The organism is Escherichia sp. E3659, from assembly GCF_005781135.1.
Lineage (GTDB): Bacteria > Pseudomonadota > Gammaproteobacteria > Enterobacterales > Enterobacteriaceae > Escherichia.
The window spans coordinates 201,439-316,781 of the sequence record NZ_VATQ01000002.1 but is presented as its reverse complement, the minus strand read 5'-3'; the positions used below and the strand labels follow the sequence as shown (position 1 = coordinate 316,781).

Annotated in this window: 118 protein-coding genes (2 of these 118 only partly in view); 63 read left to right on the top strand and 55 right to left on the bottom strand. The window is 49.7% G+C overall.

Going from position 1 to position 115,343, the window contains the following annotated elements; genetic code table 11:
- The 3 genes from zwf to kdgA form a co-directional block, all read left to right on the top strand.
- Positions 1-613 carry the 3' end of a glucose-6-phosphate dehydrogenase gene (gene zwf, locus FEK47_RS02270; RefSeq protein ID WP_130208489.1) on the top strand. 863 nt of this gene lie to the left of the window's left edge, so the window shows 613 of its 1,476 coding nt (coding positions 864-1,476); its start codon lies beyond the left edge, outside the window; its stop codon occupies positions 611-613.
- Positions 614-847: 234 nt separating this feature from the next.
- Entirely contained in the window at positions 848-2,659 is a 1,812-nt protein-coding gene (gene edd / locus FEK47_RS02265; RefSeq protein WP_135487654.1) for a phosphogluconate dehydratase, read from the top strand.
- A 37-nt stretch (positions 2,660-2,696) separates the two neighbouring features.
- Positions 2,697-3,338 carry a bifunctional 4-hydroxy-2-oxoglutarate aldolase/2-dehydro-3-deoxy-phosphogluconate aldolase gene (gene kdgA / locus FEK47_RS02260; protein ID WP_064529269.1) on the top strand — a complete coding sequence of 214 codons (642 nt, stop codon included), beginning with the start codon at positions 2,697-2,699 and terminating at the stop codon, positions 3,336-3,338.
- Between the two features lie 53 nt (positions 3,339-3,391).
- On the opposite strand, the gene purT is transcribed toward kdgA, so the two are convergent.
- Entirely contained in the window at positions 3,392-4,570 is a 1,179-nt protein-coding gene (gene purT / locus FEK47_RS02255; RefSeq protein ID WP_135487655.1) for a formate-dependent phosphoribosylglycinamide formyltransferase, read from the bottom strand.
- A 141-nt stretch (positions 4,571-4,711) separates the two neighbouring features.
- Here purT and yebG point away from each other — a divergent pair, with 141 nt between their 5' ends.
- From yebG to ptrB, 4 genes are all read left to right on the top strand, one after another.
- Entirely contained in the window at positions 4,712-5,002 is a 291-nt protein-coding gene (gene yebG / locus FEK47_RS02250; protein WP_130208483.1) for a DNA damage-inducible protein YebG, read from the top strand.
- A 66-nt stretch (positions 5,003-5,068) separates the two neighbouring features.
- Positions 5,069-5,425, top strand: coding sequence for a protein YebF (yebF, locus tag FEK47_RS02245; protein ID WP_135487656.1), 357 nt, complete (start codon positions 5,069-5,071; stop codon positions 5,423-5,425).
- Positions 5,426-5,726: 301 nt separating this feature from the next.
- Positions 5,727-6,383, top strand: a complete 657-nt coding sequence (locus FEK47_RS02240) for a tellurite resistance TerB family protein (protein ID WP_135487657.1) — start codon at positions 5,727-5,729, stop codon at positions 6,381-6,383.
- A gap of 208 nt (positions 6,384-6,591) precedes the next feature.
- On the top strand, positions 6,592-8,652 hold the full coding sequence (gene ptrB / locus FEK47_RS02235; RefSeq protein WP_135487658.1) for an oligopeptidase B: 2,061 nt from the start codon (positions 6,592-6,594) through the stop codon (positions 8,650-8,652).
- On the opposite strand, the gene exoX is transcribed toward ptrB, so the two are convergent.
- The 3 genes from exoX to holE form a co-directional block, all read right to left on the bottom strand.
- Positions 8,649-9,311 (bottom strand): exodeoxyribonuclease X, encoded by a 663-nt coding sequence (exoX, locus tag FEK47_RS02230; RefSeq protein ID WP_130208475.1) that lies wholly within the window; start codon positions 9,309-9,311, stop codon positions 8,649-8,651. The genes ptrB and exoX overlap by 4 nt on opposite strands.
- Before the next feature lie 24 nt (positions 9,312-9,335).
- Positions 9,336-9,992, bottom strand: coding sequence for a carbon-nitrogen hydrolase family protein YobB (yobB, locus tag FEK47_RS02225; protein ID WP_135487659.1), 657 nt, complete (start codon positions 9,990-9,992; stop codon positions 9,336-9,338).
- Between the two features lie 100 nt (positions 9,993-10,092).
- Complete coding sequence (gene holE / locus FEK47_RS02220) at positions 10,093-10,323, bottom strand: DNA polymerase III subunit theta (RefSeq protein ID WP_000916758.1); 231 nt, start codon at positions 10,321-10,323, stop codon at positions 10,093-10,095.
- A gap of 138 nt (positions 10,324-10,461) precedes the next feature.
- Between holE and yobA the strand changes: the two genes are divergently transcribed.
- The 4 genes from yobA to pphA all read left to right on the top strand — a co-directional run bounded on the left by yobA (position 10,462) and on the right by pphA (position 13,131).
- Positions 10,462-10,836, top strand: coding sequence for a CopC domain-containing protein YobA (gene yobA / locus FEK47_RS02215; RefSeq protein WP_130218726.1), 375 nt, complete (start codon positions 10,462-10,464; stop codon positions 10,834-10,836).
- A gap of 3 nt (positions 10,837-10,839) precedes the next feature.
- Positions 10,840-11,712: a copper homeostasis membrane protein CopD gene (copD, locus tag FEK47_RS02210; protein ID WP_138183083.1), complete on the top strand. Its 873-nt coding sequence runs from the start codon at positions 10,840-10,842 to the stop codon at positions 11,710-11,712.
- A 13-nt stretch (positions 11,713-11,725) separates the two neighbouring features.
- On the top strand, positions 11,726-12,067 hold the full coding sequence (locus tag FEK47_RS02205; RefSeq protein ID WP_130208467.1) for a YebY family protein: 342 nt from the start codon (positions 11,726-11,728) through the stop codon (positions 12,065-12,067).
- A gap of 407 nt (positions 12,068-12,474) precedes the next feature.
- Positions 12,475-13,131: a protein-serine/threonine phosphatase gene (gene pphA / locus FEK47_RS02195; protein WP_135487660.1), complete on the top strand. Its 657-nt coding sequence runs from the start codon at positions 12,475-12,477 to the stop codon at positions 13,129-13,131.
- On the opposite strand, the gene FEK47_RS02190 is transcribed toward pphA, so the two are convergent.
- From FEK47_RS02190 to yebS, 5 genes are all read right to left on the bottom strand, one after another.
- On the bottom strand, positions 13,132-13,323 hold the full coding sequence (locus FEK47_RS02190) for a YebW family protein (protein WP_130208463.1): 192 nt from the start codon (positions 13,321-13,323) through the stop codon (positions 13,132-13,134).
- A 105-nt stretch (positions 13,324-13,428) separates the two neighbouring features.
- A complete protein-coding gene (locus FEK47_RS02185; protein ID WP_002431586.1) occupies positions 13,429-13,665 on the bottom strand; it encodes a YebV family protein in 237 nt (78 codons plus the stop codon).
- Positions 13,666-13,782: 117 nt separating this feature from the next.
- On the bottom strand, positions 13,783-15,222 hold the full coding sequence (rsmF, locus tag FEK47_RS02180; protein ID WP_135487661.1) for a 16S rRNA (cytosine(1407)-C(5))-methyltransferase RsmF: 1,440 nt from the start codon (positions 15,220-15,222) through the stop codon (positions 13,783-13,785).
- Positions 15,223-15,301: 79 nt separating this feature from the next.
- Complete coding sequence (gene yebT / locus FEK47_RS02175) at positions 15,302-17,935, bottom strand: lipid-binding membrane homeostasis protein YebT (RefSeq protein WP_135385894.1); 2,634 nt, start codon at positions 17,933-17,935, stop codon at positions 15,302-15,304.
- A complete protein-coding gene (yebS, locus tag FEK47_RS02170) occupies positions 17,904-19,187 on the bottom strand; it encodes a membrane integrity lipid transport subunit YebS (protein ID WP_135487662.1) in 1,284 nt (427 codons plus the stop codon). The genes yebT and yebS overlap by 32 nt, the downstream gene beginning before the upstream one ends.
- A 129-nt stretch (positions 19,188-19,316) precedes the next feature.
- On the opposite strand from yebS, the gene msrC reads away from it, so the two are divergent.
- The 4 genes from msrC (at position 19,317) to htpX (ending at position 23,750) form a co-directional block, all read left to right on the top strand.
- On the top strand, positions 19,317-19,814 hold the full coding sequence (gene msrC, locus FEK47_RS02165) for an L-methionine (R)-S-oxide reductase (RefSeq protein WP_130208455.1): 498 nt from the start codon (positions 19,317-19,319) through the stop codon (positions 19,812-19,814).
- 96 nt (positions 19,815-19,910) lie between these two features.
- Complete coding sequence (proQ, locus tag FEK47_RS02160) at positions 19,911-20,609, top strand: RNA chaperone ProQ (protein WP_000431365.1); 699 nt, start codon at positions 19,911-19,913, stop codon at positions 20,607-20,609.
- Positions 20,610-20,628: 19 nt separating this feature from the next.
- The gene (gene prc / locus FEK47_RS02155; RefSeq protein ID WP_130208453.1) at positions 20,629-22,677 is read left to right on the top strand and encodes a carboxy terminal-processing peptidase; all 2,049 of its coding nucleotides are present in this window, start codon (positions 20,629-20,631) and stop codon (positions 22,675-22,677) included.
- Between the two features lie 191 nt (positions 22,678-22,868).
- A complete protein-coding gene (htpX, locus tag FEK47_RS02150; RefSeq protein WP_000984517.1) occupies positions 22,869-23,750 on the top strand; it encodes a protease HtpX in 882 nt (293 codons plus the stop codon).
- A 47-nt stretch (positions 23,751-23,797) separates the two neighbouring features.
- Here the strand turns inward: htpX and FEK47_RS02145 are convergent, their stop codons facing one another.
- The gene (locus FEK47_RS02145) at positions 23,798-25,171 is read right to left on the bottom strand and encodes an MFS transporter (protein WP_135487663.1); all 1,374 of its coding nucleotides are present in this window, start codon (positions 25,169-25,171) and stop codon (positions 23,798-23,800) included.
- Between the two features lie 176 nt (positions 25,172-25,347).
- Between FEK47_RS02145 and kdgR the strand changes: the two genes are divergently transcribed.
- Complete coding sequence (kdgR, locus tag FEK47_RS02140) at positions 25,348-26,139, top strand: DNA-binding transcriptional regulator KdgR (protein ID WP_096849880.1); 792 nt, start codon at positions 25,348-25,350, stop codon at positions 26,137-26,139.
- A gap of 146 nt (positions 26,140-26,285) precedes the next feature.
- Here kdgR and FEK47_RS02135 read toward each other — a convergent pair whose 3' ends face one another.
- Positions 26,286-26,525: a YobH family protein gene (locus tag FEK47_RS02135; RefSeq protein ID WP_130208729.1), complete on the bottom strand. Its 240-nt coding sequence runs from the start codon at positions 26,523-26,525 to the stop codon at positions 26,286-26,288.
- Positions 26,526-26,681: 156 nt separating this feature from the next.
- Between FEK47_RS02135 and mgrB the strand changes: the two genes are divergently transcribed.
- From mgrB to rlmA, 5 genes are all read left to right on the top strand, one after another.
- The gene (mgrB, locus tag FEK47_RS02130; protein ID WP_130208449.1) at positions 26,682-26,825 is read left to right on the top strand and encodes a PhoP/PhoQ regulator MgrB; all 144 of its coding nucleotides are present in this window, start codon (positions 26,682-26,684) and stop codon (positions 26,823-26,825) included.
- 74 nt (positions 26,826-26,899) lie between these two features.
- The gene (locus FEK47_RS02125; protein ID WP_130223513.1) at positions 26,900-27,187 is read left to right on the top strand and encodes a YebO family protein; all 288 of its coding nucleotides are present in this window, start codon (positions 26,900-26,902) and stop codon (positions 27,185-27,187) included.
- A 665-nt stretch (positions 27,188-27,852) separates the two neighbouring features.
- Positions 27,853-27,969 (top strand): DUF2627 domain-containing protein, encoded by a 117-nt coding sequence (locus tag FEK47_RS02120; protein ID WP_064529246.1) that lies wholly within the window; start codon positions 27,853-27,855, stop codon positions 27,967-27,969.
- Positions 27,970-28,008: 39 nt separating this feature from the next.
- Positions 28,009-28,218, top strand: coding sequence for a transcription antiterminator/RNA stability regulator CspE (cspE, locus tag FEK47_RS02115; protein ID WP_001062678.1), 210 nt, complete (start codon positions 28,009-28,011; stop codon positions 28,216-28,218).
- Positions 28,219-28,384: 166 nt separating this feature from the next.
- Positions 28,385-29,194 carry a 23S rRNA (guanine(745)-N(1))-methyltransferase gene (rlmA, locus tag FEK47_RS02110; protein ID WP_135487664.1) on the top strand — a complete coding sequence of 270 codons (810 nt, stop codon included), beginning with the start codon at positions 28,385-28,387 and terminating at the stop codon, positions 29,192-29,194.
- On the opposite strand, the gene mntP is transcribed toward rlmA, so the two are convergent.
- The 5 genes from mntP to manX all read right to left on the bottom strand — a co-directional run bounded on the left by mntP (position 29,191) and on the right by manX (position 33,385).
- The gene (gene mntP, locus FEK47_RS02105) at positions 29,191-29,757 is read right to left on the bottom strand and encodes a manganese efflux pump MntP (protein ID WP_001353153.1); all 567 of its coding nucleotides are present in this window, start codon (positions 29,755-29,757) and stop codon (positions 29,191-29,193) included. The genes rlmA and mntP overlap by 4 nt on opposite strands.
- Positions 29,758-30,173: 416 nt before the next feature.
- A complete protein-coding gene (locus tag FEK47_RS02100; protein ID WP_000156255.1) occupies positions 30,174-30,632 on the bottom strand; it encodes a DUF986 family protein in 459 nt (152 codons plus the stop codon).
- Between the two features lie 54 nt (positions 30,633-30,686).
- Positions 30,687-31,538 (bottom strand): PTS mannose transporter subunit IID, encoded by an 852-nt coding sequence (gene manZ, locus FEK47_RS02095; protein WP_130218749.1) that lies wholly within the window; start codon positions 31,536-31,538, stop codon positions 30,687-30,689.
- 12 nt (positions 31,539-31,550) lie between these two features.
- A complete protein-coding gene (gene manY, locus FEK47_RS02090; protein WP_064529241.1) occupies positions 31,551-32,351 on the bottom strand; it encodes a PTS mannose transporter subunit IIC in 801 nt (266 codons plus the stop codon).
- 62 nt (positions 32,352-32,413) lie between these two features.
- Positions 32,414-33,385 carry a PTS mannose transporter subunit IIAB gene (gene manX / locus FEK47_RS02085; protein ID WP_130223509.1) on the bottom strand — a complete coding sequence of 324 codons (972 nt, stop codon included), beginning with the start codon at positions 33,383-33,385 and terminating at the stop codon, positions 32,414-32,416.
- A gap of 315 nt (positions 33,386-33,700) precedes the next feature.
- Here manX and FEK47_RS25630 point away from each other — a divergent pair, with 315 nt between their 5' ends.
- Together FEK47_RS25630 and yoaE are read left to right on the top strand one after the other, a co-directional pair.
- On the top strand, positions 33,701-33,859 hold the full coding sequence (locus tag FEK47_RS25630; protein ID WP_276319693.1) for a hypothetical protein: 159 nt from the start codon (positions 33,701-33,703) through the stop codon (positions 33,857-33,859).
- A complete protein-coding gene (gene yoaE / locus FEK47_RS02080; RefSeq protein ID WP_135487665.1) occupies positions 33,847-35,403 on the top strand; it encodes a CNNM family cation transport protein YoaE in 1,557 nt (518 codons plus the stop codon). Before FEK47_RS25630 ends, yoaE begins: the two co-directional genes overlap by 13 nt.
- A gap of 2 nt (positions 35,404-35,405) precedes the next feature.
- On the opposite strand, the gene FEK47_RS02075 is transcribed toward yoaE, so the two are convergent.
- From FEK47_RS02075 to pabB, 4 genes are all read right to left on the bottom strand, one after another.
- A complete protein-coding gene (locus tag FEK47_RS02075; RefSeq protein ID WP_130223505.1) occupies positions 35,406-37,004 on the bottom strand; it encodes a cyclic diguanylate phosphodiesterase in 1,599 nt (532 codons plus the stop codon).
- Between the two features lie 130 nt (positions 37,005-37,134).
- Positions 37,135-38,499, bottom strand: a complete 1,365-nt coding sequence (gene sdaA, locus FEK47_RS02070; protein ID WP_130208430.1) for an L-serine ammonia-lyase — start codon at positions 38,497-38,499, stop codon at positions 37,135-37,137.
- A 183-nt stretch (positions 38,500-38,682) separates the two neighbouring features.
- Entirely contained in the window at positions 38,683-39,261 is a 579-nt protein-coding gene (locus FEK47_RS02065; protein WP_064529235.1) for a CoA pyrophosphatase, read from the bottom strand.
- Positions 39,262-39,264: 3 nt separating this feature from the next.
- The gene (gene pabB, locus FEK47_RS02060) at positions 39,265-40,626 is read right to left on the bottom strand and encodes an aminodeoxychorismate synthase component 1 (protein ID WP_135487666.1); all 1,362 of its coding nucleotides are present in this window, start codon (positions 40,624-40,626) and stop codon (positions 39,265-39,267) included.
- 73 nt (positions 40,627-40,699) lie between these two features.
- On the opposite strand from pabB, the gene FEK47_RS02055 reads away from it, so the two are divergent.
- Complete coding sequence (locus FEK47_RS02055; RefSeq protein ID WP_130218763.1) at positions 40,700-40,879, top strand: YoaH family protein; 180 nt, start codon at positions 40,700-40,702, stop codon at positions 40,877-40,879.
- A 6-nt stretch (positions 40,880-40,885) separates the two neighbouring features.
- Positions 40,886-41,038, top strand: a complete 153-nt coding sequence (locus tag FEK47_RS02050; protein ID WP_240727867.1) for a hypothetical protein — start codon at positions 40,886-40,888, stop codon at positions 41,036-41,038.
- A 124-nt stretch (positions 41,039-41,162) separates the two neighbouring features.
- On the opposite strand, the gene FEK47_RS02045 is transcribed toward FEK47_RS02050, so the two are convergent.
- Positions 41,163-41,462, bottom strand: coding sequence for a DUF1889 family protein (locus FEK47_RS02045; RefSeq protein WP_130208426.1), 300 nt, complete (start codon positions 41,460-41,462; stop codon positions 41,163-41,165).
- A 433-nt stretch (positions 41,463-41,895) separates the two neighbouring features.
- The gene (locus FEK47_RS02040) at positions 41,896-42,240 is read right to left on the bottom strand and encodes a RidA family protein (RefSeq protein WP_010376144.1); all 345 of its coding nucleotides are present in this window, start codon (positions 42,238-42,240) and stop codon (positions 41,896-41,898) included.
- A 131-nt stretch (positions 42,241-42,371) separates the two neighbouring features.
- Between FEK47_RS02040 and FEK47_RS02035 the strand changes: the two genes are divergently transcribed.
- From FEK47_RS02035 to rnd, 5 genes are all read left to right on the top strand, one after another.
- Positions 42,372-44,282: an ATP-dependent DNA helicase gene (locus tag FEK47_RS02035; protein ID WP_138183082.1), complete on the top strand. Its 1,911-nt coding sequence runs from the start codon at positions 42,372-42,374 to the stop codon at positions 44,280-44,282.
- Between the two features lie 57 nt (positions 44,283-44,339).
- Positions 44,340-45,035 (top strand): tRNA (adenosine(37)-N6)-threonylcarbamoyltransferase complex dimerization subunit type 1 TsaB, encoded by a 696-nt coding sequence (gene tsaB, locus FEK47_RS02030; RefSeq protein ID WP_135487668.1) that lies wholly within the window; start codon positions 44,340-44,342, stop codon positions 45,033-45,035.
- A gap of 38 nt (positions 45,036-45,073) precedes the next feature.
- On the top strand, positions 45,074-45,655 hold the full coding sequence (gene yeaY / locus FEK47_RS02025; RefSeq protein ID WP_135487669.1) for a Slp family lipoprotein YeaY: 582 nt from the start codon (positions 45,074-45,076) through the stop codon (positions 45,653-45,655).
- Between the two features lie 204 nt (positions 45,656-45,859).
- Positions 45,860-47,545, top strand: coding sequence for a long-chain-fatty-acid--CoA ligase FadD (fadD, locus tag FEK47_RS02020; protein WP_130218771.1), 1,686 nt, complete (start codon positions 45,860-45,862; stop codon positions 47,543-47,545).
- An 81-nt stretch (positions 47,546-47,626) separates the two neighbouring features.
- Positions 47,627-48,742, top strand: a complete 1,116-nt coding sequence (gene rnd / locus FEK47_RS02015) for a ribonuclease D (protein WP_135405790.1) — start codon at positions 47,627-47,629, stop codon at positions 48,740-48,742.
- A 41-nt stretch (positions 48,743-48,783) separates the two neighbouring features.
- Here rnd and yeaX read toward each other — a convergent pair whose 3' ends face one another.
- The 4 genes from yeaX to dmlA form a co-directional block, all read right to left on the bottom strand.
- On the bottom strand, positions 48,784-49,749 hold the full coding sequence (yeaX, locus tag FEK47_RS02010) for a carnitine monooxygenase reductase subunit YeaX (RefSeq protein WP_135487670.1): 966 nt from the start codon (positions 49,747-49,749) through the stop codon (positions 48,784-48,786).
- Between the two features lie 55 nt (positions 49,750-49,804).
- Positions 49,805-50,929, bottom strand: coding sequence for a carnitine monooxygenase, oxygenase subunit YeaW (gene yeaW, locus FEK47_RS02005; RefSeq protein ID WP_000067822.1), 1,125 nt, complete (start codon positions 50,927-50,929; stop codon positions 49,805-49,807).
- 31 nt (positions 50,930-50,960) lie between these two features.
- On the bottom strand, positions 50,961-52,571 hold the full coding sequence (gene yeaV / locus FEK47_RS02000; protein WP_135487671.1) for a BCCT family transporter YeaV: 1,611 nt from the start codon (positions 52,569-52,571) through the stop codon (positions 50,961-50,963).
- 250 nt (positions 52,572-52,821) lie between these two features.
- On the bottom strand, positions 52,822-53,907 hold the full coding sequence (gene dmlA, locus FEK47_RS01995; RefSeq protein WP_135487672.1) for a multifunctional D-malate/3-isopropylmalate/tartarate dehydrogenase: 1,086 nt from the start codon (positions 53,905-53,907) through the stop codon (positions 52,822-52,824).
- Positions 53,908-54,009: 102 nt separating this feature from the next.
- Between dmlA and dmlR the strand changes: the two genes are divergently transcribed.
- From dmlR to FEK47_RS01970, 5 genes are all read left to right on the top strand, one after another.
- The gene (gene dmlR, locus FEK47_RS01990) at positions 54,010-54,933 is read left to right on the top strand and encodes a DNA-binding transcriptional regulator DmlR (RefSeq protein WP_130257682.1); all 924 of its coding nucleotides are present in this window, start codon (positions 54,010-54,012) and stop codon (positions 54,931-54,933) included.
- 126 nt (positions 54,934-55,059) lie between these two features.
- On the top strand, positions 55,060-55,698 hold the full coding sequence (leuE, locus tag FEK47_RS01985) for a leucine efflux protein LeuE (RefSeq protein WP_130208404.1): 639 nt from the start codon (positions 55,060-55,062) through the stop codon (positions 55,696-55,698).
- A gap of 181 nt (positions 55,699-55,879) precedes the next feature.
- A complete protein-coding gene (gene yeaR / locus FEK47_RS01980) occupies positions 55,880-56,230 on the top strand; it encodes a DUF1971 domain-containing protein YeaR (RefSeq protein WP_240725503.1) in 351 nt (116 codons plus the stop codon).
- A gap of 3 nt (positions 56,231-56,233) precedes the next feature.
- Positions 56,234-56,416 carry a DUF1869 domain-containing protein gene (locus FEK47_RS01975; RefSeq protein ID WP_064529220.1) on the top strand — a complete coding sequence of 61 codons (183 nt, stop codon included), beginning with the start codon at positions 56,234-56,236 and terminating at the stop codon, positions 56,414-56,416.
- 148 nt (positions 56,417-56,564) lie between these two features.
- Positions 56,565-56,813 carry a GlsB/YeaQ/YmgE family stress response membrane protein gene (locus FEK47_RS01970; protein ID WP_064529219.1) on the top strand — a complete coding sequence of 83 codons (249 nt, stop codon included), beginning with the start codon at positions 56,565-56,567 and terminating at the stop codon, positions 56,811-56,813.
- 59 nt (positions 56,814-56,872) lie between these two features.
- Here the strand turns inward: FEK47_RS01970 and yoaJ are convergent, their stop codons facing one another.
- Genes yoaJ through FEK47_RS01955 form a run of 3 tightly spaced genes read right to left on the bottom strand, consistent with a single transcriptional unit; the run spans position 56,873 to position 58,106 of the window.
- Complete coding sequence (gene yoaJ, locus FEK47_RS01965) at positions 56,873-56,947, bottom strand: protein YoaJ (RefSeq protein ID WP_001386836.1); 75 nt, start codon at positions 56,945-56,947, stop codon at positions 56,873-56,875.
- A gap of 2 nt (positions 56,948-56,949) precedes the next feature.
- Complete coding sequence (locus tag FEK47_RS01960; RefSeq protein ID WP_001219350.1) at positions 56,950-57,048, bottom strand: YoaK family small membrane protein; 99 nt, start codon at positions 57,046-57,048, stop codon at positions 56,950-56,952.
- A gap of 32 nt (positions 57,049-57,080) precedes the next feature.
- On the bottom strand, positions 57,081-58,106 hold the full coding sequence (locus FEK47_RS01955; protein ID WP_130208400.1) for a sensor domain-containing diguanylate cyclase: 1,026 nt from the start codon (positions 58,104-58,106) through the stop codon (positions 57,081-57,083).
- Between the two features lie 184 nt (positions 58,107-58,290).
- Between FEK47_RS01955 and FEK47_RS01950 the strand changes: the two genes are divergently transcribed.
- Complete coding sequence (locus FEK47_RS01950; protein ID WP_130218784.1) at positions 58,291-58,545, top strand: DUF333 domain-containing protein; 255 nt, start codon at positions 58,291-58,293, stop codon at positions 58,543-58,545.
- Positions 58,546-58,566: 21 nt separating this feature from the next.
- Here FEK47_RS01950 and FEK47_RS01945 read toward each other — a convergent pair whose 3' ends face one another.
- A complete protein-coding gene (locus FEK47_RS01945; protein WP_130257685.1) occupies positions 58,567-58,914 on the bottom strand; it encodes a DUF488 domain-containing protein in 348 nt (115 codons plus the stop codon).
- 81 nt (positions 58,915-58,995) lie between these two features.
- Positions 58,996-59,442, bottom strand: a complete 447-nt coding sequence (locus FEK47_RS01940) for a DUF441 domain-containing protein (RefSeq protein ID WP_130223473.1) — start codon at positions 59,440-59,442, stop codon at positions 58,996-58,998.
- A 169-nt stretch (positions 59,443-59,611) separates the two neighbouring features.
- On the opposite strand from FEK47_RS01940, the gene yoaI reads away from it, so the two are divergent.
- Positions 59,612-59,716 carry a small membrane protein YoaI gene (gene yoaI / locus FEK47_RS01935; protein ID WP_130218789.1) on the top strand — a complete coding sequence of 35 codons (105 nt, stop codon included), beginning with the start codon at positions 59,612-59,614 and terminating at the stop codon, positions 59,714-59,716.
- Here the strand turns inward: yoaI and yeaK are convergent, their stop codons facing one another.
- The 5 genes from yeaK to yeaG form a co-directional block, all read right to left on the bottom strand.
- Positions 59,717-60,220, bottom strand: coding sequence for a mischarged aminoacyl-tRNA deacylase (gene yeaK, locus FEK47_RS01930; protein ID WP_130218791.1), 504 nt, complete (start codon positions 60,218-60,220; stop codon positions 59,717-59,719). It lies immediately after the preceding gene.
- 42 nt (positions 60,221-60,262) lie between these two features.
- Positions 60,263-61,753 (bottom strand): diguanylate cyclase DgcJ, encoded by a 1,491-nt coding sequence (gene dgcJ, locus FEK47_RS01925; protein ID WP_138183081.1) that lies wholly within the window; start codon positions 61,751-61,753, stop codon positions 60,263-60,265.
- 180 nt (positions 61,754-61,933) lie between these two features.
- A complete protein-coding gene (locus tag FEK47_RS01920; protein ID WP_135487673.1) occupies positions 61,934-63,277 on the bottom strand; it encodes a GGDEF domain-containing protein in 1,344 nt (447 codons plus the stop codon).
- A gap of 277 nt (positions 63,278-63,554) precedes the next feature.
- A complete protein-coding gene (locus tag FEK47_RS01915; RefSeq protein WP_135487674.1) occupies positions 63,555-64,838 on the bottom strand; it encodes a YeaH/YhbH family protein in 1,284 nt (427 codons plus the stop codon).
- 111 nt (positions 64,839-64,949) lie between these two features.
- Positions 64,950-66,884, bottom strand: a complete 1,935-nt coding sequence (yeaG, locus tag FEK47_RS01910) for a protein kinase YeaG (protein WP_064529211.1) — start codon at positions 66,882-66,884, stop codon at positions 64,950-64,952.
- Between the two features lie 435 nt (positions 66,885-67,319).
- Here yeaG and mipA point away from each other — a divergent pair, with 435 nt between their 5' ends.
- Together mipA and FEK47_RS01900 are read left to right on the top strand one after the other, a co-directional pair.
- On the top strand, positions 67,320-68,066 hold the full coding sequence (gene mipA, locus FEK47_RS01905; RefSeq protein WP_130223469.1) for a scaffolding protein MipA: 747 nt from the start codon (positions 67,320-67,322) through the stop codon (positions 68,064-68,066).
- Between the two features lie 88 nt (positions 68,067-68,154).
- Positions 68,155-69,009, top strand: a complete 855-nt coding sequence (locus FEK47_RS01900; protein WP_135487675.1) for an aldo/keto reductase — start codon at positions 68,155-68,157, stop codon at positions 69,007-69,009.
- 48 nt (positions 69,010-69,057) lie between these two features.
- Here the strand turns inward: FEK47_RS01900 and FEK47_RS01895 are convergent, their stop codons facing one another.
- Positions 69,058-69,942 (bottom strand): D-hexose-6-phosphate mutarotase, encoded by an 885-nt coding sequence (locus FEK47_RS01895; RefSeq protein WP_135487676.1) that lies wholly within the window; start codon positions 69,940-69,942, stop codon positions 69,058-69,060.
- An 83-nt stretch (positions 69,943-70,025) separates the two neighbouring features.
- Positions 70,026-71,021 (bottom strand): glyceraldehyde-3-phosphate dehydrogenase, encoded by a 996-nt coding sequence (gene gapA / locus FEK47_RS01890; protein ID WP_000153502.1) that lies wholly within the window; start codon positions 71,019-71,021, stop codon positions 70,026-70,028.
- 341 nt (positions 71,022-71,362) lie between these two features.
- On the opposite strand from gapA, the gene msrB reads away from it, so the two are divergent.
- The 10 genes from msrB (at position 71,363) to FEK47_RS01840 (ending at position 81,163) form a co-directional block, all read left to right on the top strand.
- Positions 71,363-71,776 carry a peptide-methionine (R)-S-oxide reductase MsrB gene (msrB, locus tag FEK47_RS01885; RefSeq protein ID WP_135487677.1) on the top strand — a complete coding sequence of 138 codons (414 nt, stop codon included), beginning with the start codon at positions 71,363-71,365 and terminating at the stop codon, positions 71,774-71,776.
- Positions 71,777-71,817: 41 nt separating this feature from the next.
- Positions 71,818-72,090 carry a YeaC family protein gene (locus tag FEK47_RS01880; protein WP_130208380.1) on the top strand — a complete coding sequence of 91 codons (273 nt, stop codon included), beginning with the start codon at positions 71,818-71,820 and terminating at the stop codon, positions 72,088-72,090.
- 360 nt (positions 72,091-72,450) lie between these two features.
- Positions 72,451-73,527 (top strand): zinc-binding dehydrogenase, encoded by a 1,077-nt coding sequence (locus tag FEK47_RS01875; protein ID WP_135487678.1) that lies wholly within the window; start codon positions 72,451-72,453, stop codon positions 73,525-73,527.
- Positions 73,528-73,553: 26 nt separating this feature from the next.
- Positions 73,554-74,933, top strand: a complete 1,380-nt coding sequence (locus tag FEK47_RS01870; protein WP_138183080.1) for an MFS transporter — start codon at positions 73,554-73,556, stop codon at positions 74,931-74,933.
- Positions 74,934-74,948: 15 nt separating this feature from the next.
- Positions 74,949-75,992: an NAD(P)-dependent alcohol dehydrogenase gene (locus tag FEK47_RS01865; RefSeq protein WP_135405802.1), complete on the top strand. Its 1,044-nt coding sequence runs from the start codon at positions 74,949-74,951 to the stop codon at positions 75,990-75,992.
- A 20-nt stretch (positions 75,993-76,012) separates the two neighbouring features.
- Positions 76,013-76,849: a ketose-bisphosphate aldolase gene (locus tag FEK47_RS01860; protein WP_130223455.1), complete on the top strand. Its 837-nt coding sequence runs from the start codon at positions 76,013-76,015 to the stop codon at positions 76,847-76,849.
- Positions 76,850-76,853: 4 nt separating this feature from the next.
- Positions 76,854-77,801: a sugar kinase gene (locus FEK47_RS01855; protein ID WP_135487679.1), complete on the top strand. Its 948-nt coding sequence runs from the start codon at positions 76,854-76,856 to the stop codon at positions 77,799-77,801.
- A 9-nt stretch (positions 77,802-77,810) separates the two neighbouring features.
- Entirely contained in the window at positions 77,811-78,791 is a 981-nt protein-coding gene (ydjG, locus tag FEK47_RS01850) for an NADH-dependent methylglyoxal reductase (protein WP_135487680.1), read from the top strand.
- Positions 78,792-78,926: 135 nt separating this feature from the next.
- Positions 78,927-79,685 carry a DeoR/GlpR family DNA-binding transcription regulator gene (locus FEK47_RS01845; RefSeq protein ID WP_130218813.1) on the top strand — a complete coding sequence of 253 codons (759 nt, stop codon included), beginning with the start codon at positions 78,927-78,929 and terminating at the stop codon, positions 79,683-79,685.
- Positions 79,686-79,804: 119 nt separating this feature from the next.
- Positions 79,805-81,163: an MFS transporter gene (locus FEK47_RS01840; RefSeq protein ID WP_135487681.1), complete on the top strand. Its 1,359-nt coding sequence runs from the start codon at positions 79,805-79,807 to the stop codon at positions 81,161-81,163.
- 101 nt (positions 81,164-81,264) lie between these two features.
- On the opposite strand, the gene pncA is transcribed toward FEK47_RS01840, so the two are convergent.
- The 4 genes from pncA to sppA all read right to left on the bottom strand — a co-directional run bounded on the left by pncA (position 81,265) and on the right by sppA (position 85,747).
- The gene (pncA, locus tag FEK47_RS01835) at positions 81,265-81,906 is read right to left on the bottom strand and encodes a bifunctional nicotinamidase/pyrazinamidase (protein WP_135487682.1); all 642 of its coding nucleotides are present in this window, start codon (positions 81,904-81,906) and stop codon (positions 81,265-81,267) included.
- A gap of 10 nt (positions 81,907-81,916) precedes the next feature.
- Positions 81,917-82,933 (bottom strand): asparaginase, encoded by a 1,017-nt coding sequence (ansA, locus tag FEK47_RS01830; RefSeq protein WP_130218819.1) that lies wholly within the window; start codon positions 82,931-82,933, stop codon positions 81,917-81,919.
- Between the two features lie 131 nt (positions 82,934-83,064).
- Complete coding sequence (locus tag FEK47_RS01825) at positions 83,065-83,775, bottom strand: SIMPL domain-containing protein (RefSeq protein WP_130208358.1); 711 nt, start codon at positions 83,773-83,775, stop codon at positions 83,065-83,067.
- Between the two features lie 115 nt (positions 83,776-83,890).
- Positions 83,891-85,747 carry a signal peptide peptidase SppA gene (gene sppA, locus FEK47_RS01820; protein WP_138183079.1) on the bottom strand — a complete coding sequence of 619 codons (1,857 nt, stop codon included), beginning with the start codon at positions 85,745-85,747 and terminating at the stop codon, positions 83,891-83,893.
- A gap of 161 nt (positions 85,748-85,908) precedes the next feature.
- Here sppA and FEK47_RS01815 point away from each other — a divergent pair, with 161 nt between their 5' ends.
- The 5 genes from FEK47_RS01815 (at position 85,909) to FEK47_RS01795 (ending at position 93,671) form a co-directional block, all read left to right on the top strand.
- Positions 85,909-86,460: an NAD(P)H nitroreductase gene (locus tag FEK47_RS01815; protein ID WP_135487683.1), complete on the top strand. Its 552-nt coding sequence runs from the start codon at positions 85,909-85,911 to the stop codon at positions 86,458-86,460.
- Between the two features lie 116 nt (positions 86,461-86,576).
- Entirely contained in the window at positions 86,577-87,620 is a 1,044-nt protein-coding gene (gene selD, locus FEK47_RS01810) for a selenide, water dikinase SelD (RefSeq protein ID WP_001295485.1), read from the top strand.
- A gap of 4 nt (positions 87,621-87,624) precedes the next feature.
- Positions 87,625-89,571 (top strand): DNA topoisomerase III, encoded by a 1,947-nt coding sequence (topB, locus tag FEK47_RS01805; RefSeq protein WP_135487684.1) that lies wholly within the window; start codon positions 87,625-87,627, stop codon positions 89,569-89,571.
- Between the two features lie 444 nt (positions 89,572-90,015).
- A complete protein-coding gene (locus FEK47_RS01800) occupies positions 90,016-91,716 on the top strand; it encodes a molecular chaperone HscC (protein WP_135487685.1) in 1,701 nt (566 codons plus the stop codon).
- Entirely contained in the window at positions 91,713-93,671 is a 1,959-nt protein-coding gene (locus FEK47_RS01795) for an SEL1-like repeat protein (protein WP_135487686.1), read from the top strand. The genes FEK47_RS01800 and FEK47_RS01795 overlap by 4 nt, the downstream gene beginning before the upstream one ends.
- A gap of 55 nt (positions 93,672-93,726) precedes the next feature.
- On the opposite strand, the gene gdhA is transcribed toward FEK47_RS01795, so the two are convergent.
- Positions 93,727-95,070 (bottom strand): NADP-specific glutamate dehydrogenase, encoded by a 1,344-nt coding sequence (gene gdhA / locus FEK47_RS01790; RefSeq protein WP_000373044.1) that lies wholly within the window; start codon positions 95,068-95,070, stop codon positions 93,727-93,729.
- A gap of 317 nt (positions 95,071-95,387) precedes the next feature.
- Between gdhA and FEK47_RS01785 the strand changes: the two genes are divergently transcribed.
- Entirely contained in the window at positions 95,388-95,660 is a 273-nt protein-coding gene (locus FEK47_RS01785) for a YnjH family protein (protein WP_135487687.1), read from the top strand.
- Here the strand turns inward: FEK47_RS01785 and FEK47_RS01780 are convergent.
- Positions 95,626-96,033 (bottom strand): pyrimidine (deoxy)nucleoside triphosphate diphosphatase, encoded by a 408-nt coding sequence (locus FEK47_RS01780; protein ID WP_135487688.1) that lies wholly within the window; start codon positions 96,031-96,033, stop codon positions 95,626-95,628. The genes FEK47_RS01785 and FEK47_RS01780 overlap by 35 nt on opposite strands.
- Positions 96,034-96,120: 87 nt before the next feature.
- On the opposite strand from FEK47_RS01780, the gene FEK47_RS01775 reads away from it, so the two are divergent.
- Positions 96,121-96,741, top strand: a complete 621-nt coding sequence (locus FEK47_RS01775; RefSeq protein ID WP_135487689.1) for a CDP-alcohol phosphatidyltransferase family protein — start codon at positions 96,121-96,123, stop codon at positions 96,739-96,741.
- A gap of 389 nt (positions 96,742-97,130) precedes the next feature.
- On the opposite strand, the gene ynjE is transcribed toward FEK47_RS01775, so the two are convergent.
- From ynjE to xthA, 9 genes are all read right to left on the bottom strand, one after another.
- Positions 97,131-98,429 (bottom strand): thiosulfate sulfurtransferase YnjE, encoded by a 1,299-nt coding sequence (gene ynjE / locus FEK47_RS01770; RefSeq protein ID WP_135487690.1) that lies wholly within the window; start codon positions 98,427-98,429, stop codon positions 97,131-97,133.
- Between the two features lie 66 nt (positions 98,430-98,495).
- A complete protein-coding gene (locus FEK47_RS01765) occupies positions 98,496-99,149 on the bottom strand; it encodes an ATP-binding cassette domain-containing protein (RefSeq protein WP_135487691.1) in 654 nt (217 codons plus the stop codon).
- A complete protein-coding gene (locus FEK47_RS01760; protein ID WP_135487692.1) occupies positions 99,149-100,684 on the bottom strand; it encodes a thiamine ABC transporter permease in 1,536 nt (511 codons plus the stop codon). The genes FEK47_RS01765 and FEK47_RS01760 overlap by 1 nt, the downstream gene beginning before the upstream one ends.
- Entirely contained in the window at positions 100,657-101,823 is a 1,167-nt protein-coding gene (locus FEK47_RS01755; protein ID WP_135487746.1) for an ABC transporter substrate-binding protein, read from the bottom strand. Before FEK47_RS01755 ends, FEK47_RS01760 begins: the two co-directional genes overlap by 28 nt.
- Positions 101,824-101,832: 9 nt before the next feature.
- A complete protein-coding gene (locus FEK47_RS01750) occupies positions 101,833-102,381 on the bottom strand; it encodes a carboxymuconolactone decarboxylase family protein (protein ID WP_135487693.1) in 549 nt (182 codons plus the stop codon).
- Positions 102,381-103,088 carry a TVP38/TMEM64 family protein gene (locus FEK47_RS01745; protein ID WP_000977128.1) on the bottom strand — a complete coding sequence of 236 codons (708 nt, stop codon included), beginning with the start codon at positions 103,086-103,088 and terminating at the stop codon, positions 102,381-102,383. Before FEK47_RS01745 ends, FEK47_RS01750 begins: the two co-directional genes overlap by 1 nt.
- A gap of 14 nt (positions 103,089-103,102) precedes the next feature.
- Positions 103,103-103,780, bottom strand: coding sequence for a lipoprotein YdjY (ydjY, locus tag FEK47_RS01740; RefSeq protein WP_135487694.1), 678 nt, complete (start codon positions 103,778-103,780; stop codon positions 103,103-103,105).
- A 4-nt stretch (positions 103,781-103,784) separates the two neighbouring features.
- Positions 103,785-104,495 (bottom strand): TVP38/TMEM64 family protein, encoded by a 711-nt coding sequence (locus tag FEK47_RS01735; protein ID WP_130257709.1) that lies wholly within the window; start codon positions 104,493-104,495, stop codon positions 103,785-103,787.
- A gap of 167 nt (positions 104,496-104,662) precedes the next feature.
- Positions 104,663-105,469: an exodeoxyribonuclease III gene (gene xthA / locus FEK47_RS01730; RefSeq protein WP_130257710.1), complete on the bottom strand. Its 807-nt coding sequence runs from the start codon at positions 105,467-105,469 to the stop codon at positions 104,663-104,665.
- A gap of 445 nt (positions 105,470-105,914) precedes the next feature.
- On the opposite strand from xthA, the gene astC reads away from it, so the two are divergent.
- The 7 genes from astC to ves all read left to right on the top strand — a co-directional run bounded on the left by astC (position 105,915) and on the right by ves (position 113,529).
- Complete coding sequence (astC, locus tag FEK47_RS01720; protein WP_135487696.1) at positions 105,915-107,135, top strand: succinylornithine/acetylornithine transaminase; 1,221 nt, start codon at positions 105,915-105,917, stop codon at positions 107,133-107,135.
- On the top strand, positions 107,132-108,166 hold the full coding sequence (gene astA, locus FEK47_RS01715; RefSeq protein ID WP_135487697.1) for an arginine N-succinyltransferase: 1,035 nt from the start codon (positions 107,132-107,134) through the stop codon (positions 108,164-108,166). Before astC ends, astA begins: the two co-directional genes overlap by 4 nt.
- Entirely contained in the window at positions 108,163-109,641 is a 1,479-nt protein-coding gene (gene astD, locus FEK47_RS01710) for a succinylglutamate-semialdehyde dehydrogenase (RefSeq protein ID WP_135487698.1), read from the top strand. Before astA ends, astD begins: the two co-directional genes overlap by 4 nt.
- Positions 109,638-110,981 carry an N-succinylarginine dihydrolase gene (gene astB, locus FEK47_RS01705; RefSeq protein ID WP_135487699.1) on the top strand — a complete coding sequence of 448 codons (1,344 nt, stop codon included), beginning with the start codon at positions 109,638-109,640 and terminating at the stop codon, positions 110,979-110,981. The genes astD and astB overlap by 4 nt, the downstream gene beginning before the upstream one ends.
- Complete coding sequence (astE, locus tag FEK47_RS01700) at positions 110,974-111,942, top strand: succinylglutamate desuccinylase (protein WP_135487700.1); 969 nt, start codon at positions 110,974-110,976, stop codon at positions 111,940-111,942. Before astB ends, astE begins: the two co-directional genes overlap by 8 nt.
- A gap of 328 nt (positions 111,943-112,270) precedes the next feature.
- Positions 112,271-112,756, top strand: a complete 486-nt coding sequence (gene spy / locus FEK47_RS01695) for an ATP-independent periplasmic protein-refolding chaperone Spy (protein WP_135487701.1) — start codon at positions 112,271-112,273, stop codon at positions 112,754-112,756.
- Positions 112,757-112,953: 197 nt separating this feature from the next.
- Complete coding sequence (gene ves / locus FEK47_RS01690) at positions 112,954-113,529, top strand: environmental stress-induced protein Ves (RefSeq protein ID WP_130218867.1); 576 nt, start codon at positions 112,954-112,956, stop codon at positions 113,527-113,529.
- On the opposite strand, the gene cho is transcribed toward ves, so the two are convergent.
- Positions 113,489-114,376 carry an excinuclease Cho gene (cho, locus tag FEK47_RS01685; protein WP_138183078.1) on the bottom strand — a complete coding sequence of 296 codons (888 nt, stop codon included), beginning with the start codon at positions 114,374-114,376 and terminating at the stop codon, positions 113,489-113,491. The two genes, ves and cho, sit on opposite strands and share 41 nt — an antisense overlap.
- A gap of 229 nt (positions 114,377-114,605) precedes the next feature.
- Positions 114,606-115,343, bottom strand: partial view of an ammonia-dependent NAD(+) synthetase gene (nadE, locus tag FEK47_RS01680; RefSeq protein WP_064529168.1) — the 3' portion only. It continues 90 nt past the right edge of the window; the window shows 738 of its 828 coding nt (coding positions 91-828); its start codon lies beyond the right edge, outside the window; it ends in the stop codon at positions 114,606-114,608.

The window sequence follows — 115,343 nt, the reverse complement described above, 5'->3', positions numbered from 1 at the left end:
CACTGCGGGCTTCGCCCAGGGCAAAAAAGTTCCGGGCTACCTGGAAGAAGAGGGCGCGAACAAAAGCAGTAACACGGAAACCTTCGTGGCTATCCGTGTCGATATCGACAACTGGCGCTGGGCTGGCGTACCGTTCTACCTGCGTACCGGTAAACGTTTGCCGACCAAATGCTCTGAAGTGGTGGTCTATTTCAAAACGCCAGAGCTCAATCTGTTTAAAGAGTCGTGGCAGGACCTGCCGCAGAACAAACTGACTATCCGTCTGCAACCTGATGAAGGCGTGGATATTCAAGTATTGAACAAGGTCCCGGGTCTTGATCACAAACATAACCTGCAAATCACCAAGCTGGATCTGAGCTATTCAGAAACTTTTAATCAGACGCATCTGGCAGATGCCTATGAACGTCTGCTGCTGGAGACCATGCGCGGTATTCAGGCGCTGTTTGTACGTCGTGATGAAGTGGAAGAAGCCTGGAAATGGGTGGACTCCATTACTGAAGCATGGGCGATGGATAACGATGCGCCGAAACCGTATCAGGCCGGAACCTGGGGACCGGTTGCTTCGGTGGCGATGATTACCCGTGATGGCCGTTCCTGGAATGAGTTTGAGTAATATCTGCATTCATCCTTTATGGTTATTTTACCGGTAACATGATCTTGCACAGATTGTAGAACAATTTTTACACTTTCAGGCCTCGTGCGGATTCACCCACGAGGCTTTTTTTATTACACTGACTGAAACGTTTTTGCCCTATGAGCTCCGGTTACAGGCGTTTCAATCATAATATCCATGTATGAAACGCGTTGTGAATCATCCTGCTCTGACAACTCAATTTCAGGAGCCTTTATGAATCCACAATTGTTACGCGTAACAAATCGAATCATTGAACGTTCGCGCGAGACTCGTTCTGCTTACCTCGCCCGGATCGAACAAGCGAAAACTTCGACCGTTCATCGTTCGCAGTTGGCATGCGGTAACCTGGCTCACGGTTTCGCCGCTTGCCAGCCAGAAGACAAAGCCTCCCTGAAAAGCATGTTGCGTAACAATATCGCTATCATCACCTCCTACAACGACATGCTCTCCGCCCACCAGCCTTATGAACATTATCCCGAGATCATTCGTAAAGCACTGCATGAAGCTAATGCGGTTGGGCAGGTTGCAGGTGGTGTTCCGGCGATGTGTGATGGTGTCACCCAGGGGCAGGATGGTATGGAACTGTCGCTGTTAAGCCGCGAAGTCATTGCGATGTCTGCGGCTGTGGGGCTGTCCCATAACATGTTTGATGGCGCGCTGTTCCTCGGTGTGTGCGATAAGATTGTCCCTGGGCTGACGATGGCAGCGCTGTCGTTCGGTCATCTGCCTGCGGTATTTGTGCCGTCAGGTCCGATGGCAAGCGGGTTGCCAAATAAAGAAAAAGTGCGTATTCGCCAGCTTTATGCCGAAGGGAAGGTGGATCGAATGGCACTGCTGGAGTCAGAGGCTGCGTCTTATCATGCCCCTGGTACATGTACTTTTTACGGTACTGCCAACACCAACCAGATGGTGGTGGAGTTTATGGGGATGCAGTTGCCGGGCTCTTCTTTTGTTCATCCAGACTCCCCGTTACGTGATGCATTAACCGCAGCTGCTGCGCGCCAGGTTACACGCATGACTGGCAACGGTAATGAATGGATGCCGATCGGTAAGATGATCGACGAGAAAGTGGTGGTGAACGGTATTGTTGCGCTGTTGGCGACCGGTGGCTCCACTAACCACACGATGCACCTGGTGGCGATGGCGCGTGCGGCCGGTATTCAGATCAACTGGGATGACTTCTCTGACCTTTCTGATGTCGTACCTCTGATGGCGCGTTTGTATCCAAACGGTCCGGCCGATATTAACCACTTCCAGGCGGCGGGTGGTGTACTGGTTCTGGTGCGTGAACTGCTCAAGGCGGGCCTGTTGCATGAAGATGTCAATACGGTGGCGGGCTTTGGTCTTTCGCGCTATACCCTCGAACCATGGCTGAATAACGGCGAGCTGGACTGGCGCGAAGGTGCAGACAAATCGCTCGACAGCAATGTGATTGCTTCCTTTGAACAACCTTTCTCGCATCATGGCGGGACAAAAGTGTTAAGCGGCAACCTGGGCCGTGCCGTCATGAAAACCTCTGCAGTGCCGGTTGAAAACCAGGTGATTGAAGCGCCTGCTGTTGTTTTTGAGAGCCAGCATGACGTTATGCCTGCTTTTGAAGCAGGTATGCTGGACCGTGATTGTGTGGTTGTTGTCCGCCATCAGGGGCCAAAAGCGAACGGAATGCCAGAATTACATAAACTCATGCCGCCACTTGGTGTATTATTGGACCGGCGTTTCAAAATTGCGTTAGTTACCGATGGACGACTCTCTGGTGCTTCAGGTAAAGTGCCGTCAGCTATCCACGTAACACCAGAAGCCTACGATGGTGGGCTGCTGGCAAAAGTGCGCGATGGGGACATCATTCGTGTGAATGGACAGACAGGCGAACTGACGCTGCTGGTAGACGAAGCTGAACTGGCTGCTCGCGAACCGCACATTCCTGACCTGAGCGCGTCACGCGTGGGAACAGGACGTGAATTATTCAGCGCCTTGCGCGAAAAACTGTCCGGTGCCGAACAGGGCGCAACCTGTATCACTTTTTAAGACGACAAAATTTGTAATCAGGCGAGAGAAAACTCTGATGAAAAACTGGAAAACAAGTGCAGAATCAATCCTGACCACCGGCCCGGTTGTACCGGTTATCGTGGTAAATAAACTGGAACACGCGGTGCCAATGGCAAAAGCGTTGGTTGCTGGTGGGGTGCGCGTTCTGGAAGTGACTCTGCGTACGGCGTGTGCAGTTGATGCTATCCGCGCTATCGCCAAAGAAGTGCCGGAAGCGATTGTAGGTGCCGGTACGGTGCTGAATCCGCAGCAACTGGCAGAAGTGACTGAAGCGGGGGCTCAGTTCGCAATCAGCCCAGGTCTGACTGAACCACTGCTGAAAGCGGCGACAGAAGGGACTATTCCTCTGATTCCAGGTATCAGCACTGTTTCCGAACTGATGCTGGGTATGGACTACGGCCTGAAAGAGTTCAAATTCTTCCCGGCAGAAGCTAATGGCGGCGTGAAAGCACTGCAGGCAATTGCGGGTCCGTTCTCTCAGGTTCGTTTCTGCCCGACTGGCGGTATTTCTCCGGCTAACTACCGTGATTACCTGGCGCTGAAAAGCGTACTGTGCATTGGTGGTTCCTGGCTGGTTCCGGCAGATGCGCTGGAAGCGGGCGATTACGACCGCATTACTAAGCTGGCGCGTGAAGCAGTAGAAGGCGCGAAGCTGTAACAGTCAAAATGCCCGATCGTGGATCGGGCATTTTTGTCGCGTTTTTGCCAGATTTAACCTTGTACCTTTACTTGTGCGGCGGCGTGCTTCGCGCGTTCAATCGCTTCATCAACACTTTCTGCTGTAGCCAGCGCAACCCCCAGACGACGGCTACCATCAATTTCAGGCTTACCAAATAAACGAATCTGCAAACCTGCGCCAACGGCCTTCTGCACGTTGTCAAACGTGACATTCTGGCTGGTCAGTTGCGGCAGGATAACGGCTGAAGCGGCAGGACCATACTGGCGAATCCCGCCCACCGGCAGTCCCAGGAAAGCACGCACATGCAGGGCAAACTCAGAAAGATCCTGAGAAATTAACGTCACCATCCCGGTGTCATGCGGGCGAGGGGAGACTTCACTAAAAATCACCTCATCACCACAGACAAACAACTCGACACCAAACAGCCCATAACCACCCAGTGCAAGCACCACCTTGCGGGCAATCTCCTGCGCACGTTCGAGGGCCAGTGGACTCATTTGCTGCGGTTGCCAGGATTCACGATAGTCACCGTCTTCCTGGCGATGGCCTACAGGCGCACAGAAATGAACACCATCTACCGCGCTGACGGTCAGCAGGGTAATTTCGAAATCAAACTTAACGACGCCTTCAACAATCACGCGACCCGCTCCGGCGCGACCACCTTGCTGGGCGTACTCCCATGCCTGAGTCAGTTGTTCGGCAGAGCGAATAAACGTCTGCCCCTTGCCGGAAGAACTCATCACCGGTTTAACAATGCAGGGGTAGCCAATGGCGGCGACCGCCTCGCGGAAAAGGTCTTCGCTATCAGCAAAACGATAAGTTGAAGTGGGAAGCTGAAGCTCTTCCGCAGCCAGACGACGAATACCTTCGCGGTTCATCGTCAATTGTGTTGCACGCGCGCAGGGGACAACATTTAGCCCTTCCTCTTCAAGCTGGATCAGCATATCGGTAGCAATAGCTTCGATCTCCGGCACGATATAATGTGGTTTTTCCAGTTCAACAACACGGCGCAATGCGTCGCCATCCAGCATATTAATGACATGGGCGCGATGCGCGACATGCATGGCGGGCGCGTCGGAGTAGCGATCGACTGCAATCACCTCTACGCCGAGGCGTTGGCATTCGATAGCCACTTCTTTACCCAGTTCACCGGAGCCCAATAACATCACGCGAGTTGCTGCCGGACGCAGCGCAGTGCCTAATAACGTCATAACGAATATCCCCTGATTAATTCCGCGTGAAGTATAAACGAAAACGTTTGCGCGTGTCTTTATTGCTTGATTGCTTGCGTTGATTTCTCGACTGGAAAGAAATATACTGTATAAAATTACAGTTATGGTGAGAGGCTGCAAATGGCGGTTGAAATTAAATACGTAGTCATTCGTGAGGGCGAAGAGAAGATGTCGTTTACCAGCAAAAAGGAAGCCGATGCTTATGACAAAATGCTCGATACAGCGGATCTACTTGACACATGGTTGGCGAATTCTCCGGTGACAATGGAAGACGAGCAGCGTGAGGCGCTTTCTTTGTGGTTGGCAGAACAAAAAGATGTGCTTAGTACCATTCTGAAAACCGGCAAATTACCTTCTCCCCAGGTGGTCGATACTGACACGGATGGGGAAGGTGAAACCCACGCCGCCTGAAGCAACTTGCGCTCCTGATAATTTGTACCATGCTTTCTCCTGAATCATTGTGCTATGGAGAAAAACATGAAAAAAAGAGGAGCGTTGTTGGGGCTGTTGTTGGTTTCCGTCTGTGCATCAGTTTTCGCTGCCAATAACGAAACCAGCAAGTCGGTAACTTTCCCCAAATGTGAAGGTTTAGATGCAGCCGGAATCGCTGCGAGTGTAAAACGTGATTATCAGCAAAACCGCGTAGCGCGCTGGGCCGACGATCAAAAAATCGTCGGTCAGGCCGATCCGGTGGCGTGGGTTAGTTTGCAGGATATTCAGGGGAAAGATGATAAATGGTCGGTACCGCTGACCGTGCGTGGTAAAAGTGCCGATATTCATTATCTGGTTAATGTGGATTGTAAAGCGGGAATGGCGGAATATCAGCGGCGCTAATGGCTTCTGGTAATTCGATTGACCGTTGGCGGATGCGGCGCGAGCGCCTTATCCGCCCAACAACGTACCAGCCCCCACAGGCCTGATAAGAATCGCCAGGTTCGCATCAGGCAATTACAATCAAATCTACAAGCCTCAAATTAATCCCATCACCCATCACCCGGAACCTTACCTGACGTGAATTTCCTGTGAGGACTGCCTCCCGCCCCGCTTATTTGCGCATCTTTTGTCTCTATATACACTTTCTGACATCCTCATTCGCTATGCTATTGCCATTAAAATGGTGAATTGAGGAGCAAAAATGGCTAACTGGTTAAATCAACTGCAATCCCTTCTTGGGCAAAGCAGTTCTTCCTCTTCGTCTACAGATCAGGGATTGGGAAAACTTTTAGTACCCGGCGCATTAGGCGGGTTGGCAGGACTGCTGGTTGCGAATAAATCAGCGCGTAAACTATTAACGAAATACGGTACAAACGCGTTGCTGGTCGGTGGCGGAGCGGTCGCCGGTACAGTACTGTGGAACAAATACAAAGATAAAATTCGTGCGGCGCATCAGAACGAACCGCAATTCGGCACCCAAAGTACGCCGCTGGATGAACGTACAGAACGTTTAATCCTCGCCCTGGTTTTTGCTGCCAAAAGCGATGGTCATATCGATAGTAAAGAACGCGCGGCTATCGACCAGCAATTGCGTGAAGCTGGTGTTGAAGAGCAGGGGCGTGTACTTATCGAACAGGCAATCGAGCAACCATTGGATCCGCAGCGCCTGGCCGAGGGGATTCGCAACGAAGAAGAGGCACTGGAGATCTATTTCCTGAGCTGTGCGGCTATTGATATTGACCATTTTATGGAGCGCAGTTACCTGAATGCACTGGGGGATGCGCTGAAAATTCCCCAGGAAGTCCGTGAAGGAATTGAACGCGATCTCGAACAGCAAAAACGCACTTTGTCTGAATAATATCTCACTCCGTATAGCCTGATATGCCTGTTTATCGGGCTATACAAAACCGCACAGCTATTTGAGCGAATTAATTTTCGCTGGCGACATCCTTTCGATTTTCACGCCATTACCTGTCATCATCTATACAATGACCGCCCTGTTTCGCTTGCATCCCGGGTGAGTTTTGCCACCCTTATAAGATGTTTCAACCAGAAAGAACAATAACATGCTACCAAAAGCCGCCCGCATCCCCCATGCCATGACGCTTCATGGCGACACGCGCATCGATAATTACTACTGGCTGCGGGACGACACACGCTCGCAGCCGGAAGTGCTGGATTACCTGCAACAAGAAAATAGCTACGGTCATCAGGTCATGGCGTCGCAACAAGCTTTGCAGGATCGGATATTAAAAGAAATCATTGACCGCATACCGCAAAGAGAAGTCTCTGCACCTTACGTCAAAAATGGCTATCGCTACCGGCAAATTTATGAACCTGGTTGTGAATATGCAATCTACCAGCGTCAGTCGGCGTTCAGTGAAGAGTGGGACGAATGGGAGACTCTGCTCGATGCGAACAAACGGGCGGCGCACAGTGAATTTTATTCAATGGGCGGAATGGCGATTACGCCCGATAACACGATTATGGCACTTGCAGAAGATTTTCTTTCCCGACGCCAGTACGGTATCCGTTTTCGCAATCTGGAAACGGGCAACTGGTATCCTGAACTGCTTGATAACGTGGAACCCAGCTTCGTCTGGGCGAATGACTCCTGGACATTTTATTATGTTCGCAAGCATCCGGTGACGTTGTTGCCGTATCAGGTCTGGCGGCATGCCATTGGCACTCCAGCATCTGAAGACAAACTGATTTACGAAGAAAAAGACGATACCTTTTACGTCAGCCTGCATAAAACGACGTCGAAACACTATGTGGTTATTCACCTTGCCAGCGCAACTACCAGTGAAGTTCAGCTGCTGGATGCAGAGCTGGCCGATGCCGAGCCGTTTGTCTTTTTACCGCGTCGCAAAGATCACGAATACAGTCTTGATCACTACCAGCATCGGTTTTATCTGCGCTCCAACCGCAACGGCAAAAATTTTGGCTTATACCGTACCCGTATGCGTGATGAGCAAGCGTGGGAAGAGTTAATCCCACCGCGCGATAACATCATGCTCGAAGGCTTTACGCTGTTTACTGACTGGTTGGTGGTTGAAGAGCGTCAGCGTGGGTTAACCAGTCTGCGGCAAATCAACCGCAAAACGCGGGAGGTTATCGGCATTGCCTTTGATGATCCGGCTTACGTTACCTGGATTGCCTATAACCCGGAACCTGAAACCTCACGATTGCGTTATGGCTATTCCTCCATGACTACGCCAGATACATTGTTTGAACTGGATATGGATACCGGAGAGCGTCGGGTATTAAAACAAACGGAAGTCCCTGGTTTCGATGCGGCGAATTACCGCAGCGAACACTTGTGGATCACCGCTCGTGATGGCGTCGAAGTGCCTGTTTCGCTGGTCTATCATCGCAAGCATTTCCAGAAAGGCCACAACCCGCTGCTGGTATATGGATATGGCTCGTACGGCGCAAGCATTGATGCCGATTTCAGTTTTAGCCGCCTGAGTTTGTTGGATCGCGGTTTTGTCTACGCCATTGTCCATGTCCGTGGCGGCGGCGAGCTGGGGCAGCAATGGTACGAAGACGGTAAATTCCTGAAAAAGAAAAATACCTTTAATGACTATCTCGATGCCTGCGACGCATTGTTAAAACTGGGCTACGGTTCACCTTCACTCTGTTATGCGATGGGGGGCAGTGCTGGCGGTTTGTTGATGGGCGTTGCAATTAATGAGCGCCCCGAGTTATTCCACGGCGTGATTGCCCAGGTACCGTTTGTTGATGTTGTAACAACGATGCTTGATGAGTCGATTCCTCTTACTACCGGCGAATTTGAAGAGTGGGGAAATCCGCAGGATCCGCAATATTATGAGTATATGAAAAGCTACAGCCCGTATGACAATGTCACGGCTCAGGCTTATCCGCATCTGCTGGTAACGACCGGATTACACGATTCACAGGTGCAATACTGGGAACCGGCAAAATGGGTGGCTAAGCTGCGCGAGCTTAAAACTGATAACCATCTATTATTGCTTTGTACCGACATGGATTCAGGGCATGGCGGTAAATCCGGACGTTTTAAATCCTACGAAGGCGTGGCAATGGAATATGCTTTTCTGATAGCCCTTGCGCAGGGGACATTACCAGGCCAATCAGCGGGTTAAACACTCTCCAGATAATGCTTCAAGGTTAAACGTAACTCCGGGCTCATACTGTCAAGGTTGTTAAACAACCAGCGCAGATAGCCCGGATCGCGCTTTGCAACGTCTGATACGGCTTTACCGCGATACTTGCCAAACGTGAACGTCGTCAACAACGACGGCCGCCCGGTGATATCCGCCATCTGCTCCGCCGTCCAGCCTGATGTGTTCATAATATCGATAAGCAGGGCTGCGGTAATATAGCAATCATACAGCGCGCGGTGGTGATGCAGACCCGATGGTGTCTGGACATTCAGCTTGCGCGATTTATACAGTGCCATATTGCTATACTTGATTCCTGGCCACAAACGACGAGCCAGTTTCATGGTGCAAATCCACTCACCGGGCATTTCTGGCAATACCCGGCGGTCAAAACTGGCATTGTGGGCGACATACCATTCGCTACCGTAATAGTGCGGGATAACTTCTTCAATCCACGGTTTGTCGGCAACCATGGACTCTGTGATACGGTGAATCGCCATGGCTTGTGGACTGATGGGACGGTCGGGACGCACCAGGTGGCTCATAGGGTTGACGATTTTCCCGTTAACAACATCAACAGAGGCAATTTCAACGATCCCTCCCTGCAAACCGCAGGTTTCTGTATCGATAATGCGCAACATGGTCATGCTCCAGGAAGAAAACGCCTAGCGTAATGGAATGATATCGCCTTGCCAACCCTGCGAAGAGCGCTGGCCAACCAACAAAAGCGAACCGCGATCGGCGCGGACAATAAGGCGGCCATGTTCATCCCACAGCGCGCTGTTCCCGCGGGCGTTCGCCATTAGTACGGCGATGGAGTATTGATGTGAGAAAAACTCTAAGCGTCGAGTGGAAGCCGACAAATCAGGCTCGCTGATGCACTGGCCTGTGGTGAAGAGTGAACAGGTCGGGTCCATATCAATACCTTCAGGTTGTCCATCCACTACAGTGATGGTTTTAGAAAGTTGACCCAGGCATGCGCCATGACTTTGATGATAAATTCCTGGCGTTTTCATCCAGGGGGCGAATACTGCAATACCGCGAATAAAACGCTCATTATATTCAACGGGAAGGCCAGCAATAATGGTCATTCGCGAGGTTGTTGCTGCATAACAAAGCGGGTCTAAAAGCGAGAGATCGGGCGGAGACGGAAGCGCACGTCGTTTGTAATCACATCCAAGTAGAGAAAGTGAGGGAAAAACCAAAAGTTCGCACTGGTGTCTGGAGGCAGCCCTCACGAACTCCAGATGATGGGCTACCTGTTCAGTGAGTGAAGCATTACGAGGCTCATATTGTGCTGCTGCAACTTTCCAGTACGACATGATGACTTCCTTTTCATAGTGTCTGCGAATAATGGCGTGTATGAGAAAATACTTATAATTTAGCAGGCACCATGTAAGAAAGTGTAACTTAATATAAGGTTTATTTAAGTTTGGGCTCGTAAGGTAAACGTGACAGATTTACAGAGGCGAGACGGTGGGCGATAAGGCGCTCACGAAACCAGCCACGCAAGTGTTCCGGTTGTTCACGTTCAACCGCTTCAGCAATCACCGGCATATTGTACCGTTCTTTAAATGCCACTCCGGCAGCGGCCAGATCGACATTTACTTTATCCATTTCAGTTTGATCCAGTTTGGCCAGATTCTTCAGCATACGGTGTCTCCTCGTTAATTGCGGGCAAAAGTTACTAAGAGTCAGCCAGGATGGCAAGCCTGAATTGATGATCCTCGACTCTCTCATTAGACAAGGTTATGCTCTGTAAAAAACTCATTACAAAAAGGAATAGATAATATGGTTTCAACTGCGCGTTCTCTTCGTTATACGCTGGCAATCATTGCTGGTTTGCTGGCGGCCCCTTCCGTCTGGGCTCATGCGCACCTGACTCACCAGTATCCTGCGGCGAATGCGGCGGTCACCGCTGCCCCACAGGCCGTTACTTTAAATTTCTCTGAAGATATTGAACCTGGATTCAGTGGGGCCAAAATCATCGGCCCGAAGAATGAAAATGTTAAAACATTACCCGCGAAGCGTAATGAACAAGACAAAAAGCAATTGATCGTTCCGCTTGCCGACGCCCTGAATCCCGGAAGTTATACCGTTGACTGGCATGTTGTTTCGGTGGACGGGCATAAAACCAAAGGGCAGTACACCTTTACTGTGAAATAAAGCATGCTAGCGCTTACCTGGGTCACACTGCGATTTATCCATTTTATCTCTCTGATGCTGGTTTTTGGCTTCGCGATGTACGGGGCATGGTTGGCACCAGTGACGATTCGTCGATTATTGACGAAGCGTTTTTTGCGTTTACAACAGCACGCAGCCGCATGGAGTTTGATCAGTGCCGCAGCGATGTTCGCCGTTCAGGGTGGGTTGATGGGGGCGGGATGGCCAGATGTAGTTTCGCTGAGCATCTGGCAGTCGGTGTTACAAACGCACTTCGGAGGCGTCTGGATCTGGCAAATCGTTCTCGCTCTCGTTACGTTGACCGTCGTTCTGATGCAACCACGGAATATGTTGCGGTTACTGTTTATGCTGACTACCGCGCAATTTATCCTGATGGCGGGTATGGGACACGCGACATTAAATGAAGGATTAACCGCAAAAATTCATCAGACCAATCACGCCGTACATCTTATCTGTGCAGCCGCATGGTTTGGAGGGCTACTGCCGGTTGTCTGGTGTATGCGGCTGGTGAAAGGGCGCTGGAGACGCCCGGCCATTCATGCGCTGATGCGTTTTTCCTGGTGCGGACATTTTGCTGTCATTGGCGTGCTAGTGAGTGGTGTGCTCAATGCATTACTCATCACGGGATTTCCCCCCACGCTTGCCTCTTACTGGGGCCAGCTCTTATTGCTCAAAATCATACTGGTTATGATTATGGTGGTTATCGCGCTGGCAAATCGTTATGTTCTGGTCCCAAGAATGCGGCATGATGAAGACCGGGCTGTTCCCTGGTTTGTATGGATGACTCAACTCGAATGGGCGATAGGCGCGGTGGTACTGGTGATTATCAGCCTGCTAGCGACTCTGGAACCGTTTTGATGGATTACGATAAATGATGAAAAAAAGTATATTGGCGTTTTTGTTGCTCACCAGTTCCACTGCGGCGCTGGCGGCTCCTCAGGTGATTACCGTCAGCCGTTTTGAAATTGGCAAAGACAAATGGGCGTTTAATCGCGAAGAAGTGATGTTGACATGCCGACCGGGTAATGCGCTGTATGTCATCAACCCCAGCACCCTGGTTCAATACCCTTTGAACGATGTTGCGCAAAAAGAAGTTTCCAGTGGGAAGACTAAGGCCCAGCCTATTTCGGTGATCCAGATTGAAGATCCCAACAAACCCGGTGAAAAAATGAGCTTGATGCCATTTATAGAACGAGCTGAAAAACTCTGCTAGTTACCTGAGTTAGCTTTTTGATTTGCCAAAAAAAACGCCCAGGATCTTTTATCAGATCGGGCGTTTTTTTTACTTTTAAAACGATGATAAAGACGCTTTTTTCTGACCACTTTTCGTGTGGACTGGAAAACCTGGCGTCGTCATCTATTCTTAAAGGGCAAGGCAACTAAGCCTGCATTAATGCCAACTTTTAGCGCACGGCTCTCTCCCAAGAGCCATTTCCCTGGACCGAATACAGGAATCGTATTCGGTCTCTTTTTATCTATTAAGCCAGCGGATGAATACATCACTGTTTTCCCTGTGCTGACTTCACAATCAACCATAACACACACTCTACTGCTTCAGTCCAGCCTTTTTTAACATTTATGTTAAAATAATGTGACCTTCTGCGCGGGAGTAAAAAATTGATGAAAGAGGCAGGCCGCACCTATCAGAAAATTGATGGCAGCCATTGGCGACATATCTGGTTGGTGGGGGATATTCATGGCTGCCTTGGGCTACTGCGTATCAAATTATGGCATTGCCGTTTTGACCCGTGGCAAGACTTATTGATCTCGGTAGGTGATGTTATTGATCGTGGTCCGGAGAGTTTACGTTGTCTTCAACTACTGGAGCAACGCTGGGTCAGAGCGGTAAGAGGCAATCATGAGCAGATGGCGATAGATGCGCTGGCCACGCAGCAGATGTCTTTATGGTATATGAACGGTGGCGACTGGTTTGCTGCACTGGCAGATAAGCAACAGAAGCAAGCAGAAAGGGCGCTCAGCAAATGCCAGCATTTACCATTTATTCTTGAATTAAACAGTCGCACCGGCAAACACGTTATTGCCCATGCTGATTATCCTGACGATGTTTATCAATGGCAAAAGGACGTCGATTTGCACCAGGTATTGTGGAGTCGTTCGCGATTACGTGAAGGCCAAAAAGGGCAGGGAATTACCGGTGCTGACCATTTCTGGTTTGGTCATACGCCGTTACCTCATCGGGTGGATATTGGAAACTTGCATTATATAGACACCGGCGCCGTCTTCGGAGGGACACTCACAGTGGAACAACTCCAGTAATTAAAAGTCACTGTACTCCTGCGCGGGCCGCCAGAACCCATCAATAAAATCCTCAACAGGAAAGCAGCCGCCGTGGCGGATCCGTTGATCGTCCATTGAGTAGACGCACTGCTGTTCCGTGTTGTAAACATCAACAACAATATCTTCACAGCCAGCGTCCAGATAGCAAACAAAAAGTACCAGCGCGAACATTTCATCCTCGAAGTGTGGTGCCGTACCGTTAAGTTTAGGAGAGGATTTTACTTCGGGGAAATAACCAGAATAAATAACCCGCCATGCCGACGGGTTCTTTTTGGATCATGCAAGACGCATAATCCAGGCATCAGACTTTTGATCGTAGCGGGTACGGTACAGGACAGAGTGTTCGCCGTTTAGTAGAGCTGGAATGCTGGTTTCGGCGTCCCAGGCATCCAGTTGCATACATAAATCGGGGTCAGATTTACAAGGAATTGTTAATGTTCGATCACCTGGCGATTCGCCGTGTAACTCGCCGTCATCGATTTCAAAAGCGCCTATGCGCACACTGGTTTTCATCTTCGTGCTCTCCATTTATCTGCCGGTTGTGGTACGACCAGTCCGATCGCACCATTTTTCAGCGTAGTTGAGGCAGGCGAATGTGCCAGTCAAAAAGTGCGCTTTTTTTGTGCGCTATCAGGCGTTACCGGTAAAAAGTTTCCCATCGCGCACCAGTTCACGCGGGTAACTGTTTTTCAGTCGCGAGCCAATACGTTTGGCTAAACCTATTGGCTGATGCTGGAAGGTTACCAGCACATCATCCGTAGTTGGCACGGTTTGCGGGTAAACATCGCGCCCGCGATACCACTCTTCCGCTTCCTGAGGCGTCAGTTCGAAAGCGTTCGTATGGTTCGGGGATGCCAGGGCAATAACCGCTTCATGCTGCCAGCGATAACCTTTGTTATGCGTTTCGGCCAGCTTAATTCCCAGACGGGAAAATCGGACTTTACCGATCAGGGCTTCAATGCCTGCCGGGAACAGCCAGAGTTCTTTATCGCGCTGCCAGAGACGCAGATTTTCATCCCACTGTAAGCCAACGGCAGTTGCCGCCTGGCGAATTTGTGTGGCTTCGCGATCTTTGATTGGGCTAAACGGGAAATTACCCACTTTGTATTTCGGTGCGGGTAAGGCGGGAATCGACTGTGTTTTGCGTAGCCGGGCAACGAAGAAGCCTTCGCAGTCGTAAATTTGTGGGAAAACGTGCAAAAAGCCTTCTTCGGTGAGCGCCTTGTCCGCGCCAGGGAAGAGATCGCCAAGCGGTAAAAACTCTACTGCGTCGGGGTAAGTCTCTTTCAGCCACAGGCAAACGGCTTCGTTTTCTTCCCGGTTTAAGGTACAGGTCGAGTAAACCAGCGTACCGCCAGGGCGTAATGCATGAAAGGCACTGTCGATCAGTTCCCGTTGGGTGGCAGCAATTTCCTGATTGCTTTCCGGTGACCAGTTTTTCAGTGCGTCGGGATCTTTACGCACCACGCCTTCGCCAGAGCAGGGGGCGTCCAGTAAAATGGCGTCGAACATTTCTGGTAACGCCGCACCAAAGACGCGGCCATCAAAATGAGTCAGAGACACGTTACGGATACCGCAGCGACTGATATTGGCATGTAACACTTTTACCCGGCTGGCGGAAAACTCATTGGCAAGAATCGCCCCTTCGTTATTCATGCGAGCGGCAATTTGCGTGGTTTTTGAACCAGGCGCGGCGGCGACATCCATCACCCGCTGTGGGGTATTATCGTCGGCAAACAATGCGGCAACGGGCAACATTGAACTGGCTTCCTGAATATAAAACAGGCCGCTTAAATGCTCGGCGGTACTGCCCAACGGCAATGTTTCTTCATCATCGCGTTCAATCCAGAAACCTTCTTCACACCACGGAATCGGCGTTAGCGTCCAGCCGTAAGGGGCGGTTAATTGCAGGAAATCAGCAACGGAGATTTTCAGGGTATTTACGCGAATGCTGCGGCGCAACGGGCGCTGACAGGCGGCGAGAAAATCATCAAAAGAGAGCGTCGAAGGCATGGCTTCGCGCATTTGTGTCAGAAAGGCGTCCGGGAAATAAACGGTATGTTGGGCCACGAGCATGTACCACTGGCAAAAAAACAGGCGCGCAGTTTAGCATAAACGCTCCGGCGCAGGCACGCCGGAGCAATGTGGCTTATCGGGGGAGTGCTGTTCCCCATTCACGCCACTCTTTCGGTTCACTTTCCTGCAACAGGAAGTGTTTGCCTTCCTGGGCTTTCGGTGCCAGCGGCGTACCTGGAGGCGTGGCGAAGGCGATCCCGCCACGGATAAACTGGTTAAAGGTACCGGTTTTCACCACGCCGCCCGTCAGACCGAAGTCCAGACTGTAGCCCGAAGCTAGCCAGAAGACGGAATTGTTACGTACCAGGTGCTGGTAACGTTTACTGATGCGCATCGCAATCATCACGCGATCTGACAATGTCCCCAGCGTCATTCCGGTGACTGTACCTACTTCCAGACCACGGAACAGTACTGGCGTACCAACACCTAACGAACCGGCTTCCGGCGCTTCAACAATAATGCTTAAGCCATCAAGGTAACGAGAGTCAGTAATGGTGGCTTCTTGCAATTCAAAGTCACGGCGAGGATTACCCCGACCTGGTTCGACGTTGATATACGGCTGGAGGATCGTATCAAGATGTTCAACGCCTGCTGCCGAAATTTGCGGTGTGACCACTGAGAAGCGTGTACCACCGCGCGCAAAGGTCTGGACATATTCCGGATAGAGCACCGCCTTTGCCTGTACTTCATTGCGCGCGGTGATCAGATCCAGAGTCTGGATTTGCCCGATATCAATACCGAGATAGCGAATTGGCATACCGACCGCCAGTTTTCCGGCATCGAAAGCGTGGAGCGTAATCTGCCCGCCAACCGCACGAGCCGCTGTTTCGGAAGCATACAGAATCCGCTTATCGCCTTTACGTTGGCTGGCGCTGGCACCGCTGAGATTATCGAAGCTGATGGCCCCCTTTAACGCCCGCGAAAGCGGTGACGCCTGAACGGTCAGGCCGCTGCCGTTAAGTTGAACTTTCGCGCCGCCTTCAGCCCAGAACACGCTGTTGCTGGTCAGCAGGTTGCGATATTCCGGTTTAATATGCAAATCGATATCGAACGCATTGGCCCGTGGACGTACGGTAATCACTTCACCGACCTCAAATTTACGGTACAGCACTACCGACCCTGCCTGCACATCCGGCAGTGTCTCCGCACTTAAACTCACGGTCGTGGTAGGTAAATCACTAAGACTATTTTCGAGGGCTTTTTCCAGATTGGCATACAGCGGATAGCTGGCTTTCATCTCGCCTTTGTCGCCGGGCAGAATACGGATCCCGCCGTTGAGCCATTCTGAGGCACTGGCACCGAGAAACTCGACACCATCCAGACCCACTTTCACGTCGACACGACTATTAACGACAAATTTGCTGTCGCCTTTTACCAGTTCGCGATGCTGGGGTTCGATAGCGACGGTAAATGTCACACCTTTGCTGGTGAGTTTACGGTCGATAACCTGACCTACCTGTACGCCGTGAAGAATGAGCGGCTGACCGGCATCAATTCCATAGCTTTCTGGTGCAGTCAGGGTAAGCGTCAGAACATCGGGTTCATGCAGTAAAGCTTTCTCGCCAGGCACAACGACAAACTCTTTGCGTGGCTCGCCATCACCCGGTACCAGTTCGAACGTTTTGCCGGTCAACAGGGCGCTGAGATTGGCGTCGTTGAGAGATAACTTCGGGTTACGTAATTCGATGCGGGTGTTTTCACGAAGCAGGGTGACGACGCTGGGATCGACGGTCATTTCCCCGGTGACTTTCCCTCCTGGGTTTAAATTCAGTTTGGTCAGTTGCCCGACTTCCAGCCCCTGGTACATGAGCGGCGTTGAATCGGCGTTTAATCCGGCTCCACCTGGTAGATCCAACTTTATGATCACCCCACGCTGGCTGTGGGCGAGATCCTCATACAGACCAAAGGTATCTTCCGGATCGGCAGGTTTCGACTCTTCTGGTGAATCGAAGGCAATCGCACCGTTAACCAGGGCAGCCAGACTTTCCAGTTTCACCTTCGCGCCACTGATACTGACATTGGCATCAACACCAGAAACGTTCCAGAAGCGGCTGCCTTTTTTCACCAAATCGGTGAAACGCCGCTCAATCAGGACATCAATCACCACGCCTTGCTTATTGGGATTGATCGCATAGTCATAGACGCGTCCCACCGGAATTTTGCGGAAATAGACCAGCGAGCCGCTGTTCAATGAACCGAGATCGGGGGCTTGCAGGTGAATCATCAGATCACCATTATCCAGCCGATATTTTGGCTGGGTATCGAGCGCCACAAAGTGATCCTGCTCTTTACCTTTACCCGGCATCATGCCGATATAGTTACCGCCGACCAGCGCATCAAGCCCGGAAACACCTGCCAGTGAGGCTTTCGGCGTCACCAGCCAGAACTGCGTCTCTTCGCGCAGGGCATCTTTCATATCGGACTTGATGCTGACCTTCACTTCAATCTTACGTAGATCATCGCTGAGGCTGACATCCTGCACTGTGCCGACTTCAACGCCCTGATAACGAACAGGCGTGCGACCTGGAACAATGCCGTCTGCCGACATAAAGTCGATGGTGACGGTATTGCCTCTGTCCTGATAACTACCCCAAATCAGCCAACCGGCAATCATTAGCGCGATGAACGGCAACAGCCAGAAAGGTGAGATACGGCGTTTAGTTTTAATTTGCGCTTCAGTCGTCGAAGCGGGCGTTTCCTGACTCATGTGCATCCCAAAGTAAGCGGCTGTCCAGCCATTCCACAGCAAGAATAGTCAAAATAACCGCTGCGCCGAAATAAAACGCAGCGGGTCCCATAGTAAAAGCAAGGATCTGATCGCGATTAATCAGCGACATGGTTAATGAAATGACAAACAGATCGAGCATCGACCAGCGGCCAATCCAGGTCACCATCCGCAATAGCAAAATCCGCGTGCGTAAGCCTTGCTGGCATTTAAAATGAATGCTTACCAGTAAAGTAAACATGACGATGACTTTGGTGAACGGCACCAGGATACTGGCGATAAAAACAATGCCGGCAACTGCAATATTGCTGTTTGCCAGCGACATAATTCCAGAAAGAATCGTATCTTTTTGTCGTCCACCGTTCAGGTAGATGATCGAAATAGGCAGCAGGTTGGCAGGTAACAATAAGACAATTGAAGCCAAAAGCGCCGCCCAGCATTTTTGAATACTATGATGGCGACGCAAGCGAAGTGGGATATGGCAACGGGGGCAACGACCGCGCGGATCGGGATAGCCGGTAAAGTGACAACCCAGGCAAACGCGTAATTTCTCATCCCTACGCGTGGCAGGGCGCTGCGGATAAAATCGCTCCCACAGCTGTTCAACATTAAGATGTGACAACGTCACCGTTGTTAAAATCACCAGCGCGAAAAAAGAGAATAGCCCGACGCCCGCCTGGATATGGGCGTAATCCTGTACCTTTATAGAAGCAACGCCAATGCCGACCAGATAGATATCCAGCATTACCCACTCTTTTAGTCGCTCCAGCATCAGCAACACCGGGCGTAAATTCATTCCCAGTCGATTGCCAAACCATAAATAAGCAATAGAAGTCACCAGTATGAGAGGAGCACCTATAACGCAGAAAAACACCATTGCGCCGGTTATCGCATCGCCCTGTTTGGTCATCTGCCAGATGCCTTGCATTACATTGGCGTCGATACGGATACCTAACAGCCAGATATGTAATAGAGGTTCGCCCCAGGCAAAAGGCATAAGCAACAACATAGTAAAAGCCATTGCTGCCAGCCTTGTGAGCGACCAGTCACGCCCATCGCGAATTTTCGCCTGACAGCGCGGGCAATAGGCACTCTGGTGAGAATTTATCTCGGGCAGGCTAAACAGCATGTCACATTGCGGGCAACGTTGATAATCACCACGCGGTAGTTCCTCGCCAATTGCGCTCACTGTTATCTTTTTTGTCGGCGTAATTTGTGGGGTGTTAAGAGCCATGACATGCCAAATGTGATAAGAATTAACATTTATCTTAACCCATGATGGGAATGATCTTGAGCATTAACGCATTTAATGCTTATTTTAATAGGCTGGCAGTTCCAGGTAAGACAACTAAGTGATTATATAATGAACAAAACAGAATTTTACGCGGACTTAAACCGCGACTTTAATGCGTTGATGGCGGGAGAAACCAGCTTTCTGGCAACGCTGGCGAATACCAGTGCTTTGTTATACGAGCGTCTGACTGACGTAAACTGGGCTGGGTTTTATTTACTTGAGGACGATACGCTGGTACTCGGGCCGTTTCAGGGCAAAATTGCCTGCGTACGGATCCCGGTAGGGCGTGGCGTGTGTGGCACTGCAGTTGCCCGCAATGAAGTACAGCGAATCGAGGATGTTCACGCCTTTGATGGGCATATCGCCTGTGATGCGGCGAGTAATTCTGAAATCGTTCTGCCGTTGGTGGTGAAAAATCAGATTATTGGCGTTCTCGATATCGACAGTACTGTCTTCGGTCGCTTTACAGACGAGGACGAGCAAGGCTTACGTCAGCTTGTGGCGCAGCTTGAAAAGGTGCTTGCAACGACGGATTACAAAAAATTCTTTGCGAGCGTCGCAGGATAATCAACGGATAACGTAGCATTTACTGATGACGTCATTATAATGACGCCTGTTCATGCCTGCGCTTGTTGGCTACGTCCGTTGTAATCAGGAAATTTCATGGAAAATCAACCTAAGTTGAATAGCAGTAAAGAAGTAATCGCGTTTCTGGCCGAACGTTTTCCCCACTGTTTCAGTGCGGAAGGTGAAGCGCGTCCGCTGAAAATCGGTATTTTTCAGGATTTGGTCGATCGCGTTGCTGGGGAAATGAACCTTAGCAAAACGCAACTGCGATCCGCTTTACGTCTCTACACTTCGAGCTGGCGCTATCTGTATGGCGTTAAACCAGGCGCGACGCGTGTCGATCTCGACGGCAACCCATGCGGTGAGCTGGACGAGCAGCATGTAGAACATGCTCGCAAGCAGCTTGAAGAAGCGAAAGCGCGCGTCCAGGCGCAGCGTGCCGAACAGCAGGCGAAAAAACGCGAAGCTGCCGCAGCTGCAGGTGAGAAAGAAGACGCACCACGCCGCGAACGCAAGCCACGTCCTGCTGCGCAACGCCGTAAAGAAGGCGCCGAGCGCAAACCTCGCGCGCAGAAACCGGCTGAGAAAGCGCCAAAAACAGTAAAAGCACCTCGCGAAGAACAGCACACCCCAGTTTCTGACATTTCAGCTCTGACTGTCGGACAAGCCCTGAAGGTGAAAGCTGGTCAAAATGCGATGGATGCCACCGTATTAGAAATCACCAAAGACGGCGTCCGCGTCCAGCTGAATTCGGGTATGTCTTTGATTGTGCGCGCAGAACACCTGGTGTTCTGAAACGGAGGCCGGGCCAGGCATGAACATGTTTTTTAGGCTTACCGCGTTAGCTGGCCTGCTTGCAATAGCAGGCCAGACCTTCGCAGTAGAAGATATTACGCGTGCTGATCAGATTCCGGTATTAAAGGAAGAGACGCAGCATGCGACGGTGAGTGAGCGCGTAACGTCGCGCTTTACCCGCTCCCATTATCGCCAGTTCGACCTCGATCAGGCATTCTCGGCCAAAATCTTTGACCGCTACCTGAACCTGCTTGATTACAGCCACAATGTGCTGCTGGCAAGCGATGTTGAACAGTTCGCGAAAAAGAAAAATGAGCTGGGCGATGAACTGCGCTCCGGTAAACTTGACGTTTTCTACGATCTTTACAATCTGGCGCAAAAACGCCGTTTTGAACGTTACCAGTACGCCTTATCGGTACTGGAAAAACCGATGGATTTTACCGGCAACGACACTTATAACCTGGACCGCAGCAAAGCGCCCTGGCCGAAAAACGAGGCCGAGTTGAACGCGCTGTGGGACAGCAAAGTCAAATTCGACGAGTTAAGTCTGAAGCTGACAGGAAAAACGGATAAAGAAATTCGTGAAACCCTGACTCGTCGCTACAAATTTGCCATTCGCCGTCTGGCGCAAACTAACAGCGAAGATGTGTTCTCGCTGGCAATGACGGCGTTTGCGCGCGAAATTGATCCGCATACCAATTACCTTTCCCCGCGTAATACCGAACAGTTCAATACTGAAATGAGCTTGTCGTTGGAAGGTATTGGTGCGGTGCTGCAAATGGATGATGACTACACCGTTATCAATTCGATGGTGGCAGGTGGTCCGGCAGCGAAGAGTAAAGCTATCAGCGTTGGTGACAAAATTGTCGGTGTTGGTCAAACCGGCAAGCCGATGGTTGACGTGATTGGCTGGCGTCTTGATGATGTCGTTGCCTTAATCAAAGGGCCGAAAGGCAGTAAAGTTCGTTTAGAAATTTTACCTGCCGGTAAAGGGACTAAAACCCGTACGGTAACACTGACGCGTGAACGCATTCGTCTGGAAGACCGCGCAGTTAAAATGTCCGTGAAGACCGTCGGCAAAGAAAAAGTGGGCGTACTGGATATTCCCGGTTTCTATGTTGGCTTGACAGACGATGTCAAAGTTCAGTTGCAGAAACTGGAAAAACAGAATGTCAGCAGCGTCGTCATCGACCTGCGTAGCAATGGCGGCGGGGCGCTGACCGAGGCTGTATCGCTCTCTGGTTTGTTCATTCCTTCCGGTCCGATTGTTCAGGTCCGTGATAACAATGGTAAAGTCCGCGAGGACAGTGATACCGACGGCCAGGTGTTCTATAAAGGCCCGCTGGTGGTATTGGTTGACCGATTCAGTGCTTCGGCTTCAGAAATCTTTGCCGCCGCGATGCAGGATTACGGTCGCGCGCTGGTTGTGGGTGAACCAACATTCGGCAAAGGCACCGTCCAGCAGTATCGTTCTCTGAATCGTATCTACGATCAGATGTTACGTCCTGAATGGCCGGCGCTGGGGTCAGTGCAGTATACAATCCAGAAATTCTATCGCGTTAACGGTGGCAGTACCCAACGTAAGGGCGTCACGCCGGATATCATCATGCCAACGGGCAATGAAGAGACGGAAACGGGAGAGAAATTCGAAGATAATGCGCTGCCGTGGGATAGCATTGATGCTGCAACCTATGTGAAATCAGGCGATTTATCGGCGTTTGAGCCGGAATTGCTGAAGGAACATAATGCGCGCATCGCGAAGGATCCTGAATTCCAGAACATCATGAAGGATATTGCTCGTTTCAATGCCATGAAGGACAAACGCAATATTGTTTCTCTGAATTACGCTGTGCGTGAGAAAGAGAACAATGAAGATGATGCGATGCGTCTGGCGCGCTTGAACGATCGCTTTAAACGCGAAGGCAAACCGGAGTTGAAGAAACTGGATGATTTGCCAAAAGATTACAAGGAGCCAGATCCGTATCTGGACGAGACAGTGAATATCGCACTCGATCTGGCGAAGCTGGAAAAATCCAGACCAGCGGAACAGCCCGCTCCCGTCAAGTAACATCAATCAGGCACAAGAAATTGTGCCTGATTTTTTAACAGTGGCAAGATGCCGTAAATCAGATGCTACAAAATGTAAAGTTGTGTCTTTCTGGTGACTTACGCTCTATCCAGACTTGAAAATAGTCGCGTAACCCATACGATGTGGGTATCGCATATTGCGTTTTGTTAAACTGAGGTAAAAAGAAAATTATGATGCGAATCGCGCTCTTCCTGCTAACGAACCTGGCCGTCATGGTCGTTTTCGGGCTGGTACTGAGCCTGACAGGGATACAGTCGAGCAGCGTTCAGGGGCTGATGATTATGGCCTTGCTGTTCGGTTTTGGTGGTTCCTTCGTTTCGCTTCTGATGTCCAAATGGATGGCATTACGATCTGTTGGCGGGGAAGTGATCGAGCAACCGCGTAACGAAAGGGAACGTTGGCTGGTCAATACTGTAGCAACCCAGGCCCGTCAGGCGGGGATTGCTATGCCGCAAGTAGCTATCTACCATGCGCCGGATATCAACGCCTTTGCGACAGGTGCTCGTCGTGATGCCTCTCTGGTTGCTGTCAGCACCGGTTTGCTGCAGAACATGAGCCCGGATGAAGCCGAGGCGGTAATTGCTCACGAAATTAGCCACATTGCGAATGGTGACATGGTTACCATGACGCTGATTCAGGGCGTGGTAAACACCTTCGTTATCTTTATTTCACGTATTCTGGCGCAGCTTGCCGCGGGCTTTATGGGCGGTAACCGTGATGAAGGTGAAGAGAGCAACGGCAACCCGCTGATCTACTTTGCGGTTGCGACGGTGCTGGAGCTGGTATTTGGTATTCTGGCGAGCATTATCACCATGTGGTTCTCGCGTCACCGTGAATTCCATGCCGATGCAGGTTCAGCCAAACTGGTTGGTCGTGAGAAAATGATTGCTGCGCTGCAGCGTCTGAAAACCAGCTATGAGCCGCAGGAAGCAACCAGCATGATGGCTTTTTGTATCAATGGTAAGTCCAAATCGCTGAGTGAGCTGTTCATGACTCACCCGCCGCTGGATAAACGTATTGAAGCCCTGCGTACCGGTGAATACCTGAAGTAATTTGCAGTAAATTATAAAAAAGCGCGTCCTGGTTGACGCGCTTTTTTTTAGCCTTGTGCGCGCGGTTGGGTAATGCGTAAACCACTGACACAGGCGGCGATCACTGCCAGAATAGCCGCAGCCGTCAGCGAGACGTGCGTACCATTATCACCAAACTGATTCAACATCAGCGCCACCAGAGCTGCGCCGCTACTCTGACCAAGCAAACGCGCTGTACCCAACATTCCACTGGCACCACCGCTACGCTCACGCGGGGCGGAGGTAATAATGGTGTGATTATTGGGGGACTGGAATAACCCAAAGCCTGCACCGCATAAGATCATCGGCCAGATGATATTGATATCGGCAGGTGAAGCTGGCAACAGGACCAGTGAAAAAAGTCCCGCCGCCATGATGAACAGCCCTAAAGCACCAAGCAATCCTGCATGGACGCGCTCTATCAAATAACCTGCCAGCGGAGCCATTACCATCGTTGCCAACGGCCACGGGGTCAGGAGCAAACCTGTCTCAACTTCACTACGCCCAAGTACGGTTTGCAGATAAAAAGGCAGGGAAACCATCGCCAGCATTTGCGCGCAGAAAGAACAAATGGAGGTACAAATTGATAGTGTAAACAGCGGAATACGCAGTAAATCCACCGGTAGCAGTGGAACAGGAAGGGAAAGCTGGCGGCGAATAAAGAAAACACCAACAATAATCATTACCGCCAGTTCAGCACCGATCAGCGTCAGTGATTGCCCCTGAGCAAAACCACTCAACGCGGTAATAAGCAGGCCAAATGTCAGCGCATTCATCACGGCGCTGGGCAGATCAAACCGCGGCTTACTGGCACGAGAACCATTTGGCGGCAGAAAACGTATCGCCAGGAGTAGGGCGATAATACCCAATGGTACGTTAATTAAAAATAACCACTTCCAGGACGCAATTGAAAGGATTGCGGCGGCGATCGTCGGCCCGGCAGCGGAGGAGACGGCGACGATAAAAGAGTTAATTCCCATCCCTCGCCCCAGAAAACGTTGTGGGTAGATTAAGCGGATGAGTGCAGTATTGACGCTCATTAACGCCGCGCCGCCAAAACCTTGTATTACACGCGCCAGGGTTAGCATTTGCAGTGAATCAGAAAGAGCGCAGAACAACGATGAGAGCAGAAAAACCACCAGACCGAATTTATAAATTCGTCGATAGCCAAACATATCGCCCAAAAAAGAAAACGAGAGTAAGGAGATAACAATCGCGATTTGGTAGGCATTCACCACCCAGATGGAACTGGCTGGTGTGGCGTGGAGATCGGTTGCAATGGTTGGCAAGGCGACATTAGCGATAGCGCCGTCGAGAACCGCCATCGAGATACCAATAATAATGGTTAAAATTGCGCCGTACCGCTGAGGCAACGGCAGGCCATCGGCCTGAACTTTTGGCATAGGAATTTTATATCTTTTGGTAATAATCAACAGGGGTATGATTTTAGCACTGATATTCACGGCGAATGTCGCAGAATTGTAACTAACCGGCAAAAGATGGATTGCGACCACCCTGGCGCGAAATTATAATAAAAAACAGTTCTGATTTTTATAAAACACTCGCAATGAGGTGATAAATGGCTAACGCAGATCTGGATAAACAACCTGATTCTGTATCTTCCGTACTGAAGGTTTTTGGCATTTTGCAGGCGCTGGGCGAAGAGCGCGAAATAGGGATAACCGAGCTGTCACAGCGTGTCATGATGTCAAAAAGCACCGTTTATCGCTTTTTACAGACCATGAAAACCCTGGGCTATGTCGCACAGGAAGGGGAGTCGGAGAAATACTCTCTGACTCTAAAATTATTTGAGCTGGGCGCTCGCGCGTTACAAAACGTCGATCTTATTCGCAGTGCAGATATCCAGATGCGTGAGATCTCCCGTTTGACCAAAGAAACCATTCATCTTGGCGCACTGGATGAAGACAGCATTGTTTACATCCACAAAATTGACTCTATGTACAATTTGCGCATGTATTCACGGATTGGCCGTCGTAATCCTCTGTACAGCACTGCGATTGGTAAAGTGCTGCTGGCCTGGCGCGATCGCGATGAAGTGAAGCAAATTCTTGAGGGCGTGGAATATAAACGCAGCACCGATCGGACCATCACCAGCACAGAGGCGTTATTACCCGTGTTAGATCAGGTCCGTGAGCAGGGATACGGCGAAGATAACGAAGAACAGGAAGAAGGACTGCGTTGCATCGCCGTTCCGGTGTTTGACCGCTTTGGAGTGGTGATTGCCGGCTTGAGTATTTCCTTCCCGACGCTGCGTTTTTCTGAAGAACGTTTGCAGGAGTATGTGGCTATGTTGCATACGGCAGCGCGCAAAATATCCGCACAAATGGGGTATCACGACTATCCATTCTGATTAAAATAAGAACCTGCCTGCATAAAATTCAGACAGGTTCTTCATTTAGCGTGGATTAAATAATGTTAATAGTGATATCGTTCGAGCAGAAGATGAAAGTACTTTATATCCATTAGTTTTGATGTGGATATTTGTACCGTTATCTATCAATCATTATCGACGACGATATTGCTTTTACGTAGCAGCGGGCAATCTGTAATCCCCAAAAATCCACTTTTAGTATGCAGATATTGCACCGTGCTTGTGCTTCGGGCGGTGAGATATGTGCATTGCAGTCCTAACCCGGCAGCATTTTCCTTGCTTCCAATCAGAACTCCATATCCGCTGAGTAATAATCCTGTCCATACCAGTGCTATCAAGATAATTGTGCGAATGATGAATCGCATTACGACCTCTTCTCTTTTTGTTTGCTTAATCGTAGCGGCAATATGGACTGAAGCAAGCGTATCATTCCGAAAAAGCACGAATATCGACATGGTTAGACGTTGTTTAACTAACGCATGATAGTGTAAAGGCAGAAGAGAGGTTAAACGGAGATTGGAGTGAAAAAGTTTCGATGGGTCGTTCTGGTTGCCGCTGTGCTGGCTTTCTTGCTGTTATGGATGCAGGTATTCAACATAATGTGCGATCAGGATGTGCAATTTTTCAGCGGAATTTGTGCCATCAATCAGTTCATCCCATGGTGATATCATTTTTTCATCAGTAGATTTCCTTCCTGCGTAGCAGTGGTAAAATGGCGCCTCTACTTAGAGGTGGTTAAATGAACGAAGTTGTAAATTCAGGCGTGATGAACATTGCGTCTTTGGTCGTATCGGTAGTAGTTCTTATTATTGGGCTCATCTTGTGGTTTTTCATCAACCGTGCCAGTTCCCGGACTAACGAACAGATTGAACTGCTTGAGGCATTGCTGGATCAGCAGAAACGGCAGAATGTACTGTTACGCCGCTTGTGCGAAGCTAACGCACCTGAAAAAGCCGATGAAAAGGTGACTGAGAACCAAAAAACGGGTGAAGATGAAGATATTATTCGTCTGGTAGCAGAACGGTAATCCTTCCTGCAATTTGAGTAACCCTGTGTTGATGGGTTACTCATCTCATCATTCTTACATGCACTATAATGATGCAATTGATTAAAATTAATCCTTTATTGGATTTTAATTATTTTCTCTGTTATTTATTCATTTATTTTGACATCAGAAAAAGTTATTTTTTGTACTTGCTGATTGGGATGTTTGCATCGGAATATTGATTAATTACAGCATTGTTTATAAGCGAAACGTTTCTCTTCTCATTTTTTTATCATTCATCATTTTTTCTTATTTTACATTATTAATATGCTTTGAATATGGCATCGGCATTGCATCTGTGTATGTTGTTAACTGACTGTTTTATGAGATAAAGTTATATAACACTTTATCATTACATAGTATAAAAAGTGATATCACACACATTGTGTAATTAAATTGTATTTCTGAACTGGAAGATTAGAACTTATTGAACTATGTTAGAAACCACATCAGTTCAGGCATCTGTTTGTACTGGTATGCTTAAGTGTCTCGATATATCGACACGCATTCCGTTGCATAAATGTGCAAAAAAAGTGGAAGGCGCATCGAGATTTGTGCAGCTGATCGAGACATGTTTAAAAATGGCTTGCCATAATTAACGTTGTATGTGATAACAGCTTTGGGTTAAACGAGGTACAGTTCTGTTTATGTGTGGCATTTTCAGTAAAGAAGTCCTGAGTAAACACGTTGTCGTTGAATACCGCTTCTCTGCCGAACCTTATATTAGTGCCTCAAGCAGTAATGTGTCAGTTTTATCTCTGTAATGCCTGCGGGCGAAGAAAACAATCTAAGGAATTTTTCAAATGGCAAAGATTAAAGGTCAGGTTAAGTGGTTCAACGAGTCTAAAGGTTTTGGCTTCATTACTCCGGCTGATGGCAGCAAAGATGTGTTCGTACACTTCTCCGCTATCCAGGGTAATGGCTTCAAAACTCTGGCCGAAGGCCAGAACGTTGAGTTCGAAATTCAGGACGGCCAGAAAGGTCCGGCAGCTGTTAACGTAACCGCTATCTGATCGAATTCACTGATCTGAAGTGTCAACGCACTTCAATCTCGCTATAAAGCCTCGTCGAAAAGCGAGGCTTTTTACTTTGTTTAATGCTCGCTTACGACCTTCGAATATTTGCCCGCAGCGCGATTCGCGTTACACTTGCGGCATTTAGTATCCCGCCGGAGTTTTCATGTCGTTTTCCTGTCCACTTTGCCACCAGCCTCTATCTCTTGAAAAAAATAGCTATATCTGTCCGCAGCGGCATCAATTTGATATGGCGAAAGAGGGATATGTCAATCTGCTGCCCGTTCAATATAAACGATCCCGCGATCCGGGAGACAGCGCGGAAATGATGCAGGCGCGACGTGCGTTTTTAGATGCCGGTCATTACCAGCCGCTTCGTGATGCGATAGTCGCTCAATTGCGTGGATGTCTTAATGAGCACGCAACAGCGGTACTGGATATTGGCTGTGGGGAAGGGTATTACACTCATGCTTTTGCCGATGCCTTGCCAGTAGTGACAACCTTTGGTCTTGATGTCTCTAAGGTCGCAATTAAAGCTGCGGCGAAACGCTATAAGCAGGTTACCTTTTGTGTCGCTTCCAGCCACCGTCTGCCTTTTGCCGATGCCAGTATGGATGCCATTATTCGCATCTACGCGCCATGCAAAGCAGAAGAGTTAGCGCGTGTCGTCAAACCGGGAGGGTGGGTAATTACCGTTACTCCAGGGCCACGACATTTAATGGAGTTGAAAGGGCTGATTTACGACGAAGTACTTCTGCATGCCCCCCATACTGAACAACTGGAAGGTTTTGCATTACAGCAGAGCGATGAACTGCGGTATCCGATGCATCTTCGCGGCGATGAAGCTGTTGCATTGTTGCAGATGACGCCGTTTGCCTGGCGTGCGAAGCCTGATGTCTGGCAAACGTTGGCGGCAAAAGAAGTATTCGACTGCCAGACGGATTTTAATATTCACCTCTGGCAGCGAACAAATTAACCGTGGTAGTGCGTCCAGAGGATCTGGACGCCGATGCCGATCAGTACCAACCCGCCGAGAATTTCCGCTTTTTTCCCAATAATTGAGCCGATAAAGCGACCAACCATCATCCCTAATGTCGACATAATCAAGGTTGCACAACCAATGGCTAATGCGGTCGCGATAATGTTGACCTGCAGGAAGGCAAGACCTACACCCACAGCCATGGCATCCAGGCTGGTGGCAATCGCGGTGGTTACCAGTAGCCAGAAACCGTGTCGACGGCGCGGTTCTTCATCTTCATCATCTGCGCCACGAAAACCCTCAATAATCATTCGCCCGCCGAGGAATATCAGCAGCACAAACGCAATCCAGTGGTTCCATTCGAGGACAAAGCGGCTGGCTAACATGCCCATTCCCCAGCCGATCAGCGGCGTCAGGGTTTCGACGGCACCAAAAATAAGGCCGGTTCGCAACGCTTCAGAAAATTTCGGTTTATGGAGGGTGGCACCTTTACCGATTGACGCAGCAAATGCATCCATCGACATACCAAACGCAAGAAGAACAGTAGCAGTGATATTCATGACAACGTCCTGACCGGGGTATCCATAAAACACATCTTCGCCCCCCGCAAACATGCACACATGAACGACAAGACGCGCTCATGCAGGCATAGCGATTGATGTGCATATGGTCTCGCCTGACTGAAAATGTTCAGTCCGTACGTGCCACGTTTTGCAACGAGTATGTTGACACGTACATTTCCGGAGTCTGGAAATCGGCTACTCCCCAAATGAGGGCGCAACCTTAACATATTTTGAGAATATAAAACAACTGTTGGAATATATTATTTCATTACTTCGTTGATAACGATTTTCATTTAGATTTATATATAAATGAAACGTTAAAATAAATAACAAATGATCGAAGAGATAATATAGCCTAAGCTATGTATGGTTATTAAAAATACACTTAACATAGCTTTGGCTAAAGATGTAACTTATTGAGTTGAAACAAGAAGTTTATAAATCTTTTCCAGATCGTCGATATTTCGAACGCGGATTAACAACCGACGCTGTTCTAATTGCATAACCAGGACACCATCTTCCGATAAGTTCATCGCTTTGATTCGGCTATATTCAATCCAGACATTGGCGAAGAAAAAACCTTTCTGTTTAAAGATGATCTTCGGAACGCGGATCCAGAATATATAAAAACCCATCAGAGCCAGTGCACTTAATAACCATGTCGTTATTAGCGCGCCATGATTCGTGACGTTGTTATAGATAAGAATGACAATCAATCCGACGAAGATAACGCTATCGATGCGACCACGCCGGAGCAAAGGTATTGCCAGCAGGGTGGGGCCGTTGCGGCGGGGCATGATGAACTGATCGTAGATCGCGAAGGCCAGGAGTGCGGCGATGAAAAGAATCAGTACCAGGTCCGTGATTGTCATTAATCCTCCAGATAAAAAAACGGGGCCAAAAGGCCCCGGTAGTGTACAACAGTCTTACAGTCCCAGCAGGCCGCAAGCGTAACCAGCGATACCGATGACGAAGAAGCCAACGATGATCCACAGCGGGTTCACTTTTTTGCGCAGCAGCCACATACAAGCAAAGGTCAGCAGCAGCGGTACCAGGCCCGGCATTAACTGGTCAAGAATGGTTTGCACTGTGGTGACACGGGTCTGTCCATCCTGCCCGGTGATAGTCGAAACCACCAGCGGGATGTTGACATGTGTCCACTTGTTAACCAATGCCCCCATGACAAACAGGCCGAGAATAGACGCCCCTTCCGTCAGTTTTTGCAGGAAGCCGCCGCCCATATCTTTAACGATATCGATGCCCTTGGAGTAACCATATGCTACGCCGTAGTAACGCGTTGCCAGACGTACCAGGTTAAACAGGATAAAGAACAGCAACGGACCTAACAGGCTGCCGCTCATCGCGATACCGGCGCCCAGCGCTGCGAATACCGGACGTACTGTACCCCAGAAGATTGGGTCGCCTACACCTGCCAGCGGCCCCATCAGACCTACTTTGATACCGTTGATTGCGCCATCGTCGATCTCTGCACCGTTAGCACGCTGTTCTTCCAGCGCCAGGGTTACGCCCAGAATTGGCGCCGCCACGAACGGTTGGGTGTTAAAGAATTCGAGGTGACGTTTAATCGCCTGTTTACGGGCATCGTTGTTTTCCGGGTAGAGGCGACGAATCGCCGGCACCATAGAGAAGCAGAAGCCCAGCGCCTGCATACGCTCGAAGTTCCATGAACCCTGGAAGAGGTTAGAACGCAGGAAGACGCCACGAATATCACTCTTAGTGAGTTTTTTCTCAGTGGTAGTTTGAGTTGTATCAACCATTTCGCTCACCTGTTAGTCCAGTTCGTTGTCGAGATCGTTGTTACCAGCAGCCTGAACTGGCGCACCGGCGACACGGTTATATTTCGGGCTCAGCTGAATGTAGAGCACCGCCATAACGGTACCGATGACACCCAGAGCAACCAGGTTAAAGTTGGTGAATGCTGCGGTTACGAAGCCGAGGTAGAAGAACGGCATCAGGTAGCCAGCACGCATCATGTTGATAACCATCGCATAACCAACTACCACGATCATGCCACCGGCAATGTTCAGACCATTGGTCACCACTTCCGGAATGGCGTTCAGCATGTTTTGAACTTCGCTGGTACCAACAGAAAGCGCAACGATAACGGCCGGAATAGCCACACGCATTGCTTGCAGGAACAGAGACGAAACGTGGATCCATGAAATCGCCGTCAGGTTACCGTTTTCAGCTGCCTTATCCGCAGCGTGCTGGAAAGCAACGGTAATAGTACGAACGATAATGGTCAGAACCTGGCCTGCTGCTGCCAGAGGGATTGCCAGCGCGATACCGGCACCGATGCTCTGATGACCAGCAATAACCAGAATGGTAGAAATAATTGATGCCAGGGCGGCGTCAGGTGCAACAGCGGCACCGATGTTCATCCAGCCCAGCGCGATCATTTCAAGGGTACCACCGATAATAATACCGGTTTTCATATCCCCAAGAACGATACCCACCAGGGTACACGCGATTAGCGGACGGTGAAACTGAAATTCATCGAGGATTGATCCCATACCTGCGATACAGGCTACGATAAATACCAGCACAATTTGAAGAGCGGTAATCTCCATTGTACTTCTCCTGTTTACGTAAGACTTAAGTGTGAAAACTGAGTGATAATCAACACAATACGTTACTTATCGATTTTGCTGATCAGATCCATCATTTTCAGTTTCTGGTCGGTGGAAACCTTACGGACTTCCAGCTCGATGCCGCGTGCATTCAGTTTCTTGAACGCTTCGATATCTTTTTCATCAACCGAAACTGCGTTATTCACCTGAGTTTTGCCCTGACGGAATGCCATACCACCGACGTTGACTGAGGTGATTTTCACGCCGCCTTCAACGAGACGCTCAACATCTGTCGGGTTGGTAAATAACAGCATCACGCGTTCGCCCGCATATTTCGGGTTGTTGTAGACGCGAATCATTTTGGCGACATCAACTACATGCGCTGTTACGCCGGGAGGTGCAACCTGGGTGAGCAGTGTCTTACGAACGGTATCCGCAGCCACTTCGTCACTAACTACGATGATACGGGAGACATTAGTTTCTTTGGTCCAGCGGGTAGCAACCTGACCGTGAATCAAACGATCGTCGATACGCGCGAGGCCAATTACCATATAGTCGTTTGGTCCCATTGGTTTTGCCGGTGCAGGAGCCGCTTTCGGTGCCGCTGCGGCGGGGGCTGGCGCTGCTTTTTCAACGGGTTTCGCTTTCAGAGCTTTCACACCTTCGCGGCCTGTTTCTACGGCCAGTGCTACCAGTTCGTCAAAGCTTGGGTCATCATCACGAGCCATTAACGTTTCCACTAACATTGGAATGTTAACGCCTGCGATCACTTCATAATGCTCTTTGTCGACGACAATGCGGCTGGCAGCATTGAACGGACTGCCTCCCCATGTATCAACGAGAAACAGCACGCCTTTAGTGGTGTCGAGTTTTGCCAACTGAGCGTTGTACTTTTCGATTAGCGTTTCGGCATTTTCGCCAGGAACAAAATCGATCCAGCCAACGTTTTCCTGCTCGCCTAACAGCATCTCTGCCGTTTTAAGCAACTGCTCTGCAGCCCAACCATGTGTGCCTATAACAATAGCAATGGTCACTTGCTACCTCCTTATTATTGTTAACATCTCAACGTGCCAGATGTATTTTTGAATCGTCGTCCACAATCGAATCGATTCAGATAAGGGCTACAACCGGAAACCCCCTGTGCCTCGCGATTTATTTTAGATATCGAAAAAAATATTTTATGTGATGAAGATCCGTAAATTAACTTTGAATTGACAAAATTCCGAAAGAGTAAAAAAAGTTGTCACATTCATTTGCAAAGGAAGGTAAATCTTTGCCAAATCAGAGATCTCTCTGATATGTTTAACTCCCGTTTAACAACCAAGGAGTATAGGGCTGCAGCCCGCAGTATGGATCGTCACCGACGTCACTTCAGCATCAGGCCATATAGCGCCTGCCTTACTGGCATTTTTTGCCGCACCTTTTGTTTGTATTTTCTCGTTTCGCCTGCATTATTTCTGGCGCCGATTAGCTATTCCTTAAGCAGGAGCTTGTCATGGAATTCTTAATGGATCCCTCGATTTGGGCGGGGCTGCTCACGCTTGTCGTCCTTGAAATCGTGCTGGGTATCGATAACCTGGTTTTTATCGCCATCCTTGCCGATAAACTGCCGCCGAAACAACGTGATAAAGCGCGTTTGTTGGGGCTGTCACTGGCGTTGATTATGCGCCTGGGGCTGTTATCGCTTATTTCATGGATGGTCACGCTGACCAAACCGCTATTTACCGTAATGGATTTTTCTTTCTCCGGGCGCGATCTGATTATGCTGTTCGGGGGGATATTCTTGCTGTTCAAAGCGACAACCGAGTTGCATGAGCGGCTGGAAAACCGCGATCATGACTCTGGTCACAGTAAAGGTTATGCCAGTTTCTGGGTGGTCGTCACACAGATTGTCATCCTTGACGCTGTCTTCTCGCTGGATGCAGTGATTACTGCCGTAGGGATGGTCAACCATCTACCGGTAATGATGGCTGCGGTAGTGATTGCGATGGCAGTTATGTTGCTGGCATCGAAACCGCTGACGCGATTCGTTAACCAGCATCCAACAGTTGTAGTGCTCTGTTTGAGCTTCCTGTTGATGATTGGTCTGAGCCTCGTAGCTGAAGGTTTTGGTTTCCATATTCCAAAAGGCTACCTGTATGCAGCAATTGGTTTCTCGATCATCATCGAAGTGTTTAACCAGATTGCGCGCCGTAACTTTATTCGCCATCAGTCGACTTTACCGCTGCGTGCGCGTACCGCCGATGCCATTCTGCGTTTGATGGGGGGTAAACGTCAGGCAAATATTCAACACGATGCCGATAACCCGGTGCCAATTCCGGTTCCAGAAGGTGCCTTTGCCGAAGAAGAGCGTTACATGATTAACGGCGTACTGACTTTGGCGTCACGTTCTCTGCGCGGCATTATGACGCCACGCGGCGAGATCAGTTGGGTAGATGCTAACCTTGGCGTTGATGAAATCCGCCAGCAACTGCTCTCTTCACCGCACAGCCTGTTTCCGGTATGCCGTGGTGAACTGGATGAAATCATCGGTATCGTGCGTGCCAAAGAACTGCTGGTGGCGCTGGAAGTCGGTGTCGACGTGACGGCAATTGCTTCTGCTTCTCCGGCGATAATCGTTCCGGAAACCCTCGACCCGATCAACCTGCTGGGCGTGTTGCGTCGTGCTCGTGGTAGTTTTGTTATCGTCACCAACGAGTTTGGTGTGGTGCAAGGTCTGGTTACGCCGCTGGATGTACTGGAAGCTATTGCTGGTGAGTTCCCGGATGCAGATGAAACGCCGGAAATTGTTATCGATGGCGACGGTTGGCTGGTAAAAGGTGGTACAGACTTACATGCCTTACAGCAGGCGCTTGATGTTGAGCACCTTACCGATGATGATGATATTGCGACGGTTGCAGGTCTGGTAATTTCGGCAAATGGTCACATTCCTCGCGCAGGCGACGTGATCGATGTTGGACCGCTGCATATCACCATCGTAGAAGCCAATGATTATCGTGTTGATCTGGTTCGCATTGTTAAAGAGCAACCGCCGCACGATGAAGACGAATAGCACTAACGCAATGGCATAACGGGCGTAACGTGTCTGTTATGCCTGGTGGGCGGCGGTTGGCTGCCCGCCAGCCATTTCGGGAAATCACGCAGCGGCATGGGCTGCGCGTACAAATACCCTTGTAAAATATGCACGCCATGACGGCGCAAATACTTCGCTTGTTCTTGCGTTTCAACGCCTTCCGCCACCAGTTCAATATTCAGTCTTTGCCCCAGCGCGATGATGATATCGGTCACCGTCGAGTTAACTGCATCTGAACCAATCGCCGCAGTGAAAGACTTATCAATTTTCAGCACGTCAGGACGTAACGTTTCCAGCCAGGAAAACGAACTGTTGCCGGTGCCGAAGTCATCAATCGCCAGCTTGACGTTTTTACGATGCAGTTCGCGGGCAATCCGATAATCAACATCCAGTAAGGCATCGCGCTCGGTAATTTCGAGGATTAGTGGCTGAATCGGGTTAGCACTAAACCAGTAACGATTGAGATCTTTTAACAATACGCCACGGCGAAAATGGCTGGGGGCGACGTTAATGCCGATGTGGAACTGGCTGCTCATTGGAAAAACGTGGAGTTGACGGATGGTTTCCATCATCACATAACGGGTAAGTGGCACTATCAGGTGATGTTCTTCCGCAATGGGGATAAAAACATCCGGCGAGATCCATCCCTGACGCGGATTATTCCAGCGCAGCAATATCTCTACACCAATACATTGCTGCGAGCGTGCATTGAGCAGGGGCTGACAAAATAACTCAAATTCGCGCTGCGCCAGCCCGAGATTTATCTCGCGTGAAAAGCTCATTCTATGGGCCGTGGCCAACCATGCGATGTACCCCACCAGTAAACTCAACAGTACCGCTAGTGGAAACTGGCTGGGAAGATATTGCAACGCCAGCGCTGTCGCACCAGGTCCACTAACGCTGATGATAAAAGGAAAATTCTGCGATGAAACCTGGTAACGTTCATTGCCATTAAGCGGAGGTAAAGAATCAACCAGACCATCATCATAGAGTAAATGGCGATCGGCTACCGTCAGGCTGGCCGTTCTTATTTGCGGCAATTGCGGCTCCAGCAACATTGCCATCAACAGGTCGATGTTGATCATCTCCATCACGCCATCTCGACCATTGCCCGGTAAAGGCGTCCACTGAATCAATACCGGGCTGTCTTTAATTAACACGCGGTCGGTAGTTAAGCGTAAAAGGGGCTGCGGCGCGGGTAAATCAGCCTGGATATCTTCAGCAGGAACATTGCGATAACCAAAAATGCTGGAACAATAAAGCGTGCCGTCTTGCACCAGGCCAATTGACCGTACAGTTTGCAGTTTTGCCGCCTGTTTTCGTAAGGGGAGATGGGCGACAGAGCAGGGGAGTCCAATCAGGGGAAGCAGTACGTTGTTACCCGCCTGAAGTGGAAGCAGGACTTTGTCTAATTCCTCAACGGCGTGATTGGCAAAGAGCACTACCCGCTGCTGATTTAAGTTCCGCTGTGAAATAAATCGCACGCTCAGTGTTGCCACAAACGTAAAGAGTGCGCAAATCGTACAAACAATCATTCGATTACGGCGATAGGTTTTAATGATCCGTTGTGCTTTTTGCATGCGGGCCACCCGGTAAGCGTATGGCGACAAACGCCTGACGCAACAGTGGAAGTGTAGTGGGGAAAATTACAGCAGACGAGAAAGCGAGGATAAATTCGCCCATCCGTTGCAGATGGGCGAGGATAAAGTATTAGTCACACTGGACTTTAATTGCCAGACCACCGCGTGAGGTTTCGCGATATTTAGCGTTCATATCCTTTCCTGTTTCGTACATCGTTTCGATGACTTTATCCAGTGAGACGCGTGGTGCACTAGTACGACGCAGAGCCATCCGCGCGGCGTTAATCGCCTTCACTGATGCAATAGCGTTACGTTCAATGCACGGAACCTGAACCTGACCCGCAACCGGGTCGCAAGTCAGACCAAGGTTGTGCTCCATGCCAATTTCCGCCGCCACGCAAACCTGTTCAGGGCTACCGCCCAACAGTTCTGCAAGACCCGCCGCAGCCATTGAACAGGCAACGCCCACTTCGCCCTGGCAACCGACTTCCGCACCGGAAATAGACGCGTTCATTTTGTACAGTGCGCCAATCGCTCCGGCCGCCATAAAGTAGCGGGTATAAATATCAGGGCTGACCGATTCAATAAAGTGGTCATAGTAAGCCAGTACCGCCGGAACGATGCCACAGGCACCGTTAGTCGGTGCAGTTACCACACGCCCCCCCGCTGCATTTTCTTCGTTAACTGCCAGCGCAAACATGTTTACCCAGTCGATGACATTCATCGGATCGTTAGACAGTTTATCGCTGGAAACCAGCATACGGCGCAGGGCAGACGCACGGCGCGGAACACGCAGCGGGCCAGGCAATACGCCTTCGGTGTTCATCCCACGATCGATACATGCCTGCATGGTTTGCCAGACATGAGCGAAATACTCGTCGATCTCTTTCTTGCTGTGCAACGCCAGTTCGTTCTGCATTGCCAGACCGGAAAGGGAATAACCGGTTTCATTACAGTACGCAAGCAGCTCGGTGGCGGATTTGAACGGATACGGCACACTGACTTCGTTGGCGGCATCGTGACCAAAATGTTCTTCATCGACGATAAAACCGCCGCCGATGGAATAATAAGTTTTGCTGTAAACAACGGTATCGCCGTTATAGGCGTGGATTTGCATGCCGTTTTCATGCAGCGGCAGGTTACCGTTATGAAAACGCATCCCGTTGTCGCGTGGAAAATCCACTTCATGCCGTCCCTGTGCCAGCAGCAGACGTTCGCGCTCTTCTACGTCGCGAATAAAACCGGGAATACTGTCGATATCCACGGTAGCAGGTTCGTTACCTGCAAGACCCATAATAATGGCGATATCGGTGTGGTGGCCTTTACCCGTCAGTGACAGTGAACCATAAACGTCCACGGCAACGCGGGTAACGCTATCCAGTAAGCCTTTTTCGACCAGATCATCGACGAACTGTTTACCCGCCTTCATAGGCCCTACAGTATGGGAAGATGAGGGACCAATCCCCACCTTAAACATGTCGAATAGACTAATCACGATAATACTCCTGACAAGGTGACTGGACTTCCAGTAACGAACTAATAACAGCGCATAGTGTAAGAGGGAACGCGGCGACAGGCTTAACTATTCACATGAATTAAACTAATCAAAAACCGCGATTTAACTAATATTGCGATGATTGTCTCAAGTAGTGTTTTGTAGATGTAAAGATAAGTATAGTCAGGGTTTCACACCAATTTGTAGCGCCAGTTCACGAATTATGCCTGCGGTCATTCCCCATACAAAATACTGTTCGTACCAGGAAAGCCATACCCGATGCGAATCGCCACGGCGGTAGATATCCAAAGGATGATAACGGCCCAAATGTAACGCCTGGGCGAGCGGCATTTCAAATACTGCGGAGACTTCATCTTCACTGGCGCGGTACGGTAAATCAGGCGGGATAATGCCGACCACGGGAGTGACCTGGTAGCCCGTTACGCTATCCACAGGGGGTAACACGCCGATAACCTCAACGGCTGAAGGCGGTATGGCGACCTCTTCTTCGGCTTCACGCAGCGCAGCGGCGATAACTGACGCGTCCGTGTCATCGACTGCACCTCCAGGGAATGCGACTTGTCCAGCATGTTTGCGTAGATGAATGGAACGCTGAGTCAGCAGCAAGCCCGGTTGCGGTCGGCGGACGATGGGGATTAACACGGCAGCCTGACGATGATTTAAGGTTTCCCGGTTAATTTGCGGACGCAATAGTTGAAATCGCGATAAAAAATCATCAAGCGTCAGGCCACGGTATTCCACGTCTTACTTCTCCAGTTGCTTCAGGATACGATTAACTTTATCAAAAGTTTCCTGATATTCCGCTTCTTCCTGGCTATCAGCAACGATGCCGCCACCAGCGGAACAGTAAATCTGCCCGTTAACCGCCGTTAGCGTGCGGATGGTGATGCTGGTATCCATATTGCCGCAGAAGCTTAAATAGCCAATGCTGCCGCACCAGGCATTGCGTCGCTGCGGTTCCAGTTCATCAATAATCTCCATTGCCCGCACTTTCGGCGCGCCGGTGATTGAGCCTCCGGGAAAAGCAGCGCGCAGCAGATCGCTGGCATGCAACTGCTCTGGCAAGCGTGCCGTTATGGTGCTGACCAGATGATGCACGGCAGGGAAGGGCTCTACCACAAACAGTTCAGGCACTTTTACTGAGCCTGGTACGGCAACTCGGCCGATGTCATTGCGCATTAAATCGACAATCATCAGGTTTTCGGCGCGATCTTTCGGTGAGTTCGCCAGTTTTTCAGCTTGTTTGCTATCTTCCTGAGGATCGGACAAGCGTGGAAGCGTGCCTTTAATCGGGCGGGTCTGGATCTCACCACCATCACAAAGAATAAACCGTTCTGGTGAAAGGCTTAAAATCACACCTTGTTCCAGACGCAGGAAGGCACTGAACGGTGCGCGGTTGGCCTGATTAAGCTGAACGAACGCCTGCCATTCATCGCCAGAATAGGTCGCGTGAAAACGCTGGGCGAGATTCACCTGATAGCAATCGCCGCTGTGCAGATACTCCTGCACCTGGCGAAATTTCTCGCCATACTGCTCGCGGTTCATATTGGATTGCCAGGCGGATGTTAACTTGAAATCTTGCTGTGGTGCTATTTGCTGGCTGTCCAGCCACGCCAGACGAGCATTGACATCACGATGGCTGAGTAGCGAAATACGCTGACGCTGGTGGTCGACGATCAGCGCCCAGTCGTAGATACCAACCGCCATGTCAGGCAAGTCGACATCTCGTTGCGCAATTTCTGGCAGCGACTCAAACCGACGACCCAGATCGTAGCCAAACAGCCCAAGCGCGCCGCCCTGAAATGGCAAATTATTGCTATGCGACGGGTGAATGTTTGCACGGTCCAGTGCCTGCTGGAGCACTTTGAGCGGATCGTCAGTGGTCGTTATGCGGATTTCTCCTTCACATACCCGGGTTTCATTATCGTGAGTGGTTAAAGTGCAAACGGGGTCAGCCACCACAATATCAAAGCGACTATGCGGATGGTCGGCGTAGCCGGAGTGCAACAACATCGCCCACGGCAGGTGGCTTAAGCGGGCAAAATAAAATTCAGCGGCGTCCTGACGCCAGGGTAAAGTAATCACAGCGGGAGATAACGTCTTCATCAGTCCTGACTCTACTGGCTATGTGCCGGGTAGCATGAAATAATTAGCGCCAACAATTTAGCAGGAGTTAACAATGTTTGCAGGTTTACCTTCACTCACCCATGAACAGCAGCAAAAAGCCGTTGAGCGTATTCAGGAACTGATGGCACAGGGGATGAGCAGCGGTCAGGCAATCGCGCTGGTGGCAGAAGAGCTGCGCGCCAACCATACCGGCGAGCAAATAGTGGCGCGTTTTGAGGATGAAGACGAGTAACACAAAGTGATCCGTATCGATTTCGTCATGGATGACGTCCTGTATCTTGATACGGATAGCCTCATCGGCTGGGAATTTTCCGGCATGAACTTACATCGTGCCATTTTTGACGGTATGTGCCTGGACGGCGCGCGTTATGACAATGGTCCACCGCGTTGAAACAAAAATCACGGGGCCATATCTGTTGATTAATTTGGGCTGTGTTTATGATGACGAGAAAAAAGGACGCTTTTCTGAGGTCAATGAAAGCGTCCGGATTGATTTTTAAAGCTGGAGTTTTAACTCACACAAGGGCTTTAAGTTCTTCCTGCATATAAGACGAGAAGTATTCAGGGTTTTTAATCACCACGCGTTCGCCAGAATCCATCTTTTTTGCCCATCCCACCATTTTTTCCGTGAATCCAGGATTCCAGCCTTCCTGTTCAGCTCGCGCAGTAATATCGGCGGTACTCGCGGGGACTCCCAGGTCATGCAAATATTTAAATATTCCTTTCGCCGTACTTTCATTCATCGAGCTTGGTGTTGATGCTGATACATCCATGGCACTAATGAAATCCAGGGCTTTATCTATTGCAGCAGGCATATTCTTGTCCTTAAATTAACCACGTTTTTGATAAGGCTATATATGACCTTAAATTGCATCTAATATCAAAGGGATTATAACGATATATCAGTAGTTAACCTGTTGACATTCAGGTATTTTAAAGGTAGCAGGTCATGGCGGGTTTTCTAGTGATATGGCAAAAAATTAACGGTGAATCGCCGCGCTCCAGCCAGATTGTTAAGGGCAGAAAAGTCAGAGTAAACGGCTCGGGGAGTTAACAGAATGGTTTAATTTGGGTGATTAATATCATTTTTGTATAGAAGCAGTTGAAATCATAAAAATAAGTTACCTGACGGATTTCATTATTTATCTAAAGTATCCTCTTAAACACTGGCCGATTTGTTTATAACCGACCAGTATTTTCGAACAATTATCGTCTGTTTTTTACTTTGATAGAATTCTTTTTCTGGAATTAAACCGCAGCGATAATCTTAATTTCAACCTTGTACTGCGGATTCATCAGCCCCGCCTGCACCGTGCAGCGCACCGGCGCGTGACCCGCTACAACCCAGGCATCCCATGCTTTATTCATTGCCGCAAAGTCGTTTTTATCGGCAAGGAAAATGGTGGCATCCAGAATGCTCGATTTATTGCTGCCCTGTTTTTCCAGCACGGCGTCAATTTGCGCCAGCGTGTTGGCGGTTTGTTCAAAAGCATCGGCATCGAGGTTTTCTGGTACGCCAGTGTAGTAGAGCGTGTTGTTGTGGATCACCACATCAGACCAGCGGGCTTCAGCGTCGATACGAACGATAGTCATCATTATGTCCTCATTAACTTTCCATTTTTGTGCTGCAAAGACTGCCACAATGTGAGGTTGCCGTCACCACTTCAACTAGCGAAAACCAGCCTGGCCTGACATAATCCCTGTTCAAATCAACAGGGGGTAGTGTGACGGACGATTTTGCACCAGACGGTCAACTGGCGAAAGCGATACCAGGCTTTAAGCCGCGAGAACCACAGCGACAGATGGCGGTAGCCGTCACCCAGGCGATAGAAAAAGGCCAGCCGCTGGTGGTGGAAGCAGGAACCGGTACGGGCAAAACCTACGCTTACCTGGCTCCTGCGCTGCGGGCGAAAAAGAAAGTCATCATCTCGACCGGCTCAAAAGCGTTGCAGGATCAGCTCTACAGCCGCGATTTGCCGACGGTGGCAAAGGCGCTGAAATACACTGGCAACGTGGCGTTGCTGAAAGGGCGCTCAAACTACCTCTGCCTCGAACGACTTGAACAGCAGGCGCTGGCGGGCGGAGATTTGCCAGTACAAACCTTAAGCGATGTGATCCTCCTGCGCTCCTGGTCTAATCAAACAGTCGATGGCGATATCAGCACCTGCGTTAGCGTGGCGGAAGATTCACAGGCGTGGCCGCTAGTCACCAGCACCAACGACAACTGTCTTGGCAGCGACTGCCCAATGTATAAAGATTGCTTTGTGGTTAAAGCGCGTAAAAAAGCGATGGATGCTGATGTGGTGGTGGTGAACCATCATCTGTTTCTGGCGGATATGGTGGTGAAAGAGAGCGGATTTGGCGAACTGATCCCGGAAGCAGACGTGATGATCTTCGACGAAGCCCACCAGCTGCCGGACATTGCCAGCCAGTACTTTGGGCAGTCGCTCTCCAGCCGACAACTGCTCGATCTGGCAAAAGACATCACCATCGCCTATCGCACCGAATTAAAAGACACTCAACAGTTACAAAAATGCGCCGACCGTCTTGCCCAGAGTGCGCAGGATTTTCGTCTGCAACTCGGCGAGCCAGGTTATCGCGGTAATCTGCGCGAACTGTTAGCCAATCCGCAAATTCAGCGGGCGTTTTTACTGCTCGATGACACCCTTGAACTCTGTTACGACGTGGCGAAATTGTCGCTGGGGCGTTCCGCCTTGCTGGATGCGGCATTTGAACGCGCCACGTTATATCGTACACGTCTGAAGCGGCTAAAAGAGATCAACCAACCAGGCTACAGCTACTGGTACGAATGCACTTCGCGCCATTTTACTCTGGCACTCACGCCGCTCAGCGTGGCGGATAAATTCAAAGAGCTAATGGCGCAAAAGCCCGGAAGCTGGATCTTTACCTCGGCAACGTTGTCGGTGAATGACGATCTGCATCATTTCACCTCGCGGCTTGGCATCGAACAGGCCGAGTCGTTGCTGTTGCCCAGCCCCTTTGATTACAGCCGCCAGGCGTTACTCTGTGTGCCGCGCAATCTGCCGCAAACCAACCAGCCAGGTTCTGCTCGCCAGTTAGCGGCAATGCTGCGACCGATCATCGAAGCTAACAACGGTCGTTGCTTTATGCTTTGTACCTCGCACGCCATGATGCGCGATCTGGCTGAGCAGTTCCGCGCTACCATGACGCTTCCCGTATTGTTGCAGGGGGAAACCAGCAAAGGGCAACTGTTGCAGCAATTTGTCAGTGCCGGTAACGCGCTTCTTGTGGCGACCAGCAGTTTCTGGGAAGGGGTGGACGTGCGTGGCGATACATTGTCATTGGTGATTATCGACAAGTTGCCGTTTACCTCGCCGGATGACCCGCTGTTAAAAGCGCGCATGGAAGATTGCCGTTTGCGCGGTGGCGACCCATTCGATGAAGTGCAACTACCAGATGCCGTCATTACTCTCAAACAGGGAGTAGGGCGACTGATCCGCGACGCCGACGATCGTGGCGTGCTGGTGATTTGCGACAATCGGCTGGTGATGCGCCCTTATGGCGCCACTTTTCTTGCCAGCCTGCCGCCCGCGCCGCGTACCCGTGATATTGCCCGTGCGGTTCGTTTCCTTGCGATACCATCCTCCAGGTAATTTGTGATGGAGTATGGTATGATGCGCGCCTTTTTATTGATCTAAGCACGAAGACCCATGCGAATTCTGGCTATCGATACCGCGACAGAGGCCTGCTCTGTCGCCCTGTGGAACGACGGTACTGTCAACGCTCATTTTGAGCTTTGCCCTCGTGAACATACTCAACGAATCTTGCCGATGGTGCAGGATATCCTGACCACCAGCGGAACTTCCCTGACTGACATAAACGCTCTGGCTTACGGGCGCGGCCCCGGTAGCTTTACTGGCGTGCGCATTGGTATTGGCATCGCGCAAGGGCTGGCGCTTGGCGCGGAATTACCGATGATTGGCGTCTCCACGCTAATGACAATGGCGCAAGGGGCGTGGCGCAAAAAAGGCGCAACTCGCGTATTGGCAGCCATTGACGCGCGAATGGGCGAAGTTTACTGGGCCGAATATCAGCGTGATGAAAACGGTGTCTGGCACGGTGAAGAAACCGAAGCCGTACTCAAACCAGAACTCGTTCATGAACGGATGCAACAGCTTTCCGGTGAATGGGCGACCGTGGGTACAGGCTGGCAAGCCTGGCCGGATCTCGGTAAAGAAAGCGGGCTGGTTTTGCGCGATGGCGAAGTGTTACTGCCCGCTGCAGAAGATATGCTGCCGATTGCCTGTCAGATGTTTGCCGAGGGTAAAACGGTGGCGGTGGAACATGCCGAGCCGGTTTATTTGCGTAACAACGTCGCGTGGAAGAAACTTCCGGGCAAAGAATGAATCTTAAGAGTATGCCCTGAGAAAAAAGGAGTCGCATCATGGCGGTTCAAAAGAATGTTATCAAAGGCATACTGGCAGGTACGTTTGCGCTAATACTGAGCGGTTGTGTCACTGTGCCGGACGCCATTAAAGGCAGTAGCCCAACGCCGCAACAAGATTTAGTTCGGGTGATGAATGCGCCACAGCTGTACGTTGGTCAGGAAGCGCGATTTGGCGGTAAAGTGGTTGCGGTGCAAAACCAGCAAGGGAAAACCCGCCTGGAAATTGCCACTGTACCACTCGACAGCGGAGCAAGACCGACGCTGGGAGAACCGTCGCGTGGGCGCATTTATGCCGATGTGAATGGTTTTCTTGATCCGGTCGATTTCCGAGGCCAGTTGGTGACAGTTGTCGGGCCAATCACCGGTACGGTTGACGGAAAAATTGGCAACACGCCATATAAATTTATGGTAATGCAGGCAACGGGTTACAAACGTTGGCATTTAACCCAGCAGGTGATTATGCCGCCACAGCCGATTGATCCCTGGTTTTATGGTGGGCGAGGCTGGCCCTATGGCTACGGCGGATGGGGCTGGTATAATCCTGGTCCCGCGAGAGTACAAACAGTTGTAACTGAATAATTGCTTGTTTTTAAAGAAAAAGAAACAGCGGCTGGTCCGCTGTTTCTGCATTCTTACAGTAAAGATAAAAATAAATAGTGACGCGCTTCGCAACCTTTTCGTTGGGTAATTATCAAGCTGGTAAGATGAGTTAATATTATGTTAACAATATGTTTATCACTTGGGGTTGCGATGACGACGAACACGCATTTTAGAGGTGAAGAATTGAAGAAGGTTTGGCTTAACCGTTATCCCGCGGACGTTCCGACGGAGATCAACCCTGACCGTTATCAATCTCTGGTAGATATGTTTGAGCAGTCGGTCACGCGCTACGCCGACCAGCCCGCGTTTATGAATATGGGGGAGGTCATGACCTTCCGCAAGCTGGAAGAACGCAGTCGCGCGTTTGCCGCTTATTTGCAACAAGGGTTGGGGCTGAAGAAAGGCGATCGCGTTGCGCTGATGATGCCTAACTTATTGCAATATCCAGTGGCGCTGTTCGGCATTTTGCGCGCCGGGATGATTGTCGTAAACGTCAACCCGTTGTATACCCCGCGCGAGCTTGAGCATCAGCTCAATGACAGCGGCGCATCGGCGATTGTCATTGTGTCCAACTTTGCCCACACTCTGGAAAAAGTGGTTGATAAAACCGCCGTTCAGCACGTTATCCTGACCCGTATGGGCGATCAGCTTTCCACAGCGAAAGGCACACTGGTTAACTTCGTTGTTAAATACATCAAGCGTCTGGTGCCGAAATATCATCTGCCAGATGCCATTTCATTTCGTAGCGCCCTGCATAACGGCTACCGGATGCAGTACGTCAAACCTGAACTGGTGCCGGAAGATTTAGCTTTCCTGCAATACACCGGCGGCACCACAGGTGTGGCGAAAGGCGCGATGCTGACTCACCGCAATATGCTGGCGAACCTGGAACAGGTCAACGCCACCTATGGGCCGTTGCTGCATCCAGGTAAAGAACTGGTAGTAACGGCACTGCCGCTCTATCACATTTTTGCACTGACCATTAACTGTCTGCTGTTTATCGAACTCGGCGGGCAGAACCTGCTTATTACTAACCCACGTGATATTCCGGGGCTGGTGAAAGAGCTGGCGAAATATCCGTTTACCGCTATCACCGGCGTAAACACCTTGTTCAATGCGTTGCTGAACAATAAAGAGTTCCAGCAGCTGGATTTCTCCAGTCTGCACCTTTCCGCAGGCGGTGGGATGCCTGTTCAGCAAGTGGTGGCAGAACGTTGGGTGAAACTGACCGGACAGTATCTGCTGGAAGGTTATGGCCTGACCGAGTGCGCGCCGCTGGTCAGCGTTAACCCGTATGATATTGATTATCATAGCGGTAGCATCGGTTTGCCGGTGCCATCGACGGAAGCCAAACTGGTGGATGACGACGACAACGAAGTACCACCGGGTCAACCGGGTGAGCTTTGTGTCAAAGGACCGCAGGTGATGCTGGGGTACTGGCAGCGTCCGGATGCTACCGATGAGATCATCAAAAATGGCTGGTTACACACTGGCGACATCGCGGTGATGGATGAAGAAGGATTCCTGCGTATTGTCGATCGCAAAAAAGACATGATTCTGGTTTCCGGTTTTAACGTCTATCCCAACGAGATTGAAGATGTCGTCATGCAGCACCCTGGCGTACAGGAAGTCGCGGCTGTTGGCGTGCCTTCCGGCTCCAGTGGTGAAGCGGTGAAAATCTTCGTAGTGAAAAAAGATCCATCGCTTACCGAAGAGTCACTGGTGACCTTTTGTCGCCGTCAGCTCACGGGCTACAAAGTACCGAAGCTGGTGGAGTTTCGTGATGAGTTACCGAAATCTAACGTCGGAAAAATTTTGCGACGAGAATTACGTGACGAAGCGCGCGGCAAAGTGGACAATAAAGCCTGAGCGTTAAGTCAGTCGTCAGACGCCGGTTAATCCGGCGTTTTTTTTGACGCCCACTAAAGAGAATACAATTTGAATTACCAAATGATTACCACGGACGATGCGCTGGCTTCTTTGTGTGAAGCCGTCCGTGCCTTTCCGGCGATAGCCCTGGATACTGAATTTGTTCGTACGCGCACTTATTACCCGCAGCTGGGGTTGATTCAACTTTTCGATGGCGAGCATCTGGCGCTAATCGATCCACTCGGGATCACCGACTGGTCACCGCTGAAAGCGATCCTGCGCGATCCGTCCATCACCAAATTTCTCCATGCGGGCAGTGAAGATCTGGAAGTGTTCCTCAACACGTTTGGTGAATTGCCACACCCTCTGATTGACACGCAAATCCTCGCTGCTTTCTGCGGACGCCCGATGTCGTGGGGTTTCGCTTCCATGGTGGAAGAGTACACCGGCGTTACGCTCGACAAGAGCGAATCGCGCACCGACTGGTTGGCAAGACCGCTAACCGAACGTCAATGTGAATACGCGGCAGCGGACGTCTGGTATTTGTTACCGATCACCGCAAAGCTAATGGTAGAAACGGAAGCCTCTGGCTGGTTACCTGCGGCGCTGGATGAATGCCGCCTGATGCAAATGCGTCGTCAGGAAGTCGTTGCGCCGGAAGATGCATGGCGTGATATCACCAATGCCTGGCAATTACGTACACGCCAACTGGCCTGTCTGCAACTGTTGGCCGACTGGCGACTGCGCAAGGCGCGGGAGCGCGATCTGGCGGTTAACTTTGTCGTGCGTGAAGAGCATTTGTGGTCGGTTGCGCGTTATATGCCGGGAAGTCTGGGCGAACTGGACAGCCTGGGTTTATCCGGTAGCGAAATCCGCTTCCACGGAAAAACGCTGCTTGCGCTGGTGGAGAAAGCGCAGGCATTACCGGAAGAGGCGTTACCGCAGCCAATGTCAAACCTGATGGACATGCCCGGTTATCGCAAGGCGTTTAAAGCGATTAAGTCGCTGATCACTGACGTGAGCGAAACGCATAAGATCAGCGCCGAATTGTTGGCATCGCGTCGGCAAATAAACCAACTGCTGAACTGGCACTGGAAACTGAAGCCGCAGAACAATTTACCCGAGCTGATTTCCGGCTGGCGCGGTGAGCTGATGGCAGAAGCATTGCACAATTTATTGCAGGAATATCCGCAGTAAAACCTTCCTGAGCCGGACAGGGGCGTCCGGCTTCAGACAAACTACAAATCTAACACCAGGCGTTTACCCTTCGCACGCGAACAACAGATCAACATACTTTGCTGGCTGGCACGCTCTTCATCGCTAAAATACTGATCCCGATGGTCAGCTTCACCTTCCAGTATTGCCGTTTCGCAGGTTCCGCATACCCCTTCACGACATAAACATTCCACTTTCGCGGCTTTATTATTTTCAATAACCTGCAAAATAGTCATCTCTTCCGGTACCACAAACTCTTTTCCGGAACGGGCAAGCACCAGGGTAAATGCATCGCCGGTTTTGTCTTCGATAGCAAATTGCTCAAAGTGCAGCGTATCGGCGGCGATGTCCAGACGCGCAGCTTCACTTCTTACCGCTTCAATTAGCGCCTCGGGGCCACAGGTATAAACGTGTGTGCCAGGTTCGATATCCGCCAATAATCGCGCTAATTCCAGTCGTGTTCCGGTTGATGAATGATGCAAATGGACTTTCTCAGCCTGCGGATGCTGGACTAGCTCATCACGAAATGCGCAGCTTTCTGGATTTCGCGAGCAGTAATGTAACTGCCAGTCGACGTCGCTGTATTGCATCTCTGCCAGGTGCGACAGGAAAGGGGTGATACCAATACCGCCCGCGATAAACAGATGCTTTCTGGCCGAGGGAATTAGCGCAAACAGATTATTAGGCGTCGAAATGGTCAACCGATCGCCTGCTTTCACCTGCTGATGCAAAAAGCGCGAACCACCGCGCGAGTTTTCTTCCAGTCGAACGGCAATCTGATAATGAGTTGTATCGAGCGGCGAACTCAGCAGTGAATACGCATTGCTGTACTGGTTATCACCATCGCTCATCTGCACAATGACGTGACTTCCTCCGGTGAACGCAGGTAATGGTTTGCCATCGGTTGCCACCAGCGTGAAGCGTTTCACCTGTTCGGTAAGCGTTTCCACCTGACTCACCTGTACTTCAAACATTTGATAGTCTGACATTGCTGTACTCCATCAAAAATCAGCCCGGCGGCGGAAAATACCGCCGCCGATGTCATTAGTCCTTAAACACCTGCGCCAGCAGATTATGGAAGTGGGCGATACCGTGTTCGGAAATCCCGCTACCGCTACTGTCGGCCATGATGCGCCCCTGACCACGATAGCCACGCGATTTCAGCCCTTTCTGTACGCTTTCAACCAGACGTAAATCTTCCGGACGGAATACATCGCGATACCACTCAATCAGCGATTTTTGCTCGTCGGTTAACTCTTCATTGGTGAAGTAAATATCGTAGTTTTGCAGGGTAGTTTCAGAATCCACCGGGAATTCATAAATGACCGTCATCATCCCTTTGATCGGGGTGACGTTCAGCATCGTGCACGGCCACAGCCAGAAACCGTGGAATGCCGCATCCGTACCCTCTTCAAATTTAAACGACTGTTCGGACGGTTTGGCGAAACCGTATTGCAGCGTCCAGTTACCGTGCATGGTGTGCCAGTAACGATCAACCTGTACGGAGTCGGAGAAACCTGGATGCGCCGGACCACAGTGATAGCACTCGAGATAGTTATCGACAATGTTCTTCCAGTTGGCAGGCGTGCGGGTGGTAAAGCGGGCCGCCAGTTTCAGGTCGTGGACTTCCGGGCAGGCTTCCAGCACTTTCGCGCCCAGACCGGGTAACTGATCTTCTACGCTGGTGGCGTTGGGGTCCATGTTGATGAAGACGAATCCGGCATACTCTTCTAGACGCACCGGGACCAGTTGCGCTTTGTCGCTATCGAAATTGGCGACGTTTTCACAGTTACGTGCGTGGGCCAGGTTGCCATCGAGTTTGAATGCCCATGCGTGATACGGACAGGTAATCACATTTTTTGCTTTTCCTTCACCGCTCAATAACTGATGACCACGGTGCGGGCAAACGTTATAGAACGCGCGCAAAACCTTATCACGACCGCGTACCAGCACAATGCTTTCGCCAATGATCTCACGCGTCACGTAATCATTAGCATTCGCCAGTTCGCTACTGTGGGCGACGCAAATCCAGCTTTTAGCGAAGACGTTTTCTTTTTCGTGTTCAAAGGCGTTCTGATCGGTATAAAAACGGGCAGGAATGGTCCACGCCTCTTGCGGGTTAGCGCAAAAATTTTCGGGTAGTACAAAGTCAGGGCTCAGATTGCTCATAGGGATACCTTTATCGTTAGGATGATGGCGCTCAGTTGTCGCCTTTGAATACGGTTCCCGCAGGGAGCACTGGCGTTTTTTCCGGGGCTTCAACCGGTGTCTGCGGGAGATAATGTTCAATTTGATGAGCCGGAATGTCGGCGTAATCCTGTTTCAGCCAGCGAAGAAATCCGCCGACTTTCACCAGTAAAATGACAAGGAAGGGAAGGGCTGTGAGCACGACGGTGGTTTTCATCGTTTCCAGCGACGCGCCGGTGAACAGAATTGAAAGCGGGATCAGTGTGATCACCACGCACCAGAAAAGACGCAGCCCACGGTCAGGATCGTCACCTTCCTGGAGATTTCGCGTACTGGTCGCCGCCATGGTGTAGGCCACCGCATCCATATGCGAGGCAAGGAAAATAATCATCACGCCCAGGTATGCGGCGAGGAACAATTTACCTGCAGGCAACGACATCAGAACTTGTTGAACGGCAGTTTCACCGCCCAGTGTTTCCAGCACCTGTGGGACGTTGATTACGCCATTGATAAACTGATGAATGGCATAGCTTTCCATTACACCGAAGAAGAACCAGCAACCGACGGTGCTGCCGAGGATCAGTCCCCAGATAACTTCTTTAATCTTACGGCCGCGTGAAACGCGGGTGACAAACATTGCCACGCCGGGCGTGTATGAGATCCACCACAGCCAGTAGAAAACGGTCCAGTTGCGGGTAAATGAACCATCGCCAAGCGGATCGGTAAATAAGCTCATTTGCAGGAAGTTTTGCGTGGTCAGGCCAATGGCATTGATGATGCTGTTGGTAATAAATTCGGTTGGGCCGACAATCAGAACCAGCAATGGCAGCAGGAAGGCTCCCCAGCCGACCATTTTGCTCAGACGTTGCAAACCGTTGTTGATACCAATCCACGAGCTAAGGCAAAAAATGCCGCCGGAAAGCAGGATAACAAAAGCCTGTACGGTAAAGTTATCCGGTAAACCGGTCAGCGCGGAAAGACCACGAGTAAAAGTTGCGGCGGTGACGACCAGGGAAATAGTCAGTGCGCCGACAGTGGCGATCAGGAACATCAAATCGACCAGTTTTCCCCACGGACCTTGCGGGCGAACGCCGGTAATAGCAGCAATAATGCCGGAAAGACTCAGCCCTTTATTTTTCCGCACATGAAAGTGGTAAGCCATGATTAATGAGGCCAGCGTATAAGTTGCCCAGGCGCTGATGCCCCAATGGAAGAAGGAGTAGGGAACGCTAAATTCGAGTGCCTGTTGTGAACGCGGCGCGATATTTAAACCTGGCGTTTGATAATAATAGGCCCACTCAGCAACCCCCCAATAAAGCGTAGAAGAACCTAAACCGGCACAAATAAACATAAACAGCCAGGAGAGCGTGCTGTATTCCGGTTTTCCTTCGCCAAGACGAATATTGCCGTATTTACTGGTGGCTAAATAAATCACCAGTCCCATTGCCAGCAAAACCAATACCTGTACGGCGGAACCTAACGTACGCGTGACAAAAGTGTATATTGCGTTGGCCGCGTCGGCCGATTGTTGTGGGAAAAGGCTTAATGCAGCTGCGATGAAAAGAATGGCCACCAGGCTGATGCTTATCAGCGGCACATCTTTTTTCTTAACATTGCTCATCATGAGTCATCTCCTGGGCATAAAAGCCCGTCTCTGGCTTTTGCCAGTTGTAATTATGTGCAGGGTAATGAATTGCATGTTGTGTTTAACAAATTGATTATTTGCATGTTACATAAATTAAACAATTAAGAATACGGAAAGCCATAAAACACGAAACGGAAACAATAAAAGGTGAAATGACGCAGGTTATTTACTGAAGAGAATGAATAAAAAAACCGCGTCAGTGACGCGGTTCAAATAAACTGGTTTGACCTTAACGCAAAATAATTTTGCAAATCGCGTCGGCAACCTGTGGTGTGGTGGCATTGCCTTTCATATCGGGTGTTTTCGGCCCGTGAGCAATCACTTCTTCAATCGCTGCCAGAATAGCGTTATGCGCTTGCTGGAAACGCTCATCGCCATTGCCGAGGAAATCGAGCATCATTGCACCGGCCCAAATCGTGGCGATAGGGTTAGCAATATTTTTCCCGTAGATATCCGGCGCGGAACCGTGGACAGGCTCGAAGAGCGACGGAAAAGTACGTTCCGGATTCAGGTTGGCGGATGGGGCAATGCCGATGGTGCCGGTGCAGGCCGGGCCAAGATCGGAAAGGATATCGCCAAACAAATTGGATGCCACCACCACGTCAAAACGTTCTGGTTGCATCACAAAGCGCGCGCAGAGAATATCAATATGCTGCTTGTCCCAGCGGATCGCCGGGTAATTTTCTGCCATTGCTTCCACGCGCTCATCCCAGTACGGCATGCTGATGGCTAAACCGTTAGATTTGGTGGCGGAAGTCAGAGTTTTACGTGGGCGGCTTTGTGCAAGTTCAAAGGCATAACGCAAAATACGGTCGACGCCACGGCGGGTAAATACCGATTCCTGGATGACAACCTCATGCTCCGTTCCTTCGTTTAACCGTCCACCCAGAGACGAGTATTCGCCTTCTGTGTTCTCGCGCACTACGTAAAAATCGATATCGCCAGGCTGTTTCCCCGCCAGTGGGCAAGGTACGCCAGGAAAGAGGCGGACCGGACGCAGGTTAACGTATTGGTCAAATTCACGGCGAAATTTCAGCAGCGATCCCCATAACGAAATATGGTCCGGAACGGTATCCGGCCAGCCGACAGCACCAAAGTAGATAGCGTCGAAACGGCTGAGTTGTTCATGCCAGTCGTCCGGCATCATTTTGCCGTGATGGCTGTAATATTCGCAACTTGCCCACTCCATCTGCTCAAAGCTTAAGGCGAAGCCCCAGCGTTCAGCGGCAGCCTGTAACACACGAATCCCTTCAGGAAGGACTTCTTTGCCGATTCCATCCCCGGGTATTGCAGCGATCCGAAACGTTTTCATCATTGGGTTCTCACTTCCTGACCATCAAAATTGACAATACCCTCATCCTATAATTGACTGAAAAGGAATTAATCCCCGCAACTGGTGAAACATAAAACACGAATCATGAATAATTTACCGCTGCTGAACGATTTGCGCGTCTTTATGCTGGTGGCTCGCCGGGCAGGTTTTGCTGCTGTAGCAGAAGAAATGGGTGTTTCTCCGGCTTTCGTTAGCAAGCGTATCGCCTTACTGGAACAAACGCTGAACGTGGTGTTATTACACCGCACCACTCGTCGCGTGACGATCACCGAAGAAGGTGAGCGGATTTATGAGTGGGCGCAGCGCATATTGCAGGATGTCGGGCAGATGATGGATGAACTCTCCGACGTGCGCCTCGTGCCACAAGGGATGTTGCGTGTTATCAGTAGTTTTGGGTTTGGACGGCGAGTTGTTGCTCCGGCATTATCGGCGCTGGCAAAGGCTTATCCGCAACTGGAATTACGCTTTGACGTGGAAGACAGACTGGTCGACCTGGTTAATGAAGGCGTCGATCTCGATATTCGTATTGGTGATGACATCGCACCTAACTTAATCGCCCGCAAACTGGCGACCAATTACCGTATCCTCTGCGCGTCGCCGGAATTTATTGCGCAACATGGTGCGCCGAAACATTTCACGGACCTTTCAGCGTTACCCTGTCTGGTTATAAAAGAGCGCGATCATCCATTTGGCGTCTGGCAATTGCGCAATAAAGAAGGAAACCACGCCATTAAAGTCACCGGCCCGCTATCGTCTAATCATGGTGAAATAGTGCATCAATGGTGTCTCGATGGTCAGGGTATTGCGCTGCGCTCCTGGTGGGATGTCAGCGAAAATATTGCCAGTGGCCATTTGGTGCAGGTACTACCGGAATATTATCAGCCCGCGAATGTCTGGGCGGTGTATGTATCCAGGCTGGCAACATCAGCGAAGGTGCGGATAACGGTAGAGTTTTTACGCCAGTATTTTGCCGAGCACTACCCGAATTTTTCACTGGACCACGCCTGATTAATGATTCAATCATCGGGTTATTATCAGGTTAAAACCTGATTTTCTCCTTTCTAAGCCACTACAGATTGGTTAGCATATTCACCTTTAATCGCGCATTTCCCAAAGAAAATTAAAGAGGTTAACGTGTTCGCTGAATATGGGGTTCTGAATTACTGGACCTATCTGGTTGGGGCCATTTTTATCGTGCTGGTGCCTGGGCCGAATACTTTGTTTGTGCTTAAAAATAGCGTCAGCAGTGGAGTGAAAGGTGGTTATCTTGCAGCCTGCGGCGTATTTATTGGTGATGCGGTATTAATGTTTCTGGCGTGGGCAGGTGTGGCAACGTTGATTAAGACCACACCGATATTATTCAACATCGTACGTTATCTTGGCGCGTTTTATTTGCTCTATCTTGGGGGTAAAATTCTTTACGCCACCCTGAAGGGCAACAATAGCGAGGCCAAATCGGATGAACCGCAATATGGCGCTATTTTCAAGCGCGCCTTAATATTGAGCCTGACCAACCCGAAAGCTATTTTATTCTACGTGTCATTTTTCGTGCAATTTATCGACGTTAATGCGCCACATACGGGTATTTCGTTCTTTATTCTGGCGATGACACTTGAGATAGTCAGCTTCTGTTATTTGAGCTTCCTGATTATTTCCGGCGCCTTTGTCACGCAGTACATTCGCACTAAAAAGAAACTGGCAAAACTAGGCAACTCTCTGATTGGTTTGATGTTTGTCGGTTTTGCCGCTCGACTGGCGACGCTGCAATCTTAATACTTTCCGCCCGCGATACCGCGGGCTTCCCTCCTGAACGCCACCGCGACTGGACGTTGACACGGTGCTAAAAAGTAATCAATAAATGGTATTTAAAATGCAAATTATCAGGCGTACCCTGAAACGGCTGGAGTAAACGGTTTTCAGCGCATTTACCGAAGGAGGGAGAAGGATGCTACAAATCCCACAGAATTACATTCATACACGCTCAACACCTTTCTGGAATAAACAAACCGCACCTGCCGGAATATTCGAACGTCATCTTGATAAAGGAACTCGTCCCGGGGTTTACCCTCGATTGTCCGTTATGCATGGGGCGGTCAAATATCTCGGCTATGCTGATGAACACAGCACAGAACCTGATCAGGTGATCCTTATCGAAGCAGGGCAATTTGCGGTGTTCCCGCCGGAAAAATGGCACAACATTGAAGCCATGACTGACGATACTTATTTCAACATCGACTTCTTCGTTGCCCCTGAAGTCCTGATGGAAGGCGCAAAACAACGGAAAGTCATTCATACCGGGAGATGAATTATGGGCAAAGCAACGTATACCGTAACCGTCACCAATAACAGTAATGGTGTCTCTGTTGATTATGAAACAGAGACACCGATGACATTGCTGGTGCCAGAAGTTGCGGCGGAGGTGTTAAAAGATCTTGTTAACACGGTGCGCTCTTATGACACAGAAAACGAACATGATGTTTGTGGCTGGTAATTTTACCTGATAGAAAAATTCGCCATTTTATGCGCCATCGCAAAAAAAATATGCGTGATGCTCATCACAATTTTTACTTCTTTGATGTTGTGCTATGCTTTTTATTAGCGACCAACTCGCTAATACAAAACAGATAAGGAAGGATAAAATGGGCATTCTGTCATGGATTATTTTTGGGCTTATTGCTGGTATTCTGGCTAAGTGGATTATGCCAGGTAAAGATGGTGGTGGATTCTTCATGACTATCCTGTTGGGGATTGTCGGCGCCGTGGTCGGCGGATGGATCAGTACACTGTTTGGTTTTGGTAAAGTCGATGGCTTCAACTTTGGCAGCTTTGTGGTTGCGGTGATCGGTGCGCTTGTCGTGCTGTTTATCTACAGAAAAGTCAAAAGCTAACGCTGAAATAAAACAAAGGCTGCTTTTTCGCAGCCTTTGCTATTTTTACAGGTGCAGTGTTACCACCACCCTAGCTCGGTACCGAGGACGACAATAATCGCAACACCCATCATAATAATCGTTGTTTTTTTCATCTTTATGCTCCTGGGGCAGCATAGCCGCCAATAAAAAACCACGCTAAAAATACGACTGCCGTAATAAAGATTACGACAGGGAAAATAATACCGATTCGCATGTTATCACCAATCAAAAGGATGTGAATACGCCTCAGGAATCCAGAGCTGAATGCGCGACAAAAGGCTTTTTCTCTTTGTGTTTTTTCTCCTGGTACATTGCAATATCGGCGGCATGCAGGGCGCTGTCGGCATCGGTTGTTTCAGGATCCACTTCAATAATGCCAAGGCTGGCGCCAGGATAAAACAAGTCAACATCACCTAAGTGATATTCACCGCGTATTTGCTGCTGAATACGCTCACGCAATGACGGGATATCGGCATTTTCATCGGCCAGCGAAGCGACCAAAAATTCATCACCGCCGAGACGACCAATAATCTCGCTATTCTGATGTAGTGTGTTAAGGCGCTGGCCAACCTGAATGAGAAACAGATCGCCGCTATTATGACCAAAACGGTCATTGATTAATTTGAAGTTATCCAGATCGATAAAGGCAATAATTGCTTTACGCTTCAGATGCCGCGCGAGAGAAAAAAGTGTCGTCAGATTATCAAAAATTGCCCTTCGATTCGGCAGTCCCGTCAAAGAGTCAGTATAGGATTGCGCAATCAACGCCGCATTAGCTTCACGCAATTGCTCAACCAGCGCCTCTTTTTGGATGTATTGTGTAATAAGCCCGGCGAATAACTGCAAAACTTGCTCCGCGCGTTCGCTCCACGGGCGTTTCTCGCTGCTGGCGGCGCAAAGCGTGCCGTAGAATGAGCCATCCGGTAAGTGAATCGGCGTGCTCAGAAATGTTGTGATCCCAAGATTGCGTGCCGCAATGCAGTCGCCCCAACGGTCAGGGACTTCATCGCTGAAAAAACAGTTCTCATCAATTGCGCGTTTGCACAATGAGTGATCCCAGGAAACGGTAAAATTCTCCGGGATGTGCATTTTTTGGCTATTACGGGCATACAAAATGTGTTGCAGGCGTGCGTCAATATCCACTTTTGTCAGATACGTCGACTCCATGTCGGTAACCATTTCTAGCATCTCCAGAAGTTGCCGGACCAGACTTTCCAGAGACTGTTCTGAGGCGAGTGACTGCGAGACGCGGGCAATGATCTGATCTGACACGAAAGAACTCCAGGTGGTGGTAGGTAAGATGCTGAATATTTAATCTTTGCAGGCATGATAAAACATCATCAACGAAGATGAAACCAGACGTAATGTATTTTGAATGAATGTAAAAGAAATAGTGCTGCAAAACATAACGATACCGCGATACTCTAAAGCGTAGATAAACGAGAGAGATCACTATATGAAAGTTATCCGTTTTGCTCTGCCTTGCCTGCTAGTCCTGGCGGGATGTTCAACCGCCTCTCAACCTGATGCACCTAAACCGCCACATGTTGGAATGGCTAATCCTGCATCGGTCTACTGCCAGCAAAAGGGAGGTGCGCTCATTCCGGTGCAAACAGCGCAAGGGGTCAGCAACAATTGCAAATTACCGGGCGGTGAAACGATTGATGAATGGGCATTATGGCGGAGGGATCATCCGGCTGATAGAAAATAACAACCGGATGCCGGGCTGGAATCACAAACTGCGTAGCCAATCGGCCAGCACCAGTGCATGGTTTTGCGTGGTATTTTTTGCCGAATAGAGTAGGGTTAGTGTCTGCTGGCGGGCAATATCCGCCAGTCGTTTCCCTTCTTGCTCATGCTGCGCCAGTTCTGCAAGATATTGTTCGCGAAAGGTTTCAAAATCGATCACTTCGCCGTGAAAGGCTTTGCGTAGTTCTGTTGAAGGCGTGATGGTTTTGTCCCATTCATCAAGTGCTAAATCTGTTTTCTTGATACCACGCGGCCAGAGACGATCGACCAGTACGCGATAACCATCGCCTTGTTCAGCCGCATCATAGACGCGTTTACACTGAATATTCATCGTGTTTGTTCTCCCTTTCACGCAACATTGCCACGCCACTATAGCACTTTGTTTTTATGCTTATGGCGGCTGCGGCAACAATTACTGCTTACCAATAATCAGCGAAACCAGGCCAGCAGCAATAAGCGGGCCGACGGGCACACCGCGAAAAAGCGCTACGCCCAAAACCGTACCCATCAGCAATCCGGCTACCAGTTGTGGTTGACTACCCATTAACGTGACGCCGCGTCCGCCAAGCCAGGAAACAATGACGCCTACGGCAATCGCGACTAATGATTTCCAGTTCAGAAACGAGTGAACAAGTGTTGACGGGGGCAGCGTCCCGCTGGCGATTGGGGCCATAACACCGATGGTGAGAATAATTATCCCGATGCTCAACCCTTGTTTTTCAATCCAGGGGAAAAAGGTGCTCAACGGTGTGACGCGGACAATGATCAACACCAGAATTGAAACGGCGACAGTGGTGTTGTGGCTGATGAAGCCCAGCGCAGCTAATCCGAGGAGGATTAACAAAGTGACATCAAACATCGTGGTTTCCTTGCCAAAAAATAATTACCCCCTGTACTTTACGCTTGCTGAGGGCAGGAATCAGACATTAATTACCCTTTTTGCATAAAAAATAGGGAGAATTGTCATCAAACTGCCATTTACGTACGCTAACAATAACGTGAAAACAGTTATCTCCAGGGGTAAAACCATGAACGATCAAATGTTCATTGAGACACTGATTATCACGTCATCGTTTTTTGCCATTGCGGTTGTGCTGGTGCTGTCAGTTTTGCTACTTGAACGGACCAGCTAGTTATACAGTACGGCGAAAATGGACCAGTTCTGGTTGCGCAATACGTAAATAATCTGCGGTGTTAAGAATAACTGATTTATCCAGCATGCCCGCATTGAAGGCAATTTCATCGAATCGCTCGAAGAGTAGTGGGTCGGCGACCAGTTTGAGTTTGGGGTGAAAGCTGAAAGGTGGGATAGCGCCAAAAACGCAGCCCGTGAGTTCATCGACCTCTGCCGGGCTGGCAAGCGAGGCGCGTAACCCGCCAATGTGACTGGCGAGTTGGCTCAGATCGGCCTGTTGATCGGCAGGAAGTATCGCTAATACATGTTGATTAACGCCATTACCTTTGACTTTACACACCAGCGCCTTGGCGCCCTGGCCCAAAGCGGTGCCGCGAATTTCTGACACCGCTTCACATTTGCCCACTGCTTCGTGGGTGACGATGCGGAAGTTAGCGCCTTCTTGTGATAATAAAGCGATTAAGCGCTGATGCGTCACGCTTCCTTTAGCCACTTCAGTCATTTCACGCTCCTGGATTTATAACGAAACAACCACAGAAGATTATCATGAACTGCTGTTTTTGTTCTGTTTATTGACATACAGACGTTCATCGGAAGCTTTATAAGCATCATGGATCGTATCGGTTTCTTTCATCGCGTAAATACCGGAAGAGAAGCCGATCTCTTTCTGCGGCGCGATGTGTTGCAGGCGTTTTTCAATACGTTCAGGCAATTGCGCAGCAATTTGTGGCGTCGAATCGACCAGGATGATGCAAAATTCATCACCGCCGAGACGGATAGCATAATCACTTTTACGAATCGACTGTTTAATCGCCTGTGCTAATAAAGTAATCGCTAAATCACCTTCCTGATGACCCAGTGTGTCGTTAATTTGTTTTAACTTGTCCATGTCAATAGCAATGAACATGACTGCAGAACCTGCCTGAACCAGGCGTTGCAAGCGTTGCTGCAACTCAGGAGTCAATATTTTGCGGTTATACAATCCGGTCATCGCATCGCTAATATTTTCGCGAGTCACGTTTTGGTACAAGCGGAAGTGCATGCGTACCATATTCAGTAATATCAATGCCGTCAGCAGCCAGAAGACAACGCTTTTCCATGAAGAAGTAATAAAGTAAAGAATATCAATGGATAATGTGACGCGAATTCCGCCAGGTAAGTCATGGACATAACTGACATACTGAAACAGATTGTCTTCACTCTGGTTGATAATAATGTCTCGGCCCGAATCTACATCGGTAAGCGTAACATTGAGAAAACGCCAGAGGAGAGGGCGGTCATGAGTGTAAAAGATATTCCGCAGATTGTTTTTATTGATATCCAGCAGCACAATCCCTTTAAGTTCACCCGCGAGATAAACCGGCGTCAGCAAGCTCATCACATTCTGTTTGGTACGCTGATCCTGGTAAATGCTCGATAACACGGTGCGACCGGTAAACACCTTTTCAATATCTTTACGGTTAATGCCAATGCTTCCTGATTGCAAAAACGACCAGTTATTCATGGCGAAGTATTCAACATTGACCGGCTCATAAAAATAGACATAGCGGTCATTGAGATCGAGATAATAGTGAAATTTCTCTTCGGCCATACCAAGACCGGAACCATAATCATCTTGATGGCGATTACCTTCCACCGCTTGATCAAATGCGGGTAATAGCGCCGCTGCTTCCACAATTGTGTCACAGTCATCGGATGCGCTCTGTAATGTCCCGCGTAAGCCAGAATAAGTATGGGCCGTCAGGTTTAATCCATAAGTATTATTGGCCGATTCAAAAGCCTCGCAGATAGCACGTCGCTGTTCTGGCGACACCTCTGACTGTTCAGCAGCAAGTGCGCGCATGACATGTGCGGCAATACTCTGATTTTGATACTTATCATAGAGAAAGGAGGAATCCGCTTTCTGGACGATATAGCGCAAGTAGGCGCTCATCGCTCTGTCGCTGGCGACAAGTTCAAAAATAAGGAAGGAAGATGTCAGCACAATGACACTTGCGGCGATAAAATGCCGGAGCATTCTATGGTGCAATTTCATGATAAATGGCACTCCTTCGGTTAGTGAAATGAGAAAACCAGTTAAAGTTCGATTGCGGCCTGGCACAGGGGCGCTAATTATACTCATCTCTGTGCCGTTGGGGAGAAGAAATTTAGTGGTATCAGGAATTAATTGTATGCGAAAGCCATGCAAAATGCATGGCTGTGAATATTTTTGCACTCAAAGACGATGAATAATCACTTTGTTGCCCCTCTCGCTTTTCGCTTCACGTAAGGCTTTATCTGCTTCTGTCATGACAAGCGAAATATTACGCGTATCGCCAGTGGAAAAAACACTGCCAATACTGATGGTCATTGGTTCAGGAACATTATACCTGTTACTAAAGCCGGTCAGGAGTTCGACATTTTTACGTATGCGTTCAGCAATGATTTTTGCCTGGGCAGCATTGAGTTCGGTAAATAGCAGACCAAATACTTCCCCCTCAAGACGGGCTAAAATGTCATCGGGGCGGATACTTTGCTGGATAATATCGACAATTGAAACCAGCACTTTATCGCCCACATGATGTCCCCATTGGTCATTGATGCGTTTGAACTGGTTAATATCTACCAGCATGATACAAAAATCCTTCACAACAGGTTGCATCAATAATGATTCTACGCTGTTGAAAAAGTAACGGCGATTATAAATATTGGTCAACACATCATGAACCGCCAGTTTGCTGGAGAGTTGCAGCTCCTGAAAAATGTTATAAATCAGAAAAGCTACAACAAACAGTTTGCTGGAAACTTCAATGCCACGACTGATGTACCAGATGGTGTAGTTATATTCATCCAGAGTTAGCAAAAGTAAGTTACAGCAGAGCGATGCTAGGCATAATAACGCTATTGACGGCCAAAGTTCGCTTGCTAATCGTGTGCGCATGATAATAAAGAACAGCAAACATGCCCACAGGCAAACCAAAATTTTTGTGTAGTTAATTCCCCAGCTCGCAGAATTGTTATCCGGACAGTAATCTACGACGTATAAGGAATAGTCAGGATTATAACTGCTCAGGTTGTGTGCCAGTAAGGGAAACAACATGAAAGGTATCAGCGCCAACAACAGGATGCAGGTTTTTTTCTTGTTGTTCGTTAGAATACTGTTTCGGTCATAACAGAAGAGAGCTAACGCTGTTAAGCAAATGAAACTTAGCTGGCGAAACAGATATAATATGGAAACATCATTTGATTTAGCCTGAATAAGTGTGCTGTCACTGATAGGTTTATGAATAATGACAATGGTTTCAGTTAAATAGAAAATACCACTTAAAAAAGCAAGGCTTAAAATGAGTGTTGGAAAAATTTCACGGTTAGTGAAATATTTCATTAGCATGAATAGAAAAATGACGGCGTTAAGGAAAAACAAAGCCACAACAACCATCAGGTAATTCATCTGCGGGATGAGTTTTACATTGGTGTTTTCGTTATATAAGGTGGTGATGCAAAATAAAATCAATGTCAGTAGCAAACTGAAAATAAAAAAGCTTTGTGCTTTTAGCTTTTGTGTACACATAGAAATCATAAAAAGGAGAGCAGTGTGAGTGCTGATTTTATTGATGGTCGAGATATGTGGTTTTGATCATGATCAATTTTCGTTATTGCTAAAAAATAATTAAAGAATAACCCCGGGAAAAAACGAGTTAATCAAATCATTTTTCCGAATGATTGTTTTCTGGAACTAAATTGTGTAAAGGTTGCGCTGTTATATTTAAAGCAATTGTAAGCTAACGTATGTAATAAATTAAATAATTTACAGTAAGCTAAAAATCAGCCAGGTAATAATGACCTGGCTGATGGTACTAGTCTTTAGCAGTTGCGTTTTGCTTATGAAACAGTTCGCGGAATACCGGATAAATATCATCCTGATCGCGGATATGCTGCATCGCAAAGTTTTCGAAAGTAGATTGCAGGTGCTCATATTCTCGCCACAATGTCTGATGAGCACGACGGGTAATTTCGATATAGCTGTAATAACGAACAACTGGCAGTAATTTCTTCGCCAGAATCTCATGGCACAGCGGAGAATCATCAGCCCAGTTGTCGCCGTCCGATGCTTGTGCAGCATAGATATTCCACTGCGCAGGGTTATAACGATCTTTTACCACATCATCCATCAGTTTCAGCGCGCTGGAAACAATGGTGCCGCCCGTTTCCTGTGAGTAGAAAAACTCATGTTCATCAACTTCTTTTGCCTGGGTATGATGGCGAATGTAAACGACTTCCACGTTCTTGTATGTTCTGCTCAGGAACAGATACAGAAGTATATAAAAACGTTTGGCCATATCTTTGGTGGATTGATCCATCGAGCCAGAAACGTCCATCAGGCAGAACATTACTGCCTGGCTGGAGGGATCGGGCCGTTTCTCGTAATTTTTGTAGCGTAAATCGAAAGTGTCGATGAAAGGAACACGTTCAATTTTAGCTCGAAGTTCAGCAATTTCTTTGCGCAAGCGTTCCTCTTCCAGCAGTTGCGCAGGTTCAGTATTGCTGATTATCGCTAAGTCTTCTTCCAGCGCGTGCAGTTCCCGCCGCTTGCCCGCGGTCATCGCGGTACGTCGTGCCAGTGAATTTTGCAATGAACGTACCACGCTAATGTTGGCCGGAACGCCATTTGCGGTATAACCCGCACGATGCGTTTTAAATTCGGTCAACTGGCGTTGCTGGTTTTGTTTCAGATTTGGTAAGGCCAAATCTTCAAACAGCAGATCGAGATACTCATCTTTCGAAATCTGAAAGACGAATTCATCCTGACCTTCACCGTCCTGGCTGGCCTGGCCCTGACCGCTACCAGAACCACCGCCGCCGCCTTGAGGCCGCTCAATACGGTCGTTCTGTACGAAATGGTCGTTGCCCGGATGAACGCGATGGCGCAAGCCGCCACGCCCCTGATGAAACATTGGTTCGCTGATATCTTCCGTTGGAATGGAAACAGACTCGCCGCTGTCGACATCGGTCACCGAACGCTTATTAATGGCCTCGGAGATCGACTGTTTAATTTGCGCTTTATAACGGCGTAAAAAACGCTGGCGATTCACCATGCTTTTATTTTTGCCGTTCAGACGCCGGTCAATAAACCAGGTCATATGCCCCCCGTACTGCATTTGCCAACTGTATGCTACGCCTGTGTTGCCGCCTGTCTGGCCCACGGTTCGCTGTCGTTGTAGGCCCGGCGCATGCGCACCGGGCCGTAGTTGTTAAGACGATTTACGTACGCGCAAATACCATTCGCACAGTAAACGCACCTGTTTACGGGTGTAGCCTTTTTCCATCATACGGTCGACAAAATCGTCGTGTTTCTTCTGCTCGTCGGTTGAGGTTTTGGCGTTAAACGAAATGACCGGCAACAACTCTTCGGTATTGGAGAACATTTTCTTCTCAATGACCGTGCGCAGTTTTTCGTAACTGGTCCAGTTCGGATTGCGTCCGCTGTTATTCGCTCTGGCACGCAGTACAAAGTTGACGATCTCGTTACGGAAATCTTTCGGATTGCTGATCCCCGCCGGTTTTTCTATTTTTTCCAGCTCGGCGTTCAGTGACTCGCGATCAAACAATTGACCAGTATCCGGGTCGCGATACTCCTGGTCCTGAATCCAGAAATCCGCATAAGTGACATAACGGTCGAAAATGTTCTGCCCATATTCAGAATAGGATTCAAGGTAGGCCGTCTGGATCTCTTTGCCGATAAACTCGGCATATTTCGGGATCAGATAACCTTTCAGGAACTCCAGATAGCGTTCGGCCTGCTCTTGCGGGAACTGCTCGCGTTCAATCTGCTGTTCAAGAACGTAGAACAGATGAACCGGGTTAGCCGCAACTTCCACGTGATCGAAGTTGAACACGCGGGAGAGGATCTTAAACGCGAAACGCGTAGACAGACCGTTCATCCCTTCATCGACGCCCGCGTAATCACGATATTCCTGATATGACTTGGCTTTCGGGTCGGTATCTTTCAGGCTTTCGCCATCATAAACGCGCATCTTCGAATAAATGCTGGAGTTTTCTGGCTCTTTCAGGCGCGAAAGAATGGAAAAACGTGACAATGTTTCCAGCGTGCCTGGCGCGCATGGCGCGTGAGTCAATTCACTATGATTAAGTAATTTCTCGTAGATTTTGATCTCTTCGGAAATACGCAAGCAATACGGCACCTTCACGATATAGACACGGTCGAGGAAGGCTTCGTTGTTTTTATTATTACGGAAAGTCACCCATTCAGATTCGTTCGAGTGGGCGAGAATAATCCCGTTGAACGGCAGGGCGGAGATACCTTCCGTCCCGTTGTAGTTACCTTCCTGAGTGGCGGTTAACAGGGGATGCAGCACTTTAATCGGTGCTTTGAACATCTCAACAAATTCCATGATCCCCTGGTTGGCGCGGCACAGCGCCCCGGAATAGCCGTAGGCATCCGGATCGTTCTGGGCGTGGTGTTCAAGTTTACGAATATCCACTTTCCCCACCAGCGCGGAAATATCCTGGTTGTTCTCATCGCCCGGTTCCGTTTTGGCAATGGCAATCTGTTGCAAAATAGACGGCCACACTTTGACCACGCGAAATTTAGTGATGTCGCCACCAAATTCATGCAGACGTTTTGCCGCCCACGGCGACATAATGGTGCCAAGGTAGCGGCGTGGAATGCCGTACTCTTTTTCAAGGATCTGCGCATCTTCTTGTGGATTGAACAGGCAGAACGGATGATCGTTAACCGGGCTTCGCTCACCGTTGGCGCTCAATACATAAATAGGCACGCGTTGCATTAATGATTTCAGTCGTTCAGCAAGTGACGACTTACCCCCACCCACAGGCCCCAGCAGATACAGGATTTGTTTCTTCTCTTCCAGCCCCTGAGCCGCGTGTTTCAGATAAGAGACAATCTGTTCAATCGCGTCTTCCATGCCGTAAAACTCTTCAAATGCCGGATAACGTGCGATGACCCGGTTAGAAAAGAGTCGAGAAAGTCTGGGCTCCTGGGCTGTATCGACCATGACAGGCTCACCAATAGCCATCAATAGCCGCTCTGCCGCGTTGGCATAAGCACTGCGATCTTGCCGACAAATGGTAAGAAACTCCTGCAGTGTGAACTCTTCGTCCTTGGCAGCTTCATATCGCTGGCGATAGTGATCGAATATATTCATGGTATGCCGTCCTTTCGTTTTTTAGCACAGGTTAAGAGCCGTTCATATGAATAGTAGAGGCTCCCGGAAGAGGTAAACTGAACGACGTCTCTTGCTAAAACACAGCAACTCTCATGCCATCCTGCCGACCATGAGAACAACGTGCCCGGTGATACACCTTCAAAATTAAGCGTAGATGGCAATTGAGAAACTTGCCTGCACGGCTTTCTGAATTTCAATGGCATATCAACAACTCATCCATAAAAATTGCATAACTAATGTAAAGAATAATGCCGCCAGAAACGCAGAATTCATTCAGCTGTAAGCACTGCGTCATCAGCGTCAGGAAAATTAAACAGTTACCTTTTGAAATGAAAACGTAAAAAGTTTGGGTTTCGTTGTATTGACGGGTAAACTTTGTCGCCCGCTAAACATTTGTTTAAGGAATAATTAATTGTGACCAAACTCAAACTTCTGGCACTTGGAGTGCTTATCGCAACGTCTGCAGGCGTAGCACACGCTGAAGGTAATTTTTCCCTGGGCGCAGGCGTAGGTGTCGTTGAACACCCTTATAAAGATTACGATACCGATGTTTACCCAGTACCGGTAATCAACTACGAAGGCGATAACTTCTGGTTCCGTGGCTTAGGTGGTGGTTACTACCTGTGGAATGATGCAACGGATAAACTCTCAATTACCGCTTACTGGTCGCCGCTCTACTTCAAAGCCAAAGACAGTGGCGATCACCAAATGCGTCACCTGGATGACCGTAAGAGCACCATGATGGCTGGTCTGTCTTACGCTCACTTTACCCAGTATGGTTACCTGCGTACCACCCTGGCTGGCGATACCCTGGATAACAGCAACGGCATTGTCTGGGATATGGCCTGGTTGTATCGTTACACCAACGGTGGCCTGACCGTGACCCCGGGGATCGGTGTGCAGTGGAACAGCGAAAACCAGAACGAATACTATTATGGCGTATCGCGTAAAGAGTCCGCTCGCAGCGGTCTGCGTGGCTATAACCCGAATGACAGCTGGAGCCCGTATCTGGAGCTGAGTGCCAGCTACAACTTCCTCGGCGACTGGAACGTTTATGGCTCCGCGCGCTATACCCGCCTGTCTGACGAAGTTACTGACAGCCCGATGGTGGATAAATCCTGGACTGGCCTGATTTCTACCGGGATCACCTACAAATTCTGATAATGCATCTTTCCAGGGCATTTTGTGCATAAAAACAGGGCGTAATGCCCTGTTTTGCATTACGGTGGTGCAAAACTGGGAGGAAGCGATGCAACAGAAAACGATTCAATTTAGTGGCGATGTCTCACTGTCAGCCATAGGGCAGGGAACATGGTATATGGGCGAAGAGGTCAGCCAGCGTAAAATCGAAGTTGATGCACTGCGTGCGGGCATTGATCTTGGTTTAACTCTCATTGATACCGCCGAAATGTATGCCGATGGCGGTGCCGAAAAGGTGGTTGGTGAAGCATTATCCGGCCTGCGTGATAAGGTTTTCCTCGTTTCCAAAGTCTATCCGTGGAATGCCGGCGGGCAAAAAGCCATTAACGCTTGCGAAGCCAGTTTACGTCGTCTCAATACCGATTATCTCGATCTCTACTTATTGCACTGGTCTGGCAGTTTCGCTTTTGAAGAGACTGTTGCGGCAATGGAAAAACTGATCGCCCAGGGCAAAATTCGTCGCTGGGGCGTTTCTAATCTTGATTATGCCGACATGCAGGAACTCTGGCAGGTGCCAGGGGGAAATCAGTGCGCTACCAATCAGGTGCTTTATCATCTCGGTTCGCGCGGTATTGAATATGATCTGCTACCCTGGTGTCAGCAACAACATATGCCAGTGATGGCATACAGTCCGTTGGCGCAGGCCGGGCGCTTACGTAATGGCTTGCTAAAAAACGCAGTGGTCAACGAAATAGCTCATGCTCACAATGCCACTGCCGCGCAAGTTTTGCTGGCGTGGGTGATCAGCCATCAGGGCGTGATGGCGATTCCGAAAGCGGCAACTGTCGCACATGTCCAACAAAATGCGGCAGTGTTGGAATTGACGCTTTCAGGGGAAGAACTGACGATGCTGGAAAAAGCGTATCCGGCACCAAAAGGAAAAACTGCACTGGATATGGTGTGATTTGCTGCAAGGCCGGATGCATGCATCCGGCACAGTAACTCACGCAAATTAACGTTTGGCAACGCGAATGGATTGCGCCAGATGTGAAGGTTTCTCTTTGGTGACTTTTTGAGTTTCTGAGGCGTAAGCTGTTTCTACACAAACAAATGTTTTGTAGCCATCATCCGGCATATCGCCCATGCTGACTGAAAGCGCCGGTCCTGGGTTCCAGCCAACGACGTTCAGATGATGCTGGTGGCCTACGGTGACAATACGATTCAACGCCTCGTCATTAATCACACTGCAATCCTGCGCATTCAGATACACGCGATCGGTACGGTCAGGGAAGGTCTGAGTACCGTCGGTCAGTACATCTTCTTTCGCGTCATTTACTTTATCAATGAAGCGATCGCCCAGTCCGCTGACGCTTACCTTAGCAATATCACCCACGTTAAAGTAGGTATGTAGGGCAGAGGTGGTTTCAAATTCGCCATGTGATTCAAGATCGATTTCACAGGTTTTACCCACGCGGAAATGCGCTAACAGCGTAAAGTCGTGCGGCCAGAATTTTTTCGTCTCTTCGCTTTGTGTCAATTCGAAAGTCAGCGCCACGCCATCGGCATCTTCACGATGTGATTTCAGCGTCCACGGCAGGTTACGGGCAAAACCGTGCGCAGGCAGACCTTGTTGTGCAGCCGGACCAAACCACGGCCAGCAAACCGGTACGCCACCGCGAATGGCGACACCATTTTTAAACGGGGTATTGTTGCTCAACCACAGAACTTCTTCCTCACCCGCAGGTTTCCACGAGAGAAGATGAGCGCCCTGTAATGCAAAAGAGGCTTTTACCTGGGGATGATCGACCACAATAAGGTCCAGTTCATCCAGTTTACGACGGGAGAGGACAGGGGTAATTTGTTCGATGACCGGAAGGGCAAAAATTTTCTTAATCATGACGCAGTCCTTTAACTTCATTTCATCAGGTAAAAAAAAGAGCGACCGAAGTCGCTCTTTATAGATCACAGTATCATCTCAACTTATTTGGAGATGTGAGCGATCAGGTCCAGAACTTTGTTGGAGTAACCGGTTTCGTTGTCGTACCAGGATACCAGTTTCACGAAGTTGTCGTTCAGAGCGATACCAGCTTTAGCATCGAACACGGAAGTGCAAACTTCGCCGTTGAAATCGGTAGATACTACGTCATCTTCGGTGTAGCCCAGAACGCCTTTCATTTCGCCTTCAGCAGCAGCTTTAACGGCAGCTTTGATCTGCTCGTAAGTTGCAGCTTTTTCCAGACGAACGGTCAGGTCAACTACGGATACGTTCGGGGTCGGAACGCGGAACGCCATACCAGTCAGTTTGCCATTCAGTTCTGGCAGTACTTTACCTACAGCTTTAGCAGCACCGGTAGAGGACGGGATGATGTTCTGGGAAGCGCCACGGCCGCCGCGCCAGTCTTTGTGAGACGGGCCGTCAACGGTTTTCTGAGTAGCGGTGGTAGCGTGAACGGTGGTCATCAGACCTTCGATGATACCGAAGTTATCGTTGATAACTTTAGCCAGCGGAGCCAGGCAGTTGGTGGTGCAGGAAGCGTTGGAAACGATGTCCTGGCCAGCATATTTGTCGAAGTTAGCGCCTTTAACGAACATCGGAGTGTTGTCTTTAGACGGACCAGTCATAACCACTTTTTTCGCACCAGCGGTGATGTGTTTACGAGCAGTTTCGTCAGTCAGGAACAGACCAGTTGCTTCAGCGACAACGTCAACACCAACTTCGTCCCATTTCAGGTTAGCCGGATCACGTTCAGCGGTAACACGGATTTTTTTACCGTTAACGATCAGATGACCGTCTTTCACTTCAACGGTACCGTCGAAACGGCCGTGAGTGGAGTCATATTTCAGCATGTATGCCATGTAATCAGCGTCTAACAGGTCGTTGATTGCAACGATCTCGATGTCAGAACGTTTCTGAGCAGCACGGAAAACAATGCGACCGATACGGCCAAAACCGTTGATACCTACTTTGATAGTCATATATTCCACCAGCTATTTGTTAGTGAATAAAAGGTTGCCTGTAAAATTACAAAAACCTTACGCAGCGTCAAGCGGAATCGTGTCAATCATTGCGACAAATCAATCCTCTGCCTAAGCATTACGCGACTGACTTGCCTCACTCTTCCTTTGTGCCTGAAACCACATGAGGGCGGCGCCGAGAATTTTAAAGGGCAATTATGATAAAAATGTGATTTTCATCACGATTTAGGCGCTGCCATTTCGCTGAGATCAAGTTTAGGACAAATTTTTGCCAGTTGGTGTTAATGTTTTGTTAGAATTGGTCGCGTGATGTGAGCGTGATTAAAGTGAGATGTGAGCAAATGGCTAACAAACCTTCGGCAGACGAAATGAAAAACAAATTGTCCGAGATGCAGTTTTACGTGACACAGAATCACGGGACGGAGCCGCCATTTACTGGCCGTTTACTGCACAATAAGCGCGACGGCGTTTACCACTGTTTGATCTGCGATGCCCCTCTGTTTCACTCCCAGTCTAAATATGATTCAGGTTGTGGCTGGCCGAGCTTTTACGAACCGGTGAGTGAAGATTCAATTCGTTATATCAAAGACTTGTCACATGGAATGCAGCGCATTGAGATTCGTTGCGGTAACTGTGATGCCCATCTTGGCCATGTCTTTCCTGATGGGCCGCAGCCCACAGGCGAACGTTATTGTGTTAACTCAGCCTCTTTACGTTTCACTGATGGTGAAAATGGCGAAGAAATCAACGGTTGAAAAAACGATTCAGCAACTTATTCCACAGGAGCGGAAAAATCATGAATCTTGATGAAATGATCAACAGCATGACGCCTGAGGTTTACCAGCGTTTATCGACCGCTGTTGAACTGGGGAAATGGCCAGATGGCGTTGCGCTGACCGAACAACAAAAAGAGAACTGCCTGCAACTGGTTATGCTGTGGCAAGCACGAAACAATACCGACGCGCAGCATATGACCATCGACACCAACGGTCAGATGGTGATGAAGAGCAAGCAGCAACTGAAAGAAGATTTTGGTATTACGGCGAAGCCAATTGCTATGTTTAAGTGATGGAGTTATCCCCTTTACCGGTAATTAATAAAGGGGATTGCCTGAAATTAATTGTCCAACCCCTCGTCGATTTCATTTGTAGCTTTAAACCTTTCCGGAGCTTCACGTCTGTATTAACCCCCTGAATTTTTCATCCCTGAATCCTTTCTTTCGTTAAGTAGGGATCACTGCTGAATTTCCCTCTTTTGCGTACCGCCTTCCATCAATCTGTAACCCATTCTCAGGTTTTCTGCGTATTTGTGATCTAAGTTGTAAATCGCAGATCATTATCTGTGTTTTAAAGATTTAATGTTGACCTCAAAAATCATGTGGGTAAGTATGATGGTCATCTAAGCAAAACAAAACACAGAGGATGACGCAATGAAAGCACTGGCTCGGTTTGGCAAGGCCTTTGGCGGCTACAAGATGATTGATGTCCCACGGCCCGTTTGTGGCCCGGAAGATGTGGTGATTGAAATTAAAGCCGCAGCTATCTGTGGTGCAGACATGAAACACTACAACGTTGATAGCGGTTCAGATGAGTTTAACTCGATTCGTGGCCATGAATTTGCTGGCCGAATTGCGCAGGTTGGCGAAAAAGTCAAAGACTGGAAAGTGGGGCAGCGCGTCGTCTCTGATAACAGTGGTCATGTTTGCGGCGTTTGTCCTGCCTGTGAACAAGGTGATTTTCTGTGTTGTAAAGAAAAAGTGAATCTTGGTCTGGATAACAATACCTGGGGCGGTGGCTTTTCCAAATATTGTCTGGTTCCTGGCGAAATCCTCAAAATTCATCGCCATGCGCTGTGGGAAATTCCCGATGGCGTCGATTATGAGGACGCAGCCGTACTTGACCCTATCTGTAATGCCTACAAATCCATCGCGCAGCAATCGAAATTCCTTCCTGGTCAGGATGTGGTCGTCATCGGCACTGGCCCGCTCGGGCTGTTCTCTGTACAAATGGCGCGGATTATGGGGGCGGTAAATATCGTCGTCGTTGGTCTGCAAGAAGATGTGGCGGTCCGCTTCCCGGTTGCAAAAGAACTGGGGGCGACGGCAGTAGTAAATGGTTCTACCGAAGATGTGGTGGAGCGCTGCCAGCAAATTTGTGGCAAAGACAATCTCGGACTGGTGATTGAATGCTCCGGTGCCAATATCGCACTGAAACAAGCCATCGAAATGCTGCGCCCGAATGGGGAAGTGGTACGCGTTGGAATGGGCTTCAAACCTCTTGATTTCTCGATTAATGACATTACCGCATGGAACAAAAGCATCATTGGGCATATGGCCTATGACTCCACCTCCTGGCGTAACGCTATCCGGCTATTAGCCAGCGGCGCTATCAACGTCAAACCGATGATCACGCATCGTATCGGCCTTTCGCAATGGCACGAAGGGTTTGATGCGATGGTCGATAAAACCGCAATCAAAGTGATTATGACTTACGACTTTGATGAATAACTACTCTCCTGAAGGAACGTTATCGCATGGAACAGATAACAAAACCGCATTGCGGCGCCCGGCTGGATCGTTTACCGGATTGTCGCTGGCATTCATCAATGTTTGCCGTCGTCGCTTTTGGCTTGCTTGTCTGCTGGAGTAATGCCGTAGGAGGCTTGATTCTCGCGCAGTTAAAAGCGTTGGGCTGGACAGATAACTCCACCACCGCCACCTTCTCGGCAATTACGACCGCCGGAATGTTTCTCGGTGCGCTGGTGGGCGGCATTATCGGAGACAAAACCGGACGCAGAAACGCGTTCATCCTCTATGAGGCCATTCATATTGTCTCTATGGTTATTGGCGCTTTCTCGCCAAATATGGATTTCTTGATTGCCTGCCGCTTTGTGATGGGGGTCGGGCTGGGGGCATTACTGGTTACTCTGTTTGCCGGCTTCACCGAATATATGCCCGGTAGAAATCGTGGAACGTGGTCCAGTCGGGTTTCATTTATTGGCAACTGGTCATATCCGCTCTGTTCATTGATTGCGATGGGACTTACACCGCTAATTAGTGCCGAGTGGAACTGGCGGGTACAACTGCTCATTCCCGCAATATTGTCGCTTATCGCTACCGCGCTGGCCTGGCGTTACTTTCCTGAATCACCGCGCTGGCTGGAATCGCGCGGACGGTATCAGGAAGCAGAACAAGTCATGCGGAACATTGAAGAAGGGGTCATTCGCCAGACGGGTAAACCCTTACCGCCAGTGGTTATTGCTGATGACGGTAAAGCGCCACAAGCGGTGCCTTATTCTGCCTTACTGACGGGAGTATTACTGAGACGGGTTATTTTAGGCTCTTGTGTACTTATTGCCATGAACGTTGTGCAGTACACGTTAATTAACTGGTTGCCAACGATATTCATGACCCAGGGAATTAATTTAAAAGACTCCATTGTCTTAAATACTATGAGTATGTTTGGCGCGCCGTTTGGCATTTTTATTGCCATGCTGGTGATGGATAAAATTCCGCGCAAAACAATGGGTGTTGGGCTGTTAATTCTGATTGCGGTGCTCGGATATATCTATTCACTGCAAACCCGTATGTTGCTCATAACGTTGATTGGTTTCTTCCTGATTACTTTCGTCTATATGTACGTTTGCTATGCCTCGGCAGTGTATGTACCTGAAATCTGGCCGACAGAAGCCAAATTGCGTGGCTCGGGCCTGGCGAATGCAGTAGGGCGGATCAGTGGTATTGCCGCACCTTATGCCGTCGCAGTGTTACTAAGCAGCTATGGTGTTACTGGGGTATTTATCCTGCTTGGCGCTGTTTCAATTATTGTTGCAATTGCTATCGCCACCATTGGAATTGAAACCAAAGGTGTCTCGGTTGAAAGTCTAAGTATTGAAGCTGTGACTAATAAATAATTTTTAGGGGGAGAAATGAAAAATTCAAAAGCAATATTACAAGTACCTGGCACCATGAAAATTATTGCTGCAGATATACCCGTACCCAAAGAAGATGAAGTGCTGATTAAAGTGGAATATGTCGGTATTTGCGGTTCAGATGTACATGGTTTTGAATCAGGGCCGTTTATTCCACCTAAAGACCCAAATCAGGAAATTGGTCTGGGCCATGAATGTGCGGGGACGATTGTGGCTGTGGGAAGCCGCGTGCGTAAATTTAAACCAGGGGATCGGGTAAATATCGAACCTGGCGTTCCTTGTGGCCACTGCCGTTACTGCCTGGAAGGCAAATACAACATTTGCCCGGATGTCGATTTTATGGCGACGCAACCGAACTACCGTGGTGCATTAACGCACTATCTGTGTCATCCGGAGAGCTTTACTTACAAACTGCCTGACAACATGGACACGATGGAAGGGGCGCTGGTGGAGCCTGCGGCGGTCGGGATGCACGCCGCCATGCTGGCAGATGTTAAACCTGGCAAAAAGATTGTCATTCTGGGCGCGGGATGTATTGGATTAATGACTTTGCAAGCCTGCAAGTGCCTCGGGGCAACGGAAATTGCCGTGGTCGATGTGCTGGAAAAACGTCTGGCAATGGCGGAACAGCTTGGCGCGGCAATGGTCATCAATGGCGCTAAACAAGACACTATTGCGTGCTGTCAGCAATTTACCGAAGACATGGGTGCAGATATTGTTTTTGAAACAGCGGGTTCTGCGGTAACGGTAAAACAAGCTCCCTATTTGGTGATGCGCGGTGGAAAAATTATGATTGTCGGCACAGTACCCGGCGATTCGGCCATCAACTTTCTCAAAATCAATCGCGAAGTCACCATCCAGACGGTTTTCCGCTATGCCAACCGTTATCCGGTCACGATTGAAGCTATTTCATCAGGGCGATTCGATGTGAAATCGATGGTAACGCATATTTACGATTACCAGGATGTACAACAGGCATTTGAAGAGTCGGTTAACAACAAACGCGACATTATTAAAGGCGTTATTAAACTTAGCGATTAATTACTACGGGAGAACGGAATATGCTAGCAGATATCAGATTTTGGGAAAACGATGCCACTAATAAACATTATGCAATTGCCCATTTTAACGTATGGAATGCTGAAATGTTAATGGGTGTTATCGACGCAGCAGAAGAAGCAAAATCACCGGTTATTATTTCCTTTGGTACGGGATTTGTCGGAAATACCTCATTCGAAGATTTCTCGCATATGATGGTATCGATGGCACAAAAAGCAACGGTACCGGTAATTACCCACTGGGATCATGGCCGGAGTATGGAAATTATCCATAACGCCTGGACTCATGGAATGAACTCCTTAATGCGCGATGCATCCGCGTTTGATTTCGAAGAAAATATTCGTTTAACCAAAGAGGCTGTTGATTTCTTCCATCCGCTGGGTATTCCGGTAGAGGCGGAATTAGGGCATGTCGGTAATGAAACCGTTTATGAGGAAGCGCTGGCGGGCTATCACTATACCGATCCTGACCAGGCCGCAGAATTTGTTGAACGCACGGGCTGTGACTCATTGGCTGTCGCCATTGGCAACCAGCATGGGGTTTACACGTCAGAGCCACAATTGAACTTTGAGGTCGTCAAACGCGTGCGCGATGCCGTTTCTGTTCCGCTGGTTTTACATGGCGCATCGGGGATCAGTGATGCTGACATTAAAACTGCAATTTCGTTGGGTATCGCGAAAATCAACATTCATACGGAACTGTGTCAGGCCGCAATGGTGGCAGTGAAAGAAAACCAGGATCAGCCTTTCCTGCATTTAGAGCGTGAAGTGCGTAAAGCCGTAAAAGAACGGGCATTGGAAAAAATTAAACTGTTTGGTTCTGATGGCAAAGCGGAATGATGATATGGATAATCTCGATGTTATTTGTATAGGTGCCGCTATTGTTGATATTCCATTACAACCGGTCAGTAAAAATATCTTTGATGTAGATTCTTATCCTCTTGAAAGAATCGCAATGACCACCGGGGGCGATGCAATAAATGAAGCAACAATTATTTCTCGTTTAGGTCATCGTACGACATTAATGAGCCGCATTGGTAAAGATGCCGCAGGGCAATTTATTCTCGACCATTGTCGCAAAGAGAATATTGATATTCAAAGCCTGAAACAGGATATCACCATAGATACATCTATTAACGTTGGACTGGTGACGGAGGATGGCGAGCGGACGTTTGTCACGAACCGTAACGGCAGTCTGTGGAAATTGAATATTGACGATGTTGATTTTGCGCGGTTTCCTCAGGCGAAATTATTATCACTGGCCAGTATTTTCAACAGTCCTCTATTGGATGGTAAAGCGCTAACAGAAATTTTTACGCAAGCGAAAGCCCGGCAGATGATCATTTGTGCCGATATGATCAAACCGCGGTTGAATGAAACGCTGGATGATATTTGCGAAGCATTGAGTTATGTCGATTATCTGTTTCCAAATTTTGCTGAGGCAAAATTACTCACAGGGAAAGATACGTTGGATGAAATTGCTGACTGCTTTCTTGAGTGCGGTGTAAAAACGGTAGTAATTAAGACGGGTAAAAACGGCTGTTACATCAAGCGTGGTGAAATGACGATGACGGTACCAGCAGTAGCGGGAATTACGGCCATCGACACCATTGGCGCGGGCGATAACTTTGCTTCAGGTTTTATTGCGGCACTGCTGGAAGGTAAAGAACTGCGTGAATGCGCGCGCTTTGCCAATGCAACGGCAGCTATATCGGTACTGAGTGTTGGTGCCACCAGCGGTGTGAAAAACAGAAAGCTGGTCGAACAATTGCTGGAAGAATATGAAGGGTAATGAAGGCAAATGAAAATGATACCTTTAGGCACAACGGATATAACGCTTTCTCGGATGGGGTTGGGGACATGGGCCATTGGCGGTGGCCCTGCATGGAATGGCGATCTCGATCGGCAAATTTGTATTGATACGATTATTGAAGCTCATCGTTGCGGGATTAACCTGATTGATACTGCACCAGGATATAACTTTGGGAATAGTGAAGTTATTGTCGGGCAGGCGTTAAAACAATTGCCTCGCGAACAAATTGTCGTCGAAACGAAATGCGGTATTGTCTGGGAACGAGAAGGCAGTTTATTCAACAAAGTCGGCGATCGTCAGTTGTACAAAAACCTCTCTCCTGAATCTATCCGCGAAGAAGTCGATGCCAGCTTGCAACGTCTCGGCATTGACTACATCGATATTTACATGACGCACTGGCAGTCGGTGCCGCCTTGTTTTACGCCGATTGCAGAAACCGTAGCAGTACTTAATGAACTGAAGGCTGAGGGGAAGATTCGTTCGATAGGCGCTGCTAATGTCGAAGCTGACCATATACGCGAATATCTGCGATATGGTGAGCTGGATATTATTCAGGCGAAATATAGCATCCTCGATCGGGCAATGGAAAACGAACTGCTGCCGCTATGTCAGGATAACGGCATTGTGGCTCAGGTCTATTCACCGTTAGAGCAGGGACTGCTGACAGGTACCATCACTCGCGATTATATTCCGGGCGGAGCACGGGCAAATAAAGTTTGGTTCCAGCGTGAAAACATGCTCAAAGTGATTGATATGCTTGAACAGTGGCGGCCACTTTGTGCGCGTTATCAGTGCACAATTCCTACTCTGGCACTGGCGTGGATATTAAAACAGAGTGATTTAATCTCCATTCTTAGTGGAGCAACCGCGCCGGAACAGGTACGGGAAAACGTGGCGGCACTGAATATCAACTTATCGGATGCTGATGCAATATTGATGAGGGGAATGGCAGAGGCCCTGGGGCGTTAACTACCCCACACGATCCACCTCTGTTTCTTTGAAAACTGTGATGAAAATCTGTGATTCAAACAGGTTATTTTGAAAGTAAACATCGCTTATGCGATAATCGCGCTAATGTGATGTAAAAGAGACAGGGGTGTAATCGTGGCGGCAAAAGACAGGATTCAGGCAATTAAACAGATGGTTGCCAACGATAAAAAAGTAACGGTTTCGAATTTGAGCTCGATTTTTCAGGTAACCGAAGAAACCATTCGCCGCGATCTTGAGAAGCTGGAAGATGAAGGCTTTTTGACCAGAACTTATGGTGGCGCTGTTTTAAATACAGCGATGTTGACGGAAAATATTCATTTTTATAAGCGCGCTTCGTCGTTTTATGAAGAGAAGCAGCTTATTGCTCGCAAGGCACTACCCTTTATCGACAATAAAACGACGATGGCAGCCGATTCCAGTAGTACCGTTATGGAATTGCTCAAATTGTTACAGGACCGTAGTGACCTGACGTTGCTGACAAACTCGGCGGAAGCCATTCATGTTCTGGCTCAGTCAGAAATTAAAGTTGTTTCAACCGGTGGGGAACTGAACAAAAACACGCTTTCTCTGCAAGGACGAATTACTAAAGAGATCATCAGTCGTTATCACGTCGATATTATGGTGATGAGTTGTAAAGGTCTTGATATTAACAGTGGCGCGCTGGACTCGAACGAAGCTGAAGCTGAAATCAAAAAGACAATGATCCGCCAGGCGGCAGAAGTCGCGTTATTAGTCGATCACTCCAAGTTTGATCGCAAAGCTTTTGTCCAGTTAGCTGACTTTAGTCATATTAATTACATAATAACTGATAAATCACCGGGTGCAGAATGGGAAGAATTTTGCAAAGACAATAATATCCAGCTGGTGTGGTAGCTTAAACACACGTTGTCAATGTTATTTGTTCCAGCGCCTGTGAAATAAAATGATGATAAAAATGCGGCAAGTAAATTTGCCGCAATTGCTACCTTTTTTAGCAAAATTCGAGGCACCAAATGGAACAATATGATCAAATTGGCGCAAGACTGGACCGCTTGCCTTTGGCCCGGTTTCATTATCGTATATTTGGAATTATAAGTTTTAGTCTGTTATTAACGGGGTTTTTGAGTTACTCCGGTAATGTCGTCTTAGCAAAGCTGGTAAGCAATGGATGGTCAAATAATTTCCTCAATGCTGCTTTTACGTCGGCATTGATGTTTGGTTATTTCCTCGGTTCGCTTGCAGGCGGATTCATTGGTGATTACTGTGGACGGCGCCGGGCATTCCGCATAAACCTTCTGATTGTCGGTATTGCGGCGACAGGCGCTTCTTTCGTCCCTGATATGTACTGGCTCATCTTCTTTCGCTTCCTGATGGGGACAGGAATGGGGGCGCTGATTATGGTTGGCTATGCTTCATTTACTGAGTTTATTCCCGCTCTGGTTCGTGGAAAATGGTCCGCGCGACTCTCATTTGTCGGCAACTGGTCGCCCATGTTGTCTGCGGCGATTGGCGTTGTCGTTATCGCTTTCTTCAGTTGGCGCATAATGTTTCTACTGGGCGGCGTTGGGATAATATTAGCATGGTTACTTTCTGGTAAATATTTTATTGAGTCGCCTCGTTGGCTGGCGGGTATTGGACAATTCACGGGAGCAGAGAGGCAACTTCGTGAAGTAGAGCAGCAAATCGAAAAAGAGAAGGGTATTCATCTACCACCACTTGCTTTGAGGCAAAGCGAAAGTCGGAGTCATGAAATCAGTGGTACTTTTTGGTTGCTATTTAAAGGCGAGATGTTGCGGCGCACGTTAGTCGCGATTACGGTTTTAATTGCGATGAACATTTCACTTTATACCATTACCGTATGGATACCGACCATATTTGTTAACTCTGGTATTGATGTTGATAAATCGATATTAATGACCGCTGTTATTATGATTGGTGCTCCGGTTGGAATATTTATAGCTGCGTTAGTTATTGATCACTTTCCTCGCCGATTATTTGGCTCGTCTTTGCTAATAATTATTGCTGTGTTGGGATATATATATTCAATACAAACTACAGAATGGGCTATTTTAGGCTATGGCCTGGTGATGATCTTCTTTCTTTATATGTATGTTTGTTTCGCGTCGGCGGTGTATATCCCGGAACTTTGGCCAACCCATTTACGCCTGCGCGGCTCGGGATTTGTTAATGCAGTAGGACGAATCGTCGCGGTCTTCACTCCTTATGGCGTCGCGGCGTTATTAACGCATTATGGTTCGATAACGGTCTTTATGGTGCTTGGTGTCATGTTGGTGTTATGTGCGCTGGTCCTCTCCATTTTTGGCATCGAAACGCGGAAGGTGTCGCTGGAACGAATTTCTGGTGTGAATTGAATCTTCGCTGATTGTGTCAATTGCCAGATGCAACGCTGGTGTGTTTATCTGGCCTACGATGTAATTAAGGAATTGTAGGCCAGAGATGGATCTGACTAATTTTATCCCTGCGTCTCTTCCCAGTCTGCCAGCGTGTACAATGTTGCCCCGGCAACTGACATCTCCATAAACGCGTGCGCACTGTCCTGCGGCTGGATATTCACGCCACGACAGCCATCGGTAATCACGTTCACCTTATAACCTAACTGTAATGCGTCCAGGACGGTAAACTTCACGCAATAGTCCGTAGCCAGCCCCATAACGATCAATTCATTGATTTCATGGTCGCGCAACCAACCATCGAGCTCGGTTTTCTGCCGCCGCCCGTTATCAAAAAAGGCACTGTAACTGTCAACTAAAGGATTTTCGCCTTTATGAAACACGGCATCAATCGACTTTTGCGCCAGCAGAGGGTGCAACGCCGCACCTTCGCTGTGTTGCACACAGTGATCGGGCCAGAAGGTTTGCGGTAGGCCATCGAGCTGACCCTGTGTATAAGGCTCTACACCTTGCTGGCTGGCGAAGCTGCCGTGATTGGCCGGATGCCAGTCCTGACTAGCGACGACCGCTTCACCGCGCGCTTTGCACCAGCTTATCAGGGCATTAGCAACATCAACCGTGCTATCGCCTTCGGCAACAGCCAGCGCACCGCCAGCGCAGAAATCATTTTGTAAATCGACCAGTAACAGAGCGCGTTGGGGCATTACAGTCTCCTTAATCATCCGGCGTCAGTTCGCCGCGCAGGTTTTGGCTCATGGCCTTGCGAATGGTTTCGGTATCCAGTCCCTGGCTGAGCAGGTAGTGCAGTTTGGTTAGCGTGGCTTCTACGGTCATATCCGCACCGCCAATAACACCGGCATGGGCGAGGGCGTTACCGGTGGCATAACCGCCCATATTCACTTTACCGGACATGCATTGTGTCAGGTTAACCACCACAATTCCGCGATCGCTGGCTTCTTGTAATTCTTGCAGGAATGCTTTGTTTTGCGGCGCATTACCCACGCCATAAGATCGCAGAATCAACGCTTTAACCGGTTGACGCAGGAAGTTACGTACGACGTCAGCAGAAATCCCCGGATAAATCGTCACTACGCCGATCGGCTGTGGTGTAATCGGATGAACGATCAGCTCACCAGTGCCGTGCGGGGCGGGTGGTGTATTTAAACGGCGAATATGAATACCCGCTTCCAGTAACGGCGGAAGATTTGGTGACGCGAAGGCATCAAAACCATCGGCATGAGCTTTGGTGGTGCGGTTGCCGCGATACAGGCGATTATTAAAAAAGAGTGTGACTTCGTTGATGGGATAGTTCGCCGCAACGTACAACGCATTCAGCAAATTGATTTGTCCGTCAGAGCGTAACTCGGCTAATGGGATTTGTGACCCTGTCACAATAACCGGTTTTCCGAGGTTCTCCAGCATGAACGACAGCGCAGAGGCGGTATACGCCATCGTGTCGGTGCCGTGCAGAATGACAAAACCATCATAGTCGTCATAGTGCGCTTTAATATCTTCAGCAATATGCTGCCAGTCCTCTGGCGTCATATCAGAAGAATCCATCAGCGGCGTGTATTCATGAATGGTGAAATCCGGCATCTCCGGGCGATGGAACTCTGGCATCAGCGCCAGCTGGCGTTGTAGATGGCCCGACACCGGAATATATCCCTGCTCGGAACGCTGCATCCCGATGGTCCCGCCCGTGTAGGCAACGTAAATTGATTTCTTTTGCATGATATTGATATGAATGATACCGAAAGAGCAAAAGTATATACGTGAGGGGCAGCGAGCGCACCTGGATACTCTGTGGATATGAGAAAAGTCCGGCGGAACAGAGGGATTAGCGTTCCGCCGGAGAAAAATGGTTAATCCTGCAACGCATAGGTTACGGTCGTGACTACGCGCACCGTTTTGTTAATCGCCGAGGGATCATCTTCGTCACTGCCACTGGCGAAGATCTGGAATACGCCTTGTGACGCATCGCTAATGGACCCCACCTGACTACCTGAATCCGTCGCAAACTGTAATGCTGCGTTGCGTGCGTCTTTCGTTGCGGCAGCAATCATCTCCGCGCGAACTGCGCCAATACCATTAAAGCGATAGGCGATTTTGCTATCAGCGATCGCGCCATCTGTGGCGATTTGCAGGTCGTTTAGTTTCGCGACGACTTTTTCGACAGCAGCAACGTTATGCGTTTTTATCGTAACAGACCCGTCAGCGTTATAGCGTGGCATCGTCGGATCATCTTTGAGGTAAAAGGCATCCGTTCGCTTACTTGTCCATTGACCCACGTTGATCTCTTTGTCGTTAATCCCCTGAGCGTGGAATTCGGCAACAATCTTTTTCTGCGCATCTTCAAGTTTCGGGAACAGTTCGCCAGGAACATTACCCTTAAAGTTGATAGCAATTGTTAATTCAGCCGTATCTGCGCGAACTTCTTTTTCTGAAAGCCCCCGCACGTTCACATAACGGTTGTTGGTTTTTAGATGTTTAACACCATCGCCAACAAAATAACCACAGGCGCTGATCCCCAGTCCGAGGACAATAGCGGCAATTAAAGAGGGTGCCTTATTCACTGATGACTCCATATCAGATGCTAAATGAGCAAGGGAATGTAGTGGAGAGAGGGAGTGAAAGACAGTCCGGTTCAGGAGTGTGGCCGACAGCATATCGGCCACATATTTGCAGGAATTAACGCACGTTGGCGCAGGTCAGGCAAAACGCGTAACGGTTTTGCGGATCGTTAAAGGCCGCCAGCTTGTCGCTTTCGCTTTTAACGGTTGAAGCGACCGAGGCCAGCGGCGCAGGCAGCATGGCCTGGAGCGTATCTGGCAGCATCGCCCGTACTGAACCTGACATGTTGTCCATCACCTTGTCGAAGAAGGTCGGTTCATCGACGTAATATTCCAGATGCCATTGTTTCAGTTTTGCCAGTTCAGCCGCTTTGGCAACTGCATCATCGAAATCACCGAGACTATCGACCAGCCCATTCGCTTTTGCATCCTGACCGGTCCAGACATGGCCCTGGGCGATTTTATCAATCTGCTCTGGCGTCGAATTACGCGAATCAGCAACCAGCGTGATAAAGCGTTTATAGCCGTTCTCAATGCTCAATTGCATCATCTGCTGCACTTCTGGCGGCAGTGATTTAGTGATGGAAACATCTGCCAACGGTGATGTAGACACGCCATCGGTATGTACACCAATCGAATCCAGGCTGTTTTCTACAGTGGTGATCACGCCGAAGATACCGATAGAACCGGTCAGGGTGCTCGGGTTAGCCACAATGTAATTGGCCGGCGTGGAAATCCAGTAACCACCGGATGCCGCCATACCGCCCATTGACACAACCACAGGCTTGCCAGCGGCTCTGGCGGCTGCCAGTTCAGCGCGAATCACTTCAGAAGCCGTTACGCTTCCGCCAGGGCTGTTTACGCGCAGAACGATCGCTTTCACTTTCGGATCAAGGCGAGCGTCACGGATTTGTGCCGCAGTCGTATCGCCGCCAACATTCCCCTGAGTTTCTTCGCCATCCATAATCGCGCCATTAGCGAAGACGACACCGATGCTATCGCCGGTATCAGCCGGAGTTTTCAGTGCGTAATCGTAATAACTGATGGCGCGATAATTTTTATCAGCCTTGCTCCAGCCAAACTCTTTAGTCAGGGCTTTTTCAATTTCGGCATTCGTTGCCAGCGCGTCGACCAGTTTGTTGTCCAGCGCGTACTTCGCAGTATCGCCGCCCGTTTTGGTTAAGCCAGCAAGTAGCCCTTGCGCCCCAGGGAATACCTGCTGGGCAGAGATCTGGCGGTTAGCGGCAACGGTGTTGAGATAGTTTTGCCACAGTTCGCCAATCCAACGGCTATCGGCTTCGCGAGCCGCCGGGGACATATCATCACGAATAAACGGTTCAACGGCAGATTTATACGTACCCACGCGGAATACATGGGTGGAAACTTTCAGCTTATCCAGCAACGATTTGTAGTACAGACCGTTGGTGGCAAAACCGTGCAGATCAACCGCGCCTTGCGGGGACAGCCAAATTTTGTTGGCGAAACTTGCGAGATAATATTGCCCCTGGCTGTAGTTCTCGCCAATGGCATAAACCGGTTTACCGCTGTCACGAAACTCTTTCAGGGCTTTGCCGATGTACTGCATAGACGGTTGGTCGCCGCCCGCAAAATCTTTCAAATCCATCACGATACCGGTGATATTCCGGTCATCTTTAGCCTGGCGAATCGTGTTCACGATATCAAACAGTGAATTTTCCTGCAGACGATCGGAACTGGCGCCAAGCAGCTGGCGGCTTAACTTACTAAACCGCTGCGAACTGTCGGGCTTATCGACGATCACGCCTGAAATATCGAGCAGTAATGCGCCACGACCGGCGGTTTCTTTGGTATCGCTACTACTGACCTGCATCCAGATCCCCACGCCAACCAGCACGAGGAAAATAAAGAACAGGTTAAGTACCATTTCACGGACAAAATTGAGCAGACGCCACGTCCATTTAAAAAATCCGGCAATAAATCGCCAAAGGGTTCGCATGTATTCTCCCAGACTAAAGGTCACACCTGTTGCAGGTGCAATAGATGTGGTTATCGTAATGACCCAACCGGCACTTGTCAGCAGGAATCGCGGACTGTGCTGTAACAAAATCCACTCTCGTGTTAATTTTGTGAATAAACATCATGACAGGAGTTAATCAAATGGATGCACTCGAACTATTGATCAACCGCCGCAGCGCCTCACGTCTGGCTGAACCTGCTCCGACTGGCGAACAACTGCAAAATATCCTGCGTGCCGGAATGCGTGCACCGGACCATAAGTCCATGCAACCGTGGCATTTTTTTGTGATTGAAGGGGAAGGCCGCGAACGTTTCAGTACCGTGCTGCAACAGGGTGAAATTGCTGCGGGTAGTGATGATAAAGCTATCGACAAAGCCCGTAATGCCCCGTTCCGTGCGCCGCTCATCATCACCGTGGTGGCGAAATGTGAAGAAAATCATAAAGTCCCGCGTTGGGAGCAGGAGATGTCTGCGGGTTGCGCGGTTATGGCGATGCAAATGGCGGCGGTTGCCCAGGGCTTTGGCGGCATCTGGCGCAGTGGCGCATTAACCGAAAGTCCGGTGGTGCGCGAGGCGTTCGGTTGTCGGGAGCAGGATAAAATTGTCGGCTTTCTCTATCTCGGCACGCCGCAATTGAAAGCGTCAACGTCGATTAACGTTCCGGATCCGACGCCGTTTGTGACTTATTTTTGATAATTTTCGCAAAACTGTCTGGATTATGAGCAAAGGCGCAGGAATTCAGACACTCTCACTTATCACTTCACGGAATGAAGGTTACCATACCCGGATTGCATTGACAGGAGATGTCCATGAGCGAGAACTCGATTCGTTTGACCCAATACAGCCACGGAGCAGGTTGCGGCTGTAAAATTTCCCCAAAAGTGTTGGAAACCATTCTGCACAGCGAGCAGGCGAAGTTTGTTGATCCGAATTTGCTCGTGGGAAACGAAACCCGCGACGATGCGGCAGTATACGATCTTGGTAATGGCACCAGTGTCATCAGCACCACCGATTTCTTTATGCCGATCGTTGATAATCCTTTCGATTTTGGCCGCATTGCGGCGACTAATGCTATCAGCGATATCTTCGCGATGGGCGGCAAACCGATTATGGCCATTGCGATCCTTGGCTGGCCGATTAACAAACTTTCCCCGGAAATTGCCCGCGAAGTGACCGAAGGTGGCCGCTATGCGTGCCGTCAGGCGGGTATTGCGCTGGCTGGCGGTCACTCCATCGACGCGCCGGAGCCGATTTTTGGTCTGGCGGTGACGGGGATCGTACCGACCGAGCGAGTGAAGAAAAACAGTACCGCACAAGCCGGATGCAAACTGTTCCTGACGAAACCGCTGGGAATTGGCGTTCTTACCACGGCTGAGAAAAAATCACTGCTCAAGCCAGAACATCAGGGGCTGGCGACGGAAGTGATGTGCCGGATGAATATCGCAGGTGCGTCATTTGCCAACATTGAAGGCGTAAAAGCGATGACCGACGTCACCGGTTTTGGTCTGCTGGGCCACTTGAGCGAAATGTGTCAGGGCGCAGGTGTGCAGGCGCGCGTTGACTATGAAGCGATCCCGAAACTGCCGGGCGTGGAAGAGTACATTAAACTGGGCGCTGTGCCGGGTGGCACCGAACGCAACTTTGCCAGCTACGGCCATTTGATGGGCGAAATGCCGCGTGAAGTACGCGATCTGTTGTGCGATCCGCAAACTTCTGGTGGTCTGCTGCTGGCGGTTATGCCGGAAGCAGAAAATGAAGTCAAAGCTACCGCAGCCGAGTTTGGCATTGAACTGACGGCGATTGGCGAACTGGTGCCAGCGCGCGGCGGTCGTGCCATGGTTGAGATCCGTTAATTCAATGCGGTTGTTTATAGCCGAAAAACCGAGTCTGGCACGCGCTATTGCTGATGTCCTGCCCAAACCGCACCGTAAAGGCGATGGCTTTATCGAGTGCGGCAATGGTCAGGTGGTGACCTGGTGTATCGGTCACCTGCTTGAGCAGGCGCAGCCAGACGTCTACGACAGCCGCTATGCGCGCTGGAATCTGGCGGATTTGCCGATTGTCCCGGAAAAGTGGCAACTGCAACCACGCCCCTCAGTAACCAAACAACTTAACGTCATCAAACGCTTTCTGCATGAAGCCAGCGAAATTGTTCATGCCGGTGACCCGGATCGTGAAGGGCAATTGCTGGTGGATGAAGTGCTGGACTACCTGCAACTGGCACCAGAAAAACGCCAGCAAGTTCAGCGTTGCTTGATCAATGACTTGAACCCGCAGGCGGTTGAGCGGGCGATCGATCGTCTTCGCTCCAATAGCGAGTTTGTACCGTTATGCGTTTCTGCACTGGCGCGAGCGCGTGCCGACTGGCTGTACGGTATCAATATGACCCGCGCGTATACCATTCTCGGTCGCAATGCTGGCTATCAGGGTGTACTTTCCGTTGGGCGCGTACAGACTCCCGTTCTTGGGCTGGTGGTGCGGCGCGATGAAGAAATAGAAAACTTCGTGGCGAAAGACTTCTTTGAAGTCAAAGCGCACATCGTGACACCTGCCGATGAGCGGTTTACCGCTATCTGGCAACCGAGCGAAGCGTGTGAACCGTACCAGGATGAAGAAGGGCGCTTGTTACATCGTCCACTGGCGGAGCATGTGGTTAACCGCATTAGTGGTCAACCGGCTATTGTCACCAGCTATAACGATAAACGGGAATCAGAATCCGCGCCGCTGCCGTTTTCGCTTTCGGCGTTGCAGATTGAAGCGGCAAAACGCTTTGGTCTGAGCGCGCAGAACGTGCTTGATATCTGCCAGAAGCTGTACGAAACACACAAGCTAATCACTTATCCGCGTTCCGATTGTCGCTATTTGCCAGAAGAACATTTTGCCGGACGCCACGCGGTAATGAATGCCATCAGTGTTCATGCGCCGGGGCTATTGCCGCAGCCGGTGGTTGACCCGAATTTACGCAACCGCTGCTGGGATGACAAAAAGGTCGATGCTCACCACGCCATTATCCCGACCGCGCGTAGTTCAGCCATCAACCTGACGGAGAACGAATCGAAGGTCTATAACCTGATTGCTCGTCAATACCTGATGCAGTTCTGCCCGGATGCGGTGTTCCGCAAGTGTGTTATTGAACTGGAAATAGCCAAAGGCAAATTTGTCGCTAAAGCCCGTTTTCTGGCCGAAGCAGGCTGGCGCACGCTGTTAGGCAGCAAAGAGCGTGATGAAGAAAACGACGGTACGCCGCTGCCTGTGGTGGCGAAAGGTGATGAGTTGCTGTGCGAGAAGGGCGAAGTGGTAGAGCGGCAAACCCAGCCGCCACGCCATTTTACCGATGCAACACTGCTTTCGGCGATGACCGGGATCGCGCGCTTTGTTCAGGATAAAGATCTGAAAAAGATCCTCCGTGCGACCGATGGTCTGGGAACAGAAGCGACCCGAGCCGGGATTATTGAACTGTTGTTCAAGCGTGGTTTCCTGACCAAAAAAGGGCGCTATATCCACTCCACCGACGCCGGAAAAGCGTTATTCCATTCGCTGCCAGAGATGGCGACGCGACCGGACATGACCGCACACTGGGAATCGGTGCTGACGCAAATCAGCGAAAAGCAGTGTCGCTATCAGGACTTTATGCAGCCGCTGGTGGGGACGCTTTACCAACTGATTGATCAGGCTCGCAGCACTCCTGTCAGGCAGTTCAGGGGAATTGTGGCACCAGGTGGGGAGTCAGTTAAAAAAGCACCCAATAAACGTGTGAAAAAAGTGGCAAAGCCCCAAAAAGATAATACGGATTCTGCTAATTAATTCGGTTTCCACTCTTAAATAAAGCCAGTGGTAGATATTCTGCCATTGGCTTTATTGGTTATACTCGTCATACTTCAAGTTGCATGTGCTGCCTCTGCGGGTTATTCGGCCCATCCATGGGCCTCACCCCTTACGGGGCCGCTGAAAGCAGCGTTCAAATCCGCTCCATGCGGATTTGTCATTCACCCCAGTCACTTACTTATGTAAGCGCCTGGGGATTCACTCACTTGCCGCCTTCCTGCAACTCGAATTATTTAGAATATATGATATAAGTACCCACAGCTAAAATTATTAACGGAATATCTTTATATTCACGTGATTAATGTTATTGGCTGCATCATTATAATTTATTTTAAAACGCAGAGATTGTGAACATTATTCACAAAACGAATATATATAACTGCTCTATAAAAGGATCAGTTCATTTATTTGAAGAGGATAATTATGATTATCGGTATCGATCTAGGGACGACTAACAGTCTGGCAGCAGTCTGGCGAAATGGACAAAGTGAACTGATCCCCAATGCGTTAAGTAAGTTTTTAACACCCAGCGTAGTTTGTGTTGACGAAGATGGTATAGTTTTGACAGGGGAGGCAGCTCGTGACCTGCAACTCATCAAACCACAAAACTGCGCAGCCAATTTTAAACGCATGATGGGAACATCAAAGACGTTTAAATTGGGCGGACGTGAATTCCGGGCAGAAGAACTCTCATCGCTGATATTGCGTCAGCTAAAAGAAGATGCTGAAAGCTATTTAGGTGAAGAGATAACAGAAGCAGTAATTAGCGTACCTGCTTATTTTGGTGATGTGCAACGCAAAGCAACAAAATTGGCAGCTTCAATGGCAGGCTTAAACGTCGAACGTTTAATTAACGAACCAACCGCCGCTGCACTGGCGTATGGTTTGCATAATAAGGATGATGAACATCAGTTTCTGGTATTCGATTTAGGTGGTGGTACATTCGATGTCTCTATACTGGAGTTGTTTGACAATATTATGGAAGTACGTGCCAGTGCCGGGGATAACTTTTTAGGTGGTGAAGATATTGTCGATATCCTGATCGATGCATATTGCTCACGTATGGATCTTCCTGAAAATATTGAATGGCGTGAACCGACACTCCAGCGCCATTTACGCATTGAAGCGGAGCGTGTGAAACGCGTGCTTAGTATGCGCGACGAAGCTACTTTCAGTATGGAGATTGAAGGAAGGCGATATTACTGGCATCTGACCACAGAAAAATTTGAATTTTTATTACAGACCTTTTTCGAGCGAATCCGTATGCCACTGGAACGGGCAATTCGCGATGCCAAAATTAATATTAGCCAATTAGACCAGGTCGTTCTTGTGGGTGGCACTACACATATGCCGCTGATTCGCAAACTTGTGACACGACTTTTTGGTCGTATACCGGCAATGCATTTAAACCCTGATGAAGTCATAGCTCAGGGCGCGGCTATTCAGGCCGCACTTAAAGCGCGCCACAGCGAATTACAAGATGTAGTAGTGACCGATGTTTGCCCTTATACGCTGGGCGTTGATACCTCTAAATCGCTGGGGCATACCCGCGAATCAGGCTATTTTGCACCCGTTATTGAGCGTAACAGGAGTATTCCTTGTAGTCGCGTTCGTGCCTTTTACACGGCACATGATCAACAAACAGAGGTTAATTTTAAAATCTACCAGGGTGAAAGCAGGATGGTGGCTGATAATATTTTCCTTGCGGAGTTGTCAGTGAATGTTCCCCCAAAACCGGCCGGTGTTGTGCGTATTGATGTTCGTTTTACGTACGACATTAACGGTATTCTTGATGTTGATATCAGCGTGCCACTGACAGGGGTTAAAAATAGTCTGGTTATTGAACAGAATCCAGGGGCATTAACGGAAGAACAAATACAGCAGTCGTTGTCCAAATTAAGCCTGTTAAAAATTCACCCACGCGATGAACAGATAAACCAGGCCTTTATTGCCCGTCTTGATAACCTCTATCAACTCACCCTGGCGGAAACACGAGACTGGATAAGCAATTGCTCTCGTCAATTCAGTTATCTACTCGAGAAGCAGGATCCTGATCAACTTGCTGATTTTCGGGCTAAAGTTGAACCTACATTAGACTCTCTGGAATGGGAGCGCCTGCAATGAACTGCTGGGAAATATTAGGTTTACAACCAGGCGTGGAAGAACGAGATATTAAGCGTCGTTATGCGCAACTGGTAAAAAATTGCCGCCCGGAAGATTCTCCCGAAGCCTGGCAACAATTGCACGATGCTTATGAACAGGCTTTACGTTATGACGACGAAGAGCTGTGGCAAGAAGATGAAGAAGAACAGTGGCAAGAAGAGGAAGAAGAGCAACCGATCAATATGTCCAGGGGTATTGTTCATCCTCGCCCTGTGATGACATTTCGCGCACCCAACACCTTTTCTGGTCATCCACTTCCTGATGTCACTATTAAATCAGAGGGGGAGTTCACCTGGCAAGCCGTGCAGGATATGCTCTTTGAGGAGAATGAAGCTACCCCCGAACACGCCCCCATGCAACTTGCTAAGGCGTTATCTTTCCTTGAGAAAAAAGATCTCAGCTCACGAATGTGCTTTGAAGAAGCGTTATTACTGCATCTTCATCGGGTATTCCGGCCATTATTAACTCTCGCTGCAGCACAAACGTTCAGATGGCATTTAGTTGCAGGCAGCCGTCAACCCGCAATCCAGACAGAAATTAACGAAAGTTGTCTTCTTTATTATCGCATCGAAAAACAAATTACCCCTTTCTTTGCCAGTAACTTGTCTCCACTGGAAGAAATGGAAAACGGGAAGGAAATGGCTACGATTTATCAATCATTAAAGGATAATGAAGAGAGCCTGAAATGGTTTGATATCGCAGTATTAAATAAAGTTGCTGAATTTGAACTGTCAGACAACTATATGGCATTGTTAATGGAGCCTTTATCATATTCCTGGCGAAAAGAAAAAATGATTCGCAAGTGGAAATTAACAGAACGCTTCAATGATTTAGCAATGCAACATCATAGTGGATATGAAAAGTTGTTAAATGCTATAAAATTAAAAGGTCTTTATTATTATCCATCTTCTGTATTCCAGTCTTGCTTACATGCTGCAGAGCAAGGCTATTCACTTGCCTGGTATTCTCTTGGCAAAATGTATTACGAAGGTGATGAGGTTTCACAGGATCTAAAATTAGCCTTTAACTGGTTTACCCGCGCCGCGCAGCATAATGTTATCGATGCTCAGTATGCGTTGGGCGTTATGTATAACGATGGAAAGGGGACGGACAAGAACATTAGTGAGGCAAGAAAATGGTTTTTACTTGCAGCCGAAAATGGCAAAACATCTGCGCAATATGAACTTGCCTGTATCTCTCGCTTTGCTGTTGAGCCATTACGAAATTATGAAGAAGCATTACGGTGGTATTTATCTGCCGCCACACAAGGACATGAACTGGCCCAATATGAATTGGGACAAATGTATATACAAGGTATTGGTGTGGCGCGTGATGAGGTGCAGGCCCATCGTTGGTTTTTGCAATCGGCGGAACAGGACCATCCTGACGCACAATATCATACTGCAAGGTTGTATAGTGAAAGCGGAAAAATTCCTCAGGATCCGGAAAAAGCACTGTACTGGTTTACCATATCTGCAAAAAATGGTTCCGGGGATGCCATGTATGAATTGGGAAAATATTATTTAACCAACAATGATGATCCTGAAAATAACGCTGAGGCTATTCAATGGCTTACTGGTGCAGCGCAGCGTGGGCGAATAGAGGCGATATTTTTGTTAGCCGAAATGTATCTCTACGGTACAAAAGATATCGCAAAAGATGAAAATCATGCGCTGCACTGGTACGAAAAAGCAGCGCGTTTAGGGGCGACCGAAGCGCAACACCAGACTGCGGCAATGTATGCTCAGGGGACAGGCACTAAAATTGATAATAAACAAGCATGGATGTGGTTAACAATTGCCGGAAATAACAATCCCTGGATTGAAAAAGATGCGTTGCGATGCTTAATGTCTGAACAGGATATTCAGGATGCAGAACAAACGGCTGCAAATTGCAAACGTCTGCTAAGGATTTAATTAACTCAGGGAAAATCGTCTGGTTATAAGGAAAACCAGACGATTGTAATAACGATTAAATCACGCCCTGGCTTAACATCGCATCCGCAACCTTCACAAAGCCCGCAATGTTCGCGCCCTGCACGTAGTTGGTTTGCTCACCTTCACCACCATGTTCAACACAGGCATGGTGGATATCCAGCATGATGTGATGCAAACGTGCGTCAACTTTCTCGGCTTTCCAGCCCAGACGCGCAGCGTTTTGCGCCATTTCCAGGCCCGATGTTGCTACACCGCCAGCATTAGCCGCTTTACCCGGAGCAAACAGTACGCCTGCCTGCTGGAACAGTTCAGTCGCTTCGATGGTGGTTGGCATATTTGCCCCTTCGGCGACGGCTTTAACGCCATTGGCGATAAGCTGATGCGCGGCGTCAACATCCAGTTCGTTCTGGGTGGCGCAAGGCAGGGCGATATCAACCGGTACAGACCACGGCTGTTGGCCTTCGAGATAGACCAGACCAAATTCTTTGGCGTAATCTGCCACTCGACCATCGCGGCTGGCTTTGATTTCGATCAGACGTGCCAGTTTCTCTTTCGTGAATCCGCTTTCATCAACTACAGTGCCGCTGGAGTCTGACGCAGTGATCACACGAGCACCAAATTCCATCGCTTTTTCGATAGCGTACTGGGCGACGTTGCCGGAGCCAGAAACGGAAACGCGCATCCCTTCAAAACCCATACCGTGGCGTTTAAGCATCGCTTCTGTGAAATAGACCAGACCGTAGCCGGTAGCTTCCGGGCGAATAAGACTGCCGCCAAAAGAAAGACCCTTACCGGTGAAGACGCAGGCGGTATTGTTGGAGAGCTTTTTCATCATCCCCGCCATAAAGCCGACTTCACGACCACCAACGCCGATATCACCTGCCGGAACGTCGGTATCCGCACCCAGGTGGCGATACAGTTCAGTCATCAGTGCCTGGCAGAAACGCATCACTTCGCCTTCGCTTTTCCCTTTCGGGTCGAAATCGCTGCCGCCTTTACCACCGCCCATCGGCAGGGTAGTCAGGGCATTTTTGAAGGTTTGCTCGAAGCCGAGGAATTTGAGAATGGAGAGGTTAACTGACGGATGGAATCGCATACCGCCTTTGTACGGGCCGATGGCGGAGCTGAACTGCACGCGCCATGCTCGGTTGACCTGCACCTGGTTGCGATCGTCAACCCATACCACGCGAAACTGGATCACGCGCTCCGGTTCAACCAGACGTTCCAGTAATGACATCTGGCGATATTTGGGATTTTGTTCAAGAAAAGGCCAGAGTGTGGTCATTACTTCACGAACGGCTTGCGCGAACTCGGTTTGATTCGGGTCGCGCTTTTGTACATGGTTGAGGAATGACTCCAGAGAATATGTCTGATCCATAGATATAAAACCCTTATATATTAAGACGATTGTGCGTATGTTGTTTGTGTTAGGTGTTTTTGCAGTTTTCGACTATACCATCAAGAATGTGACGGTAAGCAAGAAAAAAATGACCCAGGAAAGCAAATTAATAATGTGCTGAATTTATAAACGTCACCTAATGTCTGGTGCGTCTTATCAGACCTACAAAAATGGAAGCATTTTCAAGAGTGACAGGCGGATATGGCGTTCAGGCCGCATCAGACCACCTGACGCTTAAGTTTTGCCTTCAGCCTACCGATATCAGTACATAGGTAACGAAATATAAGGAGTTTCCAGTGAGTCGAGCATTGTTCGCCGTAGCGTTGGTATTCCCGTTTTTTGCGCTGGCTAATCAGCATTATCGTCCGGATGTGGACGTGAATGTGCCGCCGGAAGTGTTTAATTCTGGCGGACAGTCGGCACAGCCTTGTAGCCAGTGCTGCGTTTATCAGGATCAAAACTATTCCGAAGGGGCAGTGATTAAAGCAGAGGGAATACTGTTGCAATGCCAGCGGGATGATAAAACCATTAGCACTAATCCGTTGGTCTGGCGGCGCGTAAAGCCATAAACGCCTGTAAAAGCGGAATGTCAGCAGGGGCCAGCGGATATTGCGTTGCCTCTTCAGGTGAGCACCAGACCAACGCCTGATGTTCATGTGCCTGTAACGTCCCTTGGAAGTCGGGTACGTGCCAGGCATGAAGATGGATAATCCGCCCTGAAACTTCCCGCTGGTGGCTGGCAACATATTTCCCGGTGATAGCATCGATACCGAGCTCTTCATGCAGCTCGCGTATCAGCGCCTGTTGCTGGCTTTCTCCAGGTTCGACTTTACCGCCAGCAAATTCCCATAATCCCGCTTGATCGCTATGCGCAGGGCGTTGCGCGATTAAAATTTTGCCATCCCGTTCGATAATGGCGGCAACAACATCAATCATTTTCATAAATTACACACGGTCGAATACAGGAAAAATGCCATAATATCCGCAGTGTTGCCCGAGCTGAAGGGTTTTATTTCTTAAGGAGTATCCGTGTTAGACCGCCATCTTCATCCCCGAATTAAACCTTTGTTGCATCAGTGCGTGCGAGTTCTGGATAAACCGGGCATTACACCTGATGGTTTAACGTTAGTGGGGTTTGCAATCGGCGTGCTGGCGCTGCCGTTTCTGGCACTGGGCTGGTATTTGGCGGCGCTGATTGCCATTTTACTGAACAGGCTGCTTGATGGTCTGGACGGTGCGCTGGCGCGGCGCAGAGGGTTAACCGACGCGGGGGGCTTTCTCGATATTTCGTTGGATTTTCTTTTTTACGCGCTGGTACCGTTCGGGTTTATTCTCGCCGCACCGGAACAAAATGCGCTGGCGGGCGGCTGGCTGCTGTTTGCGTTTATCGGCACGGGCAGCAGTTTTCTCGCATTTGCTGCGTTGGCGGCGAAACATCAGATTGATAATCCCGGTTATGCGCACAAATCGTTTTACTATCTGGGCGGGTTAACAGAAGGCAGCGAGACGATTTTGCTGTTTGTTTTAAGTTGTCTCTTTCCGGAATATTTCCCGTGGTTTGCCTGGATTTTTGGCGCGCTTTGTTGGATGACGACATTAACGCGGATTTGGAGTGGGTATCTGACGCTGAAGAGACTCGCAAATCCATGACGTAACCGTGAATCAACGGATAATACTCACTATGACGAAAAGAAACCTGATACCCATGCACAACAACATTTCGATGAGATTTCCGGCAAATTCTATTTTTTCTCTTCCGTAGCGTGCTGTGGATACAGAATTATGTGCGAAGGAGGTAAGCGATGCCAAAACAGCAAATAAGGAGCATGCCTCCCCAACTCATTGTGATGAATATATTTCGCATGGCACGCCTGAATTTATGTGGGCCGTCAGGCGTAAATTTGAAACCAAGGATCCCAATTATGGAGAGGATGACAATTGCAAGCGACAAATAAAGAACACAAACGATGACAACCACATATACCATATACATTCCTTGTAAAGTCGGGCAACAACGTCACCCGACCTGAGTAATGAAATTATTCCGGCTTTCTTTCACCGGTCGCTATCGGGTTTTTCGGGTCGCTGCTCCATTCGTACCAACCACCGTCATAAACGGAGACGTTATTCCAGCCCATTGCGCGTGCATACATAAAGGTTTCTGAGGCGCGCCAGCCGGTGCCGCAGTAGAACGAGACTTGTTGATCCGGCAGGATATTCCATTCTTTCCACATTGCCGCGACGTCATCGGCAGTACGCATGGTGCCGTCTGGATTATGGAAATCTTCCATATGCGTTGAATCGCTGCCCGCATGGCCCCAACGTGCGCCCGGAATGTCACCTTTTGGCTTGATGTAATCATAGCCGCTGGTGGTACCGATAAATTCCGCCCAGGAACGTACGCTGACCAGTGAGGCATCCTGGCGATGTAGCAGACCGCGCGCCTGTTCCATATCGAGCATCAGTTGCGGTTGCGCCGGGATCTTCACGCCGAAATCCGGTTCCGGTTTCACTTTCGGTGGCGTACCGCGCTCAACGGGCAGACCTGCGTCGGACCAGGTTTGCCAGCCGCCATCCAGCAGTCGCACATCTTTCACGCCAGCGTAGAGCATAATTTGCGCCACGCGCGCTGCGGCGTAAACATCACGCCCGTACAGAATGACCGTGGTGTCATGACGAATGCCGTGCTTCGCCAGCATTGCTTTAAGTTGTTCGTCAGAAACTTTATTCCACAGCGGTTCGCTTTCGACTTCGTTGGTATCGATGTAGTCAGCGCCGGGAATATGGCTGATAAGGTAAAGCTTAGGAGCGCCCCAGGCCGCTTCGATTACTTTCCAGTCACCCGCAGGTTTCGCCGTAACTTCTTTACCTTGTTGCAGGTCATGCAGCCATTGCGGATAAACCAGCTGTTCAAAGTGCGGCAGTTTTTGCAGTCGGGAAGGTTCGCTCAGAGCATCACTCAAGATAGAGATGTGCGTAAAGCCTGCTTTTTGTAGTCGCGTTTTAACGGCATCGACATCTTTGTCATTACCGTACAGCGCCACCGGGGCATCCATTTTTAGGTTATGCAGCTTGATCCACTCGTTGAGCTGCTCGGTGCTCATTTTGTCGAGCCAGCTAGCAGAAAGGTTTAAGGCGGCAGGTTCATGACCGGAAGGGCCATTTAAGGTTTGTGGCCAGCCGTTATAAAACGCGCTGGGGCGAGTATCAATCGCTTTGCCATTTTGTTGTTGAAGCTGGTCAAGTGTAAGAGGCTTCGCCAGTTCAGCGGCCCACGAAGAAGCGCAAGCCAGCCCTAAAGCCATTGCCAGCGCGGTCATTTGAGAAACACGTTTCATCGAAAATCCCGACATTGTAGTTTTGAGTGCGCCATTCTGAACTGACGCATTTGGAAAAACTTTGCGTTATCGCAGTTTGTTGTAATTTTCTGACCACTGCGTCATATCCATAACGGGACTATCGGCAGGAACATCCTGAAGATCGTGGGTTACCTGAACGACGGGGATCGCCAGGTCGCGAACTTCATTGAATACCCACTGACGAAAATTATCGCGCAGAGCAACGTCAAGACGGCTGAACGGCTCATCCAGTAGCAACGCTTTTGGCTGAGCGAGAAGGGCGCGCAGCAGGGCCACCCGCGCTCGCTGACCGCCAGATAATGTCGCAGGGTCCTGGTGATAAGTTTCAGCCAGTCCCGCTCGCTCAAGCGCGTCTTTCACGGCATTGCGCCTGGCAGTCCCCTTGAGCGTCGACGGTAGCGCCAGCAGTAAATTTTGCCCGACGCTGAACTGGTCAAATAGCAGTGCATCCTGGAAAAGAATGCCAATCTGACGCCGGGCGGTGGGTAGCATGTCAATCCGTTGCTCATTGAGCCAAAGCTCACCTGTACAAGAAAATTGCCCGGAAAGCGCACCAATCATCCACGAAAACAGTGTAGATTTTCCACAGCCAGACGGCCCCATTAACGTGACAATGTCACCTTTATTGACTGTAAAGTTAACGTCTTCCAGTAAACAGGTTTCAGGCAAACGCAGCGAAACATCTTTCACGCAGAGCATTAGCGGAGTCCTTGTCTGATAAAACCTACCCATTTTGCGACTAACGCGGTCAGGGCAAAAATAATAAGTGGCAATAGCAGTTGCCATAAGGCCTGGGTGGCGAGGATGCTGTTACTACCGCCGCTACTTAACGCTACCGCTTCGGTGGTGAGCGTCGAGAAACGTCCGGCTCCCAGCCACAGCGTTGGCATATATTGCGCAATACTTACTGAAAATCCGACAGCGAAGGCAATCAGCGCAGGGCGCAGCATTAGCGGACATTTCACGTAAAAGAAGATTTTGGCCCGTGACCAACCCAGCGTCTGCGCAATCAATATTAATCGTGAATCGATGCGCCGCCAGGCCGGTTGCAGGATAAACAGCATCCACGGCATCACCCACAGCAGATGCCCCCACACCACCGCCGTCCAACTTCCATCCAGATTCAGCCATAGCGCCAGCGTGTACTGGCCCGCCACCAGCGGCAAGGCGGGTAATAATATGGGCAACCATAGCCACAACTGGCGACGCTGTGGCCCCCATTCCAGCCACAGCAGCAACAGAACCAAAGCGATGAATGTTGCCACCAGTCCCATCGTCAGGCTATTGAGCAGCGCCTCGTTATTGATCGTCGACTGATCCGCGAGGATCGCCAGCAGAATCACACAGAGCACGCCAGTTAAGGGTAACAACTTCGCCAGCATCTTCCCTGGCAATAAAGGCGTGACTGGCTTACGAACGCCATCTACGCGGGGAATAGTACGCCGCCAGCTACGCCATAACAGATAACCAAGCAAAACGTAGGCGGCGAGTAACAGCATCAGCAGCAGGCTGGCAAGCGCGCCTTTTGTTTGTTGGTCAATGTCGCCCTGGGTTAACCACTGCCAGCTAATTACCGCCAGCGTCGGTGGATTACCCGGCCCAAGAATAATCGCTACATCCACGACCGAAAGCGACCAGGCGACAATCGCCAACATCGCCATTGCCAGTGCAGGTGCGACGGAGGGCAATAACAACCAGTTCAGGCATTGCCAGCGGCTGTAGCCCAGCGAATCCAGTACAATAACTTGCTGCACCAGGCGTTTTTCACTCAGTGCTGCCAATAAGATCCACAGCAGAAATGCGCTTTCTTTCACCGCCAGAGTGAAGCCCAGCCCAATACCCAATTTGTCCATTGGCGGAGTGAAATACGGGAAATAGTCATAAAGCAACCCTCCGTCAGCAAAGAGCAGCAGGGCGCTGGTGGCAAAAGCCACGTGGGGGATGGCGAGTAGCCACGGCAGACGGGCGCACATACGCTGCCATTTCGGCCCAGGCCACAGCGCTACTATCACCAGCAGGGCAATCAACAAAGCGCCGACCGCCGCGATGGTTGTCGACACCAGCGTTGCCAGTAATGCCTGTGGTAGCTGCGGATCGGCAAATAAAATCTGCCAGTGCGTCAGCGACATGGCAGGTGTTATCAGCGTAAAAGCCGACGGTACCAGCGGTGCGTAAATCACCGCCATCACCACCCACAGCAAAGAAATTAATGCGTACCGTAACGGCGTAGCCATTCTTGTTCCAGCGCATTTACCCAACCAGCATGCGGTTCCGCCAGGACCGGCGGCAGATCCTGCGGCATTCTTGATTGCAATGTTTCACGCTGCCCGGCAGGTAGTTTTTGCGGATCGAGAACCGAAGGATCGCCCCAGACAGCGGGATCCGCTTTACGCAGTTGTGCTTCAGGTGACAACAGAAAGTTGGCGACGACTTTTGCCGCAGCACTGGCAGTTGCGTTGGCTGGAATGGTGACGAAATGCACGTTGCCAATCATTCCCTCGCTAAAGCCAAAGCTGTAACTGCTGGTGGGTAAATCGCCGCTGGCGATTTTTTGCTGCGCATGAGCAGGATTAAAAGTCAGCGACAGGCGCAATGTGCCGGCTTTCAGCAGGGCATCCATTCGCGCGGGCGAGGGGGGGAAATCTTTTCCCTCACGCCATAAATATGGATGCAGCGCATCAAGATATTGCCACAAGGGCGCAGTGACACGGGCGAAAGTCGCATCGTCCGGCGCTTTTTTTAATGCAGCGGGATCGGGCGTCAGCATAATCAGCAGCTGTTCAAGAAACGCGGTGCCGGTAAAGTCCGGTGGGCGCGGATAGGTAACCGTACCAGGGTTGGCTTTGGCAAATTCCAGCAAGGATTGTGGCGTTTTCGGTGGCTGTGGTGTCTGATCGCGGCGAGCGATAAACGTCAATTGCGCACCGCCCCAGGGAGATTCCGCACCTTGTGTCGGCACAGAAAAATCTTCCCTTACAGGCAGCTGTGTGTCGACATAGCGCCAGCTGGGTAGCGTTTCCGCCCAGCCCGTTTGTAATAAATTGGCCTCTTTTAAGGTGCGGAAGTTTTCGCCGTTCACCCAGAGCAGATCCACCGAGCCGCCCGTTTTACGTCCGGCAGCAGCTTCGGTCTGAATGCGCTTCACCGCGTCTGCGGCATCCGCCAGACGGACGATTTTCAGGTTGATGGCGTAATGGGTTTTCATCTCGCCGCTAACCCAGTCGAGATAACGGTTAATCGCGGTGTCGCCGCCCCAGGCGTTAAACCAGACGGTTTGCCCTTTGGCCTCATTTTTAATTTCCTGCCAGTCACTGGCATGTGTTGCCAAAGAAAACAGCGATAACAATCCCAGCAACCATACACAATGGCGCATCATCTCTCCTTAAGAACGTTTGTCAGGAATACGGCACAGCCCCTGAGCGGGAATGTCCATGGCAGAATTAAAACGGGCTGACAGATTTTGCAAGCCGATCAATGCCGTCAGCTCGGTGAGCGCCTGGGCGTCAAAATGCGTAGTCAGTCGGGTGCGCAGGGCATCATCGACCGTTGGCGGCGTTACGCTTGCGGCTTCGGCGTACTCCAGCGCCAGCCGCTCTTCGTCGCTGAAGAGCGGGCTTTGTCGCCAGTCAGCTACCGCCAGCAATTTATCGGTGCTGCCGGTGCGCTCGGCGACTTTCATACTGGTGATATCCACGCAAAACTCACACAGACACATTTGCGCGATACGCGCGCTGACAAGCGATCGCACCACTGGATCGAGCGGTGAGCGTTTGCGCTCCAGCCAGCCAACAAACATCGACACCAGATAAAAGATAAACGGGATCCGCCCCCACCAGCGAATGGGGCTTAGCACCTCGCCGTAATGGCGACGATGCAGCCACGCCTGTGGACGTAAAATGAAAGGAATTTTGCTAAGCGGCGGTAAACCCATCAGGCATTCCTCTTCTGGCGCTCAAGCCATATTTTCTTCGCCATAAAAATCACCACGGTCAGGGCAAACAGAATAAACAGTCCGGTGACAAACCAGAAAGTACCGCCTGTTAACATGCTGCCCGCCCAGGAATAAACAATAGTCGCCGGTAACTGACCAAGCCCGGTGGCGATAAAAAACGAGCGAAAACGTATTGAAGTCAAACCGGCAGCATAGCTGATTGGATCGAATGGGACAAAAGGCAATAACCGACATACCAGGATGGTGTGTTTGCCGTAGCGAGTGAAAAAGCCGTCCATACTGTCAAGCACGGTTTTGCCGGTTAATTTTTCCACCACTTCGCGGCCCATCACTCTGGCGATAAAAAAGCACAGCGCCGCGCCGGCCATCGAACTGGTCCACGACAGCAAGCCGCCCCAGAACGCGCCAAACAGCGACGCATTGGCAAAGGTGATCAAAAACGCAGGTAGCGGTGCAGCAATGGCCTGTAGAATCATCAACAAGAACGAAACAACTGCCGCCAGTGCGCCGTAAGACTGAATAAAGCGTTCTATACCCTGTTGATCCACGGCGGCAAACGCCGCAACGCTGCGATTGATAAACTCATGGACGCCGGGAAGCAGCGCCCATGCCAGCAGCATAGCGAACAACAGGATGATGAGGGTTATGCGGTAGTACCAGATTTTACGCGATTGCATCTTCATCATCCTTTATCCTGGTTTTATTCGGCGATTTTAAAGGTAACCGTTGCCAGCGTGTTATCTGCCGGGAGAACCGAGGCATTGCCTTTGAATTTCACTTCGCTGCGTTTTTCCACCGCACCATAAGTGTATGTCGCATTGCTGACGATACCGACCGGGCAACTATCCAGACATACCAGGCAGCCCGTTTTCTTCTCTTCCGCTGCCGTTAAATTACCGCCAAAGCGCATATCCAGTTTCTTGCCATTACTGTCAACAATCACTTCATCAAAGGAATACGCTTTTGCCGCTCCTTGCCAGTTAACTGAAATATCCAGTTTGCTGCCTGCGACATGAGTTGTTTCTTTATTATCCATCGTCATGTTTTCGCCCGGCGTACCACCAGCCTCTTTCAGGGCGTCATAAAATGCTTTCGGCGTGGCATAACCCATAAACAGCGATTTATGTCCGTTGGAGCCATCTTTAAACACAATACCGTGGCGGGTATCGTCGGTGAGGAAACGCCCATTAATTTGCACCAGCATGGTTACCGTATGGTTATTGGCATCGACACGCAGCGGCTGGCTGTCCGAAAGCCCGTCATATTCCACTTTTGCCGCCGTATTCTCTTTTTGATCGCAGCCACTAAGCCCCGCAACGGCCAGTAAACACAGTGCAGCCAGTCCTTTTTTCCATGACACTGAATAATGTTGCAACATCGTTCTATCCTTCATTTTTAGGGTGAGTAAGTGGGCTGTGGCGCGAAGCAGACAGATCCACGTGTTTGTGACGAGCGTAGAGTTTGGCGAGCTGGACGAGAATAAATAGCGCCAGGCCCGCCAGACAGAGTTGTAAAATAAAGCGCAGCGTAATGCCTTCACTGGCAAGATCGCTGGCCATCACGGTATAAATCACTATTCCAGGCAGAGTGGTTAATGCCGAAATAAGGGTATAAGGCCAGAAGGCGATGGCGGTTAATCCGTAAGCGTAATTTTGAATATTGTATGGAAATAGCGGGATTAAGCGGGTCAGAATAAGAAAATCGATACCGTTACGCGTAATGCCTTTTTCAATAGCTTGAAAAGTGTGGCAATGACCGACGTATTTCAACAGTAAATCACGCCCCAGAAAGCGCGCCAACAGGAATGAGCACGATGAGGCCAGCGTGGCGGCAATTAACGAAAGTAGCGTTCCTGTTAGCGGACCAAAAACTATTCCACCGGCGATCACCAGTACGCTACCCGGTAGCAGAAAGAGGGTGGCGATGATGAATAACAGAATATAGAGGCTATAACCGAACAATCCGCTCTGGCGAATGAGTGTCTGTAAGTGGGGTAAATCGGTGAGCAGATCGAATAAACCGAAAGCATGGATAGCGTAAATGACCAGCGCAAAAAATAGACAGGCAAAAAGAAATTTACGCTCAGCGTTCATCGTGGAGTTTCCTATATCAAACTTGATAATAGAGAAGTGGTCAGACAACTAAAAAACGCAGTGACGGTATAACAAAGGACGGCGGGCAACAAATCATTACTGACAGTTTGTTGATTTTTCTCAAGGTTAATTCTCCTGACCCAGTGCGAGCCAGGAGAACGGAGAAATTATCGGCGGAAGGTGGCCCAGACAGGTGCGTGATCTGACGGTTTTTCCATACTGCGGATTTCATAGTCGATACCGGTTTCTACGCAGCATTCGGCCAGTGGCTGGCTGGCAAGCAGCAGGTCGATACGCAGACCACGGTTATCGTCAAAACCTTTTGAGCGGTAATCAAACCATGAGAAACGATCTGCTGTTTGCGGATTCGCATGGCGGAAGGTATCGACCAGCCCCCAACTTATCAGCCTGTCCATCCATTCGCGTTCTTCCGGCAGGAAAGAACATTTACCAGTACGCAGCCAGCGTTTGCGGTTCTCTTCGCCAATGCCGATATCCAGGTCGGTGGGGCTGATATTCATATCGCCCATAATCAGCACCGGATTATCACGTTTGAGTTCGGTTTCCAGGTAGTTTTGCAGGTTCTGGTAAAACTGTGCTTTAGCCGGGAATTTTATGGGGTGGTCGCGGCTTTCGCCCTGCGGGAAGTAGCCGTTGATTACGGTGACATTGCCCAGCGGTGAGGGGATTTCCGCCATAATAATCCGCCGTTGTGCCTCTTCGCCGTCGCCTGGGAAGCCACGACGCACGGCAATCGGCGTCTCTTTGGTCAACAGCGCCACGCCGTAATGGCCTTTCTGCCCGTGATAAAACACGTTGTAGCCGAGCTTTGCCACCTCTTCGAGCGGAAACATATCATCATGAACTTTTGTCTCCTGCAGGCCAATCACATCAGGCTGGTGCTTGTCGACAATAGCTTCAAGCTGGTGTGGTCTGGCGCGCAGGCCGTTGATATTAAAAGAGACAAATTTCATAGTCGCTGCCATTTATTCTGATAATGAGTGCGTGGATGTTAGCAGAAATTCGTCTGACTTACTGCCTGTTGTTAAGTGATTTGATCGATGGTTGTTAATGATGTCAACGATGGCGCAGAAAATGCCCGCTTTTGGTGCGAGTTGCGTCAGAATGGCGCAGTAATTTCCAGTAAATTTCGTCAAAGATCACAATTCCAGAATTATATTTTACTTCTGCATAACATTGCGTTTTTTATTCTATTTATTCATCCACATGGCAAACATATTCACTTTATATGCACTTAAGGTGCATATCGTTCGGTTGTAACACATTGATTTCCAGTTAGTGACTGTCATTTATGCACTTTTCCCCCTGGCTGGCATGAACCCTGCAATCTACATTTACAGCGCAAACATTACTTATTATTAACATATAAATAACGAATTATTTACTGTAGAGGTCGCTATGTCTCAGCCAATTACGCGTGAAAACTTTGATGAATGGATGATACCTGTTTACGCTCCGGCACCGTTTATACCGGTACGTGGCGAAGGTTCGCGCTTGTGGGATCAGCAGGGGAAAGAGTATATCGACTTCGCGGGTGGCATTGCGGTAAACGCATTGGGTCATGCGCATCCCGAACTGCGCGAGGCGCTGAACGAACAGGCGAGTAAGTTCTGGCATACCGGCAACGGTTACACCAACGAGCCGGTACTGCGACTGGCGAAAAAATTGATCGACGCCACGTTTGCCGATCGCATTTTCTTTTGTAACTCCGGTGCGGAAGCCAACGAAGCGGCGCTAAAACTGGCGCGTAAATTCGCTCACGACCGCTACGGCAGCCATAAGAGCGGCATCGTGGCGTTCAAAAATGCGTTCCACGGGCGCACGCTGTTTACAGTCAGCGCAGGTGGGCAGCCAGCCTATTCACAGGATTTTGCGCCACTGCCGCCGGATATCCGTCATGCCGCGTATAACGATATTAACTCTGCCAGCGCGCTGATTGATGACTCTACCTGTGCGGTGATTGTCGAGCCCATCCAGGGGGAAGGCGGTGTGGTACCAGCCAGTATCGCGTTTTTACAAGGTCTGCGTGAATTGTGTGACCGCCACAATGCTTTGCTGATTTTTGATGAAGTACAAACGGGCGTCGGGCGCACCGGGGAACTGTATGCCTATATGCACTACGGCGTGACGCCAGATCTGTTAACTACCGCCAAAGCGCTGGGCGGCGGTTTCCCGGTCGGTGCGTTGTTGGCAACCGAAGAATGCGCCAGCGTGATGACCGTTGGCACTCATGGCACCACCTATGGCGGTAATCCGCTGGCCTCGGCGGTGGCGGGTAAAGTGCTGGAACTTATCAACACGCCAGAAATGCTTAACGGTGTTAAGCAGCGTCACGACTGGTTTGTTGAACGTCTTAATACCATTAATCACCGCTGCGGTTTGTTCAGTGAAATTCGCGGCTTAGGTCTGCTGATTGGCTGTGTGCTGAATGCGGATTACGCCGGGCAAGCGAAACAAATTTCTCAGGAAGCGGCGAAAGCGGGCGTGATGGTGCTGATTGCTGGCGGCAATGTGGTGCGTTTTGCTCCGGCACTGAATGTCAGCGAAGAAGAGGTGACGACCGGCCTGGATCGTTTTGCTGCGGCCTGTGAACACTTTGTGAGCCGAGGTTCATCATGATGGTCATCCGTCCCGTTGAGCGCTCAGATGTCTCGGCGCTGATGCAGCTTGCCAGCAAAACGGGCGGCGGCCTGACGTCGCTTCCCGCCAATGAAGCCACGCTTTCGGCGCGTATCGAAAGGGCAATCAAAACCTGGCAGGGCGAACTGCCCAAAAGCGAACAGGGCTATGTGTTTGTGCTGGAAGAGAGCGAAACAGGTACTGTGGCGGGGATTTGCGCCATTGAGGTGGCAGTTGGGCTGAACGATCCCTGGTACAACTATCGCGTCGGCACGCTGGTTCACGCTTCGAAAGAGCTGAATGTCTATAACGCGTTGCCGACGCTGTTTCTCAGTAACGATCACACTGGCAGCAGCGAGCTGTGCACGCTGTTTCTCGACCCGGACTGGCGCAAAGAGGGCAACGGCTATTTGCTGTCGAAATCGCGCTTTATGTTTATGGCGGCTTTTCGCGACAAGTTTAATGACAAAGTGGTCGCGGAAATGCGCGGGGTGATTGACGAACACGGCTATTCACCGTTCTGGCAAAGCCTCGGTAAACGTTTCTTTTCGATGGATTTTAGCCGCGCCGATTTTCTCTGCGGCACCGGGCAAAAGGCATTTATTGCAGAACTGATGCCGAAACATCCGATTTATACCCACTTTTTATCCCAGGAAGCGCAGGACGTCATTGGACAGGTTCATCCGCAAACTGCGCCCGCGCGGGCGGTGCTGGAAAAAGAGGGCTTTCGCTACCGCAACTATATCGACATTTTCGACGGCGGGCCGACGCTGGAGTGTGACATTGACCGCGTTCGCGCTATCCGCAAAAGTCGGCTGGTGGAAGTAGCGGAAGGACAACCTGCACAGGGCGATTTACCGGCTTGCCTGGTCGCCAATGAAAATTATCACCATTTCCGCGTGTTGCTGGTGCGAGCCGATCCGGCGACCGAACGTTTGATTTTAACCGCCGCACAACTGGATGCCCTCAAATGCCACGCCGGGGATCGCGTTCGTCTGGTGCGCCTGTGTGCAGAGGAGAAAACAGCATGACTTTATGGATCAACGGTGACTGGGTGACGGGCCAGGGCGCACAGCGCGTGAAGCGTAATCCGGTATCGGGCGAGGTGTTATGGCAGGGCAATGATGCCGATGCTGCTCAGGTTGAGCAGGCTTGTCGGGCTGCTCGTGCAGCGTTTCCGCGTTGGGCGCGGCTCTCCTTTGGCGATCGTCAGGTAAGAGTTGAACGCTTTGCCGCATTGCTGGAAAGCAACAAAGCCGAATTAACCGCGATTATTGCCAGAGAAACCGGCAAACCGCGTTGGGAAGCGGCAACCGAAGTGACGGCGATGATCAATAAGATCGCGATATCAATCAAGGCGTATCACGCTCGTACGGGAGAGCAGCGCAGTGAAATGCCCGATGGAGCAGCGAGCTTGCGCCATCGTCCACACGGCGTGCTGGCGGTGTTTGGACCGTACAATTTCCCCGGACATCTGCCTAACGGGCATATCGTTCCGGCGCTGCTGGCAGGTAACACGATAATCTTTAAACCCAGCGAACTAACCCCCTGGAGCGGCGAGGCAGTAATGCGTTTATGGCAGCAGGCAGGTTTGCCGTCGGGCGTGCTGAACCTGGTGCAAGGTGGGCGCGAAACCGGTCAGGCACTCAGTGCGCTGGAGGATCTCGACGGCTTGCTGTTTACCGGCAGCGCCAATACTGGCTACCAGTTACATCGTCAGCTTTCCGGTCAGCCGGAGAAAATTCTCGCCCTCGAAATGGGCGGCAATAACCCGCTGATTATTGATGACGTGGTGGATATCGACGCCGCTGTCCATCTGACTATCCAGTCGGCATTTGTCACTGCCGGGCAACGCTGCACCTGCGCCCGCCGTTTATTGGTGAAAAGCGGGGCGCAGGGCGATGCGTTTCTTGCTCGCCTTGTTGCCGTCAGCCAGCGGTTAACGCCGGGGAAATGGGATGACGAACCGCAGCCGTTTATTGGCGGGCTGATTTCTGAACAGGCCGCACAGCAGGTGGTTACTGCCTGGCAGGAACTGGAAGCATTAGGCGGGCAAACGCTGCTTGCGCCACGTTTGCTACAAGCGGGAACATCGCTGCTGACGCCAGGGATCGTTGAAATGACGGGCGTTTCAGGCGTGCCGGATGAAGAAGTGTTTGGGCCACTACTTCGCGTATGGCGTTATGACACTTTTGATGGGGCGATAAAGATGGCGAATAACACCCGCTTTGGCCTCTCTTGTGGGCTGGTTTCCCCAAAACGGGAAAAGTTCGAGCAACTGTTACTGGAAGCGCGGGCAGGGATTGTTAACTGGAACAAACCGCTTACCGGAGCCGCCAGTACCGCACCATTCGGCGGCATTGGCGCTTCCGGCAACCATCGCCCCAGCGCCTGGTATGCCGCAGATTACTGCGCCTGGCCGATGGCGAGCCTGGAGTCGGACTCGTTAACGTTACCCGCAACGCTTAACCCCGGGCTGGATTTTTCCGATGAGGTGGTGCGATGAACGCCTGGGAAGTCAATTTCGATGGGCTGGTGGGGCTGACGCACCATTACGCTGGCCTGTCGTTTGGTAATGAAGCCTCCACCAGCCATCGTTTTCAGGTATCGAATCCACGACTGGCGGCGAAGCAGGGCTTACTGAAAATGAAAGCCCTTGCCGATGCAGGATTTCCCCAGGCGGTGATCCCGCCGCACGAGCGTCCGTTTATTCCGGTGCTGCGTCAGTTGGGATTCAGCGGCAGCGATGAGCAGATACTGGAAAAGGTTGCCCGTCAGGCACCACACTGGCTTTCCAGCGTCAGTTCAGCATCGCCAATGTGGGTAGCTAATGCGGCCACGGTCGCGCCATCCGCTGATACGCTGGATGGCAAAGTGCATTTCACGGTCGCCAACCTGAACAATAAATTTCACCGTTCGCTGGAAGCCCCCGTCACCGAATCGCTGTTAAACGCCATTTTTAACGATAAAGAGAAATTCACCATCCATTCGGCGTTGCCGCAGGTGGCATTACTCGGTGATGAGGGAGCGGCAAACCACAATCGCCTCGGCGGTCATTACGGCGAACCCGGTGTGCAGATTTTTGTTTACGGGCGAGAAGAGGGTAACGGTACGCGGCCTTCCCGCTATCCGGCGCGGCAGACCCGCGAAGCCAGCGAGGCGGTAGCCAGGCTGAATCAGGTTAATCCGCAGCAGGTGATTTTCGCCCAGCAAAACCCGGACGTTATCGACCAGGGCGTCTTTCATAATGATGTGATTGCCGTGAGCAACCGCCAGGTACTGTTTTGCCATCAGCAGGCATTTGCTCGCCAGGCGCAATTACTGGCAAACCTGCGTGCGCGGGTCAATGGTTTTATGGCGATAGAAGTTCCGGCGTCGCAGGTTTCTGTGTCTGATGCGGTGTCTACGTATCTGTTTAACAGCCAACTGCTGAGTCGCGATGATGGTTCGATGATGCTGGTGCTGCCACAGGAGTGTCGGGAACATGCTGGAGTATGGCGTTATCTCAATGAACTCCTTACTGCTGACAACCCGATAAGCTCACTAAAAGTTTTTGATTTGCGCGAAAGTATGGCGAACGGCGGAGGCCCTGCGTGCCTGCGGTTGCGCGTGGTGTTGACGGATGAAGAACGCCGGGCGGTGAATCCGGCGGTGATGATGAACGATACGCTGTTTAATGCGCTCAATGACTGGGTGGATCGTTACTACCGCGATCGTCTTACTGCTGCCGAACTGGCCGACCCGCAATTGCTGCGTGAAGGGCGGGAAGCGCTGGATGCGTTGACTCAATTACTGAATCTCGGTTCGGTTTATCCGTTCCAGCGCGAGGGAGGGGAGAATGGATAATTTTCTCACTCTGACATTAGAGGGTAAAAAACCAGTCATCACCGAGAGAGAAATCAACGGCATTCGCTGGCGCTGGCTGGGGGATGGCGTGCTGGAACTGACGCCATTAACCCCACCGCAAGGCGCGTTGGTAATTTCGGCGGGGATCCACGGTAATGAAACGGCGCCTGTAGAAATGCTGGACGCCTTACTTGGCGCAATTTATCACGGTGAAATTAAGTTACGCTGGCGCTTGTTGGCAATCCTCGGAAATCCCCCTGCGCTCAAGCAAGGAAAGCGCTATTGCCATAGCGATATGAACCGGATGTTTGGCGGACGCTGGCAGCTATTTGCCGAAAGCGGCGAAACCTGCCGCGCCCGCGAGCTGGAACAGTGCCTGGAAGATTTTTATCAGCAGGGGAAAGAGTCTGTGCGCTGGCATCTTGATCTGCATACAGCCATCCGCGGTTCGTATCACCAGCGGTTTGGTGTTTTACCGCAACGAGAAATTCCCTGGGACGAAAGTTTTCTGACATGGCTGGGCGCGGCAGGGCTGGAGGCGTTGGTGTTTCATCAGGCGCCAGGCGGCACGTTTACCCATTTCAGCTGCAAACATTTTGGCGCACTGGCGTGTACGCTGGAGCTAGGCAAAGCACTGCCGTTTGGGCAAAACGAGCTTCGTCAGTTTGCGCCAACCACCAATGCAATTGCTACGCTGTTAGCAGGGGCAAGTGTCGGTATAGAGAGAAAACTGCCCCAGCGTTACCAGGTGGTTTCGCAGATTACCCGTCACACTGCTGCTTTCGAGTTGCATATGGCGAGCGAGACGCTGAATTTCACGCCGTTTAAGAAAGGAACGTTATTGGCGCAGGATGGTGAGGAACGTTTTACCGTGACTCATGATATTGAATATGTGTTATTCCCCAATCCACTGGTGGCGTTGGGATTACGCGCGGGATTAATGCTGGAAAAAATAACCTAGCACTTGCCCGCAGAAAGGTTTCTGCGGGTATTTAATAACTGCTTTCGGAATAATACGGATTAATCCTGGGTGTTTGCTTTATTTATCACCATTTATCAGGTATAGTCCTTCATAATTTCTGCAAAATCATTGTGTTGTAATATTTGTTCATCACTTTCCTTCAATTTTTCTTTTTTTCTCCATAATTGGCGAGAAAATGTTTTTTATACTTTCATTGATTTACCGTTGCTCTGATTAATTGACGCTAAACTCAGTAAAGTTAATCTCGTCAACACGGCACGTTACTTAAGAAAGCCGTAACAAATAACTGAAAGGAAGGATATAGAATATGCGTAAATTAACTGCACTGTTTGTTGCCTCTACCCTGGCTCTTGGCGCGGCTAACCTGGCCCACGCCGCTGACACCACTACCGCAGCACCGGCTGACGCGAAGCCGATGATGCATCATAAAGGCAAGTTCGGTCCGCATCATGACATGATGTTCAAAGACCTGAACCTGACCGACGCGCAGAAACAGCAGATTCGTGAAATCATGAAAGGCCAGCGTGACCAGATGAAACGTCCGCCGCTGGAAGAACGCCGCGCAATGCATGACATCATCGCCAGCGATACTTTCGACAAAGCAAAAGCTGAAGCGCAGATTGCTAAAATGGAAGAACAGCGCAAAGCTAACATGCTGGCGCATATGGAAACCCAGAACAAGATTTACAACATCCTGACGCCGGAGCAGAAAAAGCAATTTAATGCTAATTTTGAGAAGCGTCTGACAGAACGTCCAGCGGGAAAAGGTAAAATGCCTGCAACTGCTGAATAATCTTTCAGCCAAAAAACTTAAGACCGCCGGTCTTGTCCACTACCTTGCAGTAAGGCGGTGGACAGGATCGGCGGTTTTCTTTTATGCGCCTGTGCCTGTCATTTTTGCAAAAACGCTAAGGTAAATCATACGAGTTGCCGATAACAATCCACGGTTGCCTGAGCGATAACAATGAAAAGAGCATGCCCGGAGCGAGTATGGAATACTTTGATATGCGTAAAATGTCGGTGAACCTGTGGCGAAACGCTGCCGGTGAAACTCGTGAGATCTGTAGTTTTCCCCCTGCGAAACGTGATTTTTACTGGCGTGCCAGCATTGCGTCCATTGCGGCCAATGGTGAATTTTCTTTATTTCCTGGGATGGAAAGAAGTGTGACGCTGCTGGAAGGCGGTGAGATGCTTCTTGAAAGCGCAGACCGTTTTAGTCATACCTTAAAGCCGTTACAGCCTTTTGCTTTTGCGGCGGACCAGGTGGTAAAAGCGAAACTGACGGAAGGGCAGATGTCGATGGATTTCAACATTATGACGCGCCTGGATGCCTGTAAGGCGAAAGTCAGAATTGCCGATCGCACGTTCACCACTTTTGGCTCACGCGGCGGGGTGGTGTTTGTGATTAGCGGGGCATGGCAACTGGGCGAAAAATTGTTAACTACCGACCAGGGCGCGTGCTGGTACGATGGCAAACACACCCTGCGGCTTTTGCAACCGCAAGGTAAACTGCTGTTCAGTGAAATTAACTGGCTTGCAGGCCATTCACCGGATCAAGTTCAGTAATTTCATAGCGACCGGAAAGTAGTGGTTTACAAAGAATTTTATAACCATCGTGATCGAATCCGGCAGGCGTACGGATCAACGTTGCCGCCTCTTCCAGCGAATTAACCGCCCCCAGCCACAGCCAGTTATGAATAATATGGTATTGGGTCATTTCCGGGTGCTGTTCTTTCAACGCCACCGCACCTTGCCACGGCCAGCAGATCACCCGCAAACGTTCCAGCGACTGGAGCAGACGTTGAGCATGATCTTCATGGCTCTCTTTTCCGCAGCACGCTCCGGCGCAACGTTTTAGCGCTGAACGAAAGCAAGCACGACCGCGGCTTAGCGGTTCCAGCCCGAGCAGGCCATAACAGAGCTTTTGTTCATCGGCGATTGTCTGTAATGCCTGTAATGCCGAGCGGCGGTTGGCAAACAGGCCAAACAGGTTTGGCGCAGTAGAAAAATCCACGTCTTTGGCGTACACCACATCCACGCGTTTTTCATTCAGTTGCAGGGCGCAGAGCTGACGATTGCGGCGCAACCGTTTATTAAACAAAGGCTGTTGCTCTTTGATTAGACGCGCTTCAAGGAGCAGGGCGCCGATTTCGCCCGCGGTACATATCCAGCTAATGCGTCGGGATTGTCGCAGCATGGCCGCTTCATCCGGGGTACGTAAATGGGAAAGGACGCGGCTGCGGATGTTAACGCTTTTGCCGATATAGAGCGGCATAGTGTTACTTTCGCCATGAAACAGATACACACCGGGTCGGGTGGGTAAGTCATTAAGAAATGAACGTAAATGTTCGGGATATTCATAAATTGCCGCCGCTTCAAATTCGAGGCGCGGGGAGGTTAAACGCCGTACCACTGTTTACTCCGAATACTGGTTATCCATCCAGTATAACAGGCGGGAAACGATTAAAAAAGAGGCGGGGCGATAACAAAGCTAACACTGCCTGATGCGCTACGCTTATCAGGCCTACTCGACTCCTGCAATGTATTGAATTCGCAAAGTTTTGTAGGCCGAATAAGACATTCACACCGCATCCGGCATGAACAAAGTACTCTTTTTCGCACAAACCAATATGTGCAAATTATTACTTTTTCCAGAAATCATCGAAAACCGTAATGGGTGGGCGGCGTTTATGCTCGGTTTTCAGATACCAGTTCTCAATCGTTCTGGCGACCTGTTCAGGGACATTTTTCCCTTCCAGATAGTCATCGATATTTTCATACGTTACGCCGAGCGCGACTTCATCTGGCAGTGACGGGCGGTCATCTTCCAGGTCGGCTGTGGGGGCCTTCTTATAGAGATGCTCAGGGCAACCTAACGCTGCCAGTAACTGTTTACCCTGACGTTTGTTCAGACGATACAGAGGGTTAATGTCTGTACCACCATCACCATATTTAGTGAAGAATCCAGTAATGGCTTCTGCCGCATGATCGGTGCCAACTACGACGCCATTAGTCATACCCGCAATGCTGTATTGCGCTTTCATCCGCTCACGTGCTTTTTCATTGCCACGCACAAAATCGCTCAGTTCGATACCTGCTTCCCGCAATGCCTGTTCACTGGCGAGTACCGCGCCCTTGATATTGACGGTTAATACGCGATCCGGCTGAATAAAGGCAATGGCGTCCTGGCAATCTTGTTCGTCGGCCTGAACACCGTAGGGAAGGCGCACGGCGATAAATTGCAGTGATTCATTACCGGTTTCCTGGCGCAGTTCATTAATTGCCATCTGACACAACTTACCGGCAAGGGTAGAGTCCTGACCACCGCTAATGCCGAGTACCAGTGATTTAATGAACGGGTAGGTTTGTAGATAGCTTTT

What these genes read in the sequence shown, in the direction of transcription:
- FEK47_RS01915 (WP_135487674.1), bottom strand. Translation starts at nt 64,838, where the DNA reads ATGACCTGGTTTATTGACCGGCGTCTGAACGGCAAAAATAAAAGCATG.
- kdgA (WP_064529269.1), top strand. Translation starts at nt 2,697, where the DNA reads ATGAAAAACTGGAAAACAAGTGCAGAATCAATCCTGACCACCGGCCCG.
- FEK47_RS01900 (WP_135487675.1), top strand. Translation starts at nt 68,155, where the DNA reads ATGCAACAGAAAACGATTCAATTTAGTGGCGATGTCTCACTGTCAGCC.
- FEK47_RS01765 (WP_135487691.1), bottom strand. Translation starts at nt 99,149, where the DNA reads ATGCTCTGCGTGAAAGATGTTTCGCTGCGTTTGCCTGAAACCTGTTTA.
- FEK47_RS01975 (WP_064529220.1), top strand. Translation starts at nt 56,234, where the DNA reads ATGGGCAAAGCAACGTATACCGTAACCGTCACCAATAACAGTAATGGT.
- yeaV (WP_135487671.1), bottom strand. Translation starts at nt 52,571, where the DNA reads ATGATGAGCAATGTTAAGAAAAAAGATGTGCCGCTGATAAGCATCAGC.
- cspE (WP_001062678.1), top strand. Translation starts at nt 28,009, where the DNA reads ATGGCAAAGATTAAAGGTCAGGTTAAGTGGTTCAACGAGTCTAAAGGT.
- selD (WP_001295485.1), top strand. Translation starts at nt 86,577, where the DNA reads ATGAGCGAGAACTCGATTCGTTTGACCCAATACAGCCACGGAGCAGGT.
- astD (WP_135487698.1), top strand. Translation starts at nt 108,163, where the DNA reads ATGACTTTATGGATCAACGGTGACTGGGTGACGGGCCAGGGCGCACAG.
- FEK47_RS01815 (WP_135487683.1), top strand. Translation starts at nt 85,909, where the DNA reads ATGGATGCACTCGAACTATTGATCAACCGCCGCAGCGCCTCACGTCTG.
- yeaG (WP_064529211.1), bottom strand. Translation starts at nt 66,884, where the DNA reads ATGAATATATTCGATCACTATCGCCAGCGATATGAAGCTGCCAAGGAC.
- purT (WP_135487655.1), bottom strand. Translation starts at nt 4,570, where the DNA reads ATGACGTTATTAGGCACTGCGCTGCGTCCGGCAGCAACTCGCGTGATG.
- FEK47_RS02100 (WP_000156255.1), bottom strand. Translation starts at nt 30,632, where the DNA reads ATGACAATCACGGACCTGGTACTGATTCTTTTCATCGCCGCACTCCTG.
- FEK47_RS02120 (WP_064529246.1), top strand. Translation starts at nt 27,853, where the DNA reads ATGTGTGGCATTTTCAGTAAAGAAGTCCTGAGTAAACACGTTGTCGTT.
- msrB (WP_135487677.1), top strand. Translation starts at nt 71,363, where the DNA reads ATGGCTAACAAACCTTCGGCAGACGAAATGAAAAACAAATTGTCCGAG.
- astA (WP_135487697.1), top strand. Translation starts at nt 107,132, where the DNA reads ATGATGGTCATCCGTCCCGTTGAGCGCTCAGATGTCTCGGCGCTGATG.
- astB (WP_135487699.1), top strand. Translation starts at nt 109,638, where the DNA reads ATGAACGCCTGGGAAGTCAATTTCGATGGGCTGGTGGGGCTGACGCAC.
- edd (WP_135487654.1), top strand. Translation starts at nt 848, where the DNA reads ATGAATCCACAATTGTTACGCGTAACAAATCGAATCATTGAACGTTCG.
- FEK47_RS02045 (WP_130208426.1), bottom strand. Translation starts at nt 41,462, where the DNA reads ATGCCTGCTGCAATAGATAAAGCCCTGGATTTCATTAGTGCCATGGAT.
- dmlR (WP_130257682.1), top strand. Translation starts at nt 54,010, where the DNA reads ATGAATAATTTACCGCTGCTGAACGATTTGCGCGTCTTTATGCTGGTG.
- FEK47_RS01855 (WP_135487679.1), top strand. Translation starts at nt 76,854, where the DNA reads ATGGATAATCTCGATGTTATTTGTATAGGTGCCGCTATTGTTGATATT.
- rlmA (WP_135487664.1), top strand. Translation starts at nt 28,385, where the DNA reads ATGTCGTTTTCCTGTCCACTTTGCCACCAGCCTCTATCTCTTGAAAAA.
- FEK47_RS02040 (WP_010376144.1), bottom strand. Translation starts at nt 42,240, where the DNA reads ATGACTATCGTTCGTATCGACGCTGAAGCCCGCTGGTCTGATGTGGTG.
- yeaK (WP_130218791.1), bottom strand. Translation starts at nt 60,220, where the DNA reads ATGACTGAAGTGGCTAAAGGAAGCGTGACGCATCAGCGCTTAATCGCT.
- proQ (WP_000431365.1), top strand. Translation starts at nt 19,911, where the DNA reads ATGGAAAATCAACCTAAGTTGAATAGCAGTAAAGAAGTAATCGCGTTT.
- mntP (WP_001353153.1), bottom strand. Translation starts at nt 29,757, where the DNA reads ATGAATATCACTGCTACTGTTCTTCTTGCGTTTGGTATGTCGATGGAT.
- FEK47_RS02145 (WP_135487663.1), bottom strand. Translation starts at nt 25,171, where the DNA reads ATGCCAAAAGTTCAGGCCGATGGCCTGCCGTTGCCTCAGCGGTACGGC.
- spy (WP_135487701.1), top strand. Translation starts at nt 112,271, where the DNA reads ATGCGTAAATTAACTGCACTGTTTGTTGCCTCTACCCTGGCTCTTGGC.
- FEK47_RS02205 (WP_130208467.1), top strand. Translation starts at nt 11,726, where the DNA reads ATGATGAAAAAAAGTATATTGGCGTTTTTGTTGCTCACCAGTTCCACT.
- FEK47_RS01795 (WP_135487686.1), top strand. Translation starts at nt 91,713, where the DNA reads ATGAACTGCTGGGAAATATTAGGTTTACAACCAGGCGTGGAAGAACGA.
- xthA (WP_130257710.1), bottom strand. Translation starts at nt 105,469, where the DNA reads ATGAAATTTGTCTCTTTTAATATCAACGGCCTGCGCGCCAGACCACAC.
- FEK47_RS01940 (WP_130223473.1), bottom strand. Translation starts at nt 59,442, where the DNA reads ATGTTTGATGTCACTTTGTTAATCCTCCTCGGATTAGCTGCGCTGGGC.
- topB (WP_135487684.1), top strand. Translation starts at nt 87,625, where the DNA reads ATGCGGTTGTTTATAGCCGAAAAACCGAGTCTGGCACGCGCTATTGCT.
- FEK47_RS01880 (WP_130208380.1), top strand. Translation starts at nt 71,818, where the DNA reads ATGAATCTTGATGAAATGATCAACAGCATGACGCCTGAGGTTTACCAG.
- FEK47_RS01735 (WP_130257709.1), bottom strand. Translation starts at nt 104,495, where the DNA reads ATGAACGCTGAGCGTAAATTTCTTTTTGCCTGTCTATTTTTTGCGCTG.
- FEK47_RS02185 (WP_002431586.1), bottom strand. Translation starts at nt 13,665, where the DNA reads ATGAAAACCAGTGTGCGCATAGGCGCTTTTGAAATCGATGACGGCGAG.
- FEK47_RS01860 (WP_130223455.1), top strand. Translation starts at nt 76,013, where the DNA reads ATGCTAGCAGATATCAGATTTTGGGAAAACGATGCCACTAATAAACAT.
- ydjY (WP_135487694.1), bottom strand. Translation starts at nt 103,780, where the DNA reads ATGTTGCAACATTATTCAGTGTCATGGAAAAAAGGACTGGCTGCACTG.
- ves (WP_130218867.1), top strand. Translation starts at nt 112,954, where the DNA reads ATGGAATACTTTGATATGCGTAAAATGTCGGTGAACCTGTGGCGAAAC.
- FEK47_RS25630 (WP_276319693.1), top strand. Translation starts at nt 33,701, where the DNA reads ATGGATCGTCACCGACGTCACTTCAGCATCAGGCCATATAGCGCCTGC.
- yobA (WP_130218726.1), top strand. Translation starts at nt 10,462, where the DNA reads ATGGTTTCAACTGCGCGTTCTCTTCGTTATACGCTGGCAATCATTGCT.
- yeaX (WP_135487670.1), bottom strand. Translation starts at nt 49,749, where the DNA reads ATGTCAGACTATCAAATGTTTGAAGTACAGGTGAGTCAGGTGGAAACG.
- holE (WP_000916758.1), bottom strand. Translation starts at nt 10,323, where the DNA reads ATGCTGAAGAATCTGGCCAAACTGGATCAAACTGAAATGGATAAAGTA.
- copD (WP_138183083.1), top strand. Translation starts at nt 10,840, where the DNA reads ATGCTAGCGCTTACCTGGGTCACACTGCGATTTATCCATTTTATCTCT.
- FEK47_RS01875 (WP_135487678.1), top strand. Translation starts at nt 72,451, where the DNA reads ATGAAAGCACTGGCTCGGTTTGGCAAGGCCTTTGGCGGCTACAAGATG.
- ynjE (WP_135487690.1), bottom strand. Translation starts at nt 98,429, where the DNA reads ATGAAACGTGTTTCTCAAATGACCGCGCTGGCAATGGCTTTAGGGCTG.
- sppA (WP_138183079.1), bottom strand. Translation starts at nt 85,747, where the DNA reads ATGCGAACCCTTTGGCGATTTATTGCCGGATTTTTTAAATGGACGTGG.
- ydjG (WP_135487680.1), top strand. Translation starts at nt 77,811, where the DNA reads ATGAAAATGATACCTTTAGGCACAACGGATATAACGCTTTCTCGGATG.
- FEK47_RS01970 (WP_064529219.1), top strand. Translation starts at nt 56,565, where the DNA reads ATGGGCATTCTGTCATGGATTATTTTTGGGCTTATTGCTGGTATTCTG.
- dgcJ (WP_138183081.1), bottom strand. Translation starts at nt 61,753, where the DNA reads ATGAAATTGCACCATAGAATGCTCCGGCATTTTATCGCCGCAAGTGTC.
- astC (WP_135487696.1), top strand. Translation starts at nt 105,915, where the DNA reads ATGTCTCAGCCAATTACGCGTGAAAACTTTGATGAATGGATGATACCT.
- yoaI (WP_130218789.1), top strand. Translation starts at nt 59,612, where the DNA reads ATGAACGATCAAATGTTCATTGAGACACTGATTATCACGTCATCGTTT.
- FEK47_RS01895 (WP_135487676.1), bottom strand. Translation starts at nt 69,942, where the DNA reads ATGATTAAGAAAATTTTTGCCCTTCCGGTCATCGAACAAATTACCCCT.
- FEK47_RS01840 (WP_135487681.1), top strand. Translation starts at nt 79,805, where the DNA reads ATGGAACAATATGATCAAATTGGCGCAAGACTGGACCGCTTGCCTTTG.
- yebF (WP_135487656.1), top strand. Translation starts at nt 5,069, where the DNA reads ATGAAAAAAAGAGGAGCGTTGTTGGGGCTGTTGTTGGTTTCCGTCTGT.
- pabB (WP_135487666.1), bottom strand. Translation starts at nt 40,626, where the DNA reads ATGAAGACGTTATCTCCCGCTGTGATTACTTTACCCTGGCGTCAGGAC.
- FEK47_RS01950 (WP_130218784.1), top strand. Translation starts at nt 58,291, where the DNA reads ATGAAAGTTATCCGTTTTGCTCTGCCTTGCCTGCTAGTCCTGGCGGGA.
- kdgR (WP_096849880.1), top strand. Translation starts at nt 25,348, where the DNA reads ATGGCTAACGCAGATCTGGATAAACAACCTGATTCTGTATCTTCCGTA.
- FEK47_RS02190 (WP_130208463.1), bottom strand. Translation starts at nt 13,323, where the DNA reads ATGTTCGCGCTGGTACTTTTTGTTTGCTATCTGGACGCTGGCTGTGAA.
- astE (WP_135487700.1), top strand. Translation starts at nt 110,974, where the DNA reads ATGGATAATTTTCTCACTCTGACATTAGAGGGTAAAAAACCAGTCATC.
- FEK47_RS02135 (WP_130208729.1), bottom strand. Translation starts at nt 26,525, where the DNA reads ATGCGATTCATCATTCGCACAATTATCTTGATAGCACTGGTATGGACA.
- tsaB (WP_135487668.1), top strand. Translation starts at nt 44,340, where the DNA reads ATGCGAATTCTGGCTATCGATACCGCGACAGAGGCCTGCTCTGTCGCC.
- manZ (WP_130218749.1), bottom strand. Translation starts at nt 31,538, where the DNA reads ATGGTTGATACAACTCAAACTACCACTGAGAAAAAACTCACTAAGAGT.
- yobB (WP_135487659.1), bottom strand. Translation starts at nt 9,992, where the DNA reads ATGTCGTACTGGAAAGTTGCAGCAGCACAATATGAGCCTCGTAATGCT.
- yeaW (WP_000067822.1), bottom strand. Translation starts at nt 50,929, where the DNA reads ATGAGCAATCTGAGCCCTGACTTTGTACTACCCGAAAATTTTTGCGCT.
- yebT (WP_135385894.1), bottom strand. Translation starts at nt 17,935, where the DNA reads ATGAGTCAGGAAACGCCCGCTTCGACGACTGAAGCGCAAATTAAAACT.
- dmlA (WP_135487672.1), bottom strand. Translation starts at nt 53,907, where the DNA reads ATGATGAAAACGTTTCGGATCGCTGCAATACCCGGGGATGGAATCGGC.
- FEK47_RS01750 (WP_135487693.1), bottom strand. Translation starts at nt 102,381, where the DNA reads ATGGGTTTACCGCCGCTTAGCAAAATTCCTTTCATTTTACGTCCACAG.
- FEK47_RS01800 (WP_135487685.1), top strand. Translation starts at nt 90,016, where the DNA reads ATGATTATCGGTATCGATCTAGGGACGACTAACAGTCTGGCAGCAGTC.
- manY (WP_064529241.1), bottom strand. Translation starts at nt 32,351, where the DNA reads ATGGAGATTACCGCTCTTCAAATTGTGCTGGTATTTATCGTAGCCTGT.
- FEK47_RS01745 (WP_000977128.1), bottom strand. Translation starts at nt 103,088, where the DNA reads ATGATGAAGATGCAATCGCGTAAAATCTGGTACTACCGCATAACCCTC.
- ptrB (WP_135487658.1), top strand. Translation starts at nt 6,592, where the DNA reads ATGCTACCAAAAGCCGCCCGCATCCCCCATGCCATGACGCTTCATGGC.
- FEK47_RS01755 (WP_135487746.1), bottom strand. Translation starts at nt 101,823, where the DNA reads ATGCGCCATTGTGTATGGTTGCTGGGATTGTTATCGCTGTTTTCTTTG.
- pncA (WP_135487682.1), bottom strand. Translation starts at nt 81,906, where the DNA reads ATGCCCCAACGCGCTCTGTTACTGGTCGATTTACAAAATGATTTCTGC.
- prc (WP_130208453.1), top strand. Translation starts at nt 20,629, where the DNA reads ATGAACATGTTTTTTAGGCTTACCGCGTTAGCTGGCCTGCTTGCAATA.
- FEK47_RS01945 (WP_130257685.1), bottom strand. Translation starts at nt 58,914, where the DNA reads ATGAATATTCAGTGTAAACGCGTCTATGATGCGGCTGAACAAGGCGAT.
- FEK47_RS01870 (WP_138183080.1), top strand. Translation starts at nt 73,554, where the DNA reads ATGGAACAGATAACAAAACCGCATTGCGGCGCCCGGCTGGATCGTTTA.
- yebG (WP_130208483.1), top strand. Translation starts at nt 4,712, where the DNA reads ATGGCGGTTGAAATTAAATACGTAGTCATTCGTGAGGGCGAAGAGAAG.
- exoX (WP_130208475.1), bottom strand. Translation starts at nt 9,311, where the DNA reads ATGTTGCGCATTATCGATACAGAAACCTGCGGTTTGCAGGGAGGGATC.
- gdhA (WP_000373044.1), bottom strand. Translation starts at nt 95,070, where the DNA reads ATGGATCAGACATATTCTCTGGAGTCATTCCTCAACCATGTACAAAAG.
- FEK47_RS01920 (WP_135487673.1), bottom strand. Translation starts at nt 63,277, where the DNA reads ATGATTTCTATGTGTACACAAAAGCTAAAAGCACAAAGCTTTTTTATT.
- FEK47_RS01780 (WP_135487688.1), bottom strand. Translation starts at nt 96,033, where the DNA reads ATGAAAATGATTGATGTTGTTGCCGCCATTATCGAACGGGATGGCAAA.
- yebS (WP_135487662.1), bottom strand. Translation starts at nt 19,187, where the DNA reads ATGGCTCTTAACACCCCACAAATTACGCCGACAAAAAAGATAACAGTG.
- rnd (WP_135405790.1), top strand. Translation starts at nt 47,627, where the DNA reads ATGATTACCACGGACGATGCGCTGGCTTCTTTGTGTGAAGCCGTCCGT.
- FEK47_RS02240 (WP_135487657.1), top strand. Translation starts at nt 5,727, where the DNA reads ATGGCTAACTGGTTAAATCAACTGCAATCCCTTCTTGGGCAAAGCAGT.
- FEK47_RS01760 (WP_135487692.1), bottom strand. Translation starts at nt 100,684, where the DNA reads ATGGCTACGCCGTTACGGTACGCATTAATTTCTTTGCTGTGGGTGGTG.
- yeaY (WP_135487669.1), top strand. Translation starts at nt 45,074, where the DNA reads ATGGCGGTTCAAAAGAATGTTATCAAAGGCATACTGGCAGGTACGTTT.
- FEK47_RS02055 (WP_130218763.1), top strand. Translation starts at nt 40,700, where the DNA reads ATGTTTGCAGGTTTACCTTCACTCACCCATGAACAGCAGCAAAAAGCC.
- ansA (WP_130218819.1), bottom strand. Translation starts at nt 82,933, where the DNA reads ATGCAAAAGAAATCAATTTACGTTGCCTACACGGGCGGGACCATCGGG.
- msrC (WP_130208455.1), top strand. Translation starts at nt 19,317, where the DNA reads ATGAACAAAACAGAATTTTACGCGGACTTAAACCGCGACTTTAATGCG.
- FEK47_RS01960 (WP_001219350.1), bottom strand. Translation starts at nt 57,048, where the DNA reads ATGCGAATCGGTATTATTTTCCCTGTCGTAATCTTTATTACGGCAGTC.
- yoaE (WP_135487665.1), top strand. Translation starts at nt 33,847, where the DNA reads ATGGAATTCTTAATGGATCCCTCGATTTGGGCGGGGCTGCTCACGCTT.
- pphA (WP_135487660.1), top strand. Translation starts at nt 12,475, where the DNA reads ATGAAAGAGGCAGGCCGCACCTATCAGAAAATTGATGGCAGCCATTGG.
- FEK47_RS02125 (WP_130223513.1), top strand. Translation starts at nt 26,900, where the DNA reads ATGAACGAAGTTGTAAATTCAGGCGTGATGAACATTGCGTCTTTGGTC.
- FEK47_RS02075 (WP_130223505.1), bottom strand. Translation starts at nt 37,004, where the DNA reads ATGCAAAAAGCACAACGGATCATTAAAACCTATCGCCGTAATCGAATG.
- htpX (WP_000984517.1), top strand. Translation starts at nt 22,869, where the DNA reads ATGATGCGAATCGCGCTCTTCCTGCTAACGAACCTGGCCGTCATGGTC.
- FEK47_RS01865 (WP_135405802.1), top strand. Translation starts at nt 74,949, where the DNA reads ATGAAAAATTCAAAAGCAATATTACAAGTACCTGGCACCATGAAAATT.
- gapA (WP_000153502.1), bottom strand. Translation starts at nt 71,021, where the DNA reads ATGACTATCAAAGTAGGTATCAACGGTTTTGGCCGTATCGGTCGCATT.